The 115343-nt window shown below is 70.7% G+C and carries 107 protein-coding genes and 1 other RNA gene (1 of these 108 cut by a window edge); 54 read left to right on the top strand and 54 right to left on the bottom strand.

The window, feature by feature from the left end; genetic code table 11:
• Positions 1-925 precede the first annotated feature (925 nt).
• Together AW271_RS10495 and AW271_RS10500 are read right to left on the bottom strand one after the other, a co-directional pair.
• The gene (locus tag AW271_RS10495; RefSeq protein ID WP_062335389.1) at positions 926-2170 is read right to left on the bottom strand and encodes a PTS transporter subunit EIIC; all 1245 of its coding nucleotides are present in this window, start codon (positions 2168-2170) and stop codon (positions 926-928) included.
• 16 nt (positions 2171-2186) lie between these two features.
• A complete protein-coding gene (locus tag AW271_RS10500; protein ID WP_231515337.1) occupies positions 2187-2948 on the bottom strand; it encodes a GntR family transcriptional regulator in 762 nt (253 codons plus the stop codon).
• Between the two features lie 121 nt (positions 2949-3069).
• On the opposite strand from AW271_RS10500, the gene AW271_RS10505 reads away from it, so the two are divergent.
• The 11 genes from AW271_RS10505 (at position 3070) to AW271_RS10555 (ending at position 12643) form a co-directional block, all read left to right on the top strand.
• Positions 3070-4095: an SIS domain-containing protein gene (locus tag AW271_RS10505; RefSeq protein WP_062336378.1), complete on the top strand. Its 1026-nt coding sequence runs from the start codon at positions 3070-3072 to the stop codon at positions 4093-4095.
• A 30-nt stretch (positions 4096-4125) separates the two neighbouring features.
• Entirely contained in the window at positions 4126-4365 is a 240-nt protein-coding gene (locus AW271_RS10510) for a PTS sugar transporter subunit IIB (RefSeq protein WP_062335390.1), read from the top strand.
• Positions 4362-4808: a PTS sugar transporter subunit IIA gene (locus AW271_RS10515; protein ID WP_062335391.1), complete on the top strand. Its 447-nt coding sequence runs from the start codon at positions 4362-4364 to the stop codon at positions 4806-4808. Before AW271_RS10510 ends, AW271_RS10515 begins: the two co-directional genes overlap by 4 nt.
• A gap of 55 nt (positions 4809-4863) precedes the next feature.
• Entirely contained in the window at positions 4864-5121 is a 258-nt protein-coding gene (locus tag AW271_RS10520) for an HPr family phosphocarrier protein (protein ID WP_062335392.1), read from the top strand.
• Positions 5121-6806 carry a phosphoenolpyruvate--protein phosphotransferase gene (gene ptsP / locus AW271_RS10525; RefSeq protein ID WP_062335393.1) on the top strand — a complete coding sequence of 562 codons (1686 nt, stop codon included), beginning with the start codon at positions 5121-5123 and terminating at the stop codon, positions 6804-6806. Before AW271_RS10520 ends, ptsP begins: the two co-directional genes overlap by 1 nt.
• Before the next feature lie 17 nt (positions 6807-6823).
• Entirely contained in the window at positions 6824-8107 is a 1284-nt protein-coding gene (gene nagZ / locus AW271_RS10530; protein WP_245653023.1) for a beta-N-acetylhexosaminidase, read from the top strand.
• A 15-nt stretch (positions 8108-8122) separates the two neighbouring features.
• Complete coding sequence (locus AW271_RS10535; RefSeq protein ID WP_062335394.1) at positions 8123-8773, top strand: HAD family hydrolase; 651 nt, start codon at positions 8123-8125, stop codon at positions 8771-8773.
• 20 nt (positions 8774-8793) lie between these two features.
• Positions 8794-9300 carry a DUF6912 family protein gene (locus tag AW271_RS10540; protein WP_062335395.1) on the top strand — a complete coding sequence of 169 codons (507 nt, stop codon included), beginning with the start codon at positions 8794-8796 and terminating at the stop codon, positions 9298-9300.
• 12 nt (positions 9301-9312) lie between these two features.
• Complete coding sequence (locus tag AW271_RS10545) at positions 9313-9948, top strand: HAD family hydrolase (RefSeq protein ID WP_062335397.1); 636 nt, start codon at positions 9313-9315, stop codon at positions 9946-9948.
• 65 nt (positions 9949-10013) lie between these two features.
• The gene (locus tag AW271_RS10550) at positions 10014-10727 is read left to right on the top strand and encodes an HAD family hydrolase (RefSeq protein ID WP_245653043.1); all 714 of its coding nucleotides are present in this window, start codon (positions 10014-10016) and stop codon (positions 10725-10727) included.
• A gap of 32 nt (positions 10728-10759) precedes the next feature.
• Positions 10760-12643 (top strand): acetoacetate--CoA ligase, encoded by a 1884-nt coding sequence (locus AW271_RS10555; RefSeq protein WP_062335399.1) that lies wholly within the window; start codon positions 10760-10762, stop codon positions 12641-12643.
• Here the strand turns inward: AW271_RS10555 and AW271_RS10560 are convergent.
• The 5 genes from AW271_RS10560 to AW271_RS10580 form a co-directional block, all read right to left on the bottom strand.
• Positions 12621-13985, bottom strand: a complete 1365-nt coding sequence (locus AW271_RS10560; protein ID WP_062335401.1) for an FAD-binding oxidoreductase — start codon at positions 13983-13985, stop codon at positions 12621-12623. The genes AW271_RS10555 and AW271_RS10560 overlap by 23 nt on opposite strands.
• A gap of 62 nt (positions 13986-14047) precedes the next feature.
• The gene (locus AW271_RS10565) at positions 14048-15508 is read right to left on the bottom strand and encodes an NADH-quinone oxidoreductase subunit NuoF family protein (RefSeq protein WP_062335404.1); all 1461 of its coding nucleotides are present in this window, start codon (positions 15506-15508) and stop codon (positions 14048-14050) included.
• Positions 15509-15511: 3 nt separating this feature from the next.
• Positions 15512-16201 carry a hypothetical protein gene (locus AW271_RS10570; protein ID WP_062335406.1) on the bottom strand — a complete coding sequence of 230 codons (690 nt, stop codon included), beginning with the start codon at positions 16199-16201 and terminating at the stop codon, positions 15512-15514.
• Positions 16202-16342: 141 nt separating this feature from the next.
• On the bottom strand, positions 16343-17803 hold the full coding sequence (locus tag AW271_RS10575) for a DUF1996 domain-containing protein (RefSeq protein WP_157554019.1): 1461 nt from the start codon (positions 17801-17803) through the stop codon (positions 16343-16345).
• A gap of 19 nt (positions 17804-17822) precedes the next feature.
• Entirely contained in the window at positions 17823-18413 is a 591-nt protein-coding gene (locus tag AW271_RS10580; protein ID WP_062335411.1) for a DUF4142 domain-containing protein, read from the bottom strand.
• A 115-nt stretch (positions 18414-18528) separates the two neighbouring features.
• On the opposite strand from AW271_RS10580, the gene AW271_RS10585 reads away from it, so the two are divergent.
• From AW271_RS10585 to AW271_RS10595, 3 genes are all read left to right on the top strand, one after another.
• A complete protein-coding gene (locus AW271_RS10585) occupies positions 18529-19098 on the top strand; it encodes a sigma-70 family RNA polymerase sigma factor (RefSeq protein ID WP_062335413.1) in 570 nt (189 codons plus the stop codon).
• On the top strand, positions 19098-19280 hold the full coding sequence (locus tag AW271_RS42830; protein WP_062335415.1) for a zf-HC2 domain-containing protein: 183 nt from the start codon (positions 19098-19100) through the stop codon (positions 19278-19280). The genes AW271_RS10585 and AW271_RS42830 overlap by 1 nt, the downstream gene beginning before the upstream one ends.
• Before the next feature lie 263 nt (positions 19281-19543).
• A complete protein-coding gene (locus AW271_RS10595; RefSeq protein ID WP_062335417.1) occupies positions 19544-24394 on the top strand; it encodes an NAD-glutamate dehydrogenase in 4851 nt (1616 codons plus the stop codon).
• On the opposite strand, the gene AW271_RS10600 is transcribed toward AW271_RS10595, so the two are convergent.
• Positions 24384-25391, bottom strand: a complete 1008-nt coding sequence (locus AW271_RS10600; protein ID WP_062335419.1) for a DUF8094 domain-containing protein — start codon at positions 25389-25391, stop codon at positions 24384-24386. The two genes, AW271_RS10595 and AW271_RS10600, sit on opposite strands and share 11 nt — an antisense overlap.
• 71 nt (positions 25392-25462) lie before the next feature.
• Between AW271_RS10600 and prfB the strand changes: the two genes are divergently transcribed.
• The 6 genes from prfB (at position 25463) to ssrA (ending at position 31396) form a co-directional block, all read left to right on the top strand.
• On the top strand, positions 25463-26578 hold the full coding sequence (prfB, locus tag AW271_RS10605; protein ID WP_062335420.1) for a peptide chain release factor 2: 1116 nt from the start codon (positions 25463-25465) through the stop codon (positions 26576-26578).
• Positions 26579-26935: 357 nt separating this feature from the next.
• A complete protein-coding gene (ftsE, locus tag AW271_RS10615) occupies positions 26936-27625 on the top strand; it encodes a cell division ATP-binding protein FtsE (RefSeq protein WP_062335424.1) in 690 nt (229 codons plus the stop codon).
• A 9-nt stretch (positions 27626-27634) separates the two neighbouring features.
• The gene (ftsX, locus tag AW271_RS10620) at positions 27635-28534 is read left to right on the top strand and encodes a permease-like cell division protein FtsX (protein ID WP_062335426.1); all 900 of its coding nucleotides are present in this window, start codon (positions 27635-27637) and stop codon (positions 28532-28534) included.
• A 23-nt stretch (positions 28535-28557) separates the two neighbouring features.
• Positions 28558-29040 carry an SsrA-binding protein SmpB gene (gene smpB / locus AW271_RS10625; RefSeq protein ID WP_062335428.1) on the top strand — a complete coding sequence of 161 codons (483 nt, stop codon included), beginning with the start codon at positions 28558-28560 and terminating at the stop codon, positions 29038-29040.
• A 3-nt stretch (positions 29041-29043) separates the two neighbouring features.
• On the top strand, positions 29044-30921 hold the full coding sequence (locus AW271_RS10630) for a penicillin-binding transpeptidase domain-containing protein (protein WP_062335430.1): 1878 nt from the start codon (positions 29044-29046) through the stop codon (positions 30919-30921).
• Positions 30922-31006: 85 nt separating this feature from the next.
• Positions 31007-31396, top strand: a transfer-messenger RNA (tmRNA) gene (ssrA, locus tag AW271_RS10635).
• Positions 31397-32248: 852 nt separating this feature from the next.
• Here the strand turns inward: ssrA and AW271_RS39590 are convergent.
• The 17 genes from AW271_RS39590 to AW271_RS10710 form a co-directional block, all read right to left on the bottom strand.
• On the bottom strand, positions 32249-32413 hold the full coding sequence (locus AW271_RS39590; protein WP_157554020.1) for a hypothetical protein: 165 nt from the start codon (positions 32411-32413) through the stop codon (positions 32249-32251).
• Between the two features lie 97 nt (positions 32414-32510).
• On the bottom strand, positions 32511-33455 hold the full coding sequence (locus tag AW271_RS10640; RefSeq protein WP_062335432.1) for a DUF1996 domain-containing protein: 945 nt from the start codon (positions 33453-33455) through the stop codon (positions 32511-32513).
• Positions 33456-33597: 142 nt separating this feature from the next.
• Positions 33598-34263 (bottom strand): LuxR C-terminal-related transcriptional regulator, encoded by a 666-nt coding sequence (locus tag AW271_RS10645; RefSeq protein WP_062335434.1) that lies wholly within the window; start codon positions 34261-34263, stop codon positions 33598-33600.
• Positions 34263-35456 carry a sensor histidine kinase gene (locus AW271_RS10650; RefSeq protein WP_062335436.1) on the bottom strand — a complete coding sequence of 398 codons (1194 nt, stop codon included), beginning with the start codon at positions 35454-35456 and terminating at the stop codon, positions 34263-34265. The genes AW271_RS10645 and AW271_RS10650 overlap by 1 nt, the downstream gene beginning before the upstream one ends.
• A 1-nt stretch (position 35457) precedes the next feature.
• Positions 35458-36258 carry a hypothetical protein gene (locus tag AW271_RS10655; protein WP_062335438.1) on the bottom strand — a complete coding sequence of 267 codons (801 nt, stop codon included), beginning with the start codon at positions 36256-36258 and terminating at the stop codon, positions 35458-35460.
• Between the two features lie 195 nt (positions 36259-36453).
• The gene (locus AW271_RS10660) at positions 36454-36798 is read right to left on the bottom strand and encodes a DUF6461 domain-containing protein (protein ID WP_062335440.1); all 345 of its coding nucleotides are present in this window, start codon (positions 36796-36798) and stop codon (positions 36454-36456) included.
• Complete coding sequence (locus tag AW271_RS40640; RefSeq protein ID WP_169806315.1) at positions 36741-36998, bottom strand: hypothetical protein; 258 nt, start codon at positions 36996-36998, stop codon at positions 36741-36743. Before AW271_RS40640 ends, AW271_RS10660 begins: the two co-directional genes overlap by 58 nt.
• 37 nt (positions 36999-37035) lie before the next feature.
• Positions 37036-38232, bottom strand: coding sequence for an ROK family transcriptional regulator (locus AW271_RS10665; protein WP_218008025.1), 1197 nt, complete (start codon positions 38230-38232; stop codon positions 37036-37038).
• 19 nt (positions 38233-38251) lie between these two features.
• Positions 38252-40048, bottom strand: a complete 1797-nt coding sequence (locus AW271_RS10670) for a glycoside hydrolase family 9 protein (protein WP_062335444.1) — start codon at positions 40046-40048, stop codon at positions 38252-38254.
• The gene (locus tag AW271_RS10675) at positions 40045-41010 is read right to left on the bottom strand and encodes an N-acetylglucosamine kinase (RefSeq protein ID WP_062335446.1); all 966 of its coding nucleotides are present in this window, start codon (positions 41008-41010) and stop codon (positions 40045-40047) included. Before AW271_RS10675 ends, AW271_RS10670 begins: the two co-directional genes overlap by 4 nt.
• Complete coding sequence (locus AW271_RS10680) at positions 41007-41834, bottom strand: carbohydrate ABC transporter permease (RefSeq protein ID WP_062335448.1); 828 nt, start codon at positions 41832-41834, stop codon at positions 41007-41009. The genes AW271_RS10675 and AW271_RS10680 overlap by 4 nt, the downstream gene beginning before the upstream one ends.
• A complete protein-coding gene (locus AW271_RS10685; protein WP_062335450.1) occupies positions 41831-42745 on the bottom strand; it encodes a carbohydrate ABC transporter permease in 915 nt (304 codons plus the stop codon). Before AW271_RS10685 ends, AW271_RS10680 begins: the two co-directional genes overlap by 4 nt.
• 3 nt (positions 42746-42748) lie before the next feature.
• Positions 42749-44086 carry an extracellular solute-binding protein gene (locus AW271_RS10690; protein WP_062335452.1) on the bottom strand — a complete coding sequence of 446 codons (1338 nt, stop codon included), beginning with the start codon at positions 44084-44086 and terminating at the stop codon, positions 42749-42751.
• A 139-nt stretch (positions 44087-44225) separates the two neighbouring features.
• The gene (locus AW271_RS10695; RefSeq protein WP_062335454.1) at positions 44226-44627 is read right to left on the bottom strand and encodes an NUDIX hydrolase; all 402 of its coding nucleotides are present in this window, start codon (positions 44625-44627) and stop codon (positions 44226-44228) included.
• A 16-nt stretch (positions 44628-44643) separates the two neighbouring features.
• Positions 44644-45066, bottom strand: coding sequence for a PIN domain nuclease (locus AW271_RS10700; protein ID WP_062335455.1), 423 nt, complete (start codon positions 45064-45066; stop codon positions 44644-44646).
• Complete coding sequence (locus tag AW271_RS10705; protein WP_062335458.1) at positions 45063-45278, bottom strand: type II toxin-antitoxin system VapB family antitoxin; 216 nt, start codon at positions 45276-45278, stop codon at positions 45063-45065. The genes AW271_RS10700 and AW271_RS10705 overlap by 4 nt, the downstream gene beginning before the upstream one ends.
• Before the next feature lie 53 nt (positions 45279-45331).
• Complete coding sequence (locus tag AW271_RS10710) at positions 45332-45961, bottom strand: DUF899 domain-containing protein (protein ID WP_083976458.1); 630 nt, start codon at positions 45959-45961, stop codon at positions 45332-45334.
• 62 nt (positions 45962-46023) lie between these two features.
• Here AW271_RS10710 and AW271_RS10715 point away from each other — a divergent pair, with 62 nt between their 5' ends.
• Together AW271_RS10715 and AW271_RS10720 are read left to right on the top strand one after the other, a co-directional pair.
• Entirely contained in the window at positions 46024-46737 is a 714-nt protein-coding gene (locus tag AW271_RS10715) for an SDR family oxidoreductase (RefSeq protein WP_063817963.1), read from the top strand.
• 13 nt (positions 46738-46750) lie between these two features.
• Entirely contained in the window at positions 46751-47620 is an 870-nt protein-coding gene (locus AW271_RS10720) for an amidohydrolase family protein (RefSeq protein ID WP_062335462.1), read from the top strand.
• On the opposite strand, the gene AW271_RS10725 is transcribed toward AW271_RS10720, so the two are convergent.
• The 3 genes from AW271_RS10725 to AW271_RS10735 form a co-directional block, all read right to left on the bottom strand.
• On the bottom strand, positions 47593-48432 hold the full coding sequence (locus tag AW271_RS10725) for an SAM-dependent methyltransferase (RefSeq protein ID WP_062336387.1): 840 nt from the start codon (positions 48430-48432) through the stop codon (positions 47593-47595). The two genes, AW271_RS10720 and AW271_RS10725, sit on opposite strands and share 28 nt — an antisense overlap.
• 61 nt (positions 48433-48493) lie before the next feature.
• Positions 48494-49522, bottom strand: a complete 1029-nt coding sequence (locus AW271_RS10730; protein ID WP_062335465.1) for an adenosine deaminase — start codon at positions 49520-49522, stop codon at positions 48494-48496.
• Positions 49523-49577: 55 nt separating this feature from the next.
• Entirely contained in the window at positions 49578-50663 is a 1086-nt protein-coding gene (locus AW271_RS10735) for a S1C family serine protease (RefSeq protein WP_062335466.1), read from the bottom strand.
• 96 nt (positions 50664-50759) lie between these two features.
• Between AW271_RS10735 and AW271_RS10740 the strand changes: the two genes are divergently transcribed.
• From AW271_RS10740 to AW271_RS10750, 3 genes are all read left to right on the top strand, one after another.
• Positions 50760-51593, top strand: a complete 834-nt coding sequence (locus AW271_RS10740) for a hypothetical protein (protein WP_062335468.1) — start codon at positions 50760-50762, stop codon at positions 51591-51593.
• Positions 51594-51651: 58 nt separating this feature from the next.
• Positions 51652-53799, top strand: coding sequence for an acyl-CoA dehydrogenase family protein (locus AW271_RS10745; protein ID WP_062335470.1), 2148 nt, complete (start codon positions 51652-51654; stop codon positions 53797-53799).
• Between the two features lie 76 nt (positions 53800-53875).
• On the top strand, positions 53876-54976 hold the full coding sequence (locus AW271_RS10750) for an NAD(P)H-dependent flavin oxidoreductase (protein ID WP_062335472.1): 1101 nt from the start codon (positions 53876-53878) through the stop codon (positions 54974-54976).
• Here the strand turns inward: AW271_RS10750 and AW271_RS10755 are convergent.
• A complete protein-coding gene (locus tag AW271_RS10755) occupies positions 54963-55772 on the bottom strand; it encodes a crotonase/enoyl-CoA hydratase family protein (protein ID WP_245653024.1) in 810 nt (269 codons plus the stop codon). The genes AW271_RS10750 and AW271_RS10755 overlap by 14 nt on opposite strands.
• Positions 55773-55830: 58 nt before the next feature.
• Here AW271_RS10755 and AW271_RS10760 point away from each other — a divergent pair, with 58 nt between their 5' ends.
• Genes AW271_RS10760 through AW271_RS10780 form a run of 5 tightly spaced genes read left to right on the top strand, consistent with a single transcriptional unit; the run spans position 55831 to position 61882 of the window.
• Positions 55831-57363, top strand: a complete 1533-nt coding sequence (locus AW271_RS10760) for an acyl-CoA synthetase (RefSeq protein WP_062335476.1) — start codon at positions 55831-55833, stop codon at positions 57361-57363.
• A complete protein-coding gene (locus tag AW271_RS10765) occupies positions 57353-58201 on the top strand; it encodes a Zn-ribbon domain-containing OB-fold protein (protein ID WP_062335478.1) in 849 nt (282 codons plus the stop codon). The genes AW271_RS10760 and AW271_RS10765 overlap by 11 nt, the downstream gene beginning before the upstream one ends.
• Positions 58201-59178, top strand: coding sequence for a thiolase family protein (locus tag AW271_RS10770; RefSeq protein WP_062335480.1), 978 nt, complete (start codon positions 58201-58203; stop codon positions 59176-59178). The genes AW271_RS10765 and AW271_RS10770 overlap by 1 nt, the downstream gene beginning before the upstream one ends.
• Positions 59178-60326 (top strand): thiolase family protein, encoded by a 1149-nt coding sequence (locus AW271_RS10775; protein WP_062335481.1) that lies wholly within the window; start codon positions 59178-59180, stop codon positions 60324-60326. The genes AW271_RS10770 and AW271_RS10775 overlap by 1 nt, the downstream gene beginning before the upstream one ends.
• Before the next feature lie 5 nt (positions 60327-60331).
• The gene (locus AW271_RS10780) at positions 60332-61882 is read left to right on the top strand and encodes an acyl-CoA synthetase (protein WP_062336389.1); all 1551 of its coding nucleotides are present in this window, start codon (positions 60332-60334) and stop codon (positions 61880-61882) included.
• 42 nt (positions 61883-61924) lie between these two features.
• On the opposite strand, the gene AW271_RS10785 is transcribed toward AW271_RS10780, so the two are convergent.
• From AW271_RS10785 to AW271_RS10795, 3 genes are read right to left on the bottom strand one after another with little or no spacing between them, the layout of a single operon-like run.
• Positions 61925-62509, bottom strand: coding sequence for a dihydrofolate reductase family protein (locus AW271_RS10785; protein ID WP_062335483.1), 585 nt, complete (start codon positions 62507-62509; stop codon positions 61925-61927).
• A gap of 35 nt (positions 62510-62544) precedes the next feature.
• Entirely contained in the window at positions 62545-63177 is a 633-nt protein-coding gene (locus AW271_RS10790; RefSeq protein ID WP_062335485.1) for a LysE family translocator, read from the bottom strand.
• Positions 63178-63205: 28 nt separating this feature from the next.
• A complete protein-coding gene (locus AW271_RS10795; RefSeq protein ID WP_062336391.1) occupies positions 63206-64060 on the bottom strand; it encodes a LysR family transcriptional regulator in 855 nt (284 codons plus the stop codon).
• Positions 64061-64161: 101 nt separating this feature from the next.
• Here AW271_RS10795 and AW271_RS10800 point away from each other — a divergent pair, with 101 nt between their 5' ends.
• Positions 64162-65115 (top strand): threonine ammonia-lyase, encoded by a 954-nt coding sequence (locus AW271_RS10800; RefSeq protein ID WP_062335487.1) that lies wholly within the window; start codon positions 64162-64164, stop codon positions 65113-65115.
• 8 nt (positions 65116-65123) lie between these two features.
• On the opposite strand, the gene AW271_RS10805 is transcribed toward AW271_RS10800, so the two are convergent.
• The 3 genes from AW271_RS10805 to AW271_RS10815 all read right to left on the bottom strand — a co-directional run bounded on the left by AW271_RS10805 (position 65124) and on the right by AW271_RS10815 (position 68895).
• Positions 65124-65669 (bottom strand): hypothetical protein, encoded by a 546-nt coding sequence (locus AW271_RS10805; protein WP_062335489.1) that lies wholly within the window; start codon positions 65667-65669, stop codon positions 65124-65126.
• Between the two features lie 163 nt (positions 65670-65832).
• On the bottom strand, positions 65833-67494 hold the full coding sequence (locus AW271_RS10810; protein WP_218008026.1) for a substrate-binding and vWA domain-containing protein: 1662 nt from the start codon (positions 67492-67494) through the stop codon (positions 65833-65835).
• 60 nt (positions 67495-67554) lie between these two features.
• A complete protein-coding gene (locus AW271_RS10815; RefSeq protein ID WP_062336395.1) occupies positions 67555-68895 on the bottom strand; it encodes a M20/M25/M40 family metallo-hydrolase in 1341 nt (446 codons plus the stop codon).
• A 177-nt stretch (positions 68896-69072) separates the two neighbouring features.
• Between AW271_RS10815 and AW271_RS10820 the strand changes: the two genes are divergently transcribed.
• Both AW271_RS10820 and ald read left to right on the top strand, forming a co-directional pair.
• Positions 69073-70452, top strand: coding sequence for an aspartate aminotransferase family protein (locus AW271_RS10820; RefSeq protein WP_062335491.1), 1380 nt, complete (start codon positions 69073-69075; stop codon positions 70450-70452).
• Positions 70453-70468: 16 nt separating this feature from the next.
• Positions 70469-71584, top strand: coding sequence for an alanine dehydrogenase (gene ald / locus AW271_RS10825; RefSeq protein WP_062335493.1), 1116 nt, complete (start codon positions 70469-70471; stop codon positions 71582-71584).
• On the opposite strand, the gene AW271_RS10830 is transcribed toward ald, so the two are convergent.
• The 4 genes from AW271_RS10830 to AW271_RS10845 all read right to left on the bottom strand — a co-directional run bounded on the left by AW271_RS10830 (position 71581) and on the right by AW271_RS10845 (position 75727).
• Entirely contained in the window at positions 71581-72981 is a 1401-nt protein-coding gene (locus tag AW271_RS10830) for a tetratricopeptide repeat protein (protein ID WP_062335494.1), read from the bottom strand. The two genes, ald and AW271_RS10830, sit on opposite strands and share 4 nt — an antisense overlap.
• Positions 72982-73039: 58 nt before the next feature.
• On the bottom strand, positions 73040-73858 hold the full coding sequence (locus AW271_RS10835) for a sulfite exporter TauE/SafE family protein (protein WP_083976459.1): 819 nt from the start codon (positions 73856-73858) through the stop codon (positions 73040-73042).
• A gap of 103 nt (positions 73859-73961) precedes the next feature.
• Positions 73962-74609, bottom strand: a complete 648-nt coding sequence (locus AW271_RS10840) for a response regulator transcription factor (RefSeq protein ID WP_062335498.1) — start codon at positions 74607-74609, stop codon at positions 73962-73964.
• Complete coding sequence (locus tag AW271_RS10845; RefSeq protein ID WP_062335500.1) at positions 74606-75727, bottom strand: sensor histidine kinase; 1122 nt, start codon at positions 75725-75727, stop codon at positions 74606-74608. Before AW271_RS10845 ends, AW271_RS10840 begins: the two co-directional genes overlap by 4 nt.
• A 127-nt stretch (positions 75728-75854) precedes the next feature.
• Here AW271_RS10845 and ggt point away from each other — a divergent pair, with 127 nt between their 5' ends.
• Entirely contained in the window at positions 75855-77603 is a 1749-nt protein-coding gene (ggt, locus tag AW271_RS10850; RefSeq protein WP_062336397.1) for a gamma-glutamyltransferase, read from the top strand.
• Positions 77604-77660: 57 nt separating this feature from the next.
• Here the strand turns inward: ggt and AW271_RS10855 are convergent, their stop codons facing one another.
• Positions 77661-77846 (bottom strand): hypothetical protein, encoded by a 186-nt coding sequence (locus tag AW271_RS10855; protein WP_062335503.1) that lies wholly within the window; start codon positions 77844-77846, stop codon positions 77661-77663.
• Positions 77847-77963: 117 nt separating this feature from the next.
• On the opposite strand from AW271_RS10855, the gene AW271_RS10860 reads away from it, so the two are divergent.
• Complete coding sequence (locus AW271_RS10860; protein WP_062335505.1) at positions 77964-78740, top strand: SURF1 family protein; 777 nt, start codon at positions 77964-77966, stop codon at positions 78738-78740.
• Positions 78737-79048 (top strand): DUF3817 domain-containing protein, encoded by a 312-nt coding sequence (locus AW271_RS10865; protein ID WP_034383168.1) that lies wholly within the window; start codon positions 78737-78739, stop codon positions 79046-79048. The genes AW271_RS10860 and AW271_RS10865 overlap by 4 nt, the downstream gene beginning before the upstream one ends.
• Here AW271_RS10865 and AW271_RS10870 read toward each other — a convergent pair whose 3' ends face one another.
• Genes AW271_RS10870 through AW271_RS10880 form a run of 3 tightly spaced genes read right to left on the bottom strand, consistent with a single transcriptional unit; the run spans position 79049 to position 81680 of the window.
• Positions 79049-79240 carry a tail-anchor membrane protein gene (locus AW271_RS10870; RefSeq protein WP_030451175.1) on the bottom strand — a complete coding sequence of 64 codons (192 nt, stop codon included), beginning with the start codon at positions 79238-79240 and terminating at the stop codon, positions 79049-79051.
• Between the two features lie 52 nt (positions 79241-79292).
• Complete coding sequence (locus tag AW271_RS10875) at positions 79293-80225, bottom strand: LLM class F420-dependent oxidoreductase (RefSeq protein WP_062335508.1); 933 nt, start codon at positions 80223-80225, stop codon at positions 79293-79295.
• A 27-nt stretch (positions 80226-80252) separates the two neighbouring features.
• Positions 80253-81680 carry a carotenoid oxygenase family protein gene (locus AW271_RS10880; RefSeq protein ID WP_062335510.1) on the bottom strand — a complete coding sequence of 476 codons (1428 nt, stop codon included), beginning with the start codon at positions 81678-81680 and terminating at the stop codon, positions 80253-80255.
• 114 nt (positions 81681-81794) lie between these two features.
• On the opposite strand from AW271_RS10880, the gene AW271_RS10885 reads away from it, so the two are divergent.
• Complete coding sequence (locus tag AW271_RS10885; protein WP_062335512.1) at positions 81795-82721, top strand: winged helix-turn-helix transcriptional regulator; 927 nt, start codon at positions 81795-81797, stop codon at positions 82719-82721.
• Here AW271_RS10885 and AW271_RS10890 read toward each other — a convergent pair.
• Positions 82711-83163, bottom strand: coding sequence for a hemerythrin domain-containing protein (locus AW271_RS10890; RefSeq protein WP_062335515.1), 453 nt, complete (start codon positions 83161-83163; stop codon positions 82711-82713). The two genes, AW271_RS10885 and AW271_RS10890, sit on opposite strands and share 11 nt — an antisense overlap.
• A gap of 118 nt (positions 83164-83281) precedes the next feature.
• Between AW271_RS10890 and AW271_RS10895 the strand changes: the two genes are divergently transcribed.
• Positions 83282-84901 (top strand): class I adenylate-forming enzyme family protein, encoded by a 1620-nt coding sequence (locus tag AW271_RS10895; protein WP_062335517.1) that lies wholly within the window; start codon positions 83282-83284, stop codon positions 84899-84901.
• On the opposite strand, the gene AW271_RS10900 is transcribed toward AW271_RS10895, so the two are convergent.
• On the bottom strand, positions 84898-85404 hold the full coding sequence (locus tag AW271_RS10900) for an XRE family transcriptional regulator (protein ID WP_062335519.1): 507 nt from the start codon (positions 85402-85404) through the stop codon (positions 84898-84900). The genes AW271_RS10895 and AW271_RS10900 overlap by 4 nt on opposite strands.
• A gap of 60 nt (positions 85405-85464) precedes the next feature.
• Here AW271_RS10900 and AW271_RS10905 point away from each other — a divergent pair, with 60 nt between their 5' ends.
• Complete coding sequence (locus tag AW271_RS10905) at positions 85465-86598, top strand: benzoate/H(+) symporter BenE family transporter (RefSeq protein ID WP_062335521.1); 1134 nt, start codon at positions 85465-85467, stop codon at positions 86596-86598.
• Here the strand turns inward: AW271_RS10905 and AW271_RS39595 are convergent.
• Positions 86547-88439 (bottom strand): prolyl oligopeptidase family serine peptidase, encoded by a 1893-nt coding sequence (locus AW271_RS39595; protein ID WP_157554022.1) that lies wholly within the window; start codon positions 88437-88439, stop codon positions 86547-86549. The two genes, AW271_RS10905 and AW271_RS39595, sit on opposite strands and share 52 nt — an antisense overlap.
• Before the next feature lie 47 nt (positions 88440-88486).
• Here AW271_RS39595 and AW271_RS10915 point away from each other — a divergent pair, with 47 nt between their 5' ends.
• Genes AW271_RS10915 through AW271_RS10945 form a run of 7 tightly spaced genes read left to right on the top strand, consistent with a single transcriptional unit; the run spans position 88487 to position 96294 of the window.
• Positions 88487-90289 (top strand): ABC transporter substrate-binding protein, encoded by a 1803-nt coding sequence (locus AW271_RS10915; RefSeq protein ID WP_062335524.1) that lies wholly within the window; start codon positions 88487-88489, stop codon positions 90287-90289.
• Between the two features lie 4 nt (positions 90290-90293).
• Positions 90294-91235, top strand: coding sequence for an ABC transporter permease (locus AW271_RS10920; RefSeq protein ID WP_062335526.1), 942 nt, complete (start codon positions 90294-90296; stop codon positions 91233-91235).
• The gene (locus tag AW271_RS10925; RefSeq protein ID WP_062335528.1) at positions 91232-92116 is read left to right on the top strand and encodes an ABC transporter permease; all 885 of its coding nucleotides are present in this window, start codon (positions 91232-91234) and stop codon (positions 92114-92116) included. Before AW271_RS10920 ends, AW271_RS10925 begins: the two co-directional genes overlap by 4 nt.
• Positions 92113-93072 carry an ABC transporter ATP-binding protein gene (locus AW271_RS10930; protein WP_062335530.1) on the top strand — a complete coding sequence of 320 codons (960 nt, stop codon included), beginning with the start codon at positions 92113-92115 and terminating at the stop codon, positions 93070-93072. Before AW271_RS10925 ends, AW271_RS10930 begins: the two co-directional genes overlap by 4 nt.
• Positions 93069-94001, top strand: a complete 933-nt coding sequence (locus tag AW271_RS10935; RefSeq protein ID WP_062335532.1) for an ABC transporter ATP-binding protein — start codon at positions 93069-93071, stop codon at positions 93999-94001. The genes AW271_RS10930 and AW271_RS10935 overlap by 4 nt, the downstream gene beginning before the upstream one ends.
• Entirely contained in the window at positions 93998-95278 is a 1281-nt protein-coding gene (locus AW271_RS10940; protein ID WP_062335534.1) for a M20/M25/M40 family metallo-hydrolase, read from the top strand. Before AW271_RS10935 ends, AW271_RS10940 begins: the two co-directional genes overlap by 4 nt.
• Positions 95275-96294, top strand: coding sequence for an arginase family protein (locus AW271_RS10945; RefSeq protein ID WP_062335536.1), 1020 nt, complete (start codon positions 95275-95277; stop codon positions 96292-96294). Before AW271_RS10940 ends, AW271_RS10945 begins: the two co-directional genes overlap by 4 nt.
• On the opposite strand, the gene AW271_RS10950 is transcribed toward AW271_RS10945, so the two are convergent.
• Positions 96279-97712 (bottom strand): ATP-binding protein, encoded by a 1434-nt coding sequence (locus AW271_RS10950; protein ID WP_245653025.1) that lies wholly within the window; start codon positions 97710-97712, stop codon positions 96279-96281. The genes AW271_RS10945 and AW271_RS10950 overlap by 16 nt on opposite strands.
• A 65-nt stretch (positions 97713-97777) precedes the next feature.
• A complete protein-coding gene (locus AW271_RS10955; protein WP_062335538.1) occupies positions 97778-98620 on the bottom strand; it encodes an arylamine N-acetyltransferase family protein in 843 nt (280 codons plus the stop codon).
• 97 nt (positions 98621-98717) lie between these two features.
• Between AW271_RS10955 and AW271_RS10960 the strand changes: the two genes are divergently transcribed.
• From AW271_RS10960 to AW271_RS10985, 6 genes are read left to right on the top strand one after another with little or no spacing between them, the layout of a single operon-like run.
• Positions 98718-99407 (top strand): response regulator transcription factor, encoded by a 690-nt coding sequence (locus AW271_RS10960; protein ID WP_062335540.1) that lies wholly within the window; start codon positions 98718-98720, stop codon positions 99405-99407.
• Positions 99404-103267: a DUF4153 domain-containing protein gene (locus tag AW271_RS38380; protein ID WP_083976460.1), complete on the top strand. Its 3864-nt coding sequence runs from the start codon at positions 99404-99406 to the stop codon at positions 103265-103267. Before AW271_RS10960 ends, AW271_RS38380 begins: the two co-directional genes overlap by 4 nt.
• A 4-nt stretch (positions 103268-103271) precedes the next feature.
• Entirely contained in the window at positions 103272-104756 is a 1485-nt protein-coding gene (locus AW271_RS10970; RefSeq protein WP_062335542.1) for an N-acyl-D-amino-acid deacylase family protein, read from the top strand.
• A 34-nt stretch (positions 104757-104790) separates the two neighbouring features.
• Positions 104791-105888 (top strand): alanine racemase, encoded by a 1098-nt coding sequence (locus AW271_RS10975; RefSeq protein WP_062335544.1) that lies wholly within the window; start codon positions 104791-104793, stop codon positions 105886-105888.
• Positions 105889-105896: 8 nt separating this feature from the next.
• Entirely contained in the window at positions 105897-106277 is a 381-nt protein-coding gene (locus tag AW271_RS10980) for a Rid family detoxifying hydrolase (RefSeq protein ID WP_062336402.1), read from the top strand.
• A complete protein-coding gene (locus AW271_RS10985; protein ID WP_062335546.1) occupies positions 106277-107500 on the top strand; it encodes a hypothetical protein in 1224 nt (407 codons plus the stop codon). Before AW271_RS10980 ends, AW271_RS10985 begins: the two co-directional genes overlap by 1 nt.
• Here AW271_RS10985 and AW271_RS10990 read toward each other — a convergent pair.
• The 4 genes from AW271_RS10990 to AW271_RS11005 all read right to left on the bottom strand — a co-directional run bounded on the left by AW271_RS10990 (position 107492) and on the right by AW271_RS11005 (position 111867).
• Complete coding sequence (locus tag AW271_RS10990) at positions 107492-108493, bottom strand: LacI family DNA-binding transcriptional regulator (RefSeq protein WP_062335548.1); 1002 nt, start codon at positions 108491-108493, stop codon at positions 107492-107494. The genes AW271_RS10985 and AW271_RS10990 overlap by 9 nt on opposite strands.
• A gap of 52 nt (positions 108494-108545) precedes the next feature.
• Positions 108546-109499 carry a carbohydrate ABC transporter permease gene (locus AW271_RS10995; protein ID WP_062335550.1) on the bottom strand — a complete coding sequence of 318 codons (954 nt, stop codon included), beginning with the start codon at positions 109497-109499 and terminating at the stop codon, positions 108546-108548.
• A gap of 2 nt (positions 109500-109501) precedes the next feature.
• Positions 109502-110485 carry a carbohydrate ABC transporter permease gene (locus tag AW271_RS11000; RefSeq protein ID WP_062335551.1) on the bottom strand — a complete coding sequence of 328 codons (984 nt, stop codon included), beginning with the start codon at positions 110483-110485 and terminating at the stop codon, positions 109502-109504.
• Between the two features lie 74 nt (positions 110486-110559).
• Positions 110560-111867 (bottom strand): ABC transporter substrate-binding protein, encoded by a 1308-nt coding sequence (locus tag AW271_RS11005; RefSeq protein ID WP_369408364.1) that lies wholly within the window; start codon positions 111865-111867, stop codon positions 110560-110562.
• 669 nt (positions 111868-112536) lie between these two features.
• Between AW271_RS11005 and AW271_RS41445 the strand changes: the two genes are divergently transcribed.
• Positions 112537-113910 carry a GH1 family beta-glucosidase gene (locus tag AW271_RS41445; RefSeq protein ID WP_062335555.1) on the top strand — a complete coding sequence of 458 codons (1374 nt, stop codon included), beginning with the start codon at positions 112537-112539 and terminating at the stop codon, positions 113908-113910.
• A complete protein-coding gene (locus AW271_RS41450) occupies positions 113907-114890 on the top strand; it encodes a LacI family DNA-binding transcriptional regulator (protein ID WP_062335557.1) in 984 nt (327 codons plus the stop codon). The genes AW271_RS41445 and AW271_RS41450 overlap by 4 nt, the downstream gene beginning before the upstream one ends.
• Here AW271_RS41450 and AW271_RS11020 read toward each other — a convergent pair.
• Both AW271_RS11020 and AW271_RS38390 read right to left on the bottom strand, forming a co-directional pair.
• The gene (locus AW271_RS11020) at positions 114874-115293 is read right to left on the bottom strand and encodes an SRPBCC family protein (protein WP_062335559.1); all 420 of its coding nucleotides are present in this window, start codon (positions 115291-115293) and stop codon (positions 114874-114876) included. The genes AW271_RS41450 and AW271_RS11020 overlap by 17 nt on opposite strands.
• Positions 115294-115326: 33 nt before the next feature.
• Positions 115327-115343, bottom strand: partial view of an MbtH family NRPS accessory protein gene (locus AW271_RS38390; protein WP_083975055.1) — the 3' end only. It continues 154 nt past the right edge of the window; 17 of the gene's 171 nt are visible here — the last part of the coding sequence; its start codon lies off the right edge, out of view — the gene reads right to left on this strand; the stop codon is at positions 115327-115329.

A 115343-nucleotide genomic window follows, 5' to 3' on the forward strand; every position in this document is an offset into this window, starting at 1 on the left:
GCGTCGGAGGGGGAGACGCGGTCGATTTCCGCCAGGTCGGCGTAGACGGGGTCGGGGGTTGGGGTCGGGGCGAGCCGGGGGAGAGGCATCGTGGCTCCGGGAAGTCGGGGATAGGGACACCTGATAGAGGTTTCGGGCCGAGCTCTCGGATACGCGGCCGTAGGTTTCTCTCCGCATTGGGATGGTCGGATCGGCATACATGCCGATAGAAGTGACCAGGTTGGTATGGACCGCCGGGTGGCCAAGCCCGGGACCCTTCAGCTGACGGTGCGAGCCCGGAAGCTGTAGTTGGCAGAGCGGAGCCGCGCTAAGCGCGGGTGTCGGCCCACGGAAGCCTCCGCACCGCTGCGCTGCTTCTGCGTTGAGCTTCTGCGTTGAGCTTCCGCGTTGAGCTTCTGCGTTGAGCTTCCGCGTTGAGCTTCCGCGTTGAGCTTCCATGCTGGGCTTTCGCGCTGGGCTTTCCCATCGGGCGTCTGGGATGCGCCGAGTACTCGGCCACGGTGACGTCAGCACGCTGGGTTTCTACGGCAATGGGCTGCCGTGCGTGGGCTACCGCGATCAGCCATCGGGCACTGCGCCGAGTGCCGGGCCACGGCGATGCCAGCACGCTGGCTCCTACTGCGACGGCTTACCGCGATCGGGCGGCCGCGTGGTGCGCCGAGTGCCGGGCCACGACGATGCCAGCACGCTGGCTCCTACTGCGACGGCTTACCGCGATCGGGCGGCCGCGTGGTGTGCTGGGTGCTGGGCCATGGCGATGCCAGCACGCTGGCTCCTACTGCGACGGCTTACCGCGATCGGTGACCGTGCGCCGTGCCGGGTGCTCGGCCGCGGCGATCTCAGCACGCGGAGCCCCTACCGCTATGGGCTATCGCGACCGGCTATGGCGATAAACCACCCCGATGAGCTCCAGGTGGGGGAGAGGTCAGGTCGTGGCGTCTACGTCGGAGTCGGGGTCTCGGCCTGGGGTCATGATGTTCAGGCGTTTGATCAAGAACGTGAAGACCGTGTAGTACACCACGAAATAGACCACCCCGATCGCCATGATCAGGGCGAAGTTGTGGGTGTTGTCCTTGGTCGCGTTCAGGGTCGCGTCGATCGCGCCGCCCGAGAAGCCGAAGCCCAGTCGCCCGCCCAGCCCCGCCACCAGTGCCATCGACAACCCCGTCAGCAGGGCGTGCACCACGAACAGGACGGGCGCCACGAAGATGAAGGCGAACTCGATCGGTTCGGTGATGCCCGTCACGAACGACACCAGGGCGGCGGAGATCATGATGGAGCCGACCGCGTTGCGGCGGTGCGGGGGAGCGGCGCGCCAGATGGCGATGGCCGCCGCCGGGAGGCCGAACATCATCACCGGGAAGAAGCCCGCCATGAACGCCCCGGCTCCGTCCTGGCCGGCGAAGTAGCAGTTCAGGTCACCCGCCGTGTGCAGGCCGTTGACCGTGCACTCGGGCACGGTGAACCACACGATCGAGTTCACGAAGTGGTGCATGCCCAGCGGGATCAGGGCCCGGTTCACCACGCCGTAGATCCCCGCGCCCAGGGTCGAGTGGGTCGCCAGCCAGTCGCCGAACGACGACAACGCCTGGCCGATCGGGGGCCAGATCAGGCCGAAGACCACTCCCAGCAGCAGGCCGGCCAGGGCGGTCAGGATGGGGACGAAGCGGCGGCCGCCGAAGAAGGCCAGCCAGGGCGGCAGTTTGATCCGGTGGTAGCGCTGCCACAGCAGGCCCGCGACCAGGCCCATCAGGATGCCGCCCAGCACGCCGGTCGGGTTGGCGGCGGCCAGGTTCAGGGCCTCTGCGGGGGTTCCGTTGGTCACCACCGTCTGGGCGACGCGGGGGCGCAGGGAGGAGTCGAAGAACATCAGGTGGGTGACCCGGTCCCAGACCAGGTAGCCCACCACGGCGGCCAGCGCGGTCGAGCCGTCGGACTTGCGGGCGAAGCCGACGGCGACGCCGATCGCGAACAGCAGGGGGAGGGCGTCGAACAGGGCGCCGCCGGCGCCGCCGACGATCCGGGCGACCTTGTCGAGGGTCTCGTTCGTGGTGCGGCCGAGCAGGTCGTCCTGGCCGACCCGGAGCAGGATCGCCGCGGCGGGCAGGGCCGCGATCGGGAGCATGAGGGAGCGTCCGATCCGCGACAACACGGTCATCGTGGCGGCCATCGTTCCTCCCGGGTCTCTAGGCCCGCCGTGGCTCCAGGAGTGTACGGAGCTGGTAGCGGTCGGCCCGGTAGGTCGACACGCCCAGCTCGGCGCAGACACCGCCGGCGTAGGACCGGCGGGACAGCAGCAGCACGGCACCGCCGCGGGGGAGTTTCAGCAGGTCTGCGTCGCTCGGGTCGGCGATTCCGCCGTCGATCGTGAGTTCCCCGGCGTCGAGGATCAGACCGTATCGGGACTCCAGGAGCGCGTACAGGGATCGGCCGGAAAGGTCGTAGCTCTCCAGGTCGGGGGCGAGGGCGAGGGGGATGTGGGCGCGCTCGATCGCGAGGGGCTCGCCGTCGGCGGTGCGCAGGCGTTCGATGAAGTGAACTTCGTCACCCGGGGCGATGCCGAGTTCGCGGGCGAGGTGGGCGCTGGCCCGGACCACCCGGCGGTCGAGGTCGCGGCTGCCGGGCTCCAGGCCGCGGGCGCGCATGTCGTCGCTGAACGACGTGAGCTGGAGGGCCAGCTCGATCTTCGGGCGGGCGACGAAGGTGCCCTTGCCCGGTACGCGGTGCAGCCGCCCCTCGCTGACCAGGTGATCGACCGCTTGGCGTACCGTCATGCGGGAGAGACCGAAGCGCTGGCAGAGCTCGCGTTCCGACGGGATCGCCGCGCCGATGGGCAACTCGTTGCTCTCGATGAGGTCGAGGATGATCTCGCGGAGCTGGAAGTACTTCGGGACTGGGCTGTCAGGGTCGATCGTGGCGCCGGTCCCCCGGGCGTCGATGCCGGCCACTGTCGCCTCCCCTCTCCGCTTTGTTATGGTTCGTACTGGTCTAGTCCGGACTAGACCACACCGCCGAAATGTCTGTCAACGTACGGACCGATTACAGGATGGGCACGTGACGACGACGAAGATGCGCAGTGAGATCGCCGAACAGCCGGCCGCCCTGCGCGCCACGCTGGACGCCCTGCTCCCCCGAATCCCCGATGTCACCTCTCTCGCCGGACAGACCCGCCACCTGCTGTTCATCGCCCGGGGCACCTCGGACAACGCCGCGGTCTACGGGCGCTACCTGATCGAGTCGCACGCCGGACGCCTCGCGGCGCTGGCCGCGCCGTCGATCGCCACAACCTACCGCCGGAAGCTCGACCTCGACGGCGTGCTCGCCGTGGCCGTCTCGCAGTCGGGGCGTACCGAGGAGATCGTCGAGACCCTCGACTGGGCCCGCGACTGCGGCGCGAAGACCGTGGCCATCACCAACGGCGGCGAGCAGAGCCCGCTGGCGCGGGCCGCCGACCTCGCCCTGTGCACGGTCGCCGGCGAGGAGAAGGCGGTGCCGGCGACCAAGACGTACACGACCCAGCTGGCGGCCATGGCGGTGCTGGCGCTGGGCCTCGGCGCCGACGTCCACCAGGACGATCTGCAACGAGTCCCGGACGCCATCCAGAAGCTCATCGAGGACCCGGGCGACATCGACGCCCTGGTCGAGGGGCTGGCCGACAAGCCGGGCGTGGTCGTGTCGGGGCGCGGGCTGGCCTTCTCGACCGCGCTCGAACTGGCGCTGAAGCTCAAGGAGGCGTGTTACCTGCACGCCATGGGCCTGTCCTACGCCGACCTGCTGCACGGGCCGATCGCGGTCGTCGACGCCGACACCCCGGCGATCCTGGTCGCCGCCGGCGAGGGGCCGACCCTGCCGGGCACGATCGCGCTGGCCGAGCGGGTGACCGGCGCGGGCGCGGCGTCCTACGGCGTCGGCGGCGGCCACGCCCTGGCGAACGTGTCGACGGCCTCGCTCAACGGTCCCGACCTGCCCGAATGGGTGGCGCCGCTGGGGCTGATCGTCCCCGGTCAGCTGCTCACCGAGGCGCTGGCGCGCCGGCTCGGGTACGACCCCGACGCGCCCCGCGGCCTCAACAAGGTCACCCAGACCGACGAGTAGGGTTCGCCTGAAGATCCAGAGGGAGGCGTCATGGCGGATGCGGCAAAGATCGTCGCGGCACTGGGCGGGCCGGCCAACATCATCGAGGTGGAGCCGTGCATCACGCGGCTCCGGACCGAGGTGCGGGACGCCTCCAAGGTCGACCGTGACGTCCTGAAGAAGGCGGGCGCCCACGGCGTCATGGTCACCGGGAACGTCGTGCAGGTCGTCGTCGGGCCGGAGGCCGACACGATCGCGAGCGACATCGACGACCTGCTGGACTCCGCTTGACGACCGTCCACTCTCCGGTGAACGGCCGCGCGGTCGGGCTGCCGGCCGTGCCCGACCCCGTGTTCTCGCAGGCCATGGTCGGACCGGGCGCGGCCGTCGACCCGGCGCGGGGGCCGCAGGTCGCGGTCGCGCCGATCACCGGGCGGCTGGTCAAGCTGCACCCGCACGCCTACATCGTCGTCGGCGACGACGGCCGGGGCGTGCTGACCCACCTCGGGGTCGACACCGTGAAACTGCGCGGCGCCGGCTTCGAACTGCTGGCAGTCGAAGGCGACCTCGTCACGGCCGGGCAACCGGTCGTCGCCTGGCATCCGCATGCCGTCGACGAGGAGGGGTATTCGCCGGTCTGCCCGGTGATCGCCCTGGACGCCGGGCCGGAGAGCGTCTCCGGCGTGGTGAGCGGACCGGTCGAAGCGGGCGATCCCCTCTTCGACTGGCATTGACCCCGAACCGGGTGTTGGATGAGTGGTCCGGACCGCCGGACCCAGAGGAGGCAGCGTGCCGCAACGAAGGCTCATCGTCGAGGCGGAGGTGGGCCTGCACGCCCGTCCGGCCGCCACGTTCGTGCAGACCGCGACCAGGTCGCCGGCCGAGGTGACCCTCGCCAAGGGCGACGGCGCACCGGTCAACGCCAAGAGCATCCTGTCGGTGCTCGCCCTCGACGTGAAGAAGGGCGACGCCATCACCATCAGCACCGACGGCGACGGCGCCGAGGAACTGCTCGACGAACTCGCCTCGATCGCCGGAGCGCCCTGATGGCCACCACGCTCACCGGCTCCGGCGTCAGCCCCGGCACCGGCTACGCCCCCGCCCACCTGCTGACCGGCTCGATCCCCGAGCCCCCGAAGGGCGCCGTCCACGACGGCGACGCCGCGGCCGAGAAGGCCCGCGTGCAGGCCGCGCTCGAAGAGGTGGCCGCCGACCTGGAGGCCCGCGGCGAACGCGCCGGGGGAGAGGCCGCCGAGGTGCTCTCGGCCCAGGCGATGATGGCCCGCGACCCGGGCCTGGCCGACGGCGTCGGCGAACTCGTCGACGCGGGGGTCTCCGGTGACAGGGCCGTGTACGAGGCCTTCGGCGCCTACCGCGACCTGCTCGCGGCGGCCGGGGGATACCTCGGGGAGCGCGTGGCCGACCTCGACGACATCCGCGACCGGGCCGTCGCCCGGCTGACCGGGGCGCCGATGCCCGGCGTGCCGGTCGACGCGGCGGAGCCGTACGTCCTGGTGGCCCGCGACCTGGCCCCCGCCGACACCGCGCTGCTCGACCGGAACCTGGTCGCCGCGTTCGTCACCGAAGACGGCGGGCCGACCAGTCACACCGCGATCCTGGCCCGCGCGATGGGCGTGCCGGCCGTCGTCGGGTGCGCGGGCGCGACCGCGCTCGTGCAGGGCACCCTGCTGCTGGTCGACGGCGCGACGGGCGAGGTCGTCATCGAGCCGGAGCCCGCCGCCGCGCAGGCCGCCGTCGCGGCCGCGCGGGCCCGCGCCGAGGCGTTGTCGGGCACGACCGGGCCCGGCGCCACCGCCGACGGGCACCCCGTCCCGCTGCTCGCCAACGTCGGCGGACCCAAAGACCTCGAAGCGGCGCTGGCCAACGGCGCCGAGGGCGTCGGGCTCTACCGCACCGAGTTCCTCTTCCTCGACCGCGCCGACGCGCCCACCGAGGAGGAGCAGCAGGCCGCGTACCGGGCCGTGTTCGACGCCTTCCCCGGCGGCCGGGTGGTGGTGCGCACCCTCGACGCGGGCGCCGACAAGCCGCTCGCCTTCCTGCCGCCGCCCGGCGAGGAGCCCAACCCGGCCCTCGGCGAACGCGGCCTGCGCATGTTCCGCCGCTACCCCGACATGATGGCCGCCCAGCTCGGCGCGCTGGCCCGCGCCGCCGAGGGCACCGAGGCGATCCCCTACGTCATGGCCCCGATGGTGGCGACCGTCGCCGAGGCGGCCTGGTTCGCCGACGCCTGCCACGCGGCCGGGCTGGAGACCGCCGGCATCATGATCGAGGTGCCGTCGGCCGCGCTGCGCGCCCACGACCTGGCGAAGGTGGTCGACTTCTTCTCGGTCGGCACCAACGACCTCACCCAGTACGCCATGGCCGCCGACCGCCAGGTCGCCGGCGTCTCCGACCTGCAGGATCCCTGGCACCCGGCGGTGCTCGACCTGATCGCGCTGGCCGCCGGGGCGGCGGGCGCGGCCGGGAAGGGCTGCGGCGTCTGCGGCGAGGCCGGGGCCGATCCGGTGCTGGCCTGCGTGCTGGTCGGCCTGGGGGTGACGTCGTTGTCGATGGGCTCCCCGGCGCTGCCGTGGGTGCGCGCGTCGCTGGCCCGGCACACCCTCGACCAGTGCCGCGCGGCGGCCGACGCCGCCCGGTCGGCACCGGGCGCGTCCGAGGCGAAGGAGGCGGCCCGGGCCTGCCTGACCGGCCTGGGTGATCTGGGGCTCTAACCACTACGGTGTCTGAGGTGTCCCTCCACAGGGCGCTGCTCGGCGCCGGTCTGCTCGTCGTGGTGGCGGGGTGCTCGAGCACCCCGCCACGCACCGCTCTGCCCAGTTCCCCGACGGCCTCGGTCGTCGCCCCGCCTCCTCCGCCCAGCCCGTCGCCGTCTGAGGACCCGATGGAGAAGATGACGGTCGAGGAGAAGGTCGGCCAGCTCTTCATGCCGGTGCTCTACGGCTCGTCGGCCCGCGCGGCCCACCAGGAGAACCTGGCCCGCTACGGCGTCGGCAGCCCGGCCGAGGTGATCCGGAGATACCACCTGGGCGGCGTCATCCTGTTCCCCGGCACCGGCAACATCGAGAGCGCCCGCCAGGTCGCCACGTTCACCGCCGGGTTGCGCGCGGCGGCCGGGAAGGCGCCGCTGCTGATCGGCGTCGACCAGGAGAACGGCATCGTCTCCCGGCTCAAGGGCATCGTCACCGAGGTCCCGGGCGCCTCGGTGATCGGCCAGACCGGCGACCTGCGCAACGCCCGCGACGCGGCCCGCGTCACCGCCGAGGAGCTCAACGCGCTCGGCATCTCGCTCGACTTCGCCCCGGTCGCCGACGTGAACGTCAACCCGAACAACCCGGTCATCGGGCCGCGCGCCTACGGGAACGATCCCGAGAAGGTCGCCGACATGGTCGGCGCGGCCGTGCAGGGCTTCCACGACGGCGGGGTCGCCGCTACGGTGAAGCACTTCCCGGGCCACGGCGACACCAACGTCGACAGCCACACCTCGCTGCCGGTCATCGACCACACCCGCGCGGAGTGGGAGAAGCTCGACGCGCCGCCGTTCAAGGAGGCCATCGCCAACGACGTCGACGCCGTCATGAGCGCCCACATCGTGATGCCCGCGCTCGACCCGTCCGGCGACCCGGCCACGTTGTCGAAGAAGATCCTCACCGGGGTGCTGCGCGGCGAACTCGGCTTCGAGGGCGTCGTCTTCACCGACGCGCTCAACATGGACGGCGTGCGCAAGAAGTACGGCGACGGCGAGGTGGCCGTGCGCGCGATCCTGGCCGGGGCCGACATCCTGCTCATGCCGCCCGACTTCGGCGTGGCGCGCGACGCGGTCCTCGCGGCGGTGGCGTCGGGCCGCATCACCGCGACCCGGCTCAACCAGTCGGTCGAGCGCATCCTGCACCTGAAGCGCGAGTTCCGCCTCGACGACCCGCGCACCTTCCCGACCCCGGCCGAGGCCGTGAAGCTCATGAAGACCAGCGAGCACCGCGCGGTGGCCCGGCGGATCAACGGCGCCGCGAAATGACTACCCTTTGACCACATGACGGTCAAAGGGGTGCTAATCGACTGGGCCGGAGTGCTCACCACGAGCATGGCCGAGTCCATCAACACGTGGCTGGTCGGCGACAACATCGACGCCGACCACTACCGCGACGTCATGCGCCGCCTCATCACGGCGGCGTACGGCGGCGGCGCCGAGAACCCGATCCACACGCTGGAGCGCGGCGAGATCACCGCGCTCGCGTTCGAGACGGGCCTGGCCGCCGAGCTGCGCACGCTCGACGGGGACTCGCCGATCGCCGAAGGGCTGCTGACCCGCATGTTCGCCGGGTTCCTGCCGGTCGAGGCGATGTTCGAGATGCTCCGCCGGGCGCGCAAGGCCGGCTACAAGACCTGCCTGGTGTCGAACTCGTGGGGCAACGAGTACGACCGCACCGGCTGGGACGAGGCGTTCGACGCCGTCGTCATCTCGGGCGAGGTCGGCATGCGCAAGCCCGAGCCGCGCATCTTCGCGCACGCCGTCGGCCTGGTCGGGCTCGAACCGGCGGAGTGCGTCTTCATCGACGACATCGAGGGCAACATCGTCGCCGCGCGGGAGCTCGGCTTCACCGGCATCCTGCACACCCACGCCGACTCGACCATCGCCGAACTGGAGACGCTGCTGAAGGTGCCGTTGCGCGCCCTTCCGTGACTTGCTGGCACACTCGTCGCATGCGTGTCTACCTTCCGTGCACGCTCTCCGCGCTGGCCCGCACGGCCGCCGCGGGTGAGCTGGGCCCCGCTCCGCTGACCGGGTTCGCCGTGACGCCCGCCCTCGTGGAGTGGTACGTCTCCGGCGACACCGAGGAGCTCGAATACGTGGCCCTCACGGAGGCGGCCCGCGCGTCGCTCCGGATGATCGCGGCCGACCTGGCCGACGGCGTGACCGCCCCGGCCCGCCGGGTGGTGATCGCGGCCGACGTGCCCGACGCCGACGTCCAGGTCAGTCCCGACGTGTCGGAGCGCGGCCGGGTCAGGCTCGGCGCGCCGGTCGCGATGCGGCTGATCCAGGCCGCCCACGTCGACGAGGAGTCGGCTGCGCCCGACGTCGAGGCCGCCGCGCTGGCGCTCAAGGCCGCCGACGCCGGCGACGACGACGCGCAGTTCACCGTCGACGGGGCCGAGGCCCACGAGCTGCTCTGGTACGCCACCCAGGAGATCCCCGACGTGCTTGGATAATCTGGAGTCCTTATGACACACATCGTCTGGGACTGGAACGGCACCCTCTTTCACGACTCCGACGCCGTCGTGAGCGCCACCAACGAGATCTTCCGCCCCTACGGGCTGGCCCCCATCGACCTCGACGGGTTCCGCAGCGTCTACTGCCGCCCGATCTGGGTCGCGTACGAACGCATGATCGGCCGCGCCCTCGAAGAGGGCGAGTGGGAGCTGCTCGACCGGGGCTTCCACGACCACTACCACCGGCTCATGGAGGCGTGCCTCCTGGCCGAGGGGGCGCTGGCGAGCCTGGCCGCCTGGAGCGACTCCGGCCGCAGCCAGTCGTTGTTGTCGATGTGGCAGCACGAACGGCTGGTCCCCAAGATCACCGAGTTCGGCATCGACCACCACTTCACCCGGGTCGACGGCCTGCGCCCGTCCGGCCGCGCCGACCACAAGGCCGACCACATGGAGGCCCACGTGAGGGCCCTCGACGTCGACCCCGCCAAGGTCGTGGTGATCGGCGACAGCGTCGACGACGGCGTCGCGGCCCAGCACGTCGGCGCCCGCGCGATCCTCTACACCGGCGGCATGACCAGCCGCGCCGAACTGGCCGCGCTGGGCTTCCCGGTGGTCGACTCGCTCTCAGACGCAATGGATCTGATCTGACCCGAAGCGGGACAGAGGGGCTTACCCTGGCCCAAGTCACCCTTCTTGCGCGCCCGGAGGCAGCCATCGACCGCCGACTCGTCCTCTGGAACGTCGACCTGACCCTGGTCGACGTCACGATCGTCACCCGGGACGCCTACGCCGAGGCGTTCCGCGCGGTCACCGGGCGTCCGCTCGTGAAACTGGCGCCCGCGATGGGGCGGCCCGACTCCGAGATCATCTTCGAGACGCTGGCCATCAACGGCATCGTGGTCGACGACGACCACCTGCCGAGGTTCATCGAGGAGCTGGCCCGGTCGTTCGGCGACCGGCGCAAGCGGCTCGCCACGGAGGGCCGGGCGATGCCCGGGGCCAAGGAGGCCCTGCACGCCGTCTCCCGGCTCGACGGCACCGTCCAGTCGGTGCTGACCGGGACCATCAAGTCGAACGCCGTCCACAAGCTGATGGCCTTCGGCCTGAACAAGTACGTCGACTTCGAGGTCGGCGGCTACGGCGAGGAGGTCTACCCCAAGGCCAGCCTCCTCCAGGTCGCCCAGGGCCGGGCCAAGGAGAAGTACCGCGCCCCCTTCGAGGCCGTGCTGATCGGCGACTCGACCCGTGACGTGCAGGCCGCCCGGATCGCCGGGGCGGCGATGATCGCGGTCGCGTCGGGCCGGTCGACCGCCGCGGAGCTGACCGAGGCGGGGGCCGACATCGTGCTGCCCGACCTGTCGAACGCCTCCGAGGTGGTCGCCGCGGTGGCCCGGCTGACCGACCGTTATGTGGGGGGCCGACAGTGACATCCCCCTGACCTCGCAGCAGGATGGGGGCCATGGTGAGTGAAGGCGACGTGCTCTGGGTCCCATCGGCCGAGGTCATCCGGGATGCCCGGATCACCCGTTTCCAGGAGGCGGTCGGCCGGCCCGGCTCCTATGACGGGTTGTGGTCGTGGTCGGTGGAGGAGCCCGCCGCTTTCTGGACCGCCGTGTGGGATTACTTCGGCGTCGTCGGCGACCGTTCCGACGGTCCGGTCATAACCGGAGAAATGCCGCACGCATCGTGGTTTTCCGGCAGTCGTCTTAATTATGCGGAAAACGCGCTAAAAGGCCCTGGCGACCGTATTGCAGTGATATTTCGGGATGAATCGGGCGGGCGGCGGACGTACACGCTCGGAGAGTTGCGCGACGAAGTCGCGAAAGCGCGGGCCGGGCTGGTGGCACTGGGCGTCGGAACGGGCGACCGGGTGGCCGGATATCTGCCGAACATCCCCGAGGCGCTGATCGCCTTCCTGGCCACCGCCTCGCTGGGGGCGATCTGGTCGTCGTGCTCGCCCGACTTCGGGGCTCCGGCGATCATCGACCGGTTCACCCAGATCGAGCCGAAGGTCCTGATCGCGGTCGACGGCTACACCTACAACGGCAAGTACTTCGACCGGACCGGTGTGGTCGCCGACATCGCGGCGCGGCTGCCCTCGCTCAACGCGACAGTCAGGGTCTCCGAGTGGGACTCCTTCACCCGGCCCGGCGACCTCGCCTTCGACCGGGTGCCCTTCGACCACCCGCTCTGGGTGCTCTACTCCTCCGGCACGACCGGCCTGCCCAAGCCCATCGTGCACGGGCACGGCGGCATCGTCGTCGAGCACCTGAAGTCGCTCACCTTCCACCAGGACCTCGGCGAGGGCGACCGGTTCTTCTGGTACACCACCACCGGCTGGATGATGTGGAACTACCTCGTCGGCGGCCTGCTGGTCGGCGCGACGGTCGTCCTGTACGACGGCTCGGCCGCCCACCCCTCGACCGCCGCCCTGTGGGACCTCGTCGCCGACGAGGGCGTGACCTACTTCGGCACCGGCGCCCCCTACATCGTCGCCTCGATGAAGGCCGGCCTGAAGCCGGCGGGACTCTCGGCGCTCAAGGGCGTCGGCTCGACCGGCTCGCCCCTGCCGCCCGAGGGCTTCGCCTGGGTCTACTCCGACGTCTCGGGCGACGTCCAGCTCGGCTCGTTCTCCGGCGGCACCGACGTCTGCACCGGGTTCGTGGGCGCGGTGCGCACCCTGCCGGTGCGCGCGGGCGTCATCCCGTGCCGCTCGCTCGGGGCGCGCGTCGAGGCGTTCGACCCGGCGGGCGAGCCGGTGACCGGCGAGGTCGGCGAGCTCGTCATCACCGCGCCGATGCCCTCGATGCCGGTCATGTTCTGGAACGACCCCGACGGCCGCCGCTACCGCGAGTCGTACTTCGAGGAGTACCCCGGCGTCTGGCGGCACGGCGACTGGATCAAGATCCGGCCCGACGGCGGCAGCGTCATCTACGGCCGCTCCGACTCGACCCTCAACCGGGGCGGGGTGCGGATGGGCACCAGCGAGTTCTACCGGGTGGTCGAGCGGTTCGAGGCCGTCGCCGACAGCCTCGTCATCGACACCGGCCGTCTCGGCCAGGAGGGCCGGCTGCTGCTGTACGTCGCCCTCGCCGACGGCCACGACCTCGGCGAGACCCTCGTCAAGGAGCTGAAGACGGCCCTGCGCACCGAGTTGTCGCCGCGCCACGTGCCCGACGAGATCACGGCCGTGCCGGGGATCCCGCGCACGTTGTCGGGCAAGAAGCTCGAAGTGCCGGTGCGCAAGATCCTCCAGGGGGTGCCGGTCGAGCGGGCCGCCAACCCCGACGCGATGGCCAACCCCGAGGTGCTGGCGTTCTTCACACCCCTTGCGGATGCCTGAAGAACCCGGTCGGGTCGTAGACCTTCTTCACGGCCGCCAGCCGGGCGGCGTTCGGGCCGTAGTACTGGTCCTTATAGTCCTTTAGGGCCATATCGGGATAGTTAACGTAGGCATGCCGTCCGAGCCGCGGCGTCATCGCATCGCGAGCCGAGCGGACCCAGGCACTTGCGCCGTCGAAGTGGCCGTAGTACTGGAGGCTGAACAGCGCCTTCCGGTGCGGGAACGCCGTCGCGCCGGGGGCCACCCGGCCGACCGCCCCGCCCAGCGCGTCGATCAGGACGGTGTGCCGTCCGGGCCGGCCCACCTGGGCGATGAGCGCCTTGACGGTCGCGTCGCTCATCTCGGCGTACGCGAAGTGGCTGCTGGCGCTGAACCGGTCGCGCGGCCCGGTGTGGCACGCCTCCAGGGTCGAGCAGCCGGCCATGAAGTACATCGCCTGGAGGTAACCCATCGACTTGACCGTCCGTGTCGACGGCGGGAAACCCGCCAGGAGGGCCTCACAACGCGATCTGGAGCCCAAATAGAGCCCGGTGACGGAGACGGACCGCCCCGGGTCCTGTGAGAGGTGCAGATTCGACCACAGCGCGTCGGGCGCCCCGGGGGCCCACCGTTGCCACTTCTTCACCACGGCGAACGCCTGCGACCACGGCCAGCGCATCGTGAACACGGTGACGTCCCTGACGGGGTGGGTCTGGTAGGTGAAGGAGGTGGCGATGCCGAAGTTCCCGCCGCCGCCTCCCCGCAGCGCCCAGAACAGGTCGGGGTGGCTGTCGGCGGTGGCCGTGATCAGCTTTCCCGCGGCCGTCACGAGGGAGACGGCCTTCAGCACGTCGATCGTCAGTCCGTAGCGGCGCGCGACGACCCCGATCCCGCCGCCCAGCGTCAGGCCGGCCACGCCGACCGTCGGGCACGAGCCCGCGGGGATGCTGACGCCGCTCTTGCCGAGGGTGGCGTAGACGTCGATCAGCTTGGCCCCCGACCCGACCGTCGCCAGGCCGCCGGCCAGCTTCACGGCTTTGAGCTGGGAGACGTCCACGACCAGGCCCGATCCGGTCGACCAGCCGGCGTACGAGTGGCCGCCCGACCGGGGGTGCACGACCAGGCCGTTGCGGCGGGCGAACCCCACGCAGGTCGCCACGTCGGCGGCGGAGGCGCAGTAGGCGACGGCCCGGGGGGTCGCGGTGTCGAAGGCGACGTTGAAAACGCGTTTGGCGGTGGCGTAGGAGGCGTCGCCGGGCCGTACGAGACGGCCCTTCAACGTCCGGTCCAGTGCGGCCCAGTCAGGCGCCGCGCCCGCGAACGGCGCGAGCGCCGCCGCGGACAGAAATTCACGACGATCCACTGCAAATCACTCCCCGAGGGTTGGTACTACCTCGTGAGACGACCGCTGGGATAACGAACCGATTACTTCCGGGAGTCGACTCGGAGCGCCAGCGCCGGGCACATCTCGACCGCCCGCTGCGCCTCGCTCTTGGCCCACGCCGGAACCGGCGAGTCCATGAACACCGGGAAGCCGTGGTGGTCGAGTTTCACCAGGTCGGGCATGAGGTGGGCGCAGAGGCCGTGGCCCTGGCAGCGGGTCCAGTCGACCACCAGCCGCACGTCGCTGGCCTCGGTGATCGGCATCGGCAGGGTGTTCTGCACGCCCCGGCCGCACGAGCCGTTGATGATGTGCTCGTCGACGTCCTCGGCGAACGCCTCCAGGGCCGACAACACGAAGCGGGTCGTGCCGTCGGGGTGGAAGCACGCGCCCCGGCCCTTGACCGCCGTGGCGGCCGATTTCACCAGGTCGTGGGCCTGCGGGTCGCCCATGGTGAGCTCCGACAGGGCCCGCGCGAGCGCCGGCAGGCCGATGCGGCACGGGCCGCACTGCCCCGACGACTGCTGGGCGAGGTAGGCGGCGACCCGGACCGTCTCCCCGAGGGGACACGTGTCCGGGCCCAGCGGCACGATGATGCCCGCGCCGAGCTCACCGCCCGCCTGCTGCATGCCCCGGCGCGACACGATCGCGCCGTAGGCGTCGGCCGCGCTCAGCCACTTGCCGTGGTAGCCGCCGATCAGCACGCCGTCCCCGACGTCCGCCTCGCACATGTCCAGCACCTGCGCCAGCGGCACCCCCGGCGTGACCTCCACGACCGAGGGCGACTTCACCGACCCGCTCACGCTGAGCAGGGTCGTGCCGGGCTCCTGCACGGTGCCGACGGAGCCGTACTCCTCCGGGCCCAGCTCGGCGAGCAGCGCGAGCTGGGCGAACGTCTCGGTGTTGGACAGCAGGGTGGGCAGTCCGCGCACCCCGGCGTCGCTGGTCCGGACCTTCCGCCCGGACGGCTGGCCCAGCTCGCCGTTCACCGCCCGGACGAGGGACCCGCCCTCGCCCGAGATGAACCGCTCCTGGATGCCGGCCACCCGGACGTATCCGATGAGCCCGCGCTCGGCCACGGCCGCGCGCATCGAGCCCTCCGCCAGCTCACCCGCGGGGGTGGCGATGACCACCTCTTTGGCGTCCAGCGCACTGGCCGCCAGCAGCGCGCCCTCGAGCACGAGGTGCGGCTTGCGGGTGAGCAGCATCTTGTCCTTCATGCTGGCCGGCTCGCCTTCGGCGGCGTTGACCAGCACGACGGTGTCGGAGTTGCGCGCGTTGGCCTGGACGGCCCTGAGCTTGCGCGCGAACGGGAAGGCCGCCCCACCGCGTCCCCGCAGGTCGACCTCTTCAGCCAGTGAGATCAGTGAGTCGACGGACTGGCCGTCGAGTTTGCCGTGGATCTCGTAGTGAGTGTCGAGGTCCATCCGGCGGTGCTCGTCGAGGCCGGCGGTGAGCCGGGCCGGACCGAGCCTGCGGATCTTGGAGACGCGGTAGGGAATCATGTCTTAGACAACCCTCCTTAGCTTCTGGGGCTGGGCGGCCTGCTCGCGCTCGGCCAGCCTGTTCGTCTTGCGCTTGGCGTCCTCCTGCGGCATCGGCAGCTCCTCCATCTCGTCCTGCATGGTCGTCTTCGGCCTGAGCGAGACGATCGCGCGGATCATGAGGGCGGTGCCGACGGCGACGATGCAGAGGATGTAGCTCCACGCCACCCAGGGCGCGGGCGTCCGACCGGCCGCCAGGCCGTGCAGGATCGAGACGGGCCAGGCCAGATAGGCCAGGTCGTGCAGGCCACGCCAGATCCAGGGGTGGACGGCCATGGCGAACCGGCCGCGCATCACCCCGGTGGCGACGATCACGATGAACAGGTCGGACGCGACGGCGCCGGCCCCCACCGCCAGGTTGGTGGTGGGGATGACCGACCCGTACGACGGGACCAGCCCGGCCGCGATCTTCATGCCGATGTGGACGACCAGGAAGCCGACCCCGATCAGGGCGGCGCCCCGGTGCACGAGTTGTGCCCGGACGCGCCACCTGATCGGCAGGATCATGCGCTCGGACGTGAGAAGTCCCAGTCCGACGGTCGCCGTGAGCGCCACGAGCGAGAAGACGCCCGCGTACAACGTGAGGAACTCCTGCGCCATCAGCAGGACCTGGGTGCTCAGGCCCAGACGGGCGCCGAGCAGTGATCCGGCCATGATGGTGAACGCGAGAGAGCCCAGGACGATCCGAACGCCTCGTTTCTGGAGGTCGAAGCGTTCGGACCGCCGATGAGCCCGCCTTTTTGACACTGATTCCTCCGGTTAGGGGGGATCTGCCGAGGGCTCTGAGACCGCCGATCAGCAGCGGCGATTACGGTTGATGCACTGCACCATGAAGTTCATGAGGTTGTTGGGCATGACGTTGTGGAAGTCGGCGTGGTCGGTGATCGGGCTGTGCTTCTGCTCGGGGAACGCGTCCACGGCGAAGCTGGCGCCCTGCGGCACCGCGTAGGCCAGGGTCATGCGCAGCTGGGGAACGGCCTGGGTGCCCTGGGGGCAGCGGCCGCTCTGGTCGGGGAACACGATGTGCGTCCGGTGGTTGGCGCTGTCGGTGTTCTGACCGTCCCAGCAGCTCGGGAAGTCCAGGATGCGCATCACGAGGCTGCCTCTCGGACAGACCGGATACTTGTCGGAAGCCCGGTTCTGGAAACCGGAGCAGGTCCACTGCGCCCGCGCGTTGGCCGGACCGTTGGTGGCCGCCTTGGCGTCACCGGTGATCACACGCAGGAAGCGGGGCATCGCGACGACCCGGCTGAACCGGTTGCCGCGGAACTGGAGCTGGACCGCACGCGGGGTCAGGATCTGGCCGACGTTGCCGTCGGCGAAGCCGCCGATCTCCGAACCGTCCTGGCCGGGCCGCGGGGGCTGGCCGGTCTGGGCCGGCTGGGGCTGCTGGCCGCCGTTGTTGCCGCCGTTGTTGTTCCCGCCGTTGTTGTTGTTGCCCCGGCCGCCGTTGTTGCCGCGGTTGCCGAAGCGGCTCTGGTTCTCGGGCTGGGGCTGCTGCCTGCTGAAGCTCTGCGCCTGCGCCGCGCCGTTGCCGGCGTTCGCATCGGGCTGCTGCTGGCTCTGGTCGGCCTGGCCGGTGTTCCCCGCCTGGTCATTGACGGGCTGGTCGCCTTGCTGCGCAGCCTGGTCATTGACGGCTTGATCGTTGGGAGCGGCCTGGTCGCCCTGCTGCTGCTGCTGTTGCTGTTGCTGCTGAGGCTGGGCGGAGGGGTCCTGCTGCTGCTGGTTCGGGTCCTGCTGCTGGTTCGGGTCCTGCTGTTGCTGGTTGGGGTCCTGCTGCTGTTGCTGCTGGCGGTTGTTCTGGTTGTTGTTCTGGCCCTGCAGCCTCAGGTCCGGCCGGAGGCGGAGGATCGGCCAGAAGTACGCCGACCTGTCGCCGTTCCGGCAGGTCGTGCCGCCGGCGGCGAGTGACTGGTCGGTGGAGAACCCGCTGGTGGTGACGTTGCCCACGTAGTCGTGGACGTGGTGCGCGCCGTTCGTCACACCCGGCGCGACGATGTGGTTGTCGGAGTTGCGGTGCCCTCTTTCGTTACGGCCACACTGCGAGGTGAACGATCCGCCACCTGCGACGACACCGTTCGCACGGCCGACGCGGCGGATGTCGACGAAGTCGCTCAGGGCCGGGCCGAGTGCGTCGCACTCGGCGCCGCCGATGCGTGGGTCGCAGGCCGCGAAGGCCGGCGTCGGGAAGCTCGGCAGGATCAGGGACCCGGCCAGCAGAGCTCCCGCCATGGCGAGGGCGCGTTTACGCATGTTCTTCTTTTCCTCCTGGTTAGACCGGCGGGACCGGGAGCGCGGAGTAGTCCACCAGGCCGGTCTCCTCGAGCACACGCATGTGCTTCATGACGACCACGTTGGCCTCCGCGGCGAAGGCGCGGATCCTCTCGTTCCGCGTCCCTGCGCGGATCGCGGCGACCGTGGCGAAGACCTTGCCGTGGGCGGCTCGCAGCCGGTCGGCGAAGATCTGGTCGAACTGGGCGCCGGTCGCGTTCGACATCTCACCCAGCCAGCGCTGCTGGTCGGGGTTGGGCTCGTTGGGGAGCAGCACGCCGAGTGCGGCGGCCTCCGCGCGGACCGCCTCGTCGAGCTTCGCGTGGTCGACCATGAGGTGGTTGCCCGCGATCTTGACCTTCTCGTTGGTCGAGCGCTCCTGAGCCCAGCGGCCGGCGGGGATCTCCCAGAGCCCCGCCCACCGCACCTTCACGAGGAAGTCCCTGTCGGCGGGACTCAACGGGCCCCACCGGGTGGAAGTGAAACCCTGCTGCGCCGTCGCCTGTTCTTGGGGCACGACGACGATGACGGCGACGGCCGCCGCGAACAGGAAAACCGCGAAGACCACGAGTTCCCCGAACCGGAACCGCATGGCGCCTCCTCTCTTTCGGGGGGAGGTACGCGGGCTTGTGACGGATGGTTCAGGAATAGTTAGAAATGACGAGAGTTGTCAGAGTTGTGTACAGGCCACAAACCCTGATGCAAATATGTGGCCTGTGCGCCGACAACTCGACAGCCGGTTCGAGCGTCTGGACCCCGACGTTGACCCTGATTGGGATGATCGCCTCATCAGGGAGCTCTATAACGAGTTCGGTGGTCCGTTGCTCCGTCAGGTCAGGCAGACGACCGGCAACGACCTTCAGTGGGCGGAGGACGTCGTTCAGGAGACGTTGCTTCGTGCCTGGCGTAACGCGGCGAAACTGACGTGGGAGAGGGGACTGCTCTGGGCATGGCTCCTCACCGTCTCTCGCCGCATCGTGATCGACGGCCGCCGCCGCCGCGGTGTCCGTCCTCGGGAGGTGGAACCTCCCGAAGCGGACAGCATCGCGGTGCCCGACGGTGCCGACAAGACCCTGGCGGCGATCGTCGTCGCCGACGCCTTGCGCGGCCTAAGCGCCGATCACCGAGAAGTTATCGAACAGACATACTTACGGGACCGTACGGTTAACGAGGCAGCAGTGATACTGGGGATACCTCCGGGTACTGTGAAATCGAGGCTGTACTACGCTCTGCGTTCCCTCCGCGGGGTCCTGAAGGAGAGGGGAGTGGCCAGCTGATGTCCGAGTCGTCACACCACGAAGTGGCGGCCTACGCCCTCGGGGTGCTTGACGACGCCGACGTCGAGGCCTTCGAACGCCACCTCGACGCGTGCGAGCGGTGCCGGCAGGAACTCAAGGTGATGGCCGAACTGCCCGGCCTGCTCGATGACGTGAAGTCCTCATCGGAGCGAACCAACTAATCCGCGTGACGTGACACCGCAGCCGTCAGACCATGAGTTTGACGGCTGCGGTGTTTTCGGCTGTTATCGGGAGCGGTGGTCCGTGCCGCCGGTCAACGGAGACCGGCAGGCGTCCGCCCCAGAGGTCGCGTCCCCGTGTCGTGGATCTATCACCGCTTCACGGGAAGCGCTGTGCGATGCTGACACGACCGCCCTCCTCTTCGCGGCTGACGTGAGGGCCCCTCACACAACTCGCACCAGCTCACAAAGGAGTGAGGACCGCGATGCCGCTCGATCCGGCCGGGGAACTCGACGACCTGCTCCGCGCGGCCGCCGCCGCGTGCGGCGACGCCGATGCCGACACCCTCGACTATCTGCGGGAGTTCTACCGCAACGTCCCGCCCGACGACCTCGCCAACCGCGACCCGGCGAACGTCTACGGCCCGGCGCTGGCCCACCGCAGGCTCGCCGCGGTCCGGCCGCAGGGCCGGGCGCTGGTGCGGGTGCTCGCGCAGGCCCCCGACGACCACGGCTGCGACCTCGGCGACTCGGTGGTGCAGATCGTCACCGACGACATGCCCTACCTGGTCGACTCGGTCACCAACGAGATCGAACGGCACGACCTCGGCACCCACCTGATCGTCCACCCCCAGATGCGGGTGCGCCGCGACATGACCGGCCGCCTCCTCGGGCCCGACGAGATGGACGTCACCGGCCTCACCCTGGCCGAGTCGTGGATGTACATCGAGATCGACCGCCAGACCGACCCGGTCGCGCGCGGCCTGCTCGAATCCGACCTGCTGCGTGTCCTCGACGACGTGCGCGGCGCGGTCGAGGACCAGGCGAAGATGCGCGCCCTGGCCGTCTCGACCGCCGACGACCTCGCGGTCAACCCGCCGCCGCTCGACCCCGGCGAGGTCGAGGACAGCCTGGAGCTGCTCCACTGGCTGGCCGACGGCCACTTCACCTTCCTCGGCTACCGCGAATACCGCCTCGAAGAGGACGACACGCTGACCTCGCAGCCGGGCACCGGCCTGGGCGTGCTGCGTCCCGACCGGGCGGGCTCGGGCAGCTTCGCCGCGATGCCGCCGGAGCTGCGCGCCAAGGCCCGCGAGAAGCAGGTGCTGATCGTCACCAAGGCCAACAGCCGGGCCACCGTCTCGCGCCCCGCCTACCTCGACTACGTCGGCGTGAAGCTGTTCTCGCCCGACGGCGAGGTGGTCGGCGAGCGCCGCTTCCTGGGCCTGTTCACCCACGTCGCCTACAACGAGTCGATCTCCCGGGTGCCGCTGCTGCGCCGCAAGCTGGCCGCCGTGCTGGAGAAGGCCGGGTTGTCGCCCGACAGCCACGACGGCAAGGACCTCATCGAGATCCTGGAGACCTACCCGCGCGCCGAGCTCTTCCAGATCTCCGCCGACGAACTGCTGCCGATCGCCCTGGGCGTGCTGCGGCTGCGCGAGCGCAAGCAGGTCAAGCTGTTCCTGCGCCGCGACGACTACGGCCGCTACATCTCCTGCCTGATCTACCTGCCGCGTGACCGCTACACCACCAAGGTCCGCCTGCTGATCCAGGACCTGCTGATGAGGGCGCTGGGCGGGCACACCCTCGACTACAGCGCGATGATCGGCGAGTCGGCGCTGGCCCGGCTCCACGTCGTCGTCCGGGGCGAGCGCGGCGTGCCGCTGTCCACGCAGGGCGTCGACGTCGACGCGCTGGAGGCCAAGGTCACCGCCGCCACCCGCACCTGGGAGGACGACCTCGCCGCCGCCATCGCCGACCTGTGCGACGAGGCCGACGTGCCGGGGCTGACCCGCCGCTACAGCATCGCCTTCCCCGAGGGATACAAGGCCGACTTCCCGGCCCGCGCCGCCGTCGCCGACCTCAAGCGCCTCGAACAGCTCAGCGACGACGACGCCGACGACATCGCGATGAACCTCTACGAGCCGCTCGACGCGGCCGAGGGGGAGTGGCGGTTCAAGCTCTACCGGCTCGGCGCGGCGATCTCCCTGTCCCACGTGCTGCCGCTGCTGGCGCGCATGGGCGTCGAGGTCGTCGACGAGCGGCCCTACCAGGTCGACCGCGACAACGACCCGCGCACCAAGGACGCCTGGATCTACGACTTCGGGCTGCGCTACACCCGATCGGCGGAGTTGCCCGCCGACGACTTCAAGCGCCTGTTCCAGGACGCCTTCGCCGCCCTGTGGAAGGGCCAGGTCGAGAACGACGGCTTCAACGCGCTCGTGCTCGCCGCCGGCATGACCTGGGAGCAGGCCGAGGTGCTGCGCGCCTACGCCAAGTACCTGCGCCAGGCCGGGGCCACCTTCTCGCAGGACTACATCGAGAAGACGCTGCTCGGGAACCTGCGGCTGGCCCGCCTGCTGGTGCGCCTGTTCGAGGCCCGGCTCGACCCGCGGCTGCCCGAGACCTCCCGCGAGGACATGTCGGCCGCGCTGCGCGAGGAGGTGCTGGCCTCCCTCGACGAGGTCGCCTCGCTCGACGAGGACCGCATCCTGCGGGCCTACCTCGAATGCGTCGGCGCGACGCTGCGCACCAACTTCTTCCAGCACGACGCCGAGGGTCGGCGCAAGCCGTACACCTCACTGAAGTTCGACCCCCAGGCGATCAGCGTGCTGCCCCTCCCGAGGCCCAAGTTCGAGATCTTCGTGTACGGACGGCGCGTCGAGGGCGTGCACCTGCGCTTCGGCAAGGTGGCCCGAGGGGGGCTGCGCTGGTCCGACCGCATGGAGGACTTCCGGACCGAGATCCTCGGCCTGGTCAAGGCGCAGATGGTGAAGAACACCGTGATCGTGCCGACCGGGTCGAAGGGCGGCTTCGTCGTCAAGCACCCGCCGCAGGGCGGCCGCGAGGAATTCCTCGCCGAGGGCATCGCGTGCTACCGGCAGTTCATCTCCGGCCTGCTCGACGTCACCGACAACCTGGTGCACGGCGAGGTCGTGCCGCCCGCCGACGTGGTGCGCCACGACGGCGACGACACCTACCTCGTGGTCGCCGCCGACAAGGGCACCGCGACCTTCTCCGACATCGCCAACGGCGTGGCCAAGGACTACGGCTTCTGGCTGGGCGACGCGTTCGCCTCCGGCGGCTCGGTCGGCTACGACCACAAGGCCATGGGCATCACCGCCCGGGGGGCCTGGGAGTCGGTGAAGTACCACTTCCGCACCCTCGGGCTCGACACCCAGACCACCGACTTCACCGTCGCCGGCATCGGCGACATGTCGGGCGACGTGTTCGGCAACGGCATGCTGCTCTCGCGGCACATCCGCCTGGTGGCCGCCTTCGACCACCGCCACGTGTTCGTCGACCCCGACCCCGACGCCGCCCGCGGCTTCGCCGAACGCGAGCGCCTGTTCGCCCTGCCGCGCAGCTCGTGGGACGACTACGACCGTGAGCTGATCTCCGCCGGGGGCGGGGTGTGGCCGCGTACCGCCAAGTCGATCCCGGTCTCCCCGCAGATGCGGATCGCGCTCGGCGTCGACGCCGCCGTCACCTCGCTGGCCCCGAACGACCTGATCAGCGCCATCCTCCGGGCCCCGGTCGACCTGCTGTGGAACGGCGGCATCGGCACCTACGCCAAGGCCGCCGCCGAGTCGAACGCCGACGTCGGCGACAAGGCCAACGACGGGCTGCGGGTCAACGCCGCCGACCTGCGCTGCAGGGTCATCGGCGAGGGCGGCAACCTCGGCTTCACCCAGCTCGCCCGCATCGAGTTCGCGCTGCGCGGCGGCCTGGTCAACACCGACTTCATCGACAACTCGGCCGGGGTCGACACCTCCGACCACGAGGTCAACATCAAGATCCTGCTCGACGAGGCGGTCCGCGAGGGCGACCTGACCGAGAAACAGCGCAACGGGCTGCTGGCCGAGATGACCGGCGAGGTCGGCGAGCTGGTGCTGCGCGACAACCACGCCCAGAACGTGGTGCTCGCCGCGGCCCGCAAGCAGGCCGCCGAGATGCTGCACATCCACACCCGCTACCTGCGCCGGCTGGAGCGGCAGGGGCAGCTCAACCGGGCGCTGGAGTTCCTGCCCTCCGACAAGGCGCTGGCCGAACGCCGCCAGGCCGGGCTCGGGCTGACCGCGCCGGAGTTCTCGGTGCTGCTGGCCTACACCAAGCTGGTGGTCGACCGCGAGGTGCTCGCCAGCGACCTGCCCGACGACCCGGCGCTGCGCGAGTGGCTGGTCTCCTACTTCCCGTCGGCCTTGCGGGAGACGTACCAGACCTTCATGGACAACCACCCGCTGCGGCGGGAGATCATCACCACCGGCGTCACCAACGACCTGGTCAACAACGGCGGCACCAGCTTCGTCTTCCGGTTCCACGAGGAGCTCGGCGTCTCCACGCCCGACATCGCGCGGGCCTACCTGGTGACCCGGGAGGTCTTCGACCTGCCCGCGTTCCGCCGCCAGGTCGAGGGGCTGGAGAACCGGGTCGACGTCGACACCCAGCTGGCCATGCTGCTCGAAGGGCGCAAGTTGTCCGAGCGCGGCACCCGCTGGCTGCTCAACAACCGCCGCCCGCCGCTCGACCTGGCCGCCTCGGCCCGGTTCTTCGCCGACGGCGCGGCCCTGCTGCCCAACCTGCCCAAGCTGCTGACCGGCCCCGACCTGACCGCCTTCGAGGAGCGCCGCGACCACTTCGTCGGCCGCGGCGTGCCCGACGAGCTGGCCGAGCGGGTGGCCGCGATGGTGCCCGCCTACTCGACCTTCGACCTGGTCGAGATCGCGGTCGCCACCGACCGGCCGGTGAGCGAGGTGGCCGAGGTCTACTTCGACCTGGCCGACCGCGTCCAGCTGGCCCGGCTGCGCGAACGCGTGATAGCGCTGCCGCGCGACAGCCGGTGGAACACGATGGCCCGCTCGGCGCTCCGCGACGACCTCTACGCCGCCCACGCCAGCCTCACCCACGACGTGCTGGTGCACAGCAAGCCGGGCGAGGCGCCCGAGGAGCGGCTGGCCCGCTGGTCGGAGGCGAACGAGGCGGCGGTGACCCGGTCGCGGCAGACCCTGTCGGAGATCTGGGAGAGCGACGTGTTCGACCTGGCGACGTTGTCGGTGGCCCTGCGGGCGATCAGGACCCTGGTCGCCACCAGCGGCCTGCCGCGCGCTACTCCGTAGCGCTGGCCTGGGTGATCCGGCCGTCGTAGGCGATGATCTCGGCCCGCGCCTTGGAGGTGCGGGGCGGGACCAGCGCCAGGAACTGCTGGGTCTCCTGGATGCGCCGGTCCTTGAGGATCTCGGTCGTCGTCAGGTCCCACTTGGCGTCGGCCGGGATCGGCAGGTGGCCGCCCACGGCGTTGGGCAGCGCCGGGATCCACTGGCTGGTGCGGGTGAGCGTGTAGAAGAGCAGGCCGCCGCCGTCGGCGGTGCGGACCGCCAGCACCGGGTAGGAGGCCGCCGCCGCGAAGATCGAGATGTACTCGTACCCCTCGGTCTTGTAGATCTCCTTCTGCGTGGCGATGTCGTCGAAGAAGCCCTTGGTCAGCGGGCCCTCCTCGATCAGGTCGGAGGTGAACCCGTCGGGGCCCTCCTCGGCGACCGTCGCGTGCAGGGGACCGAGCAGGTTGGGGCTGATCGCGATCGACTGGTCGCGGGCGTCGAGGGAGACGGCGTAGCCCTCGGCGTCCTCGGCGATCTGGGGGAGCACCGCGCCGCTGTTCAGCAGGGTGGTGAGCCCGCGCTGCCACGACTCGCCCTCTTTCATGAACGTCATGACGGCGGTCTGCTTCACCTTGCCGTGGCGCCGCTCGGCCACCGCCGCGAACCACGGCGTGACCCCCTTCTGCAGGCGCGGCACGATCAGCGTGCGGGGCCCCCAGGAGTATCGGATGGGCCTGTTTTCGGATGACCGATATTCGGCCAGCACGAGCGGGTCCTGACCGTCTCTGGCGCGGTCGAGGGCCATCCGGCCGTCGCCCATGCTCCGGATCACGTCGTCGGCGCCGAGGAAGACGTCGGCCGCCTTGGCCGCCTCGTCGATGGTGAGGGCCGGCGGGGCCGGAGTGGGGGAGGGCTTGGTGGTGGCGGCGACCGGACTCGGCTTGGGCGCCGGGGCCTGGGTCGTGCACGCCGCCAGCAGCGTCATCACGAGGGGAAAGGCCAGCGCGCGGCGCATGTGAATCCCCCTCCCTTGTGCAAAAGGGACCGTACCTGAGTCGGTCCGGTGTTCGCGTACCCTTTAGAAACGTGGCAGCCATCGATCCAGCAGAAGAGATCAACGAGCTTACCGGCACCCTGAACAGCATTCAGGACGTGCTCGACCTCGACAGCCTGCGCAAGCAGATCGCCGAGCTGGGCGAACAGGCCGCGGCACCCGACCTGTGGAACGACCCCGAGGCCGCCCAGAAGGTCACGAGCAAGCTCTCCCACCTCCAGGGCGAGGTCAACAGGGTCGAGGGCCTGACCAGCCGGCTCGACGACCTCAAGGTCCTCTACGAACTGGCCGCGGAAGAGGGCGACGACGACACCCTCGCCGAGGCCGACAAGGAACTGGCCTCCCTGCGCGCCGACATCGGCGCGATGGAGGTCCGCACCCTCCTGGCCGGCGAGTACGACGCCCGAGAGGCCCTGGTGACGATCAACTCCCAGGCCGGCGGCGTCGACGCGGCCGACTGGGCCGAGATGCTGCTGCGCATGTACCTGCGCTGGGCCGAGCGCAAGGGCTACGGCACCGAGGTCTACGACACCTCCTACGCCGAGGAGGCCGGCATCAAGAGCGCCACCTTCACGGTCAAGGCGCCCTACGCCTACGGCACTCTGCGCGGCGAGCACGGCACCCACCGGCTGGTCCGCATCAGCCCCTTCGACAACCAGGGCCGCCGCCAGACCTCCTTCGCCGGGGTCGACATCGTGCCCGTGGTCGAGCAGACCGACCACATCGACATCAACGAAGACGACCTCCGGGTCGACGTCTACCGGTCGTCGGGCCCCGGCGGCCAGGGCGTCAACACCACCGACTCGGCGGTGCGCATCACCCACCTGCCGACCGGCATCGTGGTGTCGTGCCAGAACGAGCGGTCGCAGCTGCAGAACCGCGCCTCGGCGATGGCCGTCCTCCAGGCCAAGCTGCTGGAGCGCAAGCGGCAGGAGGAGGCCGCCGCGATGAGCGAGCTGCGCGGCGAGACCACCAGCTCGTGGGGCACCCAGATCCGCAACTACGTGCTGCACCCCTACCAGATCGTCAAAGACCTGCGCACGGGGGTCGAGGCCGGCAACCCGACGGCGGTGCTCGACGGCGACCTCGACGAGTTCATCGAGGGCGAGATCCGCTGGATGCGCCGCCAGGAGTCGGGCCAGGAATAGGTCAGCTGTAGGCGACCTTCAACGCCGTCAGGGCGAGGGCGAGCACTATCACAAGAGCCACCAGCAGGGGCGGCAGTCCCAGGAATCCGTGCTGGTGAATTCTCTCCCTGGCGGCACGGCAGGAGGGGCAGCGACCCTCCACCACAGGTGCGGCGCACGCGGCGCATACCAAGTGTTCGCAGCTCATCGGCCCTTTACCTATGCCCTAATCGTTTTGTTTCCGTTATGGACGTTCCATGCCAGTGTTACCCCTAGACTGAGCTCTGGCCAACCGGAACGTCGATCTGGAGCAAAGAGACCGGCGCCCCCCGGTATGGATGTCCCCCGCCCCCTAGACTGGCATGCCGTGATGCGCCCGTGATCCATTTCGATAATGTCACCAAGGTCTATGTGAACCAGAACCGCCCTGCGCTCGACCACATCTCGGTCGATGTCGACAAGGGCGAGTTCGTGTTCCTCGTGGGGCCGTCGGGTTCGGGAAAGTCGACGTTCCTCCGCCTGGTCCTCAAAGAGGAGCGGCCCAACTCCGGCGCCATCCACGTCGCCGGCAAGGACCTCTCCAAGCTGTCCAACTTCAAGGTGCCCCACCTCCGGCGCCGCATCGGATGCGTCTTCCAGGACTTCCGGCTGCTGCCCAACAAGAACGTCTACGAGAACGTGGCGTTCGCCCTTGAGGTCATCGGCAAGCCGCGCCGTTTCATCCGCAAGGTCGTCCCCGAGGTCATCGAGTTGGTCGGCCTCGAAGGAAAGGCCCACCGCATGCCCGACGAGCTGTCGGGTGGCGAGCAGCAGCGGGTGGCCATGGCGCGCGCCTTCGTCAACCGTCCGATGATCCTGCTGGCCGACGAGCCGACGGGAAACATCGACCCCGCGACGAGCATCGGCATCATGAAGGTGCTCGACCGCATCAACAGGACCGGCACCACCGTCCTCATGGCGACGCACGACGCCGCCATCGTGGACTCCATGCGCAAGCGTGTGGTGGAGCTGGAGGATGGCAAGATCGTCCGCGACCAGTCGCGGGGTGTCTACGGCCAGGCTTACTAAGAAGGAAGCATGCGGGCGAATTTCATCTTCTCCGAGGTCTGGATCGGCCTCCGTCGCAACCTCACGATGACCATCGCGGTCGTCGTGACCGTTGCCGTCGGCATGGCGCTGCTCGGCATCGGGCTGATGATCAACTCACAGGTCTCGAGCATGACCAGCTACTGGTCCGACAAGGTCGAGCTCTCGGTCTACCTGTGCAAGGAGAACTCCCCCTTCGAGCCGTGCACCGACAAGAAGGGCATCTCCGAGGAGCAGAAGACGGCGCTCGAGGCCGTCATCAAGGGCATGCCGCAGGTCGAGGAAGTCATCTTCGAAGACTCCGCCACGGCCTACAAGAACTTCCTCGACAACCAGTCGAACAACGTCTTCGCCTCCTTCCTCAAGGTCGAGGACATGCCGGAGTCCTTCCGGGTCAAGCTGGGCGACCCCGACCAGTCGCAGGCGGTGACCGAGGAGCTGACCGGCCAGGCCGGCGTCTCCAACATCGTCAACCAGCGCCAGCTGCTCGACAGCTACTTCGGCTTCATGGACAAGCTGCAGTGGATGGCCCTGTCGGTCGCCTTCGCGATGGTCTTCGCCGCCACCCTGCTGATCGGCAACACGGTGCGGCTGTCGGCCTTCAACCGCCGTCGTGAGACCGGCATCATGCGGCTGGTGGGCGCCTCCAACGTCTACATCCAGCTGCCGTTCGTGCTCGAAGGCGTCATCGCGGGCCTGATCGGTGGTGTGCTGGCCGCGGTCATGCTCATCACCAGCAAGGTCCTGATCTTCGACAGCATCCAGAACTTCGTCCCCGAAGCCCTGGGCTGGAACACCGTCGCCGGGATCATCTCCGGCACGATGGCCATCGGTGTGATCATCTGTATCCTCGCCTCGTTCATCACGCTCCGCCGTTATCTGCGGGTGTGACGAGCCGCCGGTAGGCTCTTGCCATGCCTCGTGAGACCGGGCGCAAGGTCATCGCCCAGAACAAACGTGCCCGTCACGAATACTTCATCGAAGACACCTACGAGGCCGGTCTGGTCCTGACCGGCACCGAGGTGAAGTCGCTGCGGGAGGGCCGCGCCAACCTGACCGACGGGTTCGCCGCCGTCGAGAACGACGAGGCGTGGCTCTACAACGTCCACATCCCCGAATACACCCAGGGGACCTGGACCAACCACTCCGCCAAGCGGAAGCGCAAGATGCTCCTGCACCGCAAGGAGATCGGCAAGATCTACGCCACGCTGCGGGAGAAGGGCCTCACCCTGGTCCCCCTGGCCCTCTACTTCAAAGACGGCCGGGCCAAGATCGAGATCGGCATCGGGCGCGGCAAGAAAGACTACGACAAGCGTCAGACCCTCCGTGAGAAGCAGGACAACCGGGATATGTCACGCGCCATGTCGAACGCCGTCCGGCGCAAGGGGGGCCGCTAGGCCGTGACCGCCCGTCGACCCCTTCGGTTGGCGCTCGCGCTGGCGCTTCTCGCGCCCGGCCTGACCGCCTGCTTCGAGGAGCCGTCCCCCCACGAGGCGGTCCGCGACTTCCTCGTCGGCTGGCAGAGCGGCGACTACGAGATGGCCGCCCGCCGGGCCGACGCCGACGAGGCCACCGTGGTGAAGGCGCTCGGCGACGCCAGCCTCCACCTCGACGCCGCCTCCATCCGCTTCGCGCTCGGCACCATCAGCCGCGAGGGCGACACCGCGTCGGCCAACTTCTCCGCCGAGGTCAACCTCGGCGAGAACAACCCGCTGTGGGAGTACGACAGCGTGCTCCCGCTGCGCCTGGTCGACGGCCGGTGGAAGGTGCACTGGTCGCCCGAGGTCGTCCACCCCGACCTCCACGAGGGCCAGCGGCTCGCCGTGAAGATCGACCCCGAGCCCCGCCAGCCGATCATCGACCGCAACGGCGACACCCTCCAGGAAGACGACACCCAGTACGTCGCCCAGGTGGTGCCCGCCGAGCTCACCGATCCGGCCAAGGTCTGCGAGGAGCTCTCGAAGATCACCGGGTTCGCGCAAGACCGGCTGCTCAGCCGCATCCTGTCGGCCCCGCCGACCGACGAGGTGCCGCTCGCCACCTTCGGCCCCAACAAGTACCGCGAGTTGTCGGCCAAGCTCCAGGCGATCCAGGGCCTCACCATCGAGCAGGTCCACCCGCCGGTCGCCCCCAAGTCGCCCGCCCAGATCGTCGGCCGCGTCAACGCCGTCACCCCCGAGAGCGAACAGCAACTCGGCGGCCCCCAGCGGGCCGGTGACACCGTCGGCCGCGACGGTCTCCAGAAGGCCTACCAAGACCAGCTCACCGGCTCGACCGAGACCCGCGTCGTCGTGCTCGACAGCAAGTCGTCGCAGCAGGTGAAGGAGCTCAAGTCGTGGCCCGGCCGCAAGAACGCGCCGGTCCGCACCACCCTCGACACCGCCATGCAGCATGCCGCCGACCTGGCCGTCGCCGGTTCCCAGCCGGCCGTGCTGGTCGCCGTCCAGGCCTCCACCGGTGAGATCCGGGCCATCGCGACCAAGGGCCTCCACCAGCAGAAAGACGCCCTCGCCGGCAAGTTCCCGCCCGGCACCGCCTTCTCCGTCGTGACCACCGACGCCCTGCTCAAGGCCGACCTCGACACGCAGGAGAAGATCCCCTGCACCGCCGACCGGACCGTCGGCGGCGCCCGCTTCCAGCAGGTCGGCGTCACCGCCGCCGCCCCCACGTTCGAGGCCGACTTCGCCCACGGCTGCGTCACCGCGCTGGCCTCCCTGGCCCGCATGGTCAAGAGCGACGACCTGCTCCTCAGCGCCCAGCAGTTCGGCATCGGCGCCCAGTGGACCCTCCCGCTGGCCGGCCACAGCGGCCACGTGCCCGCCCCCGAGACCGACGCCACCCGCGCCAAGGTCATCGCCGGCACCAGCGTCCGGGTCAGCCCCCTCGCGATGGCCCTGGTCGCCGCGGCCGTCCAGTCGGGCACCTGGCGCCCGCCCGTGCTCGTCAGCAGCCCCGCCCTGCCCGACGTCAGCTCCGAGGTCGTCGCCCCCGCCACCCCGCCCAAGCCGATCAACCTCGACCCCGGCCGCGTCTCCACGCTCCGCACCCTCATGCGGGCCGGCGTGACCAGCGGCTCCGCCAAGGCCGCCTCGGTCGCCGGGGCGGAGGTCTACGGCGTCGCCTCCCACGTCGGCTACACCGAGAAGAAGCAGCGCCGCGAACTGTCGTGGTTCGTCGGCTGGCAGGGAGACATCGCCCTCGCCGCCATGGTCGAGACCGGCGTCCCCGGCGCCGCCCCCGCCGTGGCCGGGTCGTTCTTCGGCGCGCTGGCGCCCTGAGGGAATACGTGTTCGCGAGCGGGTGGTTGTACCGGTAAAGTTGCGGTGTCCGGACGCTTGCGCGGACGGGTTTGACAACTGCACAGGGGGTGACCGGTTTCGACTTTGGCATTACAAGCCAGGGGAAGCGGGCCGAGGACGGCGGACATAACCTCGTTAACACTGTGACCGCAAACAAATAAGTGCCAATACCAAGGCCACTTCGGTTAGCCAGGGTTCCCTGGCTCTCGCTGCCTAAGCAGACGAGTTAAACCGTGTCAGCCCGGGACTGCCTCCGGCCCGGGATCTGGCATCGCTAGGAGGCTCCACCATCTTCGCCGGCCGCGGGGGGAGATGGGAAAACAAACAGCGGATGAGCCCGTCGGCGACTCGCCTGTGAGAGCGCCGGGGCTGAGAAAACGCTAAACAGGCTGCGCCCGGAGAAGCCCTGACTCGGTGCTGAAGGACGCGGGTTCGATTCCCGCCACCTCCACTCTCGGAATGGCCCGTGGTTGACGCCCCTTCGGGGCGGCTGCCACGGGCCATTCCTCGTTTACCCCGGGGGGCGACCCCCAGACCCCCGATACGAGAGGGCTTCGCCCCCTCGCGCTCCCCCTGGTCCGCGTTCGCGGCCCTCTCGTCGCTTTGCTCCGGGGTCGCTTCGCTCCCTGGCGAAGGGCTCCGCCCCTCGCGCTCCCTGGCAGGGCCTCGCTTCGCTCGGAGGGTGCTCGCTTCGCTCGGGTTTGGATTCCTGACGGCTTTGAGAAGGGCGGCGGAAGACGTTGTGGTGAGAGCCGGAACACTACGCATAGATGGGTGATGACGTTCATCTATGCGTAGTAAGAGCACTCCGCTGCTACCGATCTTCCGGTCGCGGCATCAGGCGGACCTGCTTGCCCTGCTCTACCTTCAGCCTGACCGCGAGTTCACGATCACTGAGTTTGCCGGGCGGATAGGGGTTCCGCTGACGACGATGCAGCGGGAAGTGGGCCGCCTGCTGCAGGCCGGCCTGCGGCAGAGCTCAGGTGATCCGGGCCAGGGTGCCAGGGCGCTACGCGCGACCGCTCACGGAACTGCTGACCCTGGCCTTCGGGCCGCACCTTCTTGTCGAGCGGGAGTTTTCGGGGCTTTCCGACGTGGACGCGACAGCGATCTTCGGGTCCTGGGCGAGTAGGTATCTCGGTGAGGCTGGGCCGCCGCCCAACGATGTCGACGTCATGGTCGTGGGCCGGGTGTCGCGAGCGGATGTGCACGAAGCCGCCGAGCGGGTGGAGCGGAGACTGGATCGAGCGCGCCGATCGCACAGTGTGCACGGCGCAGAGGATGGCCGACGACCCTGCCAGCGTCTTCATCCTTTCCTATGACGCTGCCCGGCACGCTTGTACTGCGGTGCTAGCACATCAGGGCCGATGCACAGCACCTGGAGCACCAGCCCCGTCAGCATGCCCGCCGTGGCGGCGATCACCTCGGCCCACCAGGAGGCGTTCGTGACGTTGATGCCCGTGGTCGTCATGCCGAGCAGACCGGGACTTGTCGCGGGGAGCTCCCACGCGCGAACGGCGTACCTCCGAGGAGGCACGCCGTTCCGAATAATCGAGCCGCGGTTTCGGTCAGGGCTTGTGCTGGTCGATTCCGTAGCCGTTGCACTGGCGTCCGCCGTTGATGCAGTGTTTCACCAGTTCGGCCTGCCGGTTGCCCGACCACGCCTCCATGAAGTCGTAGTGGAAGGAGTAGCTCGCGCCGGAGGAGTAGGCGAGGCCGTCGGTCTTTCCGCCCGGGAGCTTGTAGGGGACCTTGATCTCCAGCATCGGCAGCGGGACCGGGAACGCCGCCGGGCAGACGCTCTTCACCGGGTAGGCCATGTGGCTCTTGTGGTCGGGCGAGTCGAGGTCGCGGCCGTTCCAGCAGCTCGGGGCCTTCAGGCGGACGATCAGCGAGCTGCCTGACGGGCAGGACTTCGGGAAGGTGGTGAAGGTGCCGCCGCCGCAGGTCCAGGTGCCCTGGAAGTCGGCGGCGGAAGCGGTGCGCATGTCGCCCACGATCAGCCGGAAGCCGGCCGGGAAGGGCTGGACCGTGCGGTAGTCCTTGACGCCTGACTTGTAGTACGTCGTCACGATCGTCGGGTCCACCACCTTGCCGTTCTGGTACAGCGTGGGGATCCAGTAGGCGGACTTGTCCATGGTGTCCTGGCAGCTCGACCCGCCTGCCAGGAGGGAGGTCCTGGTCGACTTGGCGTTCGTGGTCGGGTTCCCGGCGAAGGTGTGGTTGTGGGCCGCGCCCGGCAGGCCCGGATAGACGATCGGGTCGTCCGACAGGTGGTGGGTGACCTTGCAGTTCGCGTGGATCTCGCGGTACTGGGCGAACGGCGGCGGGCCGGAGAACGTCGGGACCGGGAGCGGCTTCGCCGTGGGGTACGGCGTGGCCACCGCCGCCGGGCCCGCAGTGGTGGCCGAGGCCGGGATCAGGAACGGGCGCGCGGCGAGCAGCAGGCCCGCGGCGAGCAGAGTCGTCCCCGCCGCCCGGCTCCATTGGCGCCGCCGGGTGTGGTCTGACATCGATTTCCCTTCACAGTGGGAGCGTGGGGGCTGCCGGCAGAAGCGAATCGCGCGGCGGCGCGTCGAACGATAGCCATGCGGCGGCCTGCGGATTTAGGCAGAAAGTCCCGTACGGCCCGAGCGCCATGGCCCAATTCCCGGGTCAGGCGCTCCCGGTCCAGAGCAGCACGGCCTCGGTCCTGCTGCTCACGTTGAGCTTGCCGAAGACGCTGTTGAGGTGGTTCTTCACGGTCTTCTCCGTCAGGCCCAGCCGGATGGCGATGGACGCGTTGCTCAGCCCTTGGGCCAGGAGGTTCAGCACCTCGCGCTCGCGCCTGGTGATGCCGAACCTCGTCTGCACGGTGTGCCGTCGCTCGGCCCGTTCGCGTTGCTCCTGGTCACGCTCGGCCTGCCCGCGTACGAGTGAGGTCGCGACCGACGCGGCCACCGGGGAGAGCCAGCCCCGGCCCTCGGCGACGGCCAGCACGGCACGCAGCAGTTCCGGCGGGTCGAACTGGCCGTGGACGAGGTATCCGCGCACGCCGCCGCGCAGCATCGAGGCGATCACGTCTTCGGTGTAGTCGCTGGTCAGCGCCAGCACCTTCGTGTACAGGCCCATCTCGCCCACGACCGAGAGCCCGTCGGCGATGGGCATGCGATGGTCGAGCAAGGTCACCGTGGGACGCAGACGGCGGGCGGCCGCGAGCCCCTCGTGCCCGTTGCTCGCCTCGCCGACCATCCGGATCCGGTCGTCGGCGTCCAGGAACGCGGACATGGCGGCGCGCACGATCGGGTTGTCGTCGACGATCAGTACGTCGATCACGTCCATCACTCCAGTGGATCGAGCGGCACGCAGACCGTGACCACGGTGCCCGCCCCGGGGTAGGACCTCACCCGCAGGTGGCCGCCGACGGCCCGGGCCCGTTCAGCCATGCCGACAAGGCCGAAATGTCCCTGCGACTGTAACCGTCCGAGCTCCTCCGGAACGACGAAGCCGATGCCGTCGTCGCCGACGATCAGCTCCAGGAGACCACCCGACTGGATCAGGCGGATGGTGACGTGGGAGGCGGAGGCGTGCCGCTGCACGTTGGTCAGCGCTTCTTGGAGAACGCGGACGATCTCGTACCGGACGGCCACTCCGGGTTCGGCGCACGCCACTGTCACCCGCGTGGCGACGCCGGCGTCGTGCTGCCAGGATCGCGACACCTCGTGGACGACGTCCTCGAAAGATCGGTCCGGTACGTCCCCGCGCAACCCCTCCAGCAGTTGCCTGGCCTCCTTCGCGGCCACCTCGGCGCCCCGGGAGACGGTCTCGGCGAGCTGCTCGGCCAGCGCGGGGTGCCGGCGCAGGGACGACGGGAGCGCCAGGGCGGCGAACGACACCCCGCGCAGGGTCTTGCTGACGGAGTCGTGCAGCTCGCGGGCGAGACGGGCCCGTTCGTCGGCCGCGGCGGACCGCTGCGCGGAGGCCGTCACCTCCACCGTCAGATCGACGTAGCGCACCAGCGCGGAGGTGGCCACCGCCCCGCCCATGCCCGCGAGCACGCTGAGCATGGGAAACGCCATCACGAACGCGGCGACGTCCGGCGAGTACGGCGCGGCCCGCAGCGCCCAGGCCGCGGCGGCGAACCCGAAGGCGGCCTGAACGGCCCAGATTCCCAGGGCGCGCATGCCGAGCAGCGCCCCGGCCAGCGCCGCCGACCCGGCCGCGAAGCAGAAGTACGCCATGCCGCCCTTGCTCAGCAGCAGGATGCCCGTGGCCGCCAGCCAGTCGACTCCGACGACGGGCAGCGCGCGGCGGACCACGGCCGGGTGCCGGGTGAGCACCGTCACCTCGGCGACCGTGACGAGCACGGTCACGGCGATCACCGACACCACCCGCCAGAGGTCGGCCACCAGCAGCAACCCTGCCCCGGCGGAGGTGAGCACGACCGCGGCCCTTCCCAGCAACACCGCACGGCAGACGGCGGCCGGCGCGACCAGCGGATCCACGCCGTAGACCCGCAGATGCCCCGCGGCCATCTCACTTCCCCAGTGCGATGTCGTCGAGGTAGAACTCGTACGCCTGCGGGAGTTGCTCGCTGGCGATGGCGAGGTCGATCCGGCGCAGGCGGCCGGGCGACAGGGTGCCCACGTGCACCACGAACGACGTCCAGCGCTCCGGGGGCGCCTGGAGCGTCACCGTCGTGGCGCCCGCCCGTCCCGCCGAGGGCGAGGCGGACAACCGGAGGATGGTGCCGTACTGCCGGCCGCCGTAGATGCGCAGGCGCAGCCGGGTGTTCGTGCCGATCAGCACGGGTGAGCCCGCCAGCAGCGTCACGGTCGCGGGCTGATCGCGGGTCTTCACCCGTCGCTGGATCCTGACGGCCGCCTCTTCACCGTCGGGCACCGGGCGGCCCGGGTCGACGTTCGTCCCGCTTCCGGACGCCTGCCAGCCCGTCCCGAGCGCCGACGCGTAGATCGAGCAGGCCGGCACGGCCGTGACTTCCACGGTCCCCGAGCCGCGCGGGGCCGTGCACGAGGGCACGCGCGGGCGTGCGGGTGTGGCGGTCGCCCGCGTCGGGGTCGGACGCGGGGCGCCCGCGCTCCTGCGGACCTCGGGTGTCGTCTCGGGTGTCGGTGGAGGGGGCGCGGTGGTCGGGGCCTGGCTGGACGCCGGGCTTTCCCGCGCGCCCGACGCCTCCGCGCGGTCGTCCTGCCGGGGAATCAGCAGGGGCGGGACGGCGACGGCGACACCGATCACCACGGTGACGAGCAGGGCGTACCGTGTCCGCTGGCCGAGACGGCGCTGAGGGCCGCTGATCGGCCGCCGACCGGCGCTCATCGCCGACCTCCTGCCCCGACTTCACCAGGAGTCACATCCACGTCCTTGCTGCACAAATGAGAGTAGACACATTTTCCGCCACAATCTGCTCATCGTGTGCCGACATCCCCACTGAATCGGCAGGTGAGCATGCCCGTCCCGGAAACTGGGCCCACCCGCCCCCGACTTCTGGGACTTTCGACCCACGTGTTGGCCCTATGGCGCTGAGTTCGGGAGGGTGCCCCATCTGAAGGTGAGGCCGCGCAGGAGTTCCTCGGTCGGTCTGATCCCCGGGCCTCGGTAGAGGCGGGGAATCGACGGGTAGAGCTGGTCGATCTCGTCCATGACGCCGGCGAGTTCGGCTGGGGGGTCCATGATGAAGGCGTCGTCGCCTCCGTAGAGGTATTTGATCTCGCCGTTCTCACACCAGTAGAAGTCGTCGGTGTCGTCGACGCCGAGGGCGAAATGGGAGACGAGGCGGGTGCCTTGGGAGAGGCGGGTGATCAGTTCTTCGTCGGTGCCGAGCCAGTCGGAGTCGCAGATGATCGTCCAGTCGCCCATGGAGGCGACGCCGAGGGGGTCGCCCCGATGCGGCCAGCGTCGGGTTCGTGGGGCAGGGGGGCGGGGTCGGTGAAGTTCGCATAGCGGCCGCCGAGGCGGGCGACCGCCTCTTCCGGCGTGGTGCGGAGGTAGATGAAGGCGTAGTGCTCCTCGCCGTACTCGCCGCAGAGCCAGGAGACGTCGATGGGCTGCATGATCATGTTTTGATCGTGGCAGGCGCCACCGACAGGAAACGTGCTACGAGCGGCTGATCAGGACGCCCTCGAAGAGTTCCTCCCGTACGACCGTCAGGCCCAGCTCCAACGCTCCCGCCAGCACCGGGTTGCCCTCCAGCGCCGACAGCCGCACCTGCGGCCGCGAGTGCGTCAGCGCGTGCAACTCCCGTTCGACGAGGTCGCGCAGCAGTTCGCCGCCTGCTGCGGGCAGGCCGCCCGTCAGGACGACCAATCCCGGGTCCACCACGGAGGCGATGGCCGCCAGGCCCACCGCCAGGCGGGAGGCCACCAGGCGCAGGCCCGCGCGGGCCTCCTCCGCCGCGCGGTCGGTGCCCTGCGCCATCTCGATGGCGGCCGTCATGGCTCGGTGGAAGTCGGGGGCCTCCACGCCGTAGGTGCGGAGCAGGGCGTGGACGGCGGGGCCGCCGACCAGGGCCTGGTAGCCGTGGTGGCCGAAGCGGCCGCCGTCGCGGGCGGTGGCCACGCCGGGGGTCGGCATGTAGCCGACCTCGCCCGCGCCGCCGAAGAAGCCCCGGTGCAGGCGGCCCCCTATGACCAGGGCCGATCCGAGGCCCTCGTCGGCCCACAGGAGGACGAAGTCGGAGTGGTCCGTCGCCGCGCCGTGGGCCTGTTCGGCCAGGGCCACCAGGTTGACGTCGTTCTCCACGTCGACCTCCGTCCCGAGCCCCGCGCGCAGGGTGGGGAGGAGGTCGGGGATGCGCCAGCCGGGCAGGTCCTCGTCGGTGGCGTAGGACAGCAGGCCCGTCGTCGGGTCGACCGCGCCCTGCACGCCGATGACGATCCGGCGCAGCGGGCCGGGAGGGGTGGCCGCCGCGAGGGCGGCGGCCAGGCGGTCCACCAGGGGATCTTGGGTGGTCTGGGGGAGGGTGTGCTCGCCGCGGATCGTGCCGGTGAGGTCGGCGATCTGGACGCTGATGCGGTCGTGCGTCACGTCCAGGGCCGCCACGTAGGCCGCGTCGGGGTTGATGCGGTAGATCTCCGCCGTGGGGCCGGGCTGACCGGCCCGGATGCCGTCGGCCACCACCAGGCCCGCCTCTTGGAGGCGGGCCAGGAGCTGGAAGGCCGTCGGTTTGGAGAGGCCGGTGAGCTCGCCGATCTCGGGACGGGTCAGCGGGCCGCGTTCGAGCAGGACCCGGAGGGCCCGGCCTTCGTTGATCGCGCGCATCAGGCTGGGGGTCCCGTGAAGGGGAGGCTTCACTGCATCTCCGCGGCGATGATCATGACGAGGTGAGGGTCAAAGCGTACAGCGCGATGGCGGCGAAATCGTCGGCCGGTTCGGACGCCTGCCAGGAGCGGACGTCGTCGACGAAGCGGCTGCCGTGGCCGGTGAACTCGTTGTAGACGTCGACGCCGTTGGGCGGGCAGGGGGGCATCTCGTCGAAGTGGCCACCGAGGCCGTCGTCGAACAGGCTGGCGCTGTTGGGGCCGTTCACGACCGCTCCGGTCGCGGGCTTGCCGGTGATGTTGGCGATCTGGTGGTGCGGGCAGGAGATCGAGTTGGCGCCCGCGCCGGCCACGAAGGAGACGCCCCACGGGTTGGCGCCGAGGGTCCAGTTGCGCTGCTGGGTGCCGAAGGCGTCGTAGGAACGGTCGCCGGTCACCTTGCGGTAGAGGTGGGTGGTGGCGGCCAGGCCGAAGGCGTGCGGGACCGAGTCGAACTCGTCGTGCTGGGCGCCGGCCCGGAACGGGTCCTTGGCCGCTCTGTCCGTGCCGATGTCGAGCTGGGCCTTCAGGCCGGCGACCAGGTCGGCCTCCGAGACGGCCAGGTTCCTCGCGCGGGCGGCCCTGATGGCGGTGATGAGGTCGGCGTGGGCCAGGGCGCTGACGTCGTACAGGTTGAGGGTGTCGCCTTGGTCGTCGTCGAGGTAACCGCGGGCCCAGCGGGCGGCGTCGGCCAGCCACGCGGTCGCTCTCGGGTCGCGGAGGCGCTGGGCGGCGAGGGTCATCTGGGTGGCGCCGAGTTCCATGTCGTCGCGCCAGACGCTCTCGGGGTAGAAGGCGTGCGGCAACGACGTCACCAGCTGGCCGACGTCGGTGGTCTTGGCCATCGCGTACACGGAGGCGGCCTGTTCCAGCAGGTGGGCGGCCTTCTTGCGGTCGGGCTCCAGCTGGGCGGCCAGGGCGAAGGCGGCGGCGGTGCGGCCCGCGAGGTTGGGGCTGATCGGCTGGCCGGGGGCGGCCGCGCGGAAGACCGGGCGGTTGCGGATGAACTGGTGGCCCTCGGCGGTGTCGCCGTCGTCGTCCTGGGGGAGGCGCCAGATGTCGTGGTCGCCGATGAAGGTGCCCTCCTCGTTGCCGGCGCCGACGCCGACCTGGATGTAGAGGGTCTTCGACTTCTCGTCCCACATCTTGTCGAGGTACTTCAGGCCGTGGGTCGCCTCGTCGCGCAGGGCCGCGGTGTGGATCTTCCCGTCGCGCTGGGCCGCGAAGAGCAGGGTGTCGACGTACGACAGGATGTGGGTGAACTTCAGGTAGTCGCCCGCGTCGAACCAGCCGCCCTCGACGTCGACCGGGCCGCCGACCTTGGTGAGCTCGCCCTTGATCTGGTCGGTGTCGGGGCCGGTGAACGTCGGGATCTCGTAGACCGACGCGGCGCGGTCGTTGTGGTGGGTGGTGTCCCGCTGGAGGCCGAAGAAGCCCAGGATGTCGGTGGCCGGGTTGTGCTTGGGCGCGATCTGGAACTCGGCCGAGGTGGTGCCGCCGGCCTTGATCCGGTAGCGGCCGGGGGTGCGCAGCTTCGAGACGTCGAGGTCGTAGACGTGCGGGTAGCCGCTGTTCCAGGCGCCCCGGTCGCGGCCGGCGTGGCCCTTGAGCACGGTCCGGCCGCGGTGGTCGACCACGGTGAAGCGGCCGCCGGCGCCGCTCGTCATCAGATAGGCGTGCTTGCTCTCGCCCGGCAGGAAGCCCACTTGGTCGACCCGCACGTGGGCGGGGGTGGTGTCGGCCCATGCCGGGGCGGCGCCGATCGACGTCACCAGCGCCAGCGCGAGGGCGGCGGGGAACAGCCTGGTCATTCGCTCCTCCTGAAACGTTCACGAACTCGGGTGTACGCGGACTCGTCCGCGTGGAGCAGGTCCAGTCCGGCCAGGGCGGCGCCCGCGACCGGGGGGAGGGTGCCGACCACGACCTGCGCGCGCGGTGCGCTCGCGCCGATCGCGGCCTCGATCAGTCCGTGCGTGTACGGGTCCTTCGCGGTCAGCACGCTGCCGCCGAGCACCACCTCGGCCGCGACGTCGAGCAGGTTCAGCCGTTCGAGGCAGACGCGCGCCAGCACCGCGACCTCCTCGGCCTGGCGGGTGACCACCTCCCTGGCCACCGGGTCGCCGTCGGCCGCGACGGTGAACAGGCCCGGTACGAGCTCATGCAGCCTAGCTGGGGACAAATCGCCGAAATGCAGTGATAGCACCACCTCTTCCACCGTGGCCGTGCCGAAGTGATCGACGACCAGCTCGGCCAGCGCGGTCGACGGCCCCCGGCCGTCCTCCATGCGGGCGGCGTGCCACAGGACCCAGTCGGCCAGTTCCTCGCCGCCGCCCCAGTCGCCGCTGCGCCGGCCGAGCGCCGGGAATCGCGCCACCTCGCCCGAGGGGGCGACGCCGACGGCGTTGATCCCGGCCCCGCACACCACCGCGACGCCCCACGATCGCGACGCCCCGGCGCGCAGCACGGCGAAGACGTCGTTGGCGACGTCCACCTCCTTGGCGCAGCCGCGCAGCCGGAACTCCGCGGCCAGCGCCTCCTCCTCGGCGGGGAAGTCGGCCCCGGCCAGGTAGGCGGCCAGCACGTCGGCGTAGGGCGGCCCGCCGCCCAGCAGGTCGCGGGCGGCCCGGTCGACCACGTCGACGGCCGCCTCGACGCCCGCGCTCTGCGGCAGGAAGGGGCCGGTGCGCGTGGTGGCGAGCACCGTGCCGTCCTCGGCGACCAGGGCGAGGTCGGTCTTGCTGTTGCCCCCGTCGACCGCGAGGAGCGTTCTCACCCTTTGACCCCCGTCAGCGTGACGCCCTCGATGAAGACCTTCTGGGCGAAGAGGAAGACGACGATCACCGGCGCGGTCACCAGCAGGGTCGCCGCCATGGTCAGGTTCCACTGCACGCTGTGGAACGCCTTGAAGGTGGCCAGTCCCAGTGACAGGGTCCAGCCCTCCTGGTCGACGCCGGCGTACAACAAGGGCCCGTAGTAGTCGTTCCAGCAGTAGAAGAACGAGAACAGCGCCACCGCCGCGATGGCCGGGCGGGCCATCGGCAGGATGATCGTCAACAGGATGCGCAGGTCGGAGCAGCCGTCGACACGGGCCGCGTCGGTGTAGTCGCGGGGGATCGTGATGAGGAACTGGCGCAGCAGGAAGATCGAGAAGGCGTCGCCGAACAACATCGGCAGGATCAGCGGCCAGAGCGAGTCGGTCAGGCCGAGCCGCGCCCACACCAGGTAGATCGGCACCGCGACGACCTGCGGCGGCAGCATCATCGCGCTGATCACCACGAGGAACGCCACCTTGCTTCCCCGGAACCGGAACCGCGACAGCGCGTAGGCCGCCGGGATCGACGACATCAGCATGAAGATCGTCGCGAGGGAGGCGTACAGGAAGGTGTTGGCGGTCCAGGTGAGCAGTTCGGAGCGGGCGAACACCTCGGCGAAGTTGCCCCAGTTCCACTGGTCGGGCCACAGGCGGCTGGTGAGGGCCTGCTCGTCGGTCATCAGCGCGGTCAATACGATGAAGACGACCGGGCCGAGGAACATCAGGGACAGGGCGATGGCGATGGCGTGCCGGGCGATCCAGACCAGGCCGCGGCGGCGTCTCACGAGGCGGCCTCCGCCCGGCTGAACTGGCGCAGCAGCACCAGGGTGAACACCATCGACACCGCGAAGAGCAGCAGCGCGTGGACGCAGGCCAGGCCCATCGACCAGTCGCGGAACCCGGTCTGGAACAGGTGCTGGGGAAGGGTGAGCAGCGCGCCGTCGGGATAGCCGGGGGTGAAGCTGGTGCCGGCCGAGTCGGTCGCGCCCGAGGCCACCCGGGAGGCGATCATCGCCTGGGTGAAGTACTGCACCGCGTAGATCACGCCGGTCACGGCCGAGAACATCAGCACCGGGGAGATGACCGGCAGGGTGATGTCGCGGAACTGCCGCCAGGCCCCCGCGCCGTCGATGGCGGCGGCCTCGTACAGGTGCTTCGGCACGTCGAGCAGCGCGGCCAGGAAGATCATCACGGTGTTGCCCGCGCCCCACAGGGCCAGCAGGGTGAGGCTGGGCTTGGCCCACGCCGCGCTGCCGAACCAGTCGGGGCCGGTGATCCCGATCCACGAGAGCACCTGGTTGACCGGGCCGGTGGCCGGGTTCAGCAGGTAGACGAAGGCGACCGTGCCGGCCACCGTCGGCACCAGCGACGGCAGGTAGAACAGCGTGCGCAGGAGGCTCGATCCGCTCTTGACCTTGGTCAGCAGCTGCGCCACGCCCAGCGCGAAGAGCACCTGCGCCGGGACCATGAACACCACGAGCCACAGGGTGTTGAGCCCCGACTGGAGCAGGCGCGGGTCGGAGAAGGCGTACCGCCAGTTGTCCAGGCCGATGAACTCCAGCGTGAACAGGTCGTAGCGGTGGAAGGAGAAGTAGACCGTGGAGGCCAGCGGGTAGACGAAGAAGATCGCGATGCCGACGAGCCAGGGGGAGAGCCACAGGAGGGCGCGCACGCCCTCCCGGCGGGTGAAGGCCATCGATCAGCCTCCGGACAACTTCATCTTGTCATCGATCCGCTTGTCGACCCCGGCGAGGCCGGCGTCCAGATCCTTGACCGCGCCCTTCTCCCATTCGATCAGGAAGGTGGAGAAGGCGTCCTGGTTGAAGACGCTGTTGACGTTCGCGGGCAGGGTCGAGGTCTTCGGGTGGGCGAAGATGTCGAGGAAGGTGGCGAAGCGCTCGTTCTTGGCCAGGCCGGGGTGGTCCATGGCGGCCTTCGTGGTGGGCACGTTGCGCAGCGCGTTCGACAGGGTGACCAGCGACTCGGTGTCGGTGGTCAGGTATTTGACCAGCTCCCACGCCTGCTGCGGGTGCTTGGCGCCCTTCGGCACGCCGATGACGGTGCCGGCGGTGAAGCCGCTGCCGTAGAGGTCGGGCTTGTCGTCGGCGACCGGCATCGGCGCGGTGCCGTAGTCGAGGTCTTCGGCCTCGCTGGCGATCATGGCGTTGCGCCACTCGCCGTCGAGGACCATCGCGACCTTGCCCTCGAAGAAGGGGTGCTCGGCGCCCCACTCGTCGCCCAGGCCCTTGCGGAACTTCTCCAGCTTGTCGTAGCCGTACCAGTCGACGAGCTCCTTCTGCCACTGGAGCAGCTGCTTCCAGGCCGGGTCGGAGCCGATGGCCGAGGTGCCGTCGTCGTTGTACCACTTCGCGCCGACCATCGGCCCGAGGTGGCTGGGGGAGTTCTCGTAGTACTGGAAGCTCGGGATGAACCCGGCGACCTCGATGTTGCCCTCGGCGTCGCGGACGGTGAGCTTCTTGGTCAGCTCGGTCAGCTCCGACAACGTCTTCGGCGGCTGCTCGCCCTTCATCAGGGCCTTGTTGTAGTAGAGGCCGTAGGCGTCGGCGAGCAGCGGCATCGTGCACCGCTTCCCGTCGAACTCCGTGTACGACCGCGCCGCCGCCGGCAGCACGTTCAGGTCGATGCCGTCCTGCGCGATGACGGGCGTGAGGTCCTGGAACGCCCCGCTCTTGCACCACTGGGCGACGTTGTCGGTGGTGAACGACGCCGCCACGTCGGGCGCCTGGCCGCCGCGGATCGCCTGGGTGATCTGGGCATCCTGGATGCCCTTCTGCGCGACCACCTTGATCTGCGGGAACTTCGTGGTGAAGCCCGCGATGGCGTCCTCGAACGCCTTGGTCTCGACGTCGGTCGAGAAGCCGTGCCACAACTCCAGCGTGGCGGCGGGCAGGGCGGCGGGGTCGGTCGAGGTGGTGGTGGGTTTCGCGCCGAGGGCGGGCGGCGCGGTGTTTCCCGCGGTGCACGCGGTCAGCGTGAGGGCCAGCAGGCCGGCTGCCGCGAGGGGGAGAGAGCGCACGTGGTGCCTCCTATGACCAGGGATGCACGGCAAGTTAGTAAGGGTTCCTAACTTTGAATGGACCCTAGGACGGCCATATGCACGGGTCAAGGGGCGACATCAACTCGTAACAGGGCCTGCCGGGCAGCAGTCCTTACGATCAGCGCAGGCGGCCGGTCTCGTGCAGATGGTCGAACACGGCCTGGTTCGCGGGGGAGACGCGGGGGCGGTCGGCGTAGCTGAGCCAGGCCAGTTCGGCGATCTCGCCAGCGGGGGCCGGTTCGCCCTCATGGCCGGCGGTGTAGCAGGTGAGCCGCACGGTGACACCGGCGGCTTTGCCGTGGGCCTGCGCCTCGAAGACGCCGACCAGGGCCTCCGTGCCCGGGACGATGGTCACGTTCAGTTCCTCGCGCACCTCCCGGGCCAGCGTGTCGAGGTCGGTCTCGCCGGGTTCGCGCTTGCCGCCGGGGACGTAGTAGGCGTCCTTGCCGTGGGACCGGGCGGCGAGGACGCGCTGGTCGCGGAGGCAGATCCAGGCGATCTTGTCGATGGTGCCCGTCACGGGTTCCTCGGCCGGGTCATTTGCCGGTGGCGGGGCCGTACCACTGGAGCGGCTGTCCGGTGACGGCGGCGATGCATTCGAAGTCGCGGTCGCGGTGGAGGAGGGTCAGCCCCTGGATCTCGGCCGTCGCCGCGACGACCAGATCGACGGGGCCGGCACTGCGGTGCCGACCCCGTCTGGTCAGTTCGTCCTGGAGCTTCCAGGCTCGGTCATAAGCGCGGTCGTCGACCGGGGTCCACCCGAAGATCTGCCGAAGGTCGTCGATTCCGCGGCGGCGATCGGCGACGGACCGGGCGCTGTAGAAGAACTCGAGCTCCGTGATGGGGCACATCGCGATCAGGCCGGCGGCGGCGGCCTGATCCCATCCGTGGCGTTCGGCGTCGCCGGCCATGAACCGGGCCAGCGCGCTGGTGTCGATGAGGAACTGCGCCGGATTCACCTGCGGTAGTTCCGCTTGTCCTCGAAGAGTTCCAGGTCGAAGGCGCCTTCCCCCGCCGACTCGCGGAGCCGGGCCAGCGCCAGGGCCCGGCGACGGGTCTCCAGGACTTCACGCAGCGCGCTGTTGACGGTGTCTTTCTTGGTCTGCGTTCCCAGCGCCTTGGCCACAGCCGCGATCAGGTCGTCGTCGATGTCGATCACCGTACGTGCCATCGCGTCCTCCTGATATCCGGCCGTGCATCAAGTATATCTCGCTATGTGCCCGGTCAGCCGTAGGTCGGGTACTGGGGCCAGCCCACCGGAGAGTCCTCCCAGTCTTCCTGGCGGCCCCACGGCGTCAGGTCGAGGAAGCTGTGGGTGAAGACCAGCCGGTCGACCCCGCGCGCCGTCGTGTTGTAGGTGCGGTAGACCCGGTCGCCGTCGCGCAGGAAGACGCTCAGCATGAAGCCGCGCCCCGCGCCGCAGTCGTCGGAGAACGTCGTGCCGTGGGACGACAGGAACGGGACGGTCCAGCCGCGTTCGGCCTTGTAGGCCTCGATCTGCGCCAGCGGCATGTTGGAGATCGTCGCCCAGCTCACGCCCTTCTCGGCCAGGGCAGGGAGGGCGCCCACCGGGATGTTGTCGGTGAACTTGGTGCAGCCGGGACAGAAGTGGCGCGGGCCGTTGTCCATGAACTGGTAGACGATCAGCTGGTCGCGGCCCTCGAAGAGATCGAGGAGCGTGCGGGGCCCGTCGGGACCCTCGAAGGCGTAGTCGCTCCGGAACTCCGTCATCGGGAGGCGGCGGCGCTGGGCGGCGAGGGCGTCTTCGGCCCTCGTGGCCTCCTTTTCCGCTTTCAGGAGGTTATCGCGGGCAAGTTGCCACTCTTCAGGTGATACGACTGGTGGTTTGCTCATAGGCGGATTCTGCCCAATGGGTATGACAGAAACCGAGGGTGCCCAGGTCAAGGGGGATGCAGATGGAACTGGACGGGCAGCGGGTCGTTCTCCTCGGGGGCACCTCCGGCATCGGACTCGGGGCGGCCAGGATCGCCGCCGCCCACGGGGCCGAGGTCGTCGTGGTCTCCTCCCGCGAGGAGAACGTGCGCCACACCCTCGACGAGTTGCCCGATTCCGCGTGGGGAGAGGTCGCCGACTTCAGCGACCCGGACGCCATCGAGAACGTCATCGGCCGGATCGGGCGGCTCGACCATCTGGTCTACACGGCCGGGGAACCCCTGTACATCTCCCCGGTCGAGCACCTCGACATCGCGGTGGCCCGGGAGTACTTCCAGATCCGTTTCTTCGGCGCGCTGGCCGCCGCGAAGGCCGCCCGCGGCCGGATGCCCGACACGGGCAGCATCATCGTCACGGCGGGGGTGGCCAAGGACCGGCCGGGGTTCGGGTGGGCGGGGCCGGCGTCCATCTCGGGGGCGCTGGAGGCGCTGACCAAAGCGCTGGCCGTGGAGTTCGCGCCCGTACGGGTGAACTGCGTCGCCCCCGGCGTGATCAGGTCTCCCCTCTGGCAGGGCACGCTGCACGTCGAGGAGATGTACCAGGAGGTCGCCGACACGAGCCTGGCCGGGCGGGTGGGCGAGATCGAGGACGTGGCGAAGGCCTACCTCTACCTGATGACGCAGGACTACTCGACCGGGATCGTGCTGACCGTCGACGGGGGCATCACCCTCGTCTGACAGACTGTCCGGCATGTCGGTGCGGGAGATCTGGCGGGGGCTGGGGCTGCCGGGCATCGTCGACGTGCACACCCACTTCATGCCCCAGCGGGTGCTCGACAAGGTGCAGGCCTATTTCGCCGGCGCCGAGGCCCACCTCGGGTTCCCCTGGCCGATCGCCCACGGCAACGACCCGGCCGAACACGTACGGAGACTGCGCGAGTTCGGGGTGGTCGCGTTCACCTCGATGATCTACCCCCACAAACCCGGCATGGCGGCCTGGCTCAACACGTGGGCACGCGAGTTCGCCGCCGCCACCCCCGGCTGCGCCCGCACGGCGACGTTCTTCCCCGAGGAGTCCGCGGGAGCCTACGTACGGGAGGCGCTGGAAAGCGGCGCCCGGGTGTTCAAGGCCCACCTGCAGGTGGGCGGGTACGACCCCCGCGACCCCCTGCTCGACGACGTCTGGGGCCTGCTCGCCGACGCCGGCACGCCGGTGGTCACCCACTGCGGGTCGGGGCCGGTGCCGGGGCGGTTCACCGGGCCGGGGCCGATCACCGGGGTGCTCGAACGGCATCCCCGGCTCAAGGTCGTCGTGGCCCACATGGGGCTGCCCGAATACGGCGCGTTCCTCGACCTCGCCGGGCGGTTCCCGGGGGTCGGCCTCGACACCACCATGGCGTTCACCGGCTTCACCGAGCAGGCGTGGCCGTTCCCGCCGGCCGAGAGGTCACGGCTGCTCGACTACCAAGACCGCGTCTACTTCGGCAGCGACTTCCCCAACATCCCCTACGACTACGCCGAGGCCGTCGGCGCGCTGGTCAGGCTCGACCTCGGCGACGACTGGCTGCGGGCGGTGCTCTACGGCAACGGGATTCAGATCTTGCGGCCGATGGCGCCGTAGGCGCCGTGCTCCCGGTCGGGGTACAGGGCGGGGTCCTCGTCGGGGCGCCACAACGAGACCGCCACCATGCCGGGGTCGACCAGTTCGAAGCCCTCGAAGTACTCGCTGATCTGCTCCTTGGAGCGCGGGGTGAAGCCGAGGTTGGGCGTGCGGTAGGCGTCGGCGGCGTTGCCGACCGCCTTGGGGAAGAAGTCGGCCGTCACGTGGCTGACCGCGAAGTAGCTGCCGGGGGCGAGCGCCGCGGTGTACTGGCGGACCAGCCCGGGCGGGTCCTCCTCGTCGGTGATGAACATCAGGGTGCCGACGATGACCAGAGCGACCGGCTGGTCGAAGTCGATGACGTCGTTGATCTCGGGGTGTTCGATGATCGACTTCGGGTCGCGCAGGTCGGCCTCGACGTAGCAGGTGCGGCCCTCGCGGGAGCTGCGCAGCAGGGCGCGGGCGTGCGTCATGACGATGGGGTCGTTGTCGACGTACGCGATCCGCGCCGCCGGGTTGACCTGCTGGGCGACCTCGTGGGTGTTGCCCTGGGTCGGGATGCCGGTGCCGATGTCGAGGAACTGCGTGATGCCCTGCTCGGCCAGGAACCGCACGGCCCGGCCGAGGAAGGCGCGGTTGTCCCTGGCCCCCTGGACGATGCCCGGCGCGGCGGCGGCGGTGCCCTCGGCGACCTTGCGGTCGGCCTCGAAGTTGTCCTTGCCGCCCAGCCAGTAGTCGTACACGCGGGCCGAATGGGGGACCGACGTGTCGATCCTCGGGGCGTTCTCGTCACGCGGGGACGCCCAGGGCAATAAGTTCTTCGGCTCCGACATCAGGTCTCCAAGGGAGGTCGCGGCTCCGGTCAGCATAGACCCCTTGATCGCCAATGGCGTTTCAGAGCCGTTGTTTACCGGCGTATTCCGCTATTTCGGACAGCAGGGCGCGTTTTCCCGCCTCGTCCAGGAACGACGCGCGGACCGCGTTGCCGGCCAGTTCGGCGACGCCCGTGTGGTCGAGGCCCAGCAGGCGGGCGGCGACGGCGTACTCCTGGTTGAGGGAGGTGCCGAACATGGGCGGGTCGTCGGAGTTGATCGTGACGAGCACCCCGGCCTTCACCAGTTCGGGCAGCGGGTGCTCCTCCAGCGACGCGACGGCGCGGGTGCAGACGTTGGACGTCGGGCAGACCTCCAGCGCGATCTGGTGCTCGGCCAGGTGCGCCAGCAGCGCGGGGTCGCCGGCGCTGCCGATGCCGTGGCCGATGCGCTCGGCCTTCAGCTCGCGCAGCGCCTCCCACACGGTCTCGGCGCCGGTGGTCTCCCCGGCGTGCGGGAGCGAGTGGAGGCCCTCGGCGCGGGCGGCGTCGAAGTAGGGGGCGAACTGCTTCCTCGGCACGCCGACCTCCGGTCCGCCGAGGCCGAAGCCGATCAGGCCGTCGGGGCGCTGGTCGAGGGCGATCCGCAGGGTGCTCTCGGCCGCCGGGAGGCCCAGCTCGCCGGGGATGTCGAAGATCCACTTGAGGGTCAGGCCGTGGTCGCGCAGGACCCGGGCGCGGGCGTCCTCGATGATCTCGCAGAACTGCTCCGGGGCGAACCCGTTGATCAGGTGGGTGTACGGCGTCACCGTCAGCTCGACGTACCGGGCCTGCTGCGCCGCCAGGTCACGGCCGACCCCGTAGAAGAGCTGCCACAGGTCCTCGGGGTCGCGGATCAGGTTGAGGACCGAGACGTACACCTCGATGAAGTGGGCGAAGTCGCGGAAGGTGAAGAACTCGGCCAGCCGGTCGGGGTCGGCCGGCACGGGGGTGCTGCCCTCGTGGCGGGCGGCGAGCTCGGCCACCACCCGGGGGGAGGCGGAGCCGACGTGGTGGACGTGCAGCTCCGCTTTGGGCAGACCGGCGATGAAGGAGTCGAGATCTGGTGTCACGTGCCCGACCGTAACAACCGGCCCGATCGAACACCCAACTTCTTACATGGAAATGTCAGCTTCCGCCGGGAAGTTCGCCCAGCGTCACCTGGACGGTCGTCTGGGAGCCGTCCGAGCGCCGCACCACGACGGGCACCTTCTGGCCCGGCTTCAGCGTCGCGAGCACCTCGCTCAGGGTCGCGGTGTCCTCGGTGGCCTTGCCGTTCACGCTGGTGATGACGTCGCCGGTCCGGATCCCGGCCCGCTCGCTCGGGCCGTTCCTGGTGACCGCGCCGACCTGGACGCCCATCGGCTCTCCGTCCCGGCCGATGGCCGTTCCCACCTGGACGCCCAGAGCGGCGCGCCGGGTGTTGACCACCCGGCCGTTCTGGACGATCTGCCGCGTGATGTCGGTGGCCGTGGCGCTCGGGATGGCGAACCCGATGCCGTCGGCGGGGCCCTCCTGCGGGTTGTTGGCCCCCAGGGTCGGGATGCCGATCACCTGCCCGTGCAGGTCGACCAGCGCGCCGCCGCTGTTGCCGGGGTTGATCGGGGCCGAGGTCTGCACGGCGTTGGTGATGGTGGCGCCCGGCACGCCGCCCTCGCGGGGGCCGGAGACCGTCCGGCCCAGCGCCGACACGATGCCCGAGGTGACCGTGCCGGAGAAGCCGAGCGGGTTGCCCATGGCCAGCACGATCTGGCCGACCCGGAGCTTGGTCGAGTCGCCGAAGACCGCCGGGGTCAGGCCGCGCGGGTCGGTGACCCTGATGACGGCCAGGTCGCCGGCCGGGAACGAGCTGACGAGGGTGGCCTTGCGCGCCGCGCCGCCCGTCGGGACGGTCACCTCGAAGTCGCGGGCGTCGCCCACCACGTGGGCGTTGGTCACGACGTGGCCCTGGTTGTCGAACACGATGCCGGAGCCCAGGGCGTTCCCGGTGGTGATCTGCACGATCGACGGGAGCACCTTGTGGATGACGTCCTCGTAGAGCGACTCCAGGCCCAGGGCCTGGGCGGCGGGCGTCACCGGCGCGCCCGGAGCGGTCGGCGAGGGACTCGCTGACGGGGTCGCCGTCGCCGTACCTGGCGACGAGTTGGCACAGCCTGCCGCCGCCGCGAGACAGGCGAGGACGGCGATCCGGGTGATGACCGGCGAGAATTCCATGCGCACCTGTCTACCCAGGTGGATCACCGGATTCCAGCACCGTTGGAGCGTGCCATCGTCCGGCTTCGATCATGAATTCTGACGTAATCTGCCGTCATGGCGGACGAACTCGGCACCCCTGCCCGGCCGTCGGCACGCTCCTACGACGCGCCAACCACCCCGATCCCGGTCTATCGCCCTCCCGCCGAGGCCGAGCAGGCCCCCGCTCCCGCGCCCGCTCCGCCGCCCCCCGGCGGCAACCGGGCGCGGGTCCTGTGGACGGTCTTCGCCGCGCTGGTCACGGTCGCCGCCGTGGTCTTCGCCTTCTCCGCGTTCTCGGCCGACGAGCCGGTCCGCGAGGTGACGGTGCTGCCCGCCGCCGACTCGGCGACCGCCCCTGCGGCCCCCGCGCCCACCCGCACCCCGCTCTCGCTGCCCGCGCCCCCGGCGGGCAAGGTGCTCGCCGCCTACGCGGGCGCGGGCACGCCCACCGCGGGCCTCGTCGACGACCGGCGTTCGGGCATCGTGTACGCCGCCTTCGCCGCCCCCTGGGAGCAGGTCGAGCCCGACCCCTTCCAGTTCCGCCAGCGGGCCGGCCAGGCCATCATCGCCTCGGCGCCGATCCCGGGCGCCAACCCCGGCACCCCGAAGACGGCCGCCCAGTGGCGCGCCCTGGCCGCCAAGGCGGTCCGCTGGACGGTCACCCGCTACCAGCCCGACGAGGCGACGTTCCAGTGGACCGCCTCGCAGCGCACCCGCCAGGGCGTCGGCTGGGTGCTCGGCTACCGGGTGGCCTGGGAGACCGGCGGCAAACGCCGTACCGCCGAGGCGGTCGTGGCGCTCGTGAAGACCAGGGGCAAGCCCGCGATGCTCTTCGCCTCGGTGCCCGATTCGCGGAAAGAGCTGCGCAAAGACCTGAACGTGCTGCTTGAGACGCTTCGCCCCCGGTAGCCTCGAAGCTTCTTCTAGAATATGATTCTGTCCACATTGCCGAGTGTGGAGGGGTCAGATGGCGATCGGGCTGAGCGAAGAGCACGAAGCGCTGCGCGAATCGGTGGCGGGCTGGGCGCGGCGTCACGTCACGCCGCAGGTCGTCCGGGCCGAGTCGGCCGGCCGGCCCCCGTTCTGGTCCGGCCTGGCTGAGCAAGGGCTGCTCGGCCTGCACCTGCCCGAAGAAGCCGGGGGTTCCGGCTACGGCCTGCTGGAGGCCGCCGTGGCGGTGGAGGCCCTGGCCGAGAGGCTCGCGCCCGGCCCCTACGTGCCGACCGTGCTGGCCGGTGCCGCGATCCACGCCTCCGACGACAAGGCGTTCGGCGATCTGCTGGCGGGCCTGGCCGACGGCTCGCTGACCGGCGCGCTCGCCCTCGACGCGAACCTGACCGGCGAGGGGCGGATCTCCGGGGTGGCCGAACAGGTGCTCGGCGCGGCCGAGGCCGACGTCCTGGTGCTCCCCGTCGGCGACAGGTGGGTGGTCGTCGAGGCGTCGGCCGCCACGGTGACCCCGATCCCGGCGCTCGACCTCACCCGGGGCGTGGCGCGGGTCGAACTGTCCGACGCCGAGGCGCGGGTGCTCGACGGCCTGACCGCCGAGACCGTGCGCCACCTGGCCGCCGTGCTGCTGGGCGCCGACGCCATCGGGGTGGCCGCCTGGTGTGTGGCCGCCGCCGCCGACTACGCGAAGGTCCGGGTGCAGTTCGGCCGTCCGATCGGCCAGTTCCAGGGCATCAAGCACAAGCTCTCGCGCATGCTGGTCGTGCTGGAGCAGGCCCGCGCGACCGTCTGGGACGCCACCCGCGCCACCGGCGACGAGCGCGACTACGCGGCGGCCATCGCCGGGGTGGTCGCGCCCGACGCGGCCGTGCAGTGCGCCAAGGACGCCATCCAGACCTTCGGTGGCATCGGCTACACCTTCGAGCACGACGCCCACCTCTACTTCCGCCGCGCCCTCACGATCCGGGCCCTGACGGGCTCGTCGGCCGACTGGAAGGAGCGGGTCGCCGCGCTGAGCCTGGCCGGGGTGAGCCGGGAGATGCGGCTCGACCTGCCCGAAGACGCCGAGCCGCTGCGTGAGCGCATCCGCGGCGAACTCGCGGAGATCGCCCCGCTGGAGGGGGCCGAGCAGAAGCGGGCGCTGGCCTCGGCCGGGTTCGTGATGCCCCACATGCCGGCGCCGTGGGGGCGCGACGCGCCGCCGCTGGAGCAGGTGCTGATCCAGCAGGAGATCAAGGCGGCCGGGCTGAAGCTGCCGCAGATGATCATCGGCGCGTGGGTGGTGCCCTCGATCGCCGTGTACGGCACCGAGGAGCAGCAGCAGCGCTTCCTCCCGCGCACCCTCAGCGGGGAGCTCGTCTGGTGCCAGTTGTTCTCCGAGCCCGGGGCGGGCTCCGACCTGGCCAACGTCCAGATGAAGGCCGAGCGGGTCGAGGGCGGCTGGCGGCTCAACGGGCAGAAGATCTGGACCAGCGTGGCGCACGTCGCCGAGTGGGGCATCTGCATCGCCCGCACGTCCAGCGAGGGCTCCAAGCACGACGGGATCACCTACTTCATCGTCGACATGAAGGCCGAGGGGGTCACGGTCCGGCCGCTGACCGAGATGACCGGCGAGAACCTGTTCAACGAGGTCTTCTTCGACGACGTGTTCGTGCCCGACGAGCTGGTGGTCGGCGCGGTCGACCAGGGCTGGAAGGTGGCCCGCAACACGTTGTCGAACGAGCGGGTGTCGTTGTCGTCGGGTTCGGGCGGGACCGGCTCGTCGGTGCCCGACCTGCTCGGGCTGGCCGGGCGGCTCGGCCGGGAGCTGACGCCGGTCGAGCGGCAGGAGCTCGCCGGGGTCGTCTGCGAGGGCCACTCGATCAACGCGTTGTCGTTGCGGGTCACCCTGAAGCAGCTCGCCGGGACCGAGCCGGGCGCCGACGCGTCGGTGCGCAAGCTGCTGTCGACCTCGCACGCGCAGCACGTCTCCGAATGCGCGGTGAATCTGATCGGCCCTGCCGCCGTGACGGCGGCAGACTGGAAGCTCGGCGACGCCGGCTACTGGAACCGGGCGATCCTGGCCACCCGGGCCATGACGATCTACGGCGGCACCACCGAGGTGCAGCTCAACATCATCGCCGAGCGCATGCTGGGGCTGCCCCGCGACCCGGAGCCGGGTAAGTAAGAACCTGTTACCTAAACCTGTTCCGGGCCTGATTCAAGACCTGGAACAGGTTGCAGTTCAGTTGTAGCGTCGGGACATGCGGACCCGCGCGGCCGACATGTTCGGCCTTGAGTTCCCGATCTTCGCGTTCAGTCACTGCCGCGACGTGGTCGCCGCGGTCAGCCGGGCCGGGGGCATGGGCGTCCTCGGCGCCCTCTACTTCACCCCCGACGAGCTGGAGACCGAGCTCGCCTGGATCGACGAGCACGTCGACGGCAAGCCCTACGGCGTCGACGTCGTCATGCCCGCCTCCTACGAGGGCGCGGAGTTCGCGCCCGAGGAGCTCGTCGGGCGGCTCCAGGGCATGATCCCGGACGGTCACCGGAAGTTCGTCGACGACCTGCTGACCCGCCACGGCGTGGCCGAGTCGGACGGCGCGGCCGGGCGGGTGCTGCTCGGCTGGACCGACGCCACCGCCCGCCCCCAGGTCGAGGTCGCCCTGCGGCACCCGATAGCGCTGCTCGCCAACGCCCTCGGGCCGCCCCCCGCCGACGTGGTCGAGATGGCCCACGCCAAGGGCGTGAAGGTCGCCGCGCTGGCGTCCACCCCACGGCACGCGATCAAACAGGTCGAGGTCGGCGTCGACGTCGTCGTCGCCCAGGGCACCGAGGCCGGCGGGCACACCGGCGAGATCTCCACGATGGTGCTGATCCCGCAGGTCGTCGACGCGGTCGACGTGCCGGTGCTGGCCGCCGGGGGCATCGGCGACGGGCGGCAGGTCGCCGCCGGGCTCGCTCTCGGGGCCGAGGGGGTCTGGACGGGCTCGATCTGGCTGACCGTCGAGGAGGCCGACACCCCGGTGGCGGCCCGCGACAAGATCCTCGCGGCCACCTCGCGCGACACGGTCAGGTCGCGGTCGTGGACGGGCAAGCCCGCCCGGCTGCTCAAGAACGAGTGGACCGACGCCTGGGAGGCCGCCGACTCGCCCGGCACGCTGCCGATGCCGCTCCAGTTCATGCTGGTCAGCGACGCGCTGCGGCGCATCGGCCGGTCGGACGCCAAGGAGCTGGCCACCTTCCCGGCCGGTCAGATCATCGGCACGATGAACGACGTCAAACCGGCCAGGCAGGTGGTCTTCGACCTCGTCGAGGGCTACATCGAGGCCATGGACCGGCTGCGGGCCATCAGTGACCGGTGAACCGGGCGGGCCGCTTGTCCCGGAACGCACGGGCCCCCTCCTTGGCGTCCTCGCTGCCGATGACGGGCCAGCCGAGGGCGTCGGAGATCTTCAGCGCCTCCTCCTCCGGCACGCCGATCGTGTCGCGGTAGGCGCGCAGGATCGCCCGCACCGCGAGGGGCCCGCTGGCGGCCACGTCGTCGGCCAGCTCGCGGGCCTTCTCGAGCGCCTGGCCGTCGGGCACGACCTGGTTGACCAGGCCCATGCGCTGCGCCTCGTGCGCGCCGACCGGACGGCCGGTGAGCAGCAGGTCCATCGCGAAGGCGTAGGGGATCTGGCGGGCCAGCCTGATCGCGCTGCCACCCATCGGGAACAGCGCCCGCTTGGCCTCGAACAGGCCCAGCGTCGCGCTCTCGGCGACCACCCGCAGGTCGGTGCCGACCAGCAGTTCGGTGCCGCCCGCGACGGCGTAGCCCTCGACGGCGCAGATGATCGGCTTGGTCGGCATGGCCTCGCGGAGCAGGCCGCGCCAGTGGTAGTTGGGGATCTCGGCGGCCCTGGCGCGCACGCGTTCGTCGTCGCTCGGGCTGGCCATGGCCTTCAGGTCGGCGCCGGCGCAGAACGTGCCGCCCGCGCCGGTCAGGATGCCGACCCTGACGTCTTCTTGTTCGGATATGTACGTCCAGGCCTCCGCCAGCCCGACGAGCATGTCGGTGGAGAGGGCGTTGCGCGCCTCCTGGCGGTCCATGGTCACGATCACGACGTGGCCGTCGCGGTCGACGCGGCAGTGCGGGGTGCTGATCGGCAGGCGTTCCACGTACGTACTGTCCGACGCCGACTTCCAGAGATCAAGCGCTTGGTTGGAAGGAGCGCTCATGGGTTCACTCGGATTCTGGCGGCTCGCGCAGGCCGACCCCACCTGGATCGCCGCCGTCGATCCCGACGGCACCGAGCACACGGCCGGTGACCTGCTGGCCCGCTCGAACCGGCTGGTGCACGGACTGCGCGACCTCGGCCTGCGGCCCGGCGACGGGATCTGCGGGCTGGTGCCCAACGGGGCCGACGGGCTGGTGCTCTACCTGGCGGCGCTGCAGGCCGGGTGGTACTACACGCCGGTCAACTGGCACCTGACGGGGCCGGAGATCGCGTACATCGTCGAGGACAGCGAGGCCAGGGCCTACTTCGTGGACGAGCGGTTCGCCGCCGAAGGGGTTCGCGGCCGGGCCGGGCTCGGCCCGGAGCGGTGCTTCGCGTTCGGGGAGATCGAGGGTTTCTCGCCGATCCCGTCGGGCTCCGCCGAGACGCCGGCCGACCGGACCGCCGGGGCGACGATGCACTACACGTCCGGCACGACCGGCCGCCCGAAGGGGGTCAGGCGCGGGCTGAGCGGCCTGGACCCCGACGACATGGCCGAGCTGATGACCTCGTTGTTGCGGCTGTTCGGCATCACCCCCGGGCAGCCCAACGCCCACCTGGTCACCGCGCCCGCCTACCACACCGCCGTCACCCAGTTCGGCGGCAGCGCGCTGCACATGGGCCACACGCTCGTGCTGATGGACAAATGGGAGGCCGAGGAGACGCTGCGGCTGTGTGAGCGCTATCGGATCACCAACTCCCACCTGGTCCCGACGCACTTCAAACGGTTGTTGTCGCTACCGGAGGAGGTCCGGGGCCGCTACGACCTGTCGTCGCTGCGCTGGATGATCCACGCCGCCGCGCCCTGCCCGGTGCCGGTCAAGTCGGCGATGCTCGACTGGTGGGGCGACGTCGTCTACGAGTACTACGCCGCCACCGAGGGCGGCGGCACCCTCGCGACCCCGGAGGACTGGAAGAAGCACCCCGGCACGGTCGGCAAGGCGTGGCCGATCAGCGAACTGCTCATCGTCGATGACGAGATGAACCCCGTCGGGCAGGGCACCCCCGGGACGATCTACATGAAGATGGGCGCCGCCGCGTTCGAGTACAAGGGCGACCCCGAGAAGACGCGGGCCAACCGGCTGCGCGACTTCTTCACCGTCGGCGACATCGGCTACCTCGACGGCGACGGCTTCCTGTTCCTGTGCGACCGCAAGGCCGACCTGATCATCTCGGGCGGGGCGAACATCTACCCGGCCGAGATCGAGAACGAGCTGCTCGTCCATCCGAAGGTCGCCGACGTCGCGGTGTTCGGCATCCCCGACGACGACTGGGGCGAGCAGATCAAGGCCGTCGTGGAACCGGCGGAAGGGGTGATCCCCGGCCCCGAGCTGGCCGCCGAGCTGCTCGACTCGCTGCGGGGGCGGTTGTCGACGATGAAGTGGCCCAAGACCATCGACTTCATCGCCGAGATGCCCCGCGAACCCAACGGCAAGCTGCTGAAACGCAAACTCCGCGCGCCTTACTGGGAGGGCCGGGACAGTGCCATCTGAACCCAACCACGTATTGGAGTTCCCGGGCGGCTACACCCGGTCGACCGGGCCGGTCATCGGCCGGTTCCTCACCGAACTGCGCGCCGGCCGGATCGTCGGGGTGCGCACGGCGGCCCGCACGGTGCTGGTGCCGCCCCTGGAGTACGACCCGGCGACCGGCGAGCCGACCCTTCCGGACTTCGTCGAGGTCGGGCCCGCCGGGACCGTGCACGAGTGGACCTGGGTCGAGGAACCGCGCAAGAACCACCCGCTCGACCGGCCGTTCGCCTGGGCGCTCATCCGGCTCGACGGCGCGGACACCTCGCTGGTCCACGCGGTCGACGCCCCGGTGAAGGCGATGCGGACCGGGTTGCGGGTCTGGCCGCGCTGGCGGCCCGACCGCGTCGGCTCGATCACCGACCTCGAGTGCTTCGTGCCCGAGGTGACCACCATCGTGGCGAACGTGCGCACCGAGTACACGGTGACCCCGGGCGCGGCCCTGGCCCGCTACCTCGACGCGCTGCGCCGGGACGTCTTCCTCGCGGGCCGCTGCCCGGCGTGCGAGAGCGTCTACGTGCCCTACCGGCTCTCCTGCCCCCAGTGCGGGTCGGTCATCGAGGAGGAGCTGGAGGTCGGGCCGTCGGGCACGGTCACCACGTTCGCGATCAACAACCTGCCCGACCCGCGCGCGCCGCAGGTGCCGTTCGTGTCGGCGTACATCCTGCTCGACGGGGCCGACACCCCGATCATCGCGCTGCTGTCGGAAATCCCGGCCGCCCAGGTCGCCGAGGGGATGCGGGTGCGGGCCGTGTTCGAGGGCGGGACCGTGAAGTGGTTCGCGCCGGAACGGGAGGCGTGATGAGACCGGTCGCCGTCGCGGCGTTCGCGCAGACCACGCACACCGGCCACGACTCCGGGCTGTCGGAGCCAGAGCTGATCCTCCCGGTCATCCGGGCGGTACGCGAACAGTCGGGCCTCACCGAGTTCGGCTTCACCTGCTCGGGCAGCTGCGACTACCTGGCCGGTGCGCCGTTCTCGTTCGTGTCGGCCCTCGACGCTCTCGGCGCGTGGCCGCCCATCCAGGAGAGCCACGTCGAGATGGACGCCGCCTTCGCCCTCTACGAGGCGTGGGTGCGATTACAACACGGCGACGTCGACTCGGCCCTGGTCTACGGCTTCGGCAAGTCGTCGATGGGCGACCTGCGCGAGATCATGACCCTCCAGCTCGACCCCTACTACCTGGCCCCGCTGGGCCTCGACCAGCTCTCCTACGCGGGCCTGCAGCGGAGCGCGGTGCGCGGAGACTTCCCGGCCATCGCGCGGCGCAGCTGGGAGTCCGCTCAGACCAACCCCTACGCGCTCAAGCTTCCCGAACCCGTGGAAACGGCCCCGATCACGGACGGAGCGGCGGCGATCGTGCTGGTCGCGGGTGATCTCCTCCAGGAACGCACGAACCTCGCGCACATCACGGGCATCGCGCATCGCATAGATCCCCACTATCCGGGCATGAGGGACCTCACCCGGTCGGCCTCCGCCGCCGCTGCCGCAACGGCGGCGGGGGTCGGCAAGGGCCCTGTCGACGTCGCCGAACTGCACGTCCAGTTCGCCCACGAGGAGATCGTGCTCGCCGAGGCGCTCGGCCTCCCGGCCGGGACCCTGATCAACCCCTCCGGCGGGCCGCTGGCCGCCAACCCCGTGATGGCGACCGGCCTGATCCGGATCGGCGAGGCCGCGAGCCGGGTCATGGACGGCACCGCCGCCCGCGCCGTCGCCCACGCCACCAGCGGGCCCTGCCTCCAGCACAACCTCGTCGCCGTCCTGTCCCGGGAGTCGTGATGGGCAATCGTTGCGCGGTCATCGGGGTCGGCCAGACCCACTACACGACCCGGCGCCGGGACGTCTCCATGGCGGGCCTGGTCAGGGAGGCGGCGCTGCGCGCCCTGGAGGACGCCGGGCTCACCTTCGCCGACATCGACGCGGTGGTCGTCGGCAAGGCCCCCGACCTCTTCGAGGGGGTCATGATGCCGGAGGCGTATCTCGCCGACGCGCTCGGCGCGGCCGGGAAGCCCATGATGCGGGTGCACACCGCCGGGAGCGTCGGCGGCTCCACGGCGCTCGTCGGGGCCTCGCTCGTGCAGGGCGGCGTGCACGACCGGGTGCTGGTGGTGGCGTACGAGAAACAGAGCGAGTCGAACGCCACGTGGGCGCTGACCACCCATCTGCCGTTCACGTCGTCGCTGGTCGTGGGGGCGGGCGGCTACTTCGCCCCGCACATCCGCGAGTACATGCGGCGGTCGGGCGCGCCCGACCACATCGGCACGCTGGTCGCGGTCAAGGACCGGCTGAACGCGCTGAAGAACCCCTACGCGCACCTGAGGATCCCCGGCATCGACCGGGCCATGGTCGAGTCGACGCCCATGTTGTGGGAGCCGATCCGCTACCTGGAGACCTGCCCGTCGTCCGACGGCGCGTGCGCGGTCGTGTTGTCGTCGGAGCGGGCGGTGACCGGGACCCCGGCGTGGGTGCACGGCGGCGCGATGCGCTCCGAGCCGATCTTCCGCGCCGGGCGCGACACCGTCAGCCCGCAGGCCGGCATCGACTGCGCCGCCGACGTGTACCGCCAGGCCGGCGTGACCGACCCCCGCCGCGACCTCGACGTGGCCGAGGTCTACGTGCCGTTCAGCTGGTACGAGCCCATGTGGCTGGAGAACCTCGGCTTCTGCGGCGTGAACGAGGGCTGGAAGCTCACCGAGGCGGGGGCCACCGCCCTCGACGGCGACATCCCGTGGAACGCCTCCGGCGGGGTGTTGTCGAGCAACCCGATCGGCGCCTCGGGGCTCATCCGGTTCGCCGAGGCCGCGCTCCAGGTCCGGGGCATGGCGGGCGACCACCAGGTCGAGGGGGCCAGGAAGGCCCTCGGGCACGCGTACGGCGGAGGCGCGCAGTTCTTCGCCATGTGGATCGTCGGAGCGGAGAAGCCATGAGCCCGATGCACTTCCACCACGCCGACCTCTTCGAGGGCCTGGCCGACGCCATCGGCGACCGCACGGCCGTGGTCTGCGGCGACGACCGCGCCACCTACGCCGAACTCGACGCCGCCGCCAACCGGCTGGCCCACCACCTCGCCGGGCCCGTCGCCCCCGGTCAGCACGTCGGCGTCCACCTCTACAACGGGCTCGAATACGTGATCGCGCTGCTGGCGATCCTGAAGATCCGCGCGGTGCCGGTGAACGTCAACTACCGCTACGTGGCGGCCGAACTGCGCTACCTGTACGACGACTCCGACATCGTCGCCCTGGTCTATTCGGCCGAGTTCGACGACCGGGTCGCCGCCGCGCGCACCGACCGGATGCGGCACCTGGTCGCGGTCGGCGACTCGGCCATCGCCGACGCGGTGCCGTGGAGCCGGGCGGTCGAGGGCTCCGCCGACCGCGACTTCGGCCCCCGCGACGGGCAGGACGTCTACATCATCTACACCGGCGGGACGACGGGCCTGCCCAAGGGCGTGTTGTGGACGCACGAGGACCTGTTCATGGCCTTCGGCGGCGGCAACCCCTACGGCCCGCCGCACACCACGCCCGAAGGGGTGGTCGAGCAGGCCCGCGCCGCCGGGCCGCTCACCATGATGGCGGCGGCCCCGCTGATGCACGGCGCGGCCCAGATGGGCACCTTCATCGCGTTCTGGATGGGCGCGACGATGGTCTACGTGCCGCGCTTCGAGGCCGACGCGGTGCTGCGCGCCATCGGGCGCGAGAAGGTGGTGTCGATCACCATCACCGGCGACGCCATGGCGGTCCCGCTGGCCGACGCGCTGGAGACCGGCGACTACGACCTGTCGTCGTTGTTCGTGCTCAGCTCGACCGGCGCGATCCTGACCGGGGCCGTCCGCGACCGCCTGCAGGCGCTGCTCCCGAACGTCATGATCATGGACAGTTTCGGCTCGACCGAGTCGGGCTACACCGCCTCGGCGGTCGCCGGGTCGTCGCCGGAGTCGGGCCTGAAATACCAGCCCAACCCGAACGCGACGATGGCCGTGCTCGACGGCGCGCTGCGCCCCGTCGCCCCCGGCGAGATGGGCGTGGTGGCCAAGACCGGGCGCATCGCGCACGGCTACTACAAGGACCCGGCGAAGACCGCCGAGACCTTCGTGACCGACGCCGACGGCGTGAAGTGGCTGCTCACCGGCGACCTCGCCCGCGTGGAGGAGGACGGCACGATCCGCGTATACGGCCGCGGCTCGCAGTGCATCAACACCGGCGGCGAGAAGGTCTTCCCCGAAGAGGTCGAGGCCGTGCTGAAGGGCCACCCCGGCGTCTTCGACGCGGTGGTGACCGGCCTGCCCGACGACCGCTGGGGCCACCGCGTCGCCGCCGTCGTCGAACCCCGCACCAAGGACCTCACGGAGGCCGACCTCGACGCCCACTGCCGCGAACGCCTGTCGGGCTACAAGGTGCCCCGTCAGTACGCGTTCGTCGGCGAACTGGTGCGCTCGCCGTCGGGCAAGGCCGACTACCGCTGGGCCCGCGAACAGTTCGGCTGAGCGGCCGGCCGATGGTTCATCTGGCGGCCGCCGAGTCTGAGGTCAGCGTTTGATGTCGTAGGTCAGGTGGGTCGCCAGCGGTGAGTGCCGACAGTCGACCAGGGTGAGGTCGGCCTGGATGGTGCCGTCGAACAGGGCGGTGCCGCCGCCGAGGACGACGGGGGCGATGGTGATCGCGAGCCGGTCGACCACGCCCATGCGGAGATACTGCCGGATGACGTCGGGACCGCCGCCGATCGCGATCGGGCGCTCGCCCGCCGTCTCCCGGGCCCGCTTCAGCGCCTCTTCCGCGCCGGTGACGTAGGTGAAGCCGCTCGGCAGGTCGTCGGTGATCCGGTTGGTGAGCACGAAGAGCGGGCTGCCGAACGGGTTCTCGCCGCCCCACTGACCGCCCGCGTCGAACATGCCCCGGCCGACGATGGTCGCGCCCGCCTCGCTCATCTCGGCGATGACCTGGGCGTCGACCGGATGCAGGTCGCTGCCGGACGACGGGTTCTCGTAGGTCCACGGCCCGCCGAACACCCAGTAGTGGAGGCGTTCGCCGCCGTCGCCGAGACCGCGCCCGGGGGCCCAGTTCGGGCCGGCCACGAAACCGTCGAGGGAGGTGGTGATGCCCGCGTGAATCATGCCGTCATCGTGCCCGAGGGCACCGACAGAAACGGCTACTTCGACGGCTCCCCGGCGAACGCGGCCACCCCGCCGAGCGCGATGTAGACGACGCCGCTGCCGACGTCGAGCCGCCGCCGGGCGGCCGCCGACCGCTTCAGGCGTCCGGACAACGCGGAGGCGGCCAGGGCGTAGGCGCCGTCGCTGGCCAGGCCGAGGATCACCCAGATCAGGCCGAGCAGCACGATCTGCGGGGCCAGCGGGCCCGCGTGCGGGTCGGCGAACTGCGGCAGGAAGGCCAGGAAGAAGATGGCGGTCTTCGGGTTGAGCACGTTCACCACGAAGCCCTCGCCGAACAGGCGGGTCTTCGGGGTCGCCTCGACCACGGCCTCCTCGGCCGAACTCCGGTCCATGAGCTTGCGCACGCCCAGGTAGACGAGGTAGGCGGCGCCGGCGCACTTCACGATGGTGAACGCCGTCGCCGAGGCGGCCAGGATCGCGCTGATGCCCAGCGCGGCGGCGGCGATGTGGACGAGCGACCCGGCGTGCACGCCGAGCACCGAGACCATCCCGGCGGCGCGGCCCTGGGCGACGCTGCGGGTGACGATGTAGACCACGGCGGGGCCGGGCACGAGCAGCAGCGCCAGGGTGGCGACGGAGAAGACGGCGAGCGTCGGCAGGTCGGGCATGCCGCGAGGATAGGGACGAACCCGCTGATCACGCCAAGGGTTTTGCCAGCGCCTCCAGCAGCGCCTGGGTGGCCGGGGGGTCGGGCGGGGCTCCGTAGGTGGCGGCGTACACGTGCCTGACCGAGCCGGGCAGTTCGACGGTCCGGACCTTCGGGTTCCGGTGGGCGCGCAGGGCCAGCGACGGCAGCAGCGCCGCGCCGAGCCCGGCCGCGACCATCGCCTGCACGGCGACGTAGTCGTCGGTGGTGAACGTGATGTTCGGGGTGAAGCCCTCTTTCGCGCACACGTCGAGCAGGTGGCGGCGGCAGCGTTCGCAGCCGGCGATCCACTGGCCGTCGCGGTGGTCCCTGAGCGCGGGGCCGTCGAGGTAGACCAGGTGGCCGGGGTCGTCGAACAGGTGGCGGGTGCGGACGTCGGGGTCCTCGCCCAATCCGTACCCGAAGACCACCGCGACGTCGGCCTCGCCGGCCCTGATCATGGCCAGCGCCTCGGGCGGCTCGGCCTCGGCGATGTGCAACTCCACGCCCGGGTACGACTCCGCGAGCCGGACCCCGGCCTCGGGCACGAAGGTGCCGAGCGCGGAGGGGAAGGCGGCCAGCCTGACCCGGCCGGCCCTGAGCTGGATGAGCGCCTCGAGTTCGGCGGCGGCCGAGTCGAGCCGCCCGAGGATCTCGGCGGCGCGTTCGGCGAGCAGCTGCCCGGCGTCGGTCAGCCGGACCCCTCGGCCGACGCGTTGCAGCAGCTTCGCGCCGGTCTCGGCTTCGAGCCGGGCCAGGTGGTGGCTGACGGAGGGCTGGGCGTAGTGCAGCTCCTTGGCGGCCGCGGTCAGCGAGCCGGTGCGGGCGACGGCGACGAGTACCCTCAGGCGGACGGGGTCCAGCATCTCAACGATGCTACCCATACCGGATTAATCAACGGTGTCTATGGATTTCACCGGATATCCCTATTGGACCTATCGATCCAGGTGGGTTCACGCTGGGCGGCATGACCGACATGCGTGACATCCTCCAGGCCGCCTCGTTGCTCGCCCGGCACATCCCGCCGACGCCGATGTGGAGCTACCCCGTCCTGAACGCGGCCGCCGGGGCGGAGCTCTGGGTGAAACACGAGAACACCCAGCCGATCGGCGCCTTCAAGGTGCGCGGCGGGCTCACCCTGCTCGCCACCATGACCGACCGCGACCGCGGGGTGGTGGCCTACTCGACGGGCAACCACGCGCAGTCGGTCGCCTATGCCGCGCGCATGTTCGGCACGCCGTGCGCGATCGTGATGCCGGAGAACCCCAACCCGGCCAAGGTCGCCGCCGTCGAGGCGCTCGGCGCGACGGTCGTCGTCGGCGGGGCGACGATGGTCGAGGCCGCCGACGTGGCCCGCGCGGAGGCCGACCGGCTCGGCCGCCGCCTGATCAGCCCCGCCGACGAGCCCGAGATCATCGCCGGGGTGGGCACCCTCTACCTGGAGATCCTGCTCCAGCGGCCCGACCTCGACGCGATCGTGGTCCCGGTCGGCAGCGGGACCGGCGCGGCGGCGGCCTGCCTGGTGGCCCGGGCGCTGGCCCCGGGGTGCCGGGTGATCGGGGTCCAGTCGGCCGCCGCTCCGGCGGCGCACGACTCGTGGCGGCTCGGCGAGATGGTGCTGCGGCCGATGAAGACGCGGGTGGACGGCCTGGCCACCGGCTCGGCCTACGCGCTCCCGCAGCGGGTGATGCGCGACCTGCTCACCGACTTCCTGCTGGTCACCGACGAGGAGATCCGCGCCGCCCAGCGCCTCATGCTCACCCACGCCCACACCCTGGCCGAGGGCGCGGGCGCGGCGGCGCTCGCCGGGGTGCTCAACCGGCGCGCGGAGTTCGCGGGCACGAAGGTCGCGATCGTGGTGTCGGGCGGCAACGCGGGCCCGGCGGAACTGGCGGCTCTCCTGCAGCCGCAGCACGCCTGACGGCGGGGTCAGGTCAGGTCGTCGCGGGTCTCGTCGTCAAGCTCGTGGAGGCCCTGGCGGGTGAGCTCCAGGTCGGCCGTCAGCTGGTCGAGGGCCAGGGGAGTGACGGCGCCGCTGGTCGCGTCCAGAGCCGACAGTTCGACCACCTGGGCCACCAGGCCCTCCAGGACGATCACCGTCGACTCCAGCCGGACCAGCAGGCGTTCCCGGGTCTGCGACAACCGCGTGTGCACCTCCTCCTGCGCCGTCAGGGCCGAGATCGCGCGGTCGAGTTCGGCGGCGATCTCCGGGCGGGCCGACTCGCGGGCGTGGGTCAGCCGCAGCCGTTCCTGACGCAGGAAGTCGGGGTCGAGACGGCCGAGGGCCGCCGTGGTGACCGACGTGTGGGCGGCCAGCCGCCGCAGGATCGCGACCGTGTCGTCGACCTGGGGGCGCATCGAGGCCACCGGACCGACCAGCAACCGGCCGCGCATCGACTCGCTCAGCTCGCCGAAGGCTTCGGCGGCGCGTTCGGCGCGGGCCAGGGCGCGCTCTTCGGCGCTGGCCGGGGTCACCGGGGCGGGCGCGGCGGGCTCTTCGGGTTCGGGGGAGGCCAGGAAGGCGGCGATCAGCCAGCCCGCCAGGGCGACGGCGACGGCCGCCGCGACCGGCAGGCGCAGGGCCAGGGTGGCGAGGCCCGCGACGGCGCCCGGCAGCAGCGCCCACGGGTTGGCGAACCTAGAAATTGGCGATCACCTCCGTGAAGATCCGGTCGATCACGCCGGGGTCGCGGGAGTCGTAGGAGGCCGCCCGCGTCGTGGCGGAGATGGCCTGCAACGTCTCCAGGTCGGCGTCCGCCCCGTAGGCGATGGTGAAGACCCGCACCGGGTGCCGCCCGCGCAGGCCGTCGAGGAGGCGGTCGAGGGTGATCGTCTGCTGGACCTCGTTGCGTCCGTCGGTGAGGAGCACCACGGCGTCGATGGTGTCACTTCCGGCCTGCTCCTGTACGTGCCGGTACGCCGCCAGCGCCGTGTCGTGCAGGCTCGTGGCCCCCTGGGGGCGCAGCCGGTCGATCGCCGTCCGCAGGTCGTCGCGGGCGCCGGCGGCGATCGGGACCAGCTCCTTCCGGCCGGTCGAGAACGACCACAACCCGACCCGGTCGCGGGGGCCGAAGTCGCCGACGGCCCGTTTGGCCGCCGCCTGCGCCAGGGCGAGCTTCGATTTCCCCGTACCGGAAGCGGACGCCTCCATCGACCCCGACACGTCCATGACCATCAGCACGTTGGCCGGCTTGCGCAGCTCGGCCCAGCTCGCCAGCACCGCGTCGAGCACCTTCGGGGCCGGGACCTGGAGGATCTTCACCGGCAGGGTCTCGTCGAGGGCCCGGAAGCCGTGCTCGGCGAAGCGCCGCTGCTGCGCGGGGGCCCGCAGATAGGCCAGGAAGTCGGCGGCGACCTTGCGCTTGGCGGGGGAGGCCCATTTCAGCACGGCGTAGGGGTTGTCGGACAACAACGTGCCCTCTTTGGGATGGACGGCGACGAGCGGCACCTCGGGCCGGTCGTGCCGCCCGAGCGTCGCCGGGTCGCCCGTCGGGTTGCCCTCGTTGTAGTCCCAGACCGACTTCTCCTCGACGGTGACCGCGGAGACGTAGGACATCGCCGCCCCCGCGTCGTCGGCCCGCTGGAGGTTGGACAGGAACGTGAGCGTGGTGTCGCCGTAGTGGACGATCGACCGCTCCACCCCCTGGACGAACTTCCGCACCTTCGGCGAGGCGACGTCGCGGGTGGTCAGGTCTCCCGACACCCCGGTCGCCGCGACGTAGGCCCCGATCGTCGCGTTCAGCCCCGAGGTGGAGAAGCCCGGGTGCGTCTTGCCGAGCCGGAAGGGCCCCCACTCGGGGTGCCCGTGCCGCGCCCACCCCTCTTCCGAGGAGGCCAGCTCCAGCACGTCGCTCCAGCCCAGGGCCTTCTCAGGCCACCCGAGGGCCGCGGCCATCGGCTCGGGCATCGCGATGACCAGCGGCGTCTTCGTGATCGAGGGGGCGTCGGCCGGGATCGGCGCCGAGCGGGACCGCTGCCGCAGCAGGGTCAGCCACCCGGACGCCGCCGGGCTCCACACGTCGGGCCGCGCCCCGTCGTCGCGGCTCCAGCCGTCGGCCAGCGCGTCGAGGGCCGCGCCGGAGGCCATCGTCGTCACGGTGACCTTCCCGCAGCCCTTGCGCGCGTAGTCGGCCGCCATCTGGCGTAACAACTCGGCCTTCTCGCTGGATGCCGCGATCCGCAACCCGGCCGTCGACGGGGCGCACTCGGGATCGGCATGGACCGTCCGGACCACCACGACGACCGCACCCGCCACGATGGCGGCCACCACCGCGGCTGAGTAGCGGGATCGACGGCGCACACGGGCCTCCCACGGATGTGTCGGTATATATGCCGACGAACGGGGGCCCGCCAAAGTTCTTTAGGACGCGCCGTACTCCTGGAGGAACAGCGCCTCGGCGGTGGCGACGCGGCGGAGCTCGTCGATCACGACCCGCTCGTTGGGGGCGTGGATGCGGGCGCCCTCGTCCTCCGCGCCGAAGAGCAGAAGCTCCGCCTCGGGGAACTGCCGCTGGAGCGTGGCCACCAGCGGGATGCCGCCGCCCTGGCCGACGTCGCGCGGCTCCCGGCCGAACGCCCTGGTCATCGCACGGTCGAGGGCCGCGCGGGCCGGGCCGCCCGCCGGGGCCTGGAAGCCCGAGCCGACCGACACGTCGGAGAACGTGACGTGCGCGCCCCACGGCGCCTGCGCCTCCAGGAACGCAGTCACGTCGGACAGGGCCGTCTTCGGGTCGTGCTGGGCTGGGATGCGAATGGTCACCCGGGCCCGTGCGACCGCCTGGATGGCGTTGACCGCACCCGAGACCGTCGGCACGTCGAGGCCGGTCACCGTGATCGCGTAGGAGCCCCAGATGCGGTCGGCGATCGAGCCGGTGCCGACCAGGGAGACCCCGTCGAGCACCCCGGCGCCCGCGCGGAACTCCTCGTCGGTGCCCGCGTCGCCGTCGAAGACGCCCTGAGTCAGGCCCGGCACGCGCACGTCGCCGTCGTCGTCGTGGAGGGCGACCAGCATGCGCATCAGCGCCGACAACGCGTCGGGGGCCGGGCCGCCGAACGAGCCGCTGTGCAGGGCGTCCCTGAGCGTGCGCACCTCGACCGTGACGGCGGCCATGCCGCGCAGCGAGGTGGTCACGGCGGGGTCGCCGACGGCGGGGTTGCCGCAGTCGGCCACGATGATCGCGTCGGCGCGGACCAGCTCGGGGTTCTCCTCGACGAACCGCTCCAGGCGCTCGCCGGCGTACTCCTCCTGGCCCTCGATGATTACCCGCACGCCCACGGGGAAGCGGCCGTCGAAGGCACGCAGCGCGGCGAGGTGGGTGATGATGCCGGACTTGTCGTCGGCGGCGCCCCGGCCGTACACGGCGCCGTCGATCTCGGTGGGCTCGAAGGCCGGGGTGTCCCACAGGGCGGGGTCACCGGGGGGCTGGACGTCGTAATGGGCGTACAGGAGCACGGTGGGGGCGCCGGGAGGCGCCGGGGCCTCGGCGTAGACGGCGGGGAAGCTGCCCGCGACCGGGATCTGCCGCACGGTCGGCAGACCGGCGTCGCGCAGCAGCGACTCCACGGCCGCGGCGGCGCGGTGCACCTCCTCCTCCGGATGCCCGGGGAAGGCGACCGACGGGATAGAGACCAGCGCCTTGAGGTCCTCCACCGCGCGGGGCATGGCGGCGGCGACGGCGTCTTCGATGTCACCAGGAGTCATGCGCCCCATCGAACCACAAACCGGGCACGGTCTAGACGACCGACGAATTTCGTCGCCGTTACACGTGGATATCGAGGAATCCGAAGCTCTTTCAATTTGCAACCACGTTTTCCCTTGGCAGATGTCTGGCAGGCAATGCACACTGACAGCGGAGCTCAGACACCAAGGGAAGTATTGATGACGCACCCCGAAGACCTGCAGAGAGCGGCTCACGACAACCTCTGGATGCACTTCACCCGCCACGGCGCCTACGAACACGCCGAGGTCCCCATGATCGTGCGGGGTGAGGGCGCCTACATCTACGACGTCAACGGAAAGCGCTACCTCGACGGCCTCGCGGGCCTCTTCGTGGTGCAGGCCGGTCACGGCCGCAGCGAACTCGCCGAGGCGGCCGCAAAGCAGGCCCAGGAACTGGCCTTCTTCCCGCTGTGGTCCTACGCCCACCCCAAGGCGGTGGAACTGGCCGCCCGGCTGGTCGAGCACACGCCCGGCGACCTCAACCGGGTGTTCTTCACCACAGGCGGCGGCGAGGCGGTCGAGACCGCCTGGAAGCTGGCCAAGCAGTACTTCAAGCTGACCGGCAAGCCGCTCAAGCACAAGGTCATCAGCCGCCAGATCGCCTACCACGGCACCCCGCAGGGCGCCCTGTCGATCACCGGCATCCCCCTGTTCAAGCAGATGTTCGAGCCGCTGGTGCCGGGTTCGGTCCGGGTGCCGAACACCAACCACTACCGCGCCGACGAGATCACCGGCGTGCCCGGCATGACCCCCGAGCAGTACGGCATCTGGGCCGCCGAGCGGGTCGCCCGCGCGATCGAGATGGAGGGCCCCGACACGGTGGCCGCCGTCTTCGTCGAGCCGGTCCAGAACGCCGGCGGTTGTTTCCCGCCCCCGCCCGGCTACTTCAAGCGACTGCGCGAGATCTGCGACGAGTACGACGTTCTGCTCGTCTCCGACGAGGTCATCTGCGCCTACGGCCGCCTCGGCACCATGTTCGCCGGGGAAAAATTTGACTACGTACCGGACATCATCACGTCCGCGAAGGGTCTGACCAGCGGGTATTCTCCACTTGGAGCGATGATCTGCTCCGACCGGCTCTTCGAGCCGTTCAAGTCGGGGACTGAGATGTTCGCCCACGGCTACACGTTCGGCGGACACCCCGTGTCGGCGGCCGTGGCCCTGGCGAACCTCGATTTGTTCGAGCGCGAAGACCTGCTGGGTCACGTGACCCGCAACGAGGGCGCGTTCCGCGCCACCCTGGAGAGGCTCTACGACCTGCCCATCGTCGGCGATGTGCGGGGCAGCGGGTTCTTCTGGGGCGTCGAGCTCGTGAAAGACAAGAACACCAAGGAGACCTTCACCGCCGACGAGTCGGAGCGCCTGATCCGGGGCTTCCTCTCCAAGGCGCTGTTCGAGGCAGGCCTGTACTGCCGGGCGGACGACCGCGGCGATCCCGTGGTCCAGCTCGCCCCGCCGCTCATCTGCGGCCAGAAGGAGTTCGACGAAATCGAATCCATCCTTCGCGGAGTCCTCACCGAAGCCTGGGCTCTGCTCTGAGAAAGGAACCCCGAAGATGAAGATCGGCGTGCCCGCCGAGGTCAAGAACCACGAATATCGTGTCGCCGCGACCCCCGCGGGCGTCCACGAGCTGGTCGTCCACGGCCACGACGTCCATGTCCAGCGCGGCGCGGGCCTCGGTTCGCACATCCCCGACGAGGAGTACCTGGCGGCCGGCGCGAAGATCGTCGACTCCGCCGACGAGGTATGGGCCGAGTCGGAGATGATCCTGAAGGTCAAGGAGCCGATCGCCGAGGAGTACCACCGGCTCCGCGAGAGCCAGGTGCTCTTCACCTACCTCCACCTGGCCGCCTCCCGGCCGTGCACCGACGCCCTGCTCGAGAGCCGCACCACGGCCATCGCCTACGAGACGGTCCAGGTCGGCGGCGCGCTGCCGCTGCTGGCCCCGATGTCGGAGGTGGCCGGGCGGCTGGCGCCGCAGGTGGGGGCGTACAACCTGATGCGCTTCAACGGCGGCCGGGGCGTGCTCCCGGGCGGCGTGCCCGGCGTGGCCCCGGCGAAGGTCGTCGTCATCGGCGGCGGCGTCTCGGGCCTGCACGCCGCGCAGATCGCGGTCGGCATGGGCGCCGAGGTGACCATCCTCGACGTCAACATCGACCGGCTGCGCTTCATCGACGCGATCTACCAGGGCCGCCTCAAGACCCTGGTGTCCACGTCGTACGCCATCGAGACGGCGTGCCTGGAGGCCGACCTGGTGATCGGCGCCGTGCTGATCCCGGGCGCCAAGGCCCCCCAGCTGGTGTCGAACGCGCTGGTGGCCCGCATGAAGCCGGGTTCGGTGCTGGTCGACATCGCCATCGATCAGGGCGGCTGCTTCGAGGACTCCCGCCCGACCACGCACGCCGAGCCGACCTTCACGGTCCACAACTCGATCTTCTACTGCGTGGCCAACATGCCGGGCTCGGTGGCCAACACCTCCACCTATGCCCTCACCAACGCCACCCTGCCCTACGCGGTCAAGCTGGCCGACCAGGGCTGGAAGAAGGCGCTGGCGGGCGACGCCGGGCTCGCGCTCGGGCTCAACACCCACCAGGGTCTCGTCACCAACGAGCCGGTGGCGGTGGCGCACCAGCTGCCGTACACCCCGGTCGGCGCGGTCATCGCGGCCTAACTCAGGCCCAAACGTTTTCGCAGGTCACGGGCCGTCTCCAGGACCCGCTCCACTTCGGTGGGGGTGGGCCAGGGGGCGGTCCCCGGCCGTAGCAGGGTGGCCCGCACCGCCGCGAGGTGCTCGATCGCGCCGACGTGCAGGCCGCTCTTCTCCGACAACCACGTGATCGGGTCGATCGGGTCGCGCAGCCGCCGGGTGACCATGTCCCAGGTGCCCAGGATCTCGCTCAGCTCGGCGACGTCGAGGCTGGTCTCGCCGCGCCGTCCGGCCGCCGCGACGGCCAGTTCGGCCCGCGCGGCCAGTTCGGGCTCCGCGGGCCGGTCCCAGCCCGGGGTCTTCGGCAGGTTGCTCCACCGCTCGGCCTCCATGGCCCGGTCGGTGGCCATCAGCAGCGTGGCGAGTTCGAGCGCCGCCCGGTAGTGGCCCTGCGCCGCCGCCTGCCGCAACCAGTGTTCGCCGCCGCTCATGTCGGCGTGCTCGGCGATCAGCAGCAACCCGAAGTTGTACGCCGCCTCGGCGTCGCCGCTCGCCGCCGCGCGCCCGAACCAGTGGGAGGCGGCCCGCGCGTCGTCGAGTTCGACGCAGACGAACCCGGCCATGCGCTGGTCGTCGACCCGCCCCGTGCCGGCGGCCCGCTCGAACCAGGCCCGCGCGGTGCGCAGGTCGCGCCGGGCCAGCGCGAGGTTGCCCAGCTGGGAGGCCGCGCCCGGGTGGTCGTGCTGGGAGGCCAGCCGGTAGAGCACCTCGGCGCCCTCGGGGTCGCGCAGGGCGTGCAGCAGCAGCCCCAGATGGTAGGCGGCCTCGGCGTGCCCGCCCCGGGCCGCGAACTCCCACCAGTGCCGCGCGTCGCCCTCCTCGCCGCCCGAGTAGCCGAGGAATCCCAGGTCGTGGGCGCTGGTCACATCGCCGTCGAGGGCGGCCCTGCGGTGCCAGTCGCGGGCGCGCGTCAGTTCTCCCGCGTCCTCGCAGAGCAGCGCCAGTCTTCTGGACGCCCGCCGCGACCCGGCGGAGGCGGCGGTCTCGTACCAGTGGAAGGCGGCGGGGGCGTCGCCCTTCTGCTCCAGCAGCAACGTGGCCAGGTTGGCGGCGGCCTCGGCGTCGCCGGTGCCGGCGGCCAGTTCGTACCAGCGCAGCGCCTCGTCGAGCGAGCCGTGCTTCTCGTGCCACTTGCCGAGGTTGAAGGCGCTGTCGACGTTGCCGGCCCCGGCCGCCCGCTCCCACCAGTGGCGGGCCGCCGAGCGGTCGCCGCGCTGGGCGTAGAGCCGCCCCAGCAGGTGGGCCGCGCGGGCGTCCCCCGCCTGAGCGGCGGCGTGCAGATCGTCGCCCTCGCCGTCGGCGGCGGGGCGGGGCGGCGGGACCTGCGCGGTCCGGGCCGACACCTCAGGCCACATTGTCATGCCGGACAGAGTTGCATGTAACAGTCTGGTCACGGAGGGTGATTGCCAGTTTCTTACCTCAGCGGATGCTGACGAATCCCGAGAACATGCCCATGCCGCACGAGTATCGGATCGTCCCCGGCCCCCGCGCCGGGAGCCGTATCGTCACCTGCCCGGTCTCCGGCAGGGCGACGTCGCGGCCGTCGATCGCGACCGTGGTGGTGCAACTGCGGTTCTTGTCGGTACGGAAGACCACGACGATCTCCCGATGGGCCGCGACGGAGATCGCCGCCGGCCGGAACCCGTCGGGGGTCGCCCAGACCACGTTCCCGGCCGAGGCGGCCACGGCGGGGCTGTCGGGCAACCAGCCGCCGAGGCGCACGCCCGAGAAGACGGTGAAGAGACCGGCCGCGATCACCACTACCCCGGCCCACCGGGCCAGCCGCTTGAGGACGATCCCGACCAGGGCGAACGCGGGAGAGCTCCCCAGCACGAACCCGCCCATCAGCACCGCCCCCGCGAGCGCCGACCCGCTGGAGACCGCTCCGAGCTCGGTACTCAGCGTCACCCCGCACGGGACCAGGACCGTCGCGGCCCCCCGCGCGAACGGGCTCCCGGTGAGCGGCCGGCACGCCATCGGCCGGCGCAGCAGCACGATGCCCGCGACCACCACCCCGGCCCCCGCGACGACCAGCACCAGGGCTCTGACCTGCGGTGCGAGGACCAGCACCCCGCCCACGAGGCCCAGCAGCGAGCCCAGGAGGAGGTGGGTGACGGCCCGGCCGAGGAGAAAGGCCCAGATGCGGTCGACCCCCGCGATCAGCCCACCCTGGACGGCCGTGCACGACACGGAGCCCGCGAGCAGCCCGGCGCCCACCCCGCCGGCGAACAAGGCCATCACCAGCGCAACCTAACGTGACCGGCCGGACGCGAGAAGTAGCCCGGAGGTCACTCCCTCCGCACCTGGCCGCAGCACGGAAAGCGCTTACCGGGCTATTTCATCACGTCCATCCCGGCCTGACCAGGCCCGATTCGTAGGCGATCACCACGAGCTGGGCGCGGTCGCGCGCCCCGAGCTTCATCATCGCCCGGCTGACGTGGGTCTTCGCCGTCGCGGGCGACATGAACAACTTCCCGGCGATCTCGTCGTTGGTCAGCCCGTTGCCCACCAGGGCGAGCACCTCGCGCTCGCGCTCGGTGAGCGAGCCCAGCTCCTTCGGCACGACCGGCGCCTTCGCCCGCGACGCGTACTCGGCGATCAGCCGCCGGGTCACGCCGGGCGACAACAACGCCGCGCCGCCCGCGACCACCCGGACGGCCTGGATGAGCTCGGCCGGTTCGGTGTCCTTGACCAGGAAGCCGCTCGCGCCGCCACGCAGCGCCTCGAAGACGTACTCGTCGAGCTCGAACGTGGTCAGCATGACCACCTTCGGCCCCGGCGGCATCAGCCGGACCGCCGTCAGGCCGTCGGTGCCGGGCATGCGGATGTCCATCAGCACCACGTCGGGGGAGTGCTCGGCGGCCAGCCGCACCGCCTCGGCGCCGTCGCCGGCCTCGGCGACCACCTCCATGCCGTCCTGCGCGTCGAGCAGCGCCCGGAACCCGGCCCGGACGAGGGCCTGGTCGTCGGCCAGCAGGATCCTGATCACGGGCTCTCCTTCGCGGGGATCGGGGCGGGGATCGGGAGGGTCGCGGCCACCCGGAAACCGGTGTCGTGGGGGCCCGCCGTCAGCGAGCCGCCCAGGGCCGAGGCCCGTTCGCGCATGCCGGGGATGCCGTTGCCGCCCCCCAGGTCGGTGACCGCGTCGCGTTTCCCGGCGCCGTCGTCGGTGACCGTGACGGCCAGCACGTCGTCGCCGTAGTCGAGCGTGACGACCACCGACGAGCCGGGGGCGTGCCGCGTCACGTTGGTGAGGCTCTCCTGGACGATCCGGTAGGCCGCCCGGTCGGGGCCGTGGGGGATCGGCCGGACCTCGCCGGTGCGCAGCAGCTTCACGTCGAGGCAGCTGCGGTCGGCCAGGTCGTCGAGGCGGTCGAGCCCGGCGGTCGGGTTGCGGGGCGCGCCCTCGCGCAACACGTCGAGCACGCCGCGCATCTCGCTCAGCACGTCCTTGGACGCCGTCTTGATCGTCGACAGGGCGCTGCGGGCCTGCTCGGGATGGGTCTCGATCAAATGGAGCGCGGTCGAGGCCTGCACGTGGATGAGCGAGATGTTGTGCGCCAGCACGTCGTGGAGCTCCTGGGCCATGCTCAGCCGCTCCTCGCTGGCCTGCCGCCGCTCCTCCTCGGCCGCCTTCTGGGCCTTCTCGGCCCGGCGTTCGCGGAAGGCCCGGATCCACTCGGCGAAGACCAGCACCAGCAGCAGGCACGCCGCCACGGTGAGGTTGTGGAACCAGCCGGCGGTTCCGTCGGCGAACCAGGTGGTGTAGACGACGACGAAGACCAGCGACGCCAGGCCCCCCGCCCAGGCGGGGCGCCGGTGACCGGAGACCAGGGTGTGGACGATCATGATGATCGGCGTCAGGAACACCGGCCCGTAGGCGAAGCCGCACGCCAGGTAGACCGCGGTCGCCGCGAGGGTGACGGCCATCGCCTCGACGGGCCGCCGCCGCATCCACAGGATCATCGCGGGGCCGACGAGCAGGAGCAGGTAGCCCCGCCAGTCGAGGGGGGCGCGGGTGGGCTGGCCCATCTGGGCGCCCAGAGACGCGACGGTCTGCACCACCGCCGCGGCGATGGTGTGCACCACGTCCCTGCGCTCGACCACGGTGTCACGTTAGGCGACGCCAGTGGGCATGACATCCATCAGCGGGGGAAGCCCGCACTACACCTCGGGGCGTACCGGGTCTTGACATGTCCGGTCATCCTTGGATGATCGCAAAGTGGAGGTGACCATGAGACGCGTCACAGGCGCCGCGCTCGGGATCGTCGTGCTGGGGGCGCTCGTCGCCCCGCCCGCCCAGGCCCGGCCCCAGAACCGGCCGCAGGTGGAGAAGAAACCCGTCGCCGAGGGCTACGGCGGGGCCGTGGCCACCGTCGACCTGGAGGCCAGCAAGATCGCGCTCGGCGTGCTGAAGGACGGCGGGAACGCCATGGACGCCGTCGTCGCCGGAGCCGCCGCGCTCGGGGTCACCGAGCCCTACTCGGCCGGGCTGGCCGGCGGCGGCTTCATCGTCTACTACGACTCCCGCTCCCGCCGCGTGGTCAACATCGACGGCCGCGAGACCGCCCCGGCGAAGATGACCTCCACGACCTTCGAGGGCATCCCCTTCGACCAGGCCGTCACCAGCGGCCTGTCGGTCGGCGTGCCCGGCTCGGCGGCCCAGTGGGACCTGGCGCTGCGCCGCTTCGGCACGATCTCGCTGAAGAAGGCCCTCAAGCCCTCCGTCGAGCTGGCCCGCAGGGGCTTCCCCGTCGACCAGACCTTCTACGACCAGACCGCCGCCAACGCGGCCCGCTTCGCCGACTTCACCTCCACGGCGGCCCTCTACCTGCCGGGCGGCGCGCCACCGCCGGTCGGCTCGACGTTCCGCAACCCCGACCTGGCCCGCACCTACCAGGAGCTCGCCGACAAGGGCCCCTCCTGGCTCTACGGCGGGAAGCTCGGCCAGGAGATCGTCGCCACCGTCAAGAACCCGCCCGTCACCCCCGGCTCGGCTCGGAACGTGCGGCCGGGCCTGATGGAGGTCGCCGACCTGCGGGCCTACCGGGCGCTCACCCCCGAGCCGACCAAGGTGCGCTGGAACGGCCTCGACGTCTACGGCATGGCCCCGCCGTCCTCCGGCGGCTCCACGGTCGGCGAGGCGCTCAACATCCTGGAGAACGTCGGCCCGGTCGGCCTGGGCGACTACCTCAACGCGAGCCGGCTGGCCTTCGCCGACCGCAACGCCTACGTCGGCGACCCGGCGTTCGTGGACGTCCCGCTGAAACAGCTCCTGTCGGAGGGCTTCGGCAAGGAGCGGGCCTGCCTGATCGGCGACACCGCGCTGGCCCACCCGGCCGCCCCCGGTCAGCCCGACGGCGTCTACGGCCCCTGCGCCGGCCCCGCTCCCGCGCCCGAGTCCAAGGAGCAGCAGCCCGAAGGGCCCGAGACCACCCATCTGGTGGCCTCCGACCGGTGGGGGAACGTGGCGGCGTACAACATCACCATCGAGCAGACCGGCGGCGCCGGGATCGTGGTGCCCGGCCGGGGTCTCCTGCTCAACAACGAGCTGACCGACTTCACCTTCGGCCCCGCGCCGGGCGACCCCAACCTGCCCGCCCCGGGCAAGCGCCCGCGTTCCTCGATGGCGCCGACGATCGTGCTCGAGAACGGCCGGCCGCTGCTGGCGGTCGGCTCGCCCGGCGGCGCGACGATCATCACGACCGTGCTGCAGATCCTGCTCAACCGCTTCACGTTCGGCATGTCGCTGCCCGACGCGGTGGCCGCCCCGCGCGCCTCGCAGCGCAACATCGCGGCGACCCAGGCCGAGCAGGGCTTCATCGACGCCCACGGCGCCGAGCTGACCGCCCAGGGTCACACGTTCGCGCTCACTCCGGAGATCGGCGCCGCGACCGCGCTGGAGTTCCTGAAGCACGGCAAGGTCCAGGCCGTCGCCGAACCGACCCGAAGGGGCGGGGGCAGCGCGCTGGTTGTTTGGTAAACACGTCAAAACCGCCGGCGGGCGCGGTCGCCGGCGGTTCTGCTCGTGGAGGTCTTCCTAGGCCAGGAAGGCGAAGTAGCCGACGACCGCCACCACGATCACCAGGGCGACGCCCAGGGCGATGTACAGGGGCAGGCGCGACGACTCCTGCTGCTGGGCCTGCTGCGCGGCCTCTTCCTGGTTACGGGCGAAGGCGCGGAAGGCCTGCGTGTTCCCGGCCGGGTCAACCTGTGGGTCAGACATGGCACGAACTCTAGCGACACACCATGCCCACGAGACACCAATATGTCGTTATTGCTAGTTTTGGGGAATCCGGCCCCATGGCCGGGACCGGTGTGCAAGGCGGATACCTTGTGAGTCATGCTGCGCACCCTGTTCGCTCCCCGGCTGGTGGGCCTCCACCTGCTGGTGATCGGGGTCCTGGTGGCCTTCGCCCTGCTCGGCCGCTGGCAACTCGGCGTCTTCACCGACTCCGGGCAACCCCGGGCCGCCGCCGACCCGGCCCCCGTCGCGCTGACTGACCTCAGCGTCCCCGGTGAACGCGTCACCGCCGACGAGGTCGGCCGCCAGGTCACCGCGACCGGCACCTACGACGCCGCCGCGCAGCTGTTGGTCGCCGACCGCGAACCCGACGTCGCCGCCCCCGGCGGCCGGGCCTCGGCCGGCCAGGGGTTCTGGCTGCTCACCCCGCTGACCCTCACCGACGGCTCGACCATGCCGGTGGTGCGCGGCTGGGTGGCCTCCCCCGACGACCCCGCCGCGGCCGTGCCGCCGGGCGAGGTGAGCGTGACCGGCCGCCTGCGGGCGCCCGACCAGTCGGACGCGGTCCAGCGCGGGGGAACCCTGCCCGCCGGGCAGGTCGCGACCGTCTCGACGGCCGAGCTGATCAACCTGTGGACGGGCGACCTGCGCGACGGCTTCGTCGTGGCCACCCAGCAGACGCCCGCCCTGTCGGCCACCCCGGTGGCCGTGCCCGCCCCCACCCAGGGGGCCGCGCTGACCTGGCGCAACCTGGCCTACGCGGCCCAGTGGTGGATCTTCGCGGCGTTCGCCGTCTACATGTGGTTCCACTTCGTCCGCGACGCCGTCCGAAGCACCGTACGATCTGTTGACCCCGAACCCGAGCCGGAGACGTGACCGTGGAATCCGCCCTCAAGCCGTTTCGAGTGATGGCCTACATCGTGGGCTGCATGCTGCTCGTGCTCGTGACCGGAATGGTCCTGCGCTACGGGTTCGACATCCCCGGGCCGTCGCAGATCATCTCGCCGATCCACGGCTTCCTCTACATGGTCTATCTGGTCGCCACCATCAACCTGGGCCTGAAGGCCCGCTGGTCGTGGGGCTACATCCTGGGCGTGATGCTGGCCGGCACGGTGCCGTTCCTGTCGTTCTACTTCGAACGGCGGGTGACCGACCGGGTTCACGCCCAGGTCGCGGCGGCCTAGCTAGCGGCCGATGCCCCGGCGGCGCAGGCGGAGGATGCGCCGCCGCTGCGATTCGTCGAGCATGAACCAGGCGACGACGGGCGCCCCGAGGAGCCCGACCACCACCAGGAACGAGATGAGTCCGGGCAGCAGCCAGATGGCGAGCAGCGAACCGATGCCCGCACCGACGTAGTACTTGGCGAGTGGCGACATTGGGGCCCCTTCGGATCATTCGCGATGCATCTCAATACTGGACGATGGATCCTCAACGCGCGTCAAGAGCCCGCAGTTCCCTGAGGGTCGCGACGCCGCCCGGGTCGCCGTCGGTGCTCACGGGTATCACGGCCACCTCGTCGACTCCGGCGTCGCGATATTCGGCCAGCCGCTTCTCGGCCGACCGGCCGAGCAGCCCGACCGATTCGAGCAGCTCGTCGGGGATCTCGGCGAGCAGTTCGCGGGGGTGCGGGCGGGTGCGGGCGAACCGCACCACGTCGCCGAACCCGGCCTCGGCGAACATCTCCCCGTAGCCGGGGGCGGCCAGGTAACCGAGCACGCCCCGGCGCAGCTGCTCCATCGCGGCGGCGTCCGCGCTCGCCGAGGCGGTGACCCAGGCGGCCACCCGCGTGCCGCCCGCCGCCCGGAAGTCGTCGACCAGCCGGGCGGCCGAGGCCGGGGTGATCAGGTTGAGCACCATCCGGTCGGCCGTGGCGGCGATCCGCACCGCCTGCGGTCCGAAGGCGGCGACCGTGACCGTGGAACGCGGCGGGTCGAGCCGGAGCCGGTAGCCCGACGACCGGGCGTGCGCCGACTTCTCGCCGTCGAGCAGGCCGCGCAGCACCTCGGCGTGCTCGGCCAGCGCCCGCGCCGAACCCGCGTGGGGGCGGCCGTGCCACTGCTCGACCACGAGCGGGCTGGAGGTGCCGATGGCGACGTCGACCCGTCGGCGCACGAGGTCGGCGACCGAGGCCACGCCCATGGCGATCATCATCGGGTCGCGGACCGCGACGGCGAAGGGGCCGAGGGTCAGGCCGATGTGTTCGGTGGCCAGGCCGACGGCGGTGGCGAGGGCGAAGGCGTCGTAGGTGGCCATCTCGCCGATCCACAGTTCGGGATAGCCGAGGTCGTCGGCCGCCTTGGCGGTGAGCAGGGCGTCGGAGGCCGGTCGGTCCTGCCACAGGCCGAGGGAAACGCTGAGCATCTGGTGCCGTTCTTCGTTCGTGGACGATCAGGGGAGCTGGTCGGACCGTACCCAGGTGGCGTGGAAGCCGAGCGGCACGCGCTGCGGCAGCAGCACCCGGGCCACCGGGCCCTTGGTGATGTCGGCGGCGTCGAGGATCTGCACCTCGGAGCGCTGGTCGCGTTCGTCGGTGACGAAGGTGACCAGGTAGCCGTCGTCCTCGCCCGTGGAGTTGTCGCGAGGGGCGAAGGGGGCCTCGCTGCCGTAGCGGTGCTCGCCGTAGTGGTAGGTCTGCTTCGCGCCGGTCAGGTTGTCGTACTTGACCAGGCCGTCGAAGAGGTTCGTGGGGGCCTGCTTGACCGAGACGTTGTAGGCGTACCGGGACTTGCGGCCGGTCCGGCGCAGGTCGATCGAGGGGAACTCGGTGTTGTGGTCGCCGTCGACGTACTCCTCGGAGGTCGTGCCGGTGGTCAGGTCGAAGCGGTAGCGGTACATGCGGGCGTCGAGCTTGAGGTAGCTGATCATGCGGGCCAGCACGCTGCCGCCGCCGCTGGGGGCCGGGCGGCCGACGCGGCAGACGTCCATGACGATCTCGCGGCCCTCCTCCCACGCGTTGACCACGTGGTAGATGTAGCAGGGCTTGGCCTCGAACCACCTGATCTGGTCGGCCCGGCCGCGCTTGGGGATCACCCCGAACCGCGACGGCAGCGAGCGGTCGAAGGTCAGCTTGTAGCGTCCCTGGCGGGCGGCGTCGAGGTCCTGGTACAGCGGCAGGTCCATCAGGACCGCGTGGTTCTCGGTGATCGCCATGTCGTGGGGGAGCCGGGCGCCCGGCAGGTCGAGGTCGACCAGGTGCTCGACCGTGCCCTGGGGGCCGACCACCCCGTACCGGAGGAACGGCGGTTTGGGCCCGTAGTCGAACCAGAACAGCTCCCCGGTCCGTTCGTCGACTTTCGGATGGGCCATCACGTCGCCGGTCAGCGTGTCCAGGAAGGTCTGCGCGCCCAGCGTCTCCAGCGACAGGGGGTCCATCGTGTACGGGGACCCGCACAGATACCAGGTCGTGAGCAGTCGCCCCTGGTGGAACACGATGTCGGTGTTGGCGGAGTCCTTCAGGTTGAGGCCCCGCACGTTGCCGAACGGGTTGGCCTTCGGGTTCTCCATCACCCCCGTCCACAATGAACGCCCGGCCGCGCTCTCGGCCTCGAACGCGCGGGTGCGCACCCACCGGTTGCGGTAGCGGGCGGCGCCGTTCTCGAAGTGCACGGCGTGCACCATGCCGTCGCCGTCGAACCAGTGGTAGCGGCCCCGCATGGGGAACCGCGCGTTGGGGCCGTTGCGCAGGTAGACGCCGTTGAGGTCCTTCGGGATCTCGCCGACGACTTTCAGCTGGTCACTGGTCAGCTCCTCTTGGACGGGCGCGTACACCCCGAGGAGGTATGGGTTGTCTTCGCCTGATTCGTCCAGAACTTTCATACAGTGACGCTACGGATAAAGAAGTCAGCTCGTCAATGTGCCCTTAGAGTGGGTTATTCGGGTTCATCCAGTAAGCGCGGGGAAACATGCACAGCACCACCTGTCAGGAATCTCATGCCTGAGGCCACCCTGACGGTCGCACCACCTTCGGCCCCGGCCGAAGAGCGGCTCACCCCGATCGGGCAGGCACTCACGATCCTCGGTGACCGATGGGTCCTGATGATCCTCCAGCGGGCCTTCCTCCTCCACGTCCGCACCTTCGCCGGCTGGCGCGACGAACTGGGCATCAGCGAGTCGGTGCTGGCCTCCCGCCTCAAGGAACTGGTCGCCTGCGGCATCTTCGAGATGGCCGCCTACCGCAACGGCCGGATGCGCTACGAATACCGCCTCACCCAGCGCGGCCTCGACCTGTGGTCGCTGCTGGTCGCGATCTACTCGTGGGAACGCGACTGGACCGACCGCGAGCTGCCGCCGCTCATCCACGACGTCTGCGGCCACGAATCGCGCCCGGTGCTGGGCTGCGGCCACTGCCTCAACGTGATGACCGCGCGCGGCACCCACACGGTCCGCGGCCCGAACGCCACCTTCGCCAGCGCGCACGCCCCCCGCCAGCACCGCCGCACCGCGGGCCCCCGCCCCGACTACCTCGGCTACTGCCCCGACGCCATGGAGATCCTGGGCGACCGCTGGTCGACCCACGTGCTGGCCGCCGCCTTCCTGGGCGTGAAGCGGTTCGGCGACTTCCAGGCCGAGATGGGCATCGCGCCCTCGGTGCTCACCGACCGGCTGCGCCGGTTCGTCGACCTCGGCGTCTTCCGCGCCTGCGAGTCGGGCTACCGCCTCACCGAGAAGGGCGTGGCCTTCTTCGAGGTCTTCGCCTTCCTCGTCGCCTGGGCCCAGCGAGAGCTCCCGACGCCACCGGGCTCCACCCTCGACATCACTCACAAGTCCTGCGGCGCCGGGCTCGCTCCCGTGTTGTTGTGCACCGCCTGCGGCGGCGTGCTCGCCCGCCGCGAGGTGCACTTCGACATCAGTGCCTGAAGGTCTCCCTGACCCCTTCGGCCATGACGTGCCGTTCGGCCGCGCTGGTCACCGAGTCCAGTGCGGCGTACTCGTACCTCTCCTCCGCGGTGACGTGGGCGAACACCGTCGCCCTGAGGACTTCCAGATCGCGCGTGAAATCGGGTGAGTCGGGATCGAGGGTTCGGATGAGCTCTCTGACGTGCCCTGCCTCCTTCTTCCGGCTCGCCACGATCTCCGCCCCGCCGTTCAGGCGGGCCAGCGCGACCGGGTGCACGACGACCTCCTCGGCCTCCTCGTGTACGGCCAGCAGCCGCACCAGCCTCCCGAAGGTCTCCCTGCGGTCGGCGGGCTGGCTGCGCTCCACTGCATCGAACAGATCCCTGATCAGGGCGTGCTGACGGGTCAGCACGGTGATCACGTCCAGGTCCTGATCCGGCTCGACGGTGGTGCGGCGGTCCATCCGTGGCCTCCTTTCTGATCTCCTCCGCCTAACCCACACGAATCAGCCGAAACTCGTTGACCCTGGAGACGGGGTTGCCTAATGTTCCGGGCACAATCAAAGAGTCCGGGAGTCCGGTATGAGGCTGCACGCGAAAGATGTCGTCGAGCGTTACACCTCCGCCGGGTGGTGGACTGACGACACCATTGACGAGATGTTGCGGGCTCGCGTTGCCGAACGGCCTGACTTCCTGGCCGTGGCCGACCCCCCGAACAAGCCCGCCCTCATGGCCGGATCCGAGGTCAAGTGGCTGACCTGGGCCGAACTCGACGCCGAGGTCGACCGGGTGGCGGCCGTTCTCCTTGACCACGGGGTGTCCGCCTCCGATGTCGTGGCGGTCCAGTTGCCGAACTCGGTCGAGCTGGCCGTGACCGTGCTGGCCGTGGTGCGCGTCGGCGCCATCGTGACGCCGTTCCCGGTGCAGTTCCGGCGCTACGAGCTGGCCCAGCTGACCCCTCTCGCGTCCGCCTCGGTGTTCGTGACGTCGGCCGACCGGGCGGAGGTCGTCCACGAGATCGGGGTCGAGACCGTCCTCGAATGGGGCGGCGACCTGGAGACCGCGACCGGCGACGCCGGCAAGCTCGCCGCGCACCTCGCGGCGCTGACCGTCGACCCCAACGACTGCGTGACCATCTGCTGGACGTCCGGCACCGAGGCCACGCCCAAGGGGGTGCCGCGGTGCCACTACGACTGGGGCGCGGTCGGCTGGACCTGCGCCGACGCGGTCGGGCTCGGCCCCTCCGACGTGGTTCTGAATCCCTTCCCCATGGTCAACATGGCGGGCATCGGCGGCGTGTTCATGCCGTGGCTCCGGACGGGCTTCGCGCTCATCCAGCACCACCCCTTCGACCTGCCCGTCTATCTGACGCAGGTCGCCTCCGAGCGGGTGACCTACACGCTCGCGCCGCCCGCCCTGCTGACGATGTTGCTGCACAAGCCCGAGGTGCTCGGGCAGTTCGACATCTCGTCCCTGACGCGGATCGGGTCGGGCTCGGCGCCGCTGCCGCCGCCGATGGTGCGGGGGTGGCAGGAGAAGCACGGGATCGCGATCATCAACTTCTTCGGGTCGAACGAGGGCATCGCTCTCCTCTCCGACCCCGAGACGATGCCCGACCCTGACGACCGGGCTCGCTATTTCCCCCGGCCCGACGCTCCGGGGACCTCGTGGCCGGGGACGCTCGGCGGGACCTCGGTGAAGCTGTTCTCGCACGACGGGACCGAGGTGACCACCGAGGGGGTGCCCGGGGAGCTGCGGCTGTCCGGGCCCACCGTGTTCGCCGGGTATCTCGCCGGGACCGCCGAGGCCGACCCCTTCGACGACGACGGTTACCTCGTCACCGGGGACGTGTTCGAGCTGGCCCAGGGGCGGTATCTGCGGTACGTCGACCGGGCCAAGGATCTGATCATCCGGGGCGGGATGAACATCGCGCCGGCCGAGGTCGAGGCGCTGCTCGCCGGGCATCCGGCCGTGGCCGAGGTGGCGGTGGTGGGGTATCCGGACGCGGTGCTGGGCGAGAAGGCGTGCGCGATGGTCGTGGTCAAGCCCGACATGTCGGTGACGCTGGAGTCGCTGGTGGAGTTCCTGCGGGACACGGGGGTGGCGTCGTACAAGCTGCCGGAGCGGCTGGAAGTGGTCGAGGCACTGCCGCGCAACTCTCTCGGCAAGATCCTCAAGCGGGAACTGCGCGAGACCCTTTAGGGGTAGCGGATCAGCAGACTCGCCTGCACGTCTTCCGGGCCCCTCGCCGCATAGAGGTGAGGGGTGTCCGACGTCCACACCAGATGGTCGCCCGGCCCGCCCCTCAGCGGTGACGCCTCTGGCCCCACCTCGGCCGCGCCGGTGAAGATCGTCAGGTGTTCGGTCACGCCCGGGCCGTGGGCCGGGGAGATCTGCGACGTGCCCGCCTTGATGACCAGCCGATAGAGCTCATAGGTCACCGTCGCGTCGGTGAACGATTCGAGCAGCTGTCCTTCGACCGCCACGTCGGGCAGCACCGCAGGTGACGACAGCAATGCCGTCAGCGGCACCTCCAGGGCCGCCGTCACCTTCCACAACGTCTCCATGGTCGGGTTCCGCGTCCCGGTCTCCAGGCCCGACATCGTCGCCTTGCCCACTCCGGCCAGTCGCGACAGGGCCGACAACGACATGCCCTTCGTCTCGCGTAGTTCGCGGAGGCGGCGGCCTATCTCTTGGGCGTCCACGTCGGTTATCCTCCCTCACGCCACAAGCGTTCCGTTTATGGAACGATAGGAGGAGCACCCATGGTCCAGCCCATCGTCGCGGGCGTCGTCACCGCCGTCGTCGGGTTCGCGAGTTCGTTCGCGATCCTGCTCGGCGGCTTCCAGGCCGTGGGGGCGAGCCCGGCCCAGGCCGCCTCCGGGCTGCTCGCGGCCTGCCTCGCCGTGGGGGTCGGCTCGATGTGGCTCTCGTTGCGGTATCGCATGCCCATCGTGATCGCCTGGTCGACGCCCGGCGCGGCGCTGCTCGCGTCCACCGGGGCGGTCGAGGGCGGGTTCGCCACCGCCGTGGGGGCGTTCCTCGTCTCGGCGGCGCTGATCGTGATCGCCGGGTTGTTCACGCCGCTGGGGCGGTGGATCGCCGCCATCCCGCAGCCCATCGCCGCCGCCATGCTCGCGGGGGTGCTGCTCCAGCTGTGTCTCGCGCCGGTGCAGGCCGTCGTGCAGGTGCCGCAACTGGCCGTGCCGGTCGTGCTCGTGTGGCTGGTGCTGATGCGGTTCGCCCGGACGTGGGCGGTGCCCGCGGCGCTGGTGGTGGCCGTCGTGCTCATCGCGGCGCCCGTCGACGCCGGGTGGCCGCGGCTCGCCCTCACCGCGCCGCAGTTCACCGTGCAGGGGGTGGTGTCGATCGCCGTTCCGCTGTTCCTGGTGACCATGGCGTCCCAGAACGTGCCGGGGATGGCGGTCATGGCGGGGTTCGGTTATCGGGTTCCGCTGGCGAGCGCCCTGCGGGTCACCGGGGTCGCCTCGGCCGCCGCCGCGCCGTTCGGGGGGCACGCGGTCAACCTCGCCGCCATCTCGGCGGCGTTGTCGGCCGGGCCCGACGCCGAGCCCGATCCGGCGCGCAGGTGGATCGCGTCCACGACCTCGGGGGTGGCGATGATCTGCCTCGGGTTGTCGGCGGCGGTCGCGACCTCGTTCGTGGTGCAGTCGCCGCCGATCCTCATCCAGGGCGTCGCGGGGCTGGCCCTTCTCGGGGCGCTGACCTCGGCCATCAGGAACATCGAGGGGGAGGCGGCCATCATCACCTTTCTGGTGACCGCCTCAGGGGTGAGTTTCCTCGGCGTCGGGGCCGCGTTCTGGGGGCTGGTCGCGGGCGGGGTCGTTCACGTCTTCTTCAGCGCCTCCAGGACGAAGGAGAAGATCTCCGCCTCGTAGTGCAGGCGGGCGTAGCGGCCGGTCGGGCCCGAGTGGCCGCCGTCCTCCACCTCGACCCGGAACAGCGGGTCGGCGCCCTTGGCGCGGAGGGCGGCGACCCATTTGGCCGGCTCGTGCACCAGCACCCGGGGGTCGTTGACCGCGCCCGTCACCAGCAGGGGCGGCAGGTCGCCGCTCGGGATGTTGTCGTAGGGGGAGTAGGCGAGCATCCAGGTGAAGTCGTCGAGGCGGCGGGGGTCGCCCCATTCGTCCCACTCGTTCACCGTCAGGGGGATGGTGTCGTCGAGCATCGTCGTGACGACGTCCACGAACGGCACTTCGGCCACCACGGCCGCCCACAGGTCGGGGCGCATGCCGTAGACGGCGGCCTGGAGCAGGCCGCCGGCCGACAGGCCGCGGGTGGCGATGCCCGACACCAGGGGGCGGAGATGCTCGGCGGCGGCGATGTGGTCGGTGAAGGTCGTCGGCTTGCGGGACAGGCGGCCGGCCTGCCACCAGGCGCGGCCCATCTCGCCGCCGCCCCTGACGTGGGCGTGCGCGAAGACCGCGCCCTGGTCGAGGAAGGCCGACAGGGCGGCGTCCCAGGTCGGGTCGAAGACGGCCTCGTAGGCGCCGTAGCCGTAGAGCAGGCAGGGCGCGCTTCCGTCGAGGGGCACGTCGGCGCGGCGGACGACCGTGATCGGGATCTCCACGCCGTCGGGGGCCGGGGCCCAGAGGCGTTCGCTCACGTAGCCGTCGTGGCGGGGGTTCTCCTTCAGCAGCTTCCGTACGCCGGACGCCAGCGTCAGCCGCCACCACTGCGTCGGTTCGCTGTACGACCCCGTCTCGAAGATCACCGAATCGGTCAGGTACTCCTCGTTGTGCACCAGGGCGATCCGGCCGCAGGCCACCGGGGGATGCACCTCGTACGACGTCCCGTCGTCGCCCAGCACCCGCAGCAGCGGGTCGCCGCCCCGGCGCAGCGTCAGCACCTTGTGGCCGTCGAAGCAGTCGACCGAGTGGATGCGCTCCCCGGGCAGCGGCGGCACGCCGACCACCCGGAACTCCGAGTGCCCCTCGTCGGTCCAGGTCACCAGGCCGTCGAGGGTGGCGTCGCAGTGGTATTCGACGCCCGGACGCCGTCCGCCGACCGACTCGGGCACCCCGTCGTTCACCGACCACACCTCGGTCGTGTCGCGGCTGGCGGCGGTGATCAGCAGGTGGGTGCCCGAGCGCGTCGCCCGCACGGTCAGCTCGAACCGGCGGTCGCCCTCGCGCAGCACCACCTCGTCGGCGCCCGTAGAGATGTCGTATCGGCGCACCTCGCACGGGCGGTACACCTCGTCCACCACCGTGTAGTAGAACCACCCGTCGGCCCAGCCGCCCGTGTAATAGGTGCCGCCGATGCTGACCGGCAGGTCCTCCAGCGTCTCCAAGCAGCGGAAGCGCAGGTCGTAGACCTCGTCGCCGGTCACGTCGATCGAATAGGCCAGCCAGCGCCCGTCGGGCGACACCTCGCGCACGCCCAGTTCGACGTAGTCGCCGAACGCGTCGAGGTCAAGGAGGACCTGGTCGGAAGCATCACGCTTTCGTCTGAATTCGCCGAACTCTCTTCCGGCGTCAATCCGCGTGTAGTAGACAAAGGCCCCATGACGCCAACTGACTGAAGACTCAGTCTCAGGCGTCCGTCCAGCCATTATGGCTGCGAGATGCTGCCGAAAGGGGGCGGTGTGGGCGATCCGGGACTCGTAGCGCCGCCGCTCGGAACTGAGCACGTCTCGTACCGCCACGGGGTCTCTCATCCAGGCGTGGTCGTCGATCCGCTCGATGCCGTGCAGTTTGTGCACTACCGGGTGTGTCATGGCAGGACAGTACCGATTTGGAGCGACTCCCGCCCCCGGAGGACGATATGCACCATTTCGTCATCAGAGCACTGACCTTCGCACTCGCCGGAGGGCTCCTGTCCACCCCCCTCAGTCCGACGCCCGCCGCCCCGAAGGTCACCTTCACGATCGGGATCCAGTCGGACGTCGACTCCACGAACCCGTTCACGGGCATCGTCGTGGAGGCGTATGAGACCTACGCGCTCATGTACGACTACCTCACCACCTCCAGCGCCAAGGACGTCTCCCCGCAGCCGTCCCTCGCCGAGTCCTACAGCGAGGCGCCGGACAAGAAGTCGTGGACGTACAAGATCAGAGCCGGGGTCAAATGGTCGGACGGGCAGCCGCTGACGGCACGCGACGCCGCGTACACCTTCAACCGGATCATCGACGGCGACTTCGAGCAGACCAACTACGGCAACTACGTCGCCAACATCGACAAGGCCGAGGCGACCGACGACACCACGCTGGTCCTGCACGTCAAGCAGCCGACGCCGATCATGGAACGGCTGGCCGTGCCGATCCTGCCCGAGCACGTCTGGAAGGACGTCGACGGGAAGGCGGTCAAGTCGTACGCCAACGAACCCGAGAACGGTCAGCCGGTCGTCGGCTCCGGCCCCTTCCAGCTGGTCGAGCGGCGGAAGGGGCAGTACCTCCGGTTCGCCGCGAACAAGAACTACTGGCAGGGCGCGCCCAAGTTCGACGAACTGGTCTTCCGGGTCTTCACCAACGCCGACGCCGAGGCGCAGGCGCTGGTGAGAGGTGAGATCGACTTCGCCTACGACCTGCAGAGCAACGTCTTCAACTCGCTCAAGGACAAGCCGGGCGTCACGACCCGCAGCTCGGAGTACTCCGGCTTCAACGAGATCGCCTTCAACACCGGCGCGGCCCTGGCCGACGGCACCCCGATCGGCGACGGGCACGAGGCGCTGAAGAACAAGCAGGTCCGGCTGGCCATCTCGCACGCCATCGACCGGCAGACCCTCGTCGACCGGGTGCTCAACGGGCACGGCTCGCCGGGTGACACCTTCATCCCGCCGGTCTATCCGCTGCTGCACCACACGCCGGCCGCGCCGCAGAACTTCGACCTGGCCAAGGCCAACCAGCTGCTCGATGCGGCCGGATACGCGAAGAAGGCCGACGGCACCCGGTTCGCGCTGCGGCTGTTCGCGCGGCAGGAGTCGCAGGACTCGCAGAGCACCGCGGAGTTCGTGAAGAGCTGGCTGAAGGAGATCGGCATCGACGTCACCGTCAAGGTGATGTCGGAGGACACCCTCACCGAGGTCATCGGCCAGGGCGACTACGACATGTTCGAGTGGGGCTGGGTGGTCGAACCCGACCCCGACTACCAGATGTCTGTCTTCACCTGCGGCAAGCGCAGCTACAAGGACGGCGACGCGATCTACGCCGACCTGTCGGACTCCTTCTACTGCAACCCCGCCTACGACGAGCTCTACGAGCAGCAGGCCGGGGAGACCGACCAGGCGAAGCGCGCCGAACTGGCCAAGCGCATGCAGCAGATGGTCCACGACGACGCGGCGTACGCCATCACCTACTACTACAACGACCTGGTCGCCTACCGGAGCGACCGCTGGACCGGCTTCACCCCGCAGCCCGACCCCGACGGCTCGTTGCTGTTCCAGTACGGCGTGCACTCCTATCTGACGATGGCGCCCGTCACGGCCACCGAGAAGCCGCAGGCCGCTTCGTCGAGCGGTGTCAACGGCGCGCTGATCGGCGGGATCGTGGCCGGGGTGGTCGTGCTGGCCGGCGCGGCGTTCCTGGTCACGCGGCGGCGCTCGTCGGCCTCCGCCGACGACCGGGAGTGAGCCGGTGCGCGGCTACGTCCTGAAGAAGGTCGGCTGGTCGATCGGCACCCTGCTGTTCGTCGTGGTCTTCAACTTCTTCCTGTTCCGGTTGCTGCCGGGCGACCCGATCGGCCTCTACACGCGGGGCCGGAACATGTCGCCCGAGCAGCTGATCCGGCTGCGGCAGCAGCTCAACCGGCCCGTCGGCGAGCAGTTCGTCGAGTACCTGGCCAACCCGTTCGCCTCGGCGATCAACTCGACCCGGTTCAACCGGCCGGTCTGGGAGATCATCGGCGAGCGGGTCTGGCCGACCGTGCTGCTCGTCGGCACCGCGGTGCTCGTGGCGGCGCTGGCGGGGGTCTGGCTGGGCATCCGCAGCGGGTGGCGGCGCGGGTCGCGGTTCGACCGGATCACGACCGGGACGACCAACACGCTCTACGCGATGCCGGAGTTCTGGGTCGGCATGATGCTGATCATGTGGCTGCCGTTCTTCCCGAGCGGCGGCATCAACTCGGTCGGGGTGTCGGGCTTCTTCGCCACGGCGGCCGACACGCTCTGGCACATGGTGCTGCCGGTGACCGCGCTCGCCATCGTCTACCTGGCCGAGTACACCTCGATCATGCGGGCCTCGCTGGTCGACGAACTGCGGCAGGACTACCTGACGCTGGCCCGCGCCAAGGGCCTGCGCGAAGACCTGGTCAGGCGGCGGCACGCGGTGCCGAACGCGCTGCTGCCGACCATGACGCTCATCTTCCTCAACCTCGGCTTCGTGATCGGCGGGGCCATCACCGTCGAGTACGTCTTCTCCTGGCCCGGTCTGGGGCTGCTCACCGCCGAGGCGCTGCGCGGGCCCGACATCCCCCTGCTGCAGGCGGTGTTCCTGCTCTTCTCCCTCGGGGTGATCGTGTTCACACTGCTGGCGGACCTGCTGTACGCCGTACTGGACCCACGGGTGAGCACCCAGTGACGGCGATCGCGTGGCAGCGGCGGCGCGCCACCGCCTCCCGGTTCTGGGCCGACTTCCGGTCGCACCGGTCGGCGCTCGTGGGGCTGGGCATCCTGCTGTTCTTCGGGCTGGTCGCCGTGTTCGCCCCGGTGCTGGCCGACCCCGCCGGGCTCGACGTCACCAAGGCGACCGCCCCGGCGCACGCCGCGCCGTCGGCCGACTACTGGCTCGGCACCGACCAGAACGGCCGGTCGGTGCTCACGCTGCTCGTCCACGGCACCCGGGTGTCCCTGATCGTCGGGCTGGCGGCCACCGCCATCGCCATCGTCATCGGCACGATCGTCGGCGTCATGGCCGGGTTCTACGGCGGCTGGGCGCGCTCGACGCTGATGGGGTTCACCGACTGGTTCCTCGTCATCCCGTTCCTGCCGCTGGCCATCGTGATGGCCACCGTGCTGGGGGCCTCGCTGCTGAACATCGTCATCGTCATCGGGGTGACGTCGTGGCCCGGCACCGCCCGGCTGGTCTGCGCGCAGACGCTGAGCGTGCGGGAGCGGCCGTACATGGAACGGGCGCGGGCGCTCGGCGGCGGCGACTGGCACCAGATGACCCGGCACATCCTGCCCAACGTGATGCCGCTGGTGCTCGCCCATGTGGTTCTGACCGTGTCGGTGGCGATCCTGTCGGAGACGACGCTGTCGTTCCTCGGGCTGGGCGACCCGACCCGGCCGTCGTGGGGCTACATCCTCGACAACGCCTACGGGACCGGGGCGATGTCGAACGGCGAATGGTGGTTCGTGCTGCCGCCGGGCCTGTGCGTGGTGCTGGTCGTGCTGGCGTTCACGCTGGTCGGGCGGGCGCTGGAGGTCGTGCTGAACCCACGTCTGCGGGAGGGGTCATGAGCCTGCTGGAGTTGCGGGACCTGTCGGTCACCTACGCCGGGGACGTGCCCGCCGTGCGCGGGGTGTCGCTGGGCGTCGCGCCGGGCGAGGTGCTCGGCGTCGCGGGCGAGTCGGGCTGCGGCAAGTCGACCATCACCAACGCGGTGCTGCGGCTGCTGCCGAAGTCGGCGCGGATCGGCGGATCGGTGCTGCTCGACGGCGAGGACGTCTACGGCATGTCGTTCGGCCGCCTGCGGGCCGTCAGGTGGGCCACGGCGTCGATCGTGTTCCAGGGGGCGCTGCACTCGCTCAACGCGGTGCAGAGCATCGGCCGCCAGATCGCCGAGCCCATCCTCCTGCACGAGCCGAAGACCTCGCGCAAGGCCGCCGACCTGCGGGTCGGCGAGCTGCTGGAGCAGGTCGGGCTGCCGGCCCGGCGCGCCCGCGACTACCCCCACCAGCTGTCGGGCGGCCAGCGGCAGCGGGTGATGATCGCGCTCGCGCTGGCCTGCCGGCCCCGGCTCGTCATCGCCGACGAGCCGACCACCGCGCTCGACGTGATGGTCCAGGCCCAGGTGCTGCAACTGCTGTCGGGGCTGGTCAAGGACCTGGGGCTGGCGCTGGTGCTGATCTCCCACGACCTGTCGGTGCTCGGCACGACCTGCGACCGCGTCGCCGTCATGTACGCCGGGAAGGTCGTCGAGGAGGGCCCGGCCTCGGTCGTCTTCGACGACTCGCGGCACCCCTACAGCGGCGCGCTCGCCGGAGCCTTCCCCCGCGTCGGCGACCCCCGGTTCCGGTACGCCCCCGCCGGGCTGGCCGGCGATCCCCCCTATCCGGGCGACCTCCCGCCGGGCTGCCCGTTCCATCCGCGCTGCCCGGTCGCGGTCGACCGGTGCTCGTCGGCCGACGTCGAGCTGGTCGAGGTGGCGGCCGGGCGGCGGGCCGCCTGCCTGCTCGCCGGGGAGGCGTCATGAGCGCACTGGCCGCACGCAACCTCTCGGTCCGCTTCGGGACGGCCCGCGCGGTCGACGGGGTCGACCTGGAGATCGGTTCCGGCGAGATCGTCGCGCTGGTCGGGGAATCGGGCTGCGGCAAGTCGTCGCTGGCCCGCGCCCTGCTCGGGCTGGTACGCCCCTCCGAAGGCACGGTCGAACACGCCGGCCGCCCCCTCGATTACCGCCGGCTGAAGGCGTTCCGGCGGCACGTCCAGCTCGTCCTCCAGGACCCGAGCGGGTCGCTGAACCCCCGCCACACCGTCTACGAGGCCGTGGCCGAAGGGCTCAGGATCCACCAGGTGCCCGGCGACGAACGTGAACTCGTCGCCGCCGCGCTGGCCAAGGCCGGGCTGCGCCCGCCGGAACGGTTCTACCTCCGCTACCCGCACGAGTTGTCCGGCGGGCAGCGGCAGCGGGTGGTGATCGCCGGGGCGCTCGTGCTGGAACCCGACGTGCTGGTCGCCGACGAGCCCGTGTCGTCGCTCGACGCCTCGGTGCGCGGCGAGATCCTGGCGCTGCTGCTCCGGCTGCGCACCGAACTCGGGTTGTCGTTGCTGGTGGTGACGCACGACCTCGGGCTGGCCTGGAACATCGCCGACCGGGTGGCGGTCATGTACCTGGGCCGCATCGTCGAGACCGGCGACACGGCCGAGGTGCTGACGGCGCCGCGGCATCCGTACACCAAGGCGTTGTTGTCGGTGGTGCCGGAGATCGCCCGGCAGGAGCCGATCGTGCTCAAGGGCGAGGCCCCCGACCCGTCGCGGATCCCGGCCGGCTGCCGCTTCCGCCCCCGCTGCCCCGCCTACGCCGCCGGGCTGCCCGCCGACCTGGCCGACCGTTGCGAGAAGGAGAACCTGCCCGTGCTGCCCGCCGACCTCGGCCACCATGCCGCCTGCGTCCTGCCATGAGCGACGTCGGGACGATCTGCTCCGATCTGATCAGGATCGACACCACCAACGAGGGCGACAACCGGGGCCGGGGCGAACGCGGCGCGGCCGAGTACGTCGCCACGCTGCTCTCCGACGCCGGGGTCGACGCGACGATCCTGGAGTCGTCGCGCGGCCGGTCGAACGTGGTCGCGCGGGTGCGCGGCACCTCCGACGCCGACCCCTTCCTCATCCACGGTCACCTCGACGTGGTGCCCGCCGTGGCGGGCGACTGGGCGGTCCACCCGTTCTCCGGCGAGATCGTCGACGGGGTCGTGTGGGGACGCGGCGCGGTCGACATGAAGGGCACCTGCGCGATGACCCTCGCCCTCGTGCGCGACTGGGCCGCGCGCGGGCTGCGGCCGGCGCGCGACGTCGTGCTCGCCTTCACGGCCGACGAGGAGGCGACCGGGGAGTACGGGTCGTACTACCTGGCCCGGGAGCACGCCGGCTGGTTCGAGGGGGTGCGCGAGGCGATCAGCGAGGACGGCGGCTACTGCGTCGTCCACGAGGGGAAACGCGTCTACCCCGTGGCGGTCGGCGAGCAGGGCATGGCGTGGATGCGGCTGACCGCCGACGGCGTCGCCCAGCACGGCTCGCTGCGCGCGGTCGACAACGCGGTGGCCGAGATGTGCCACGCGATGTCGCGGCTGGCGGCGTACGAGTGGCCGATCCAGCTCACCCCCGGGGTCGTGAGCATGCTCGACGGGATCTCCCGGGCACTCGGCGTCGAGCTGGACATGTGCGATCTGGACGGGGAGGCCCGGCGGCTCGGCCAGGTGGGGGAGCTGTTCGCCCACGTGCTGCGCAACTCGGCGAACGTGACGATGCTGGCCGCCGGATACAAGGTCAACGTGATCCCCGGCTCGGCGTCGGCGCAGGTCGACGGCCGCTTCCTGCCCGGTTCGCGGGACGAGTTCCTGGCCACCGTCGACTCCCTGCTGGGGCCGAAGGTGCGCCGCGAGTTCGTCTGCTTCGAGGACGCGCCGGAGGCCGACCCCGGCGGCCCCACCTTCGACGCCCTCTGCGCCTCGCTGGTCGCCGAGGACCCGGAGGCGCTGCCCGTCCCGTACGTGATGAGCGGCGGCACCGACGCCAAGGCCTTTCACGAGCTGGGCATCGTGACCTACGGCTTCGCGCCGCTGGCGCTGCCGGAGGGGTTCGACTACAACGCGATGTTCCACGGCGTGGACGAACGGGTGCCCGTCAGCGCCCTGGAGTTCGGCGTGCGGGTGCTCGACCGGTTCTTCCGCCCGTGATCGGCGTCTGGTCGCCCTCGACCCTGCTGCACGACCCGTCGGCGGAGATCTGGATCGGGCTGCGCACCCCCGGCACCGAGGTGGCCGAACGGGTGCGGCGCATCCGCTCGGCCGTGCCCGCGACCTGGGTCGAGGCGTCGGCGGTGCCATGGTCCGTGCTGACCTCGGTGCACGCCGAGGGGCTGCTGCTTCATCTGCGCGACGTCTACGCGGAGTGGGTCGCGGGCGGTTACCCGCAGGACCGGGTGGTGCCCTACGTGTTCCCCACGGCGGCCATGCTCGGCGGCCTGCCCGGACGGTCGCCGGCGGCGGTGCACGGGCGGGCGGGGCGGTACGCGTACGACACGATGACCCTGGTCGGACCCGGGACGTGGGAGGCGGCGCTGATGGCGGCGAGCGCGGCGTGGACGGCCGCCCGCCGGGTGTCCCAGGGCCCGGCCTACGCGTTGTGCCGCCCGCCCGGGCACCACGCGACGCGGGACGGTTACGGCGGCTCGTGCTACCTGAACAACGCGGCCGTGGCCGCGGAGACGCTGCGTGCGGAGGGATACGCGAAGGTCGCCGTCATCGACGTGGACGCCCACCACGGCAACGGGACCCAGGCGATCTTCTGGGAGCGGGACGACGTCTTCTACGGCAGCGTGCACGTCGATCCGGGGGCGGGCTGGTTCCCCCACTACGTCGGCTTCGCCGACGAGACCGGCGGCGGGACGACCCTGAACGTCCCCGTCGCGCCCGAGTCGGGAGACGCGGTGTGGCTGGCCGGAGTGGCCCGGTTGTGCGAGGCCGCGGCCCGGTTCGGAGCCGAGGCTTTGGTCGTCTCCCTCGGCGTGGACGCCGCCGCCGACGACCCGGAGAGCCCGCTGCGCGTCACCCGGGACGGGTATCTCGCGACCGGGCGGCTGCTCGGCGGGCTGGGGTTGCCGACGGTGGCGGTGCAGGAGGGCGGCTACCACCTGGAGACGCTGGGGCCGCTGGTGGCGGCGACGTTGCGGGGAATTCAGTCGCCTTCGTAGAGGCGGTCGAGACCGATCAGCTGGACACGGCCGTTGCTCTCGCGGGCTGCCTCTTCGAGCTGCGGCATGAACCCCGCGCCGCTGAACAGCAGCAGCCGCCGGGCCGGACGGAGGGCGGCGATCTTCTCCAGGCGGGCCAGCTGACCCAGGCCGATCACGTCTCCCCACTTCACCTCGCCCAGCGCGAGGAGTTCGCCGTCGGAACTGAAGGCCGCCAGGTCGACCTCGTGGCTCTGGCGGGTCGAGGAGTCGTACACGACGCCGGAAAGGACCTTGGACGGCATGCCGCCGAGGGTCTCGTCGGAGGCCATGTCGGCCGTCCACACCCGGCACATACGCTCGAAGACCGGGCCGGCGACCTGGCTGGGGAAGATGTTCTTCCGCGCGGCTCCCCAGATCGCCTCGGTGCGGCCCAGACGCACGGTCTCGAGCGAGGCCCAGTTGGGCCGCATGATCGCGTAGTAGAACCGGACCAGCGGTTCGGTGATCCGGTAGTAGGAGCGGCCGGGCCGGAACGCGTCTTTGTCGGTGACCAGCAGACCCGCGTCTTCCAGGACCGTCAGCTGGTGGGAGATGTCGGTGGCCTTGCGTTCAAGTCGGCTCGCGATCCCGCCCCTCGTGTTGTTGCCTTCGGCGACGGCGGTCAGAACCGCGCTGTAGAGGCCGCTCTCATAGATCGTCGGATCTTCGGCGAGCAGCATGCGGACTTCACGGAAGAGCGGGTTCGCCGGATTGAGAACGTATCTCATCACCCAGTTGTCGAACTCGTCGGCTCTCTGCGGAGTGTCGTCATAGAGGTGTTCGGCCCGGTAGGCGGGGGTGCCGCCCAGGACGAAGTAGACGATTGCCGCCAGCCGGTAATCCCGGAATCCCCAGTAGTCGGCGGCCACCCGGAAGTTGAAAGTCGGGACGATGAGCTCGAGGCCGGCCCGACCGCGCAAGGGCGCCTGGCCCGCCAGCAAGCCGCCCATGAACGAGATCGACGACCCGCACAACAACAGCCTCGCCCGTGAGGAGAGTCGTTGTGCCCGGCGAGGCGCCAAGGCGTGCTGGATGACCGAAGGTAGTTCCTTTGACTGGCGCACGAGATAGGGGAATTCGTCGAGCACGACGGGGATCGGCCGCTCGGTGGCGAGTGCGAGCAGGCTGTCGATGGCCTCCCCCCAGCTTTGGAAGTTGTAAGAGGCAGGGGCGCCGGTGAAGCGTCTGAGCGCTTGCCCGAGTTCGTGCAGTGCTTCATGTTTGGGCATCGCTTCCAGGGCTCCGTAATAGAACCCGCCGGTCGCCTCGCACATGGCCTGCAGGAGGAACGTCTTTCCCTGGCGTCGTCTGCCGGACACCACACCCAGAGTCGCTCTTTCGACCGTGCTGGTCACGAACTGTGAGAGCTGAGCCCACTCCCACTCGCGGTCGAACATGTCGGAAGGTTTGTCGATCATCGGCCACCCCTATAGGACTGCAATTATTATAACTGCACTCCTAACTATTGTTGCTGGGTGGTGAGCCACTTCCCGTGGCTTTCCTGCAGTTGGGGCCACAAGATTGTGCGTTCCTCACTCGTCAGGTGGAGGCCGAAGACGTCGCCCAACGCCGCGAAGTAGTCGCCCTCCCGGTCGAGCGTCGTCGACGTCGAGTCGTCGCCCACCCGGGTCAGCACCAGCCCCCGCAACGAGTCCACCCCCGTCGCGTCCCGCCGCTGGATCGCCAGCACCCGCACGAACCCCGACTCCGGCGACGTCGACAACCGGACGTGCTCCGACTCGAACGCCGTCATCTCCGTCGGGACCTTCCGGAAGTCCATCCCGACGAAGCTGCCGCGCGGGTCGTGGTCGAGCCGCCACCCGCCCGGCTCCGCCTCCGACGGCCGGAGCCGGTAGGTGAACGGGCCCTGCTCGTAGACGCCCTCGATCAGGGGAAGGGGGGAGTGGATCGCGTCGCCGAGGCCGGCGTCGACCAGCCACTCACCTGACGGGTTCTCCTCGGTCGGCAGGCCGCCGACGGTCAGCACGAGGTGGTTTCCCCGCGCTCCGGCGGGGTCGGTGGCCGAGCCCTGCACGCCGCCGAAATGCCGGGTCACCGCGTAGCCCAGCGCCGACAGCAGTTCGGAGAGCGCCCCGTTCAGGTGGAAGCAGTAGCCGCCCCGCCCGGAGACGATCCGTTCGGCGGATTCGGCCGGGTTCACGCTCGTGGACCGGCCCAGCCAGATGGGCAACGTCTCATAGGGGACGCGCTCCACATGCGCCCGCTGGAGCGCGAAGAGGCCGTCTGCACTCGGCTTCGCCGAGGGCAGCCGGAGCCGTCGAAGATACCCGTCAACGTCGATCACGAGCCCACGCTAGACCCCGCCACCGACAGAACCGCCTGCACGAAAGCTCCACAAAAAGCCATGAAAGCTCTGCACGTCCGGCCTCTACGCTGCCTGCATGGCATATCCCCAGCAGCGCCGGGTGCTGGTCGTCGAGGACGACGACACCATCGCGAAAGCGGTCGCGACCCGGCTGACGGCAGAAGGGTTCGACGTCCGGGTCGCGAGCGACGGCGAAGGGGCGTTGGTCGCGTACGCGCGCTTCGAACCCGACCTGGTGGTGCTCGACCGGCTTCTTCCCGGTCTGGACGGACTGGAGGTGTGCCGTCGCATCCAGGCCGCCCGGCCGGTGCCCGTGCTCATGCTGACCGCGCTCGGCGAGGAGACCGACGTGCTGGTCGGGCTGGGCGTGGGGGCCGACGACTACATCACCAAGCCGTTCAGCATGCGGGAACTCGTCGCGCGTATCCACGCCCTGCTGCGGCGGGTCGACCGGGCGGCGCAACTGGCGTCCGAGGAGACGGTGCTGCGGGTCGGGGAGATCGAGATCAACCTGGCCGAGCGGCGGGTGTTCGTGCGCGGGGCCGAGGCCCAGCTGACCCGGACCGAGTTCGACCTGCTCAGGCGGCTCGCCGAACGTCCCGGACAGGTCTACGAGCGGGAACGGCTGCTCGCCGACATCTGGGGGTTCTCCGAGGCGGCGGCGACCCGCACCGTGGACAGTCACGTGCGGGCGCTGCGTCGCAAGCTCGGGTCCGAAGTGGTGCGGACCGTCCATGGGGTCGGGTACGCCCTGGTGCGCCCATGAGGCCGCTCGACTTCCTCGGCCGCATCAAGGTCAAACTCGGGATCGTCATGGTCGGGGCCGTGGTGACCGCGTTCGTGGTGAACGAGGTGGGGATCAACGGGGGCGTGCCCCGCGACCTCCGGATCGCCTTCGCGGTGTTCCTGGCGCTGCTCATGATGCAGGTGCTGGCCCGGGGCATGACCAAGCCCCTGCGGGAGATGGCCGCCGCCGCGCAGACCATCGCCAAGGGTTCGTACGGCCTCCGCGTCACCGCCACCAGCCGCGACGAGGTCGGCGAGCTGGCCAGGGCCTTCAACGCGATGGCCGCCGACCTGGCCGAGGTCGACCGGCAGCGCCGGGAACTGGTCGCCAACGTCAGCCACGAGCTGCGCACCCCGATCACCGGCGTGCAGGCGGTGCTGGAGAACGTGGTGGACGGCGTCTCCCCGCCGGAACCCGAGATCCTCGGCACCGCCCTCGCCCAGACCCAGCGCCTCGGCCGTCTCGTGGCGCAACTCCTCGACCTGTCGCGGCTCGACTCGGGGGCCCGGCCGATCGAGGCCGAGGAGTTCGACCTGGCCGACCTCGGCGGACAGGCCGTCCGCGAGGCGTCACTAGGCCGCGACGACGTGACGGTCGTCGCCGAGATCGCCCCCGGCCGCCACCTGACGACGGCCGACCCCTCGCTGCTGGCCCAGGTGCTGGCCAACCTGCTGGACAACGCCGTCCGGCACAGCCCGCCCGGCGGGACGGTCACCCTGACCTCCCGCGCCTCGTCCGACGCAACCCTCGAAATAGAGGTCGCCGACGAGGGCCCCGGCATCCCGCCCGCCGACCGCCAGCGTGTCTTCGAACGTTTCTCCCGCCTGGACGCCGCCCGCGCCGCCGACGCGGGCGGAGCCGGCCTCGGCCTGGCCATCGCCAAGGAGATCGCCGAACTCCACGGGGGAACCATCGCGGTCGCCGACGGGCCCGGCTGCCGAATGGTCGTCACCCTGCCCAAGGCGGTCAGGGAAGCGACCCCCGCCCTGGCCGGACGAACCCTCGCCGCGGGCCGGACCCCCACGGGGGCGGTCCACGCCCGGCTTCCGGCGACCCGCCGCTCACGAACCGATACGGAGGCCGGTCTCGTGAAAAATCCCGATTCGCCCCAGACCAACCCGCCGCCCGCCGCCCAGGTGGCCCGGACGGCCCCGAACCCGCGGACCGCGGAGGCGCAGGTCTCACCGGCGGCCGAGGTGGTGCCCGATTCGTCGGCGGCATCGGCCGACGGGCAGCCGTCGCCGGAGACCGGAGTCGCGCCTGGGCCGGATACACCCCCGGCTCCGGCGTCCCCCGGGGGACTGTTGTGGAGGGCAGCGCCGACCTCGGGGGAACCACCGCTGGTGGAGACGCACACCGGGGCCGTGCCGACGCCGTTGTCGGCCAACGGTTCCGAGAGGCCGGCAGAGTCAGCCGACCCCAAGCTCACCCCCGAAGCAGCCACGCCCCAGTCGGTGACGACCGCGACCGAAGGGGAGCCGGGCGACCTCACCACCCCGGCCGTCGCGGCTGCTGCCACCCATTCGTCAGCAGTCCCGGCCGACACCACGCCGCTGGTCTCACCGGCTGCCCCCGCGCATGCGCCAGCGGCTGCGGTTGACTCCGGTTCGCTCGCCAACCATGCGGCACCGACGTCGGCCGATTCAGGGTCGCTCGTCTCACCGGCCGCGCCTGCGCATGTGGCACCGACCTCGGCTGATTCCGGTTCGCTCGCCACCTCGGCCGTCACTGCGCATGCGGCACCGACCTCGGCCGATACTGGAGCGCTCGGCTCGCCGGCTGCCCCCGCGCGGGCCGCGTCGGCCTCGGCCGATTCGGGGTCGCCTGACACCCCGGCCGTTCCGGCGCATGCGGCGGCTTCGGCCGACTTCGGGTCGCCCGTCACCCCGGCTGTCCAAGCGCATGCGGCGACAGCTTCGGCCGACTCCGGGGCGCTCGTCTCGTCGGCCGTCCCCGCACATGCGGCAAGCGCCTCGGCCGGCTCCGGGGCGCTCGTCGGCGAGGCCGGTTCCGGTCAACCCCCGGCCGTCGGTTCCGTCCGTACCGCCGTCACCGCGCCGCACCCCGTCGTGGTCTCCACCGACCCCCGTCAGCCCGTGCCACGTGGACAGACCACCCCCGGCGGGCCCCCTCCCACGGCCCCCCGTCAGCGCATGCTCGACGAACCGTCCCCCGCCCGGTCCCTCGGCGGGGCCATCGTCGGGGGGATCCTCGGGGCGCTCGCCGGGTTGCTCGGGGGCACGGTCGCGGCCGTGTTCTTCGGGACCGGGCCGAACACCGAGATCCAGGCCGCCGGTGCGTTCCTGGTGTTCGTCTGCGTCGGCATCGCCGTCGGCGCGTCGCTGGGCGGCCGGGTTGGGTCGTCCGAGCAGCAGGGCGGGCAGTTCGACGCGTACACGCCGCCTCCGCTGTTTCCCCGGCCCGCCCTGCCCGACACGCCCACCTGGGTGCTCCCGGCGGCCATGGGGGTGGGGCTCGTCGCGGCCGTCTGTTTCCCCTACGCGCCGACCGGCATCGGGGTGGTGCTGACCGCCGTCGCGCTCACGCTGGCGGTGGCGCCCGCCCTCCGGCATCGCGTCAACGCCTGGAGTGTCGCCTACTCCGTCGCCGCCTACGGGCTGGTGTCGGTGGCGCTGTTCCGGGACGCCGACTGGCTGGTCGGGCTCTCGCTGCTGGCCGCGTTCGCGGTCGCCTCGCTGGCGGTGTCGGGCGGGCGGGGCTGGGCCGGAGTGGTCAGGGGGTTGTTGTCGGTCGGGCTGGCGGTGTTCCCGGTGCCGTGGTTCCTCGGCGGGCCGGTGCGCAAGGTCCTCAAGCGGCGCAGTCTGCTGCCCGTCCTGGTGTCGCTGGGCATCACCGCGATCCTGCTGGCGGTCTTCGGGGTGCTGTTCGTTTCGGCCGACGCGGTCTTCTCCTCGTTCGCCCGCGAGTTGTTGTCGGCGCCCGCCTGGGCCGGGTCGTTGCCGGTGCGGATCTTCCTGTTCCTCGTCTTCGGGGTGCTGGCCGCCGCCGCGATCCTGGTCGCGCTGCGGCCGGTGGCCGAACCCCGCGTCGACTACGCGCCGCTCAATCTGGCCCGGACCCTCTGGATCATCCCGCTGGTCGGCGTGAACCTGCTGTTCGCGGCCTTCGTCGGGGTGCAGATCTCGGTGTTGTTCGGCGGCAGCCGCCGGGTGCTGGAGACGGCCGGGCTGACCTTCGCCGAGTACGCCCGGTCGGGCTTCTTCGAGCTGATCACCGTCAGCGTGTTCGTGCTGTTCATCGTGGCCTTCTGCGGCCTGATGATCAAGGGGGACCGGTGGGTCATGGCGACCCTGCTGGGGCTGCTCTGCGCGCTGACCCTGGTCATCCTGGCCTCGGCGCTGCACCGGCTCGGCCTCTACACCGCCGCCTACGGCTTCACCCGGCTGCGCGCCTCGGTGGGCGCGACGATCTGGTGGGTCGCCGCGGTGTTCGTGCTGGTGCTGGTCGGCGGGCTGGTCAAGCGGCGGGCGTGGTTGCCGAAGGCGCTGGTCCTGCTCACGGCGGTGTCGCTGACGGTCTTCGCCGTCTGGAACCCCGACGCCCAGGTGGCCGAGACCCAGGTGTCGATACGCGGCGTCGACCGCCTCGACGCCCACTACCTGGGCCGGCTGAGCGCGGACGCCATCCCCGGCCTCGACCGGCTGCCCGAGCCGATCAGGAGCTGCGTGTTGCGGGACGTGATCGCGGTCCAGGACCTGCGCTTCCCCGACCCGTGGAACGGCTGGAACCTGTCCCGCAGGAAGGCGGCCGAGATCCTCGCGGCGCACCCGGTCGACCCGTCGGTGACGTGCGAGGAGAAGTACCGGTCCGCATACTGATCAGGTGACCTTCGACGTGGTGATCGCGAACGGCCGGGTCGTCGACGGGACCGGCGCCCCGCCGTTCCGCGCCGACGTCGGGATCTCGGACGGGAAGATCGCAGCGGTCGGGCGGCTGCCGCACCACGACGCCGTCGACGCCACCGGCCGGCTCGTCCTGCCGGGGATGGTCGACTGTCACTCCCACGGTGACGCGCTGGTCCACGACGCGGGCTTCCAGCTCGCCAACCTGCGCCAGGGCGTCACCACGGTCGTGCTGGGACAGGACGGGCTCTCGTTCGCCCCGACCACCACCAGGGCCGCGTTCGACTACGCCACCCGCTACTTCGCCGCCATCAACGGCGGCTTCCCGGGCGACGGACCGCTGTCGGTGGCCGAGATCAGGGCGAGCCACGACAGGGCCGCCCTGAACAGCGTGTTCCTGCTGCCACACGGAACGATCCGCTACGACGTGCTCGGTCCCGCTCAGACCACCGCTTCCGCGGACGAACTCCACACGATGCGCTCGATCGTGGAGAAAGGGCTCGAAGAGGGCGCGGCGGGCCTGTCGACCGGCCTCGAATACGTGCCCGGCCGCTACGCCGACGTCACCGAACTCGCCGCCCTGTGCGCGCCTCTCCAGGGTCTTCCGTACGTCACCCACATGCGCGGCTACGGCCAGTCGGCGCCCGTGGGGATGAAGGAGGCGCTGGCCGTCACCCGGAGGGCCGGCGTCCCGCTGCACGTCTCCCACTTCCACGGCCCGGCCGACGTGCTGCTGCCGCTGCTGGACGGCGACACCACCTTCGACACCTACCCCTACCTGCGCGGCAGCACGATCCTGGCGATGATCGTGTTGCCGCGGCACGTGCCGGCGGCCGACCCGGCCGCGGCCCTGCCGATGATCGAGCACCTCGACCTCGACTACGCCTGGGAGCGCCTCACCATCGCCCACGCCCCCGGCCTCGAATGGTCCGAAGGCCTCACCATCCCCGAAGCCGCCGCCAGGAACGACGAGTCGCCGGCCGGGTTCGCCCGCCGCCTCCTCATCGAGACCGACCTCGAAGCCGGCTGCGTCAGCGCCCGCCCCGACGAGGGTCCCGAAGGCGAGGAGTCGGTCCGCCGCGTCCTGCGCCACCCCGCCCACACCGGCGGGTCCGACGGCCTGCACGTCGGCGGCCATCCCCACCCGCGCGCCTACGGCGCGTTCGCCCGCTTCCTCGGCCACCACGTGCGGGAGAAGGCGGATCTGAGCTGGGCGGAGGCCGCCTCGCATCTGGCCGCGCATCCCGCCCGCCGGTTCCGGCTGTTCGACCGGGGGCTGGTCCGCCCCGGCCAGGCCGCCGACCTCATCCTCGTCGACCCGGCGAAGGTCGCCGACAGGGCCACCTACGCCCGCCCCCGCGAACTCGCCCAAGGGGTCGACGACGTGTGGATCAACGGGGAGCGGGTTCTGAAAGACGGACGAATGACCACAGCCCGACCCGGCCGGGCCCTGCGACCGGCGTAGTCTCCTATACGATCCACGAGTGCTCATTTCCGGCATGACCATCGACTGGCGCACACGGGGATTCGTCCAGCCGGAGCCGGTCACGGCGGAGGAGTTCCTGGCCGCGCGGCACAGCCTGTTCGACGGCCCGTTCACGTGGCCGCTGATGGTCGCCCGCGAGAGCGCCCTCGACCACAACGTGCGGGTGCTCGCGGAATACGTACAGGAGAACGGTCTTCTCCATGCCCCGCACGGCAAGACGACCATGTCGCCGCAGCTGTTCGCCAAGCAGCTCGACGCGGGCGCCTGGGGCCTGACGGCCGCGACCGCGAGCCAGGTCATGGTCTACCGGAACCTCGGGGTCGAACGGGTCCTGCTGGCCAACGAGATCTACGACACCCGCGCGATCGAGTGGATGGCGCGACAGGACTTCGACGAGCTGCTCGTCTACGTCGACTCTCCGCGCGGGGTGTATCTCCTCGCCGGGAAGGGCTTCCGCCTCCTGGTCGAACTGGGGCATCCCGGCGGCCGGACCGGCTGCCGGACCATCGAAGAGGCGAAAGCGCTCAAAGCGCTCATCGACGCCACCAACGGGGTCGAGTTCGCGGGCGTCTCCGGCTACGAGGGCACCCAGCCCGATCGTGACGGTGTGCAGGCCTATCTGAAGGACCTGCGGAGGCTCGCGGAGGAGCTCGGCGCCCCGATCGTCTCGGCCGGCGGCAGTTCCCACTTCGACCTGGTCACCGACGAGCTGGCGGGCATGGACGCCCAGGTCATCATCCGCCCCGGCGCCTACATCGCCCACGACGACGGCTTCTACGCCCGCATGAGCCCCTTCGCCCACCGGCTGAAGCCCGCTCTCATGGTGTACGGCCAGGTGATCTCCACCCCCGAACCCGGCCTGGCCATCGTGGGTCTCGGAAAGCGCGACATCTCCCACGATCTCGACCTGCCGATCGCCCCGGCAGGGCTGGAGACCAGGTCGATCCAAGACCAGCACACCTACGTCAGCGATCCCGGGAACACGGTCGGGCCGGGAGACGTGCTCGGGTTCAGCGTCTCCCACCCCTGCACCGCCTTCGACAAGTGGCGGGTCATCCCCGTCGTCGACGACCAACACATCGTGGTCGACCTGCTCACCACGTACTTCTAGGAGTGACTTTGAAGGAAGAGATCCGCACCACCGACGGCGCCGCCCCCGTCGGCGCCTACTCGCAGGGGCTCGTGGTCGGCGACTTCGTCTACACCTCGGGCATGGGGCCGCTCGACCCGGAGACCGGCGAGATCGTCGGCGCCGACGTGGCGGAGCAGACCCACCGGACCATGAAGAATTTGGGCGCGGTGCTCGCCGTCCACGGCCTGACCTTCGACGACGTGATCAAGTCGACGGTGCACCTGCAGAACCTGAAGGAGGACTTCGCCGCCTACAACGAGGTGTACAAGTCCTACTTCACCCCGCCCTATCCGGTCAGGACCACCGTAGGATCGCAGCTCATGAACATCCTGGTGGAAATCGACTTCGTGGCCTACAAGGGGCGTTAGTGGATTCTTCGGTGTACGTCTTCGTCGAGGACCTGCGCGACGAGGGCGTCGACGTGGTGCTCGACCGGATCACGGACCTCGGCGTGGCCGGGGTGACCGTGGCCGCCGCCGTCCACCAGATCGCCGACGTCACCCCCCACGGCTCCAGCCGGATCACCCTCCGGCACGACGGCGTGCACTTCCCGCCGCCGCCCGACCTGTTCGCACGCCTCTCGCCGCCGCTCCAGCCCGGCGCCGACGACAAGATCCTCGACGACCTGCGGGCCGCCTGCCGGGTGCGCGGCCTGGCGTTCCACGGCTGGGCGGTCTTCCTGCGCAACCCCACCCTCGGGGCGGCCCACCCCGAGGTGACGGTCCGCAACTGCTTCGGCGACCGCGGCGCCCCCGCCGACCTGTGCCCGGCCAACCCCGACGTCCGCGCCTACGCGGTGGGCCTGGCCAGGGCGGTGGCCCGCCAGGGCGTCGACCGCGTCGTGGCCGACTCGCTGCACTTCGCCGCGTTCGAGGCCGACCGCTCCTACATCCCCCTTGGCCCCATGGACGCCTTCCTGCTGGGCCTGTGCTTCTGCCACCACTGCCTGTTGCGGGCGACCCAGCTCGGGGTGAACGCCGAGGTGGCCCGCGAGGAGTGCGCCCGGATCGTCGGCGGCGTGCTCGACGGCGACCCGCCCGCCCAGGGCCAGGTCACCCGGGCGGCGCTGACCGCCTACGCCGGCCCCGAAGTGGTCGCCTACGCGCGGGCCCGCTCCGAGACGGTGACCTCGCTGGTCGCCGAGGTCTCGGCGGCGGTCACCGAGGAGGGCTCCCAGCTCACCTTCACCGACGCGACCGGCGCGCTGAAGGGGGCCGCCGACGGCCTGCCCACGGCCGGCCTGGCCGCCCACGACGCCTGGCAGATCGGCGTCGACCTGGTGGCGCTCGGCGACCTGGTCCCGTCGTTCGCGGTGCTCGCCTTCGCCCGCGACGCGACCCGGATCGCCGACGACCTGGCGGCCTACTCGCGCTCGGTCGGCAAGGACCGCGAACTGCGCGCGGTGTTGCGGCCGGGCATGCCCGACATCGAGGGCTGGGGCGAACGCCGCCGGGACGTCGACTCGACCGAGCGCCTGGCCGCCAAGATCAGGGCCGCCAAGGCGGCCGGGGCGGCCGGGGTCGACTTCTTCGCCTACGGCCTGGTCAGCCGGAAGGTCCTCAGCCGGATCGACGGAGCCCTCTCAGGCTGACTCGCGGACCACCAGTTCCGTTTCGAGGATCACCGGGTCGGCCGCCGTCTCGCCCCGCTCCAGCAGGCTGAGCAGCAGCTTCACCATCGCCGCGGCCTGTTCGATGATCGGGTGGCGGACCGTCGTGAGCGGCGGGTCGGTGTAGCGGGCCGCCTCGATGTCGTCGAAGCCGACGATCGCGACGTCGCCGGGCACGCTGCGGCCCGCCTGGCGCAGGGCCTGCATCGCGCCGATCGCCATCAGGTCGTTGGCGATGAAGACCGCGTCGAGCTGCGGGTCGTCTTCGAGGAGCTGGCGCATCGCGATCGCGCCCGACTCCCGGGTGAAGTCGCCGACCGCGACGATCGAGCGGCGGTCGCTGTCGCGCAGCGCGTTGCGGTAGCCGGTCAGCCGGTCCTGCCCGCCGATCATGTCCTGCGGGCCGGCGATCGTGGCGATGCGGCGGCGGCCGCGTTCGAGCAGGTGCTTGACGGCCTTCTCGGCCCCGCCGACGTTGTCGTTGTCGACGTAGGGCAGGGCCACCGGCACGGCCGGACGGCCGTAGGAGACCGCCGGCACGCCCATGCGGGTGATCGCGGCGGGCAGCGGGTCGGCGCCGTGCATCGAGATCAGCATGACGCCGTCGACGTGGCCGCTGGCGATGTAGCGCTCCACACGGGCGTGGGACTGGGCCGAGCCGCTCAGCATCAGCACGACCTGCTTGTCGGCCGCCTCCAGCTCGACGCTGGCCGAGCGGATGACGGTGGAGAACATGGGGTCGTCGGAGAACACCCGCGTCGTCGGCTCCGACACCACCAGGGCGATCGAGTCGGTGCGCTGGGTGACGAGGCTGCGCGCCGCCGAGTTGGGCACGTAGCCCAGCTCACGGACGGCGCGCAGCACCACGTCGCGGATCTCGGGACCGACGGTGGACTGGCCGTTGACGACCCTGGAGACGGTCGCCCGGGAAACCCCGGCACGAGCGGCGACGGCCTCCAAGGTGGGGCGCTTCATCGACGGGTCCCTCCCACGGGGCTCGGGTTGCGGACGATAACGATATCGGCCCCTAGCCCTTCACACTTCCGGCCAGCAGGCCGCGAACGAAGTAACGCTGCATCGACAGGAACACGATCAACGGGATGATCATGGAGACGAACGCGCCCGAGGTCAGGCGTTGCCACTCGTTTCCTCTGGTCCCGGCCATCTGCGCCAGCCGTACCGTCATCGGGGCGGTTTCGGCGGTGCCGCCCGAGAAGATCAGCGCGACCAGCAGGTCGTTCCACACCCACAGGAACTGGAAGATGCCGAACGCCGCCAGCGCGGGGGCCACCAGCGGCAGCACGACCTTGCGCAGGATCGTGCCGTGGGTGGCGCCGTCGACGCGGGCCGCCTCCATGAGTTCGCCGGGCAGTTCCGACATGAAGTTGTGGATCAGGAAGACGCCCAGCGGCAGCGCGAAACAGGTGTGGGCGAACCAGACCTGGACGAACTGCGCCGAGCCTTCGAGGTTCCAGGCCGGCATCAGGGTGATGCCGAACACCTCCACGCCCTGCGAGAAGAACGACAGCAGCGGCACCAGGGCCATCTGCAGCGGCACGACCTGGAGGGCGAAGATGCCGATGTAGACCCAGTCGCGGCCGCGGAACCGCGTCCACGACAGCGCGTAGGCCGCGAAGGTGGCCAGCGCCAGCGGGAACAGCACCGACGGGATCGTGATCACGATCGAGTTGATCAGGAACGACGCCAGGCGGCCCGACGACGACGAGCTGCCGAACAGCACCTCCCGGTAGTTCTCCAGGGTGAGCTGCGGGTTGCTGAAGAACGTCCACCAGCCGGTCTGCTTGATGTCGTCCTCCGGCCGGAACGACGACAGGAACAGGCCGAACGTCGGCGTGGTCCACAGCAGCGCGATGACGACCGCGACCAGGCTCGCGACGCGGCCGGAGAGCCGCTTGCGGACCCGTCCGGCCGCCGTCCTGGGCTGGGCCGTCTTGGCGACGCCGGGGGCGATGGTGGTCATGCTCATGCCTCCCGGCGCTGCCGCAGCGAGCGGATCTGGTAGATGACGATGGGCGTGACGAGCACGAAGAGGAACACGGCCAGCGCCGCGCCCTTGCCCGCCTCGCCGTAGCGGAACGCCTGGTTGTACATCTCGTTGGCGATGACGCTGGTGTCGAACTGGCCGCCGGTCATCGTGCGGACGATGTCGAACAGCTTCAGCGTGCCGATCGACTGGGTCACCAGCACCACCACGAGCGCCGGGCGGATCGAGGGGAGGGTGACCCGGAAGAACATCTGGAGCGGGGTCGCGCCGTCGAGGCGGGCGGCCTCGACGATCTCGGCCGGGATGCCCTTGATCGCGGCCGACAGGACCACGGTGGCGAAGCCGGCCTGGATCCACACCATGACGATGATCAGGAACAGGGTGTTCGTCGGGGCGCTCTGCAGCCACTGCTGCGGTTCGCCGCCGAGCCACACCACGAACTGGTTGAGCAGGCCGATCTGGTCGGCCTCCTCGGGACGGTAGGCGTAGACGAACCGCCAGATGATGCCCGCGCCGACGAAGGAGATCGCCATCGGCAGGAACACCAGCGACTTGGCGATCGACTCGAAGCGGGACTTGTCCACCACGACGGCGTACACGAGGCCGATGGCCGTCACCAGAAGCGGCACCAGCAGCACCCAGATCAGGGTGTTGCGCAGGACCGTGAGCGCTTCGGGCTGGGTGAACATCCAGGCGTAGTTGTCCAGGCCGACGAACTGACTGCTGTCACCGCTCATGAACGACAACAGGGTGGTCCGGATGCCGGGCACCACCAGGCCGATCGCGAGCAGCACCAGCGCGGGACCGAGCAGCAGGAGCGAGTGCCCCCACGACCGTTCCTTCATCGGGGCGCGGTCGAGCAGCAGGAGCATCAGGCCGACGAAGGCCAGGAACGCGACGACGCCGATCAGAAGCTGGATGAGTTTGGGCGCCTCTGCGGCGAAATCGAAGAAGAAGTCCATGGGGGAGGTCTCCCGGGTGCGGATGTGCCCGGCCCCGGAGCTCGTGGCTCCGGGACCGGGCAGCGGTCCCTAGATCAGTTCTTCGGCCAGGAGGCCTCGATGAAGTCGAGGGTCGACTTCGTGTCCTTGCCGTTGATCCAGTCGGTCATGCCCTTCCAGAAGGTGCCCGCGCCCACGGCGGCCGGCATCAGGTCGGAGCCGTCGAAGCGGAAGACCGTGCTCGGGTCCTGCAGCATCTCCATCGACAACTTGTCGATCGGGTTCGCGGCCTTGCTGACGTCGACCTTCTTGTTGGCCGAGACGTAGGTGCCGAGCGCCATGCGGCGGTTCGGGAAGTCGCCGCCGGCGAGGTAGGCCTGCACGGCCTGGACCTCGGGACGGTCGGCGAACGCGGCCACGAACTCGCCGGCGCCGAGCACCGGCTTGCTGCTGGCGTCGTTGCCGGGCAGGTAGAAGGCGAAGACGTCGCCGTCCTCGGCCACCTTGGTGCCCTCGGGCCAGAAGTTGGCGTAGAAGGACGCCTGGCGGTGCAGGGCGCACTGGCCCTCGGTGATCGGCACGCCGCCCTCCTGGAAGGCGGTGGCGGCGATCGACTTCACGGGGCCGTAGCCGCCGTTGACGTACTTCTCGTTCTTCAGGATCGCGCCGACCTTGTCGACGGCGGAGACCATCTTGGGGTCGTTGAAGGGCAGGTCGTGGGAGACCCACTGGTCGTAGCCCTCGGGGCCGAGGTCACGGAGGACGACGTCCTCGATCCAGTCGGTGGCGGGCCAGCCGGTGGCGTCGCCCGACTCGATGCCGGCGCACCACGGCTTGATGCCGGAGGCGGCGATGGTCTCGGTCAGGGTCATCAGGTCGGCCCACGTGGTGGGGACGGTCCAGCCCTTCTCGGCGAACATCGACGGGGAGTACCAGACGAACGACTTCACGCTGGCGCCCAGCGGGGCGCCGTAGAAGACGTCGTCGACGGTGCCGTACTTGACCCAGTCGGGCGACCAGTTCTCGTTGGCCAGGCCCTTGACCTTCTCGGAGGCGGGCTTCAGCTTGCCGGCCTTGGCGAAGCGCTCAAGGAGACCGGGCTGCGGGAAGAACGCGATGTCCGGCGGGTTGCCGGCGTCGGCGCGCACCTGGATCTGGGCCTCGAACTCGCCGGTGCCCTCATAGGTGATCTTGATGCCGGTGCAGTCGGCGAAGGGCTTCCAGGCCTGCTCGAACAGGTCGGCCTCCGCGTCGCGGATCGGGGAGTAGATGCTCACCGTCGTGCCGTCGAACTTGCCGTATTCCGTGAACGGGGCGCATTCGGCGGACGCCGCTTCGCCGCCGCCGGCGCTGGCCGCCGGTGCCGCGGAGTCGCCGCCGGAGTTGCCGCAGCCGGTGGCCACGAGTGCCAAGCCCAAACTTGCCGCGATGGCGGACAAACGGGCGGGTCGTGAGAGGAGCGACATGGACCCTTCCTCCAAAGTTCTTCCATGAACTCTCATCAGAGAGCGGTTCCGGAAGCTTCACCCCGGTTACGACGGCGTGTCAATCCATGTGAGATTACGGTTACCGCATTGTGAATTGGACGGTTCCGTTATCGTGGAGAGCGCTCTCTGGTGACGTCGCAGCCGGTGGCGGGCGGGGGGCCGACCGTCACATTCCCGGCATTGAGCGCTCTAAGCACCAACGCAGGACACGTTATGGGGACGGTGGTGGGAGCGCGACCACGGTTGTGTTCCGATTCGGTCACCACACCCCTGTAAGGGTTTTTCCGCATGTATCAACAAATAGGCCGCATTAGTCCACGGCGGTCGGCCGTGGAGCGCGGGTGTGCGCGCCGGCGCGGGCCGGCGGGCCCGGTCGCGGCCGGTGTCCGGCCCGCCTGCCGGAGCCATGATAGAGAGCGCTCTCAGGTGTGGAACACTGACGGAGGGTGAAGCTTGTGTCAACAGGGCCTCACCCGTCACCGGAAGAGCGTGTGACCACGGTCCCGCGTTGACATGGAGACCGCCTTGCCGGGATGCTGGCTGAGAGCGCTCTCACAAGGAGAGCCGGTTGGGTGGGGGCGGAGCATGACCGTGTCGGCGGATCTGGCCAGGGGGGCAGAGGTCCTGGAATTCCCGCAAGGGTTCGTGTGGGGCACGGCGACCGCCGCCTACCAGATCGAAGGGGCCACCCGCGAGGGGGGACGCGGCCCGAGCATCTGGGACACCTTCAGCGCCATCCCGGGCAAGGTCTTCCAGGGTCACACCGGCGAGGTCGCGTGCGACCACTACCACCGCCACCGCGACGACGTCGCGCTGATGGCCTCGCTCGGCATGTCGGCCTACCGCTTCTCGGTCGCCTGGCCGCGCATCCAGCCCAGCGGCAGCGGCCCGGCCAACCCGCACGGCCTCGACTTCTACGACCGCCTCGTCGACGACCTCCACGAGGCCGGCATCACCCCGTTCGTCACCCTCTACCACTGGGACCTGCCGCAGGCCCTCGAAGACCGGGGCGGCTGGACCAGCCGCGACACCGCCGAGCGGTTCGCCGAGTACTCGGCCGCCGTCTTCCGCCGCCTCGGCGACCGCGTCGAGCACTGGACGACCCTGAACGAGCCGTGGTGCTCGGCCTTCCTCGGCTACGCCGCCGGCATCCACGCCCCCGGCCGCACCGACGTCGGCGCCTCCTTCGCGGCGGCCCACCACCTGCTCCTGGGCCACGGGCTCGCCACCCGGGAACTGCGCGCCCTCGGCGCCAAGCAGATCAGCATCACCCACGCGCTCTCGCCGATGAGGGGCGCCGACCCCGACGCCGTGGCGGTGCCCGACGGCATCATGAACCGGATCTTCCTCGACCCGGTCCTGCGCGGCGTCTACCCGGCCGACGTGGTGGCCCGCGCCGCCCGCTTCACCGACTGGTCGTTCGTGCGCGACGGCGACCTCGAAGTGATCAGCCAGCCGATCGACCTGCTCGGCGTCAACTACTACAACCCGACCTTCACCGAGCCCCGCCCCGGCGAGCCCGCCAACCCGGTCTTCCCGGGCAGCGAGGGCATCGGGTTCCCCGTGCCCGACGGTCCGAAGACCGCCATGGGCTGGCCCATCGAGGCCGCGGGCCTCACCGAACTGCTGGTGAGCCTGTCCCGCGACTACCCCGACGTGCCGCTCATGATCACCGAGAACGGCGCCGCCTTCGACGACACGCTCATCGGGGGCCGAGTCGACGACAGGCGGCGCGTCGAATTCCTCGACGCCCACTTCCGCGCCGCCCACGCCGCCATCGAGGCCGGGGTGGACCTGCGCGGATACCTGGTCTGGAGCTTCCTCGACAACTACGAGTGGGCCTTCGGCTACGACAAGCGCTTCGGCCTGGTCTACATCGACTACGCCACCCAGGAGCGGGTGCCGAAGGACAGCGCCAAGTGGTACTCCGAGGTGATCCGCCGGAACGGCCTGGCGTGAGCCGGCCCACTCTGGAGAAGGTGGCCGCCCGCGCGGGCGTGTCCCGCGCGACGGTCTCCCGCGTCGTCAACGGCTCGACGACGGTGGCCGAGCACATCCGCGTGGCGGTCCAGCGGGCCGTCGAGGAGCTCGGCTACGTGCCCAACCAGGCCGCCCGGTCGCTGGTGACGCAGCGGGCCGACTCGATCGCGCTGGTCTTCTCCGAGCCGCCGGTCCGGGTCTTCTCCGACGACCCGACCTTCGCCGGCATCATCCGCGGCGTCTCGGCGGAGGCCGACGCCGCCGACAAGCAGGTCGTGCTGATGCTGGCCGGGTCGACGCGCGGCCACGAGCGGGTCGAGCGCTACACGACCTCGGGCCACGTCGACGGGGTGATCGTCGCCTCGATGCACGGCGCCGACCCGCTGCCCGCCGCGCTGGCCCGCCGGGGCATCCCGGTGGTGTGCAGCGGGCGGCCCCTGACGGGGTCCTCTCTCCCGTACGTCGACATCGACAACGTCGGGGGCGCGGAGTCGGCGGTCCGGCGCCTGCTGGAGGCGGGCCGCCGCCGGATCGCCACCGTCGCCGGGCCGCCCGACATGGTCGCCGGCATCGACCGGCTGACCGGCTACCGGAACGCGCTGCGCGACTCGGGCCGGCGCTCGATCATCGCGATCGGCGACTTCACCCGCGACAGCGGCTACGAGGGCATGACCCAGCTGCTCGACGACGACCCGGGCCTCGACGCGGTGTTCGCGGCCTCCGACATGATGGCGCTCGGCGCGCTCCGGGCGTTGCGGAAGGCGGGCCGCCGGGTGCCCGACGACGTGGCCGTGATCGGCTACGACGACGTCCCGGCCGCGCCCTACGCCGACCCGCCGCTGACGACGATCCGGCAGCCCACCATGCGCATGGGCCGGGAGCTGGTGCGGCTGCTGCTGAACCCGGGGGAGTCGTCGGTGATCCTGCCGACCGAACTCGTGGTCAGGGAGTCGGCTTAGAGCTCTCGATGGCGGCCTTCTCGATGGCGGCCGCCATCTCGGCCAGGCCGCGTTCCATCCGGATGCGGACCTCGCCGGCGGCGGTGTCGGGCAGGAAGTCGGCCGTCCAGACGAGGGTGCCGTCCGGCGTCACCTCGAACGACGCGTGGTGGTGCTCCAGGGGCGGGCGGGCACCGGCGACGACCGCGTAGGCGAAGCGGCGGGTTTGGTCGTCGAGGGCGACGATCAGCTCCTCGACCACGTTGCCGTCGGGGAAGGTCAGGAAACGGCGGCCGTTCTCGATACTCGTGCCGGCGACCCGGCCGGGCAGCAGGCGTTCGTGGACGGCGCCGACGTCCCGGATGACATTCCAGGTGTGATCGGGCGAAGCGGAGATCGGAAGCTCGACTCGGACAGAGGCCACGGCCGGACCATATCGCGGCGAACGCGGAGGACGTCAGACGATCTTGCCGT

This window comes from Herbidospora sakaeratensis (assembly GCF_001570525.1).
GTDB lineage: Bacteria > Actinomycetota > Actinomycetes > Streptosporangiales > Streptosporangiaceae > Herbidospora > Herbidospora sakaeratensis.

Coding starts and splice junctions, on each gene's coding strand:
- AW271_RS10745 (WP_062335470.1), top strand. CDS start 51,652: ATGGCGATCGGGCTGAGCGAAGAGCACGAAGCGCTGCGCGAATCGGTG.
- AW271_RS10575 (WP_157554019.1), bottom strand. CDS start 17,803: ATGCGTAAACGCGCCCTCGCCATGGCGGGAGCTCTGCTGGCCGGGTCC.
- ftsX (WP_062335426.1), top strand. CDS start 27,635: ATGCGGGCGAATTTCATCTTCTCCGAGGTCTGGATCGGCCTCCGTCGC.
- AW271_RS10915 (WP_062335524.1), top strand. CDS start 88,487: ATGCACCATTTCGTCATCAGAGCACTGACCTTCGCACTCGCCGGAGGG.
- AW271_RS10660 (WP_062335440.1), bottom strand. CDS start 36,798: ATGGGCGACTGGACGATCATCTGCGACTCCGACTGGCTCGGCACCGAC.
- AW271_RS10725 (WP_062336387.1), bottom strand. CDS start 48,432: ATGTCGGAGCCGAAGAACTTATTGCCCTGGGCGTCCCCGCGTGACGAG.
- AW271_RS10880 (WP_062335510.1), bottom strand. CDS start 81,680: ATGAAAGTTCTGGACGAATCAGGCGAAGACAACCCATACCTCCTCGGG.
- AW271_RS10785 (WP_062335483.1), bottom strand. CDS start 62,509: ATGATTCACGCGGGCATCACCACCTCCCTCGACGGTTTCGTGGCCGGC.
- AW271_RS10600 (WP_062335419.1), bottom strand. CDS start 25,391: ATGCGCCGCGCGCTGGCCTTTCCCCTCGTGATGACGCTGCTGGCGGCG.
- AW271_RS10820 (WP_062335491.1), top strand. CDS start 69,073: ATGACGCACCCCGAAGACCTGCAGAGAGCGGCTCACGACAACCTCTGG.
- AW271_RS10935 (WP_062335532.1), top strand. CDS start 93,069: ATGAGCGCACTGGCCGCACGCAACCTCTCGGTCCGCTTCGGGACGGCC.
- ggt (WP_062336397.1), top strand. CDS start 75,855: ATGAGACGCGTCACAGGCGCCGCGCTCGGGATCGTCGTGCTGGGGGCG.
- AW271_RS41445 (WP_062335555.1), top strand. CDS start 112,537: ATGACCGTGTCGGCGGATCTGGCCAGGGGGGCAGAGGTCCTGGAATTC.
- AW271_RS10715 (WP_063817963.1), top strand. CDS start 46,024: ATGGAACTGGACGGGCAGCGGGTCGTTCTCCTCGGGGGCACCTCCGGC.
- AW271_RS10890 (WP_062335515.1), bottom strand. CDS start 83,163: ATGGACCGCCGCACCACCGTCGAGCCGGATCAGGACCTGGACGTGATC.
- AW271_RS10815 (WP_062336395.1), bottom strand. CDS start 68,895: ATGACTCCTGGTGACATCGAAGACGCCGTCGCCGCCGCCATGCCCCGC.
- AW271_RS38380 (WP_083976460.1), top strand. CDS start 99,404: ATGAGGCCGCTCGACTTCCTCGGCCGCATCAAGGTCAAACTCGGGATC.
- AW271_RS10720 (WP_062335462.1), top strand. CDS start 46,751: ATGTCGGTGCGGGAGATCTGGCGGGGGCTGGGGCTGCCGGGCATCGTC.
- AW271_RS10855 (WP_062335503.1), bottom strand. CDS start 77,846: ATGTCTGACCCACAGGTTGACCCGGCCGGGAACACGCAGGCCTTCCGC.
- AW271_RS10555 (WP_062335399.1), top strand. CDS start 10,760: ATGGTGAGTGAAGGCGACGTGCTCTGGGTCCCATCGGCCGAGGTCATC.
- AW271_RS10975 (WP_062335544.1), top strand. CDS start 104,791: ATGACCATCGACTGGCGCACACGGGGATTCGTCCAGCCGGAGCCGGTC.
- AW271_RS10735 (WP_062335466.1), bottom strand. CDS start 50,663: ATGGAATTCTCGCCGGTCATCACCCGGATCGCCGTCCTCGCCTGTCTC.
- AW271_RS10930 (WP_062335530.1), top strand. CDS start 92,113: ATGAGCCTGCTGGAGTTGCGGGACCTGTCGGTCACCTACGCCGGGGAC.
- ald (WP_062335493.1), top strand. CDS start 70,469: ATGAAGATCGGCGTGCCCGCCGAGGTCAAGAACCACGAATATCGTGTC.
- AW271_RS10830 (WP_062335494.1), bottom strand. CDS start 72,981: ATGACAATGTGGCCTGAGGTGTCGGCCCGGACCGCGCAGGTCCCGCCG.
- AW271_RS10780 (WP_062336389.1), top strand. CDS start 60,332: ATGCACTTCCACCACGCCGACCTCTTCGAGGGCCTGGCCGACGCCATC.
- AW271_RS10860 (WP_062335505.1), top strand. CDS start 77,964: ATGCTGCGCACCCTGTTCGCTCCCCGGCTGGTGGGCCTCCACCTGCTG.
- AW271_RS10770 (WP_062335480.1), top strand. CDS start 58,201: ATGAGACCGGTCGCCGTCGCGGCGTTCGCGCAGACCACGCACACCGGC.
- AW271_RS39590 (WP_157554020.1), bottom strand. CDS start 32,413: ATGACGACCACGGGCATCAACGTCACGAACGCCTCCTGGTGGGCCGAG.
- AW271_RS10545 (WP_062335397.1), top strand. CDS start 9,313: ATGACACACATCGTCTGGGACTGGAACGGCACCCTCTTTCACGACTCC.
- AW271_RS10835 (WP_083976459.1), bottom strand. CDS start 73,858: ATGGCCTTGTTCGCCGGCGGGGTGGGCGCCGGGCTGCTCGCGGGCTCC.
- AW271_RS10795 (WP_062336391.1), bottom strand. CDS start 64,060: ATGCTGGACCCCGTCCGCCTGAGGGTACTCGTCGCCGTCGCCCGCACC.
- AW271_RS10540 (WP_062335395.1), top strand. CDS start 8,794: ATGCGTGTCTACCTTCCGTGCACGCTCTCCGCGCTGGCCCGCACGGCC.
- AW271_RS10990 (WP_062335548.1), bottom strand. CDS start 108,493: ATGAAGCGCCCCACCTTGGAGGCCGTCGCCGCTCGTGCCGGGGTTTCC.
- AW271_RS10895 (WP_062335517.1), top strand. CDS start 83,282: ATGAGGCTGCACGCGAAAGATGTCGTCGAGCGTTACACCTCCGCCGGG.
- AW271_RS10670 (WP_062335444.1), bottom strand. CDS start 40,048: ATGACCAGGCTGTTCCCCGCCGCCCTCGCGCTGGCGCTGGTGACGTCG.
- AW271_RS10875 (WP_062335508.1), bottom strand. CDS start 80,225: ATGCTCAGCGTTTCCCTCGGCCTGTGGCAGGACCGACCGGCCTCCGAC.
- AW271_RS10885 (WP_062335512.1), top strand. CDS start 81,795: ATGCCTGAGGCCACCCTGACGGTCGCACCACCTTCGGCCCCGGCCGAA.
- AW271_RS10655 (WP_062335438.1), bottom strand. CDS start 36,258: ATGAGCGCCGGTCGGCGGCCGATCAGCGGCCCTCAGCGCCGTCTCGGC.
- AW271_RS10800 (WP_062335487.1), top strand. CDS start 64,162: ATGACCGACATGCGTGACATCCTCCAGGCCGCCTCGTTGCTCGCCCGG.
- AW271_RS10645 (WP_062335434.1), bottom strand. CDS start 34,263: ATGGACGTGATCGACGTACTGATCGTCGACGACAACCCGATCGTGCGC.
- AW271_RS40640 (WP_169806315.1), bottom strand. CDS start 36,998: ATGATCATGCAGCCCATCGACGTCTCCTGGCTCTGCGGCGAGTACGGC.
- AW271_RS10940 (WP_062335534.1), top strand. CDS start 93,998: ATGAGCGACGTCGGGACGATCTGCTCCGATCTGATCAGGATCGACACC.
- AW271_RS10740 (WP_062335468.1), top strand. CDS start 50,760: ATGGCGGACGAACTCGGCACCCCTGCCCGGCCGTCGGCACGCTCCTAC.
- AW271_RS42830 (WP_062335415.1), top strand. CDS start 19,098: ATGTCCGAGTCGTCACACCACGAAGTGGCGGCCTACGCCCTCGGGGTG.
- AW271_RS10510 (WP_062335390.1), top strand. CDS start 4,126: ATGGCGGATGCGGCAAAGATCGTCGCGGCACTGGGCGGGCCGGCCAAC.
- AW271_RS10570 (WP_062335406.1), bottom strand. CDS start 16,201: ATGGCCGGATCACTGCTCGGCGCCCGTCTGGGCCTGAGCACCCAGGTC.
- AW271_RS10950 (WP_245653025.1), bottom strand. CDS start 97,712: ATGTTCGACCGCGAGTGGGAGTGGGCTCAGCTCTCACAGTTCGTGACC.
- AW271_RS10580 (WP_062335411.1), bottom strand. CDS start 18,413: ATGCGGTTCCGGTTCGGGGAACTCGTGGTCTTCGCGGTTTTCCTGTTC.
- AW271_RS10775 (WP_062335481.1), top strand. CDS start 59,178: ATGGGCAATCGTTGCGCGGTCATCGGGGTCGGCCAGACCCACTACACG.
- ptsP (WP_062335393.1), top strand. CDS start 5,121: ATGGCCACCACGCTCACCGGCTCCGGCGTCAGCCCCGGCACCGGCTAC.
- AW271_RS10960 (WP_062335540.1), top strand. CDS start 98,718: ATGGCATATCCCCAGCAGCGCCGGGTGCTGGTCGTCGAGGACGACGAC.
- AW271_RS10870 (WP_030451175.1), bottom strand. CDS start 79,240: ATGTCGCCACTCGCCAAGTACTACGTCGGTGCGGGCATCGGTTCGCTG.
- AW271_RS10535 (WP_062335394.1), top strand. CDS start 8,123: ATGACGGTCAAAGGGGTGCTAATCGACTGGGCCGGAGTGCTCACCACG.
- AW271_RS10595 (WP_062335417.1), top strand. CDS start 19,544: ATGCCGCTCGATCCGGCCGGGGAACTCGACGACCTGCTCCGCGCGGCC.
- AW271_RS10685 (WP_062335450.1), bottom strand. CDS start 42,745: ATGGCCTTCACCCGCCGGGAGGGCGTGCGCGCCCTCCTGTGGCTCTCC.
- AW271_RS11000 (WP_062335551.1), bottom strand. CDS start 110,485: ATGGACTTCTTCTTCGATTTCGCCGCAGAGGCGCCCAAACTCATCCAG.
- AW271_RS10760 (WP_062335476.1), top strand. CDS start 55,831: ATGGGTTCACTCGGATTCTGGCGGCTCGCGCAGGCCGACCCCACCTGG.
- AW271_RS10505 (WP_062336378.1), top strand. CDS start 3,070: ATGCGCAGTGAGATCGCCGAACAGCCGGCCGCCCTGCGCGCCACGCTG.
- AW271_RS10710 (WP_083976458.1), bottom strand. CDS start 45,961: ATGAGCAAACCACCAGTCGTATCACCTGAAGAGTGGCAACTTGCCCGC.
- AW271_RS10495 (WP_062335389.1), bottom strand. CDS start 2,170: ATGGCCGCCACGATGACCGTGTTGTCGCGGATCGGACGCTCCCTCATG.
- AW271_RS10650 (WP_062335436.1), bottom strand. CDS start 35,456: ATGGCCGCGGGGCATCTGCGGGTCTACGGCGTGGATCCGCTGGTCGCG.
- AW271_RS10905 (WP_062335521.1), top strand. CDS start 85,465: ATGGTCCAGCCCATCGTCGCGGGCGTCGTCACCGCCGTCGTCGGGTTC.
- AW271_RS10640 (WP_062335432.1), bottom strand. CDS start 33,455: ATGTCAGACCACACCCGGCGGCGCCAATGGAGCCGGGCGGCGGGGACG.
- AW271_RS10750 (WP_062335472.1), top strand. CDS start 53,876: ATGCGGACCCGCGCGGCCGACATGTTCGGCCTTGAGTTCCCGATCTTC.
- AW271_RS10705 (WP_062335458.1), bottom strand. CDS start 45,278: ATGGCACGTACGGTGATCGACATCGACGACGACCTGATCGCGGCTGTG.
- AW271_RS10790 (WP_062335485.1), bottom strand. CDS start 63,177: ATGCCCGACCTGCCGACGCTCGCCGTCTTCTCCGTCGCCACCCTGGCG.
- AW271_RS10585 (WP_062335413.1), top strand. CDS start 18,529: ATGTGGCCTGTGCGCCGACAACTCGACAGCCGGTTCGAGCGTCTGGAC.
- AW271_RS10565 (WP_062335404.1), bottom strand. CDS start 15,508: ATGATTCCCTACCGCGTCTCCAAGATCCGCAGGCTCGGTCCGGCCCGG.
- AW271_RS39595 (WP_157554022.1), bottom strand. CDS start 88,439: ATGACACACCCGGTAGTGCACAAACTGCACGGCATCGAGCGGATCGAC.
- AW271_RS10995 (WP_062335550.1), bottom strand. CDS start 109,499: ATGACCACCATCGCCCCCGGCGTCGCCAAGACGGCCCAGCCCAGGACG.
- smpB (WP_062335428.1), top strand. CDS start 28,558: ATGCCTCGTGAGACCGGGCGCAAGGTCATCGCCCAGAACAAACGTGCC.